The organism is Larkinella sp., assembly GCF_965227735.1.
In the GTDB taxonomy this organism is placed as follows: domain Bacteria; phylum Bacteroidota; class Bacteroidia; order Cytophagales; family Spirosomataceae; genus Larkinella.
Genome location: NZ_OZ245776.1, coordinates 5,987,883 through 6,103,225 on the forward strand (window position 1 = coordinate 5,987,883; position 115,343 = coordinate 6,103,225).

Annotated in this window: 77 protein-coding genes and 3 pseudogenes (2 of these 80 cut by a window edge); 40 read left to right on the top strand and 40 right to left on the bottom strand. The window is 53.2% G+C overall.

Going from position 1 to position 115,343, the window contains the following annotated elements:
* Window positions 1–735: the beginning of an NFACT RNA binding domain-containing protein gene (locus ACO064_RS23485; RefSeq protein ID WP_421829644.1), read on the bottom strand. The gene continues 870 nt to the left of window position 1, outside the view; 735 of the gene's 1,605 nt are visible here — the first part of the coding sequence; its start codon is at window positions 733–735; its stop codon lies off the left edge, out of view.
* Window positions 736–902: 167 nt separating this feature from the next.
* On the opposite strand from ACO064_RS23485, the gene ACO064_RS23490 reads away from it, so the two are divergent.
* Entirely contained in the window at window positions 903–2,087 is a 1,185-nt protein-coding gene (locus ACO064_RS23490; RefSeq protein ID WP_421829645.1) for an AGE family epimerase/isomerase, read from the top strand.
* Window positions 2,088–2,093: 6 nt separating this feature from the next.
* Here ACO064_RS23490 and ACO064_RS23495 read toward each other — a convergent pair whose 3' ends face one another.
* Both ACO064_RS23495 and ACO064_RS23500 read right to left on the bottom strand, forming a co-directional pair.
* Window positions 2,094–2,855, bottom strand: a complete 762-nt coding sequence (locus tag ACO064_RS23495) for an MBL fold metallo-hydrolase (RefSeq protein WP_421829646.1) — start codon at window positions 2,853–2,855, stop codon at window positions 2,094–2,096.
* A gap of 59 nt (window positions 2,856–2,914) precedes the next feature.
* Window positions 2,915–3,292 (bottom strand): response regulator, encoded by a 378-nt coding sequence (locus ACO064_RS23500; RefSeq protein WP_114405595.1) that lies wholly within the window; start codon window positions 3,290–3,292, stop codon window positions 2,915–2,917.
* Between the two features lie 392 nt (window positions 3,293–3,684).
* Between ACO064_RS23500 and ACO064_RS23505 the strand changes: the two genes are divergently transcribed.
* Complete coding sequence (locus tag ACO064_RS23505) at window positions 3,685–4,125, top strand: WapI family immunity protein (RefSeq protein ID WP_421829647.1); 441 nt, start codon at window positions 3,685–3,687, stop codon at window positions 4,123–4,125.
* Window positions 4,126–4,129: 4 nt separating this feature from the next.
* Here ACO064_RS23505 and ACO064_RS23510 read toward each other — a convergent pair whose 3' ends face one another.
* Genes ACO064_RS23510 through ACO064_RS23520 form a run of 3 tightly spaced genes read right to left on the bottom strand, consistent with a single transcriptional unit; the run spans window position 4,130 to window position 8,464 of the window.
* A complete protein-coding gene (locus tag ACO064_RS23510; protein ID WP_421829648.1) occupies window positions 4,130–4,810 on the bottom strand; it encodes a Uma2 family endonuclease in 681 nt (226 codons plus the stop codon).
* A 45-nt stretch (window positions 4,811–4,855) separates the two neighbouring features.
* Window positions 4,856–7,072 carry a methylmalonyl-CoA mutase gene (scpA, locus tag ACO064_RS23515; RefSeq protein WP_421829649.1) on the bottom strand — a complete coding sequence of 739 codons (2,217 nt, stop codon included), beginning with the start codon at window positions 7,070–7,072 and terminating at the stop codon, window positions 4,856–4,858.
* A 21-nt stretch (window positions 7,073–7,093) separates the two neighbouring features.
* Entirely contained in the window at window positions 7,094–8,464 is a 1,371-nt protein-coding gene (locus ACO064_RS23520; RefSeq protein WP_421829650.1) for a methylmalonyl-CoA mutase family protein, read from the bottom strand.
* 474 nt (window positions 8,465–8,938) lie between these two features.
* Between ACO064_RS23520 and dnaA the strand changes: the two genes are divergently transcribed.
* The 3 genes from dnaA to ACO064_RS23535 all read left to right on the top strand — a co-directional run bounded on the left by dnaA (window position 8,939) and on the right by ACO064_RS23535 (window position 12,441).
* Window positions 8,939–10,348 (top strand): chromosomal replication initiator protein DnaA, encoded by a 1,410-nt coding sequence (gene dnaA, locus ACO064_RS23525; protein ID WP_421831056.1) that lies wholly within the window; start codon window positions 8,939–8,941, stop codon window positions 10,346–10,348.
* A gap of 111 nt (window positions 10,349–10,459) precedes the next feature.
* A complete protein-coding gene (locus ACO064_RS23530; RefSeq protein WP_421829651.1) occupies window positions 10,460–11,419 on the top strand; it encodes a GNAT family N-acetyltransferase in 960 nt (319 codons plus the stop codon).
* Window positions 11,389–12,441 carry a GNAT family N-acetyltransferase gene (locus ACO064_RS23535; RefSeq protein ID WP_421829653.1) on the top strand — a complete coding sequence of 351 codons (1,053 nt, stop codon included), beginning with the start codon at window positions 11,389–11,391 and terminating at the stop codon, window positions 12,439–12,441. The genes ACO064_RS23530 and ACO064_RS23535 overlap by 31 nt, the downstream gene beginning before the upstream one ends.
* A gap of 5 nt (window positions 12,442–12,446) precedes the next feature.
* Here the strand turns inward: ACO064_RS23535 and ACO064_RS23540 are convergent, their stop codons facing one another.
* The 3 genes from ACO064_RS23540 to ACO064_RS23550 form a co-directional block, all read right to left on the bottom strand.
* Entirely contained in the window at window positions 12,447–13,250 is an 804-nt protein-coding gene (locus tag ACO064_RS23540; protein WP_114405602.1) for a DUF3108 domain-containing protein, read from the bottom strand.
* A 102-nt stretch (window positions 13,251–13,352) separates the two neighbouring features.
* On the bottom strand, window positions 13,353–14,396 hold the full coding sequence (locus ACO064_RS23545) for an aminopeptidase (protein ID WP_421829654.1): 1,044 nt from the start codon (window positions 14,394–14,396) through the stop codon (window positions 13,353–13,355).
* Window positions 14,397–14,425: 29 nt separating this feature from the next.
* Window positions 14,426–15,469, bottom strand: coding sequence for a hypothetical protein (locus tag ACO064_RS23550; RefSeq protein ID WP_421829655.1), 1,044 nt, complete (start codon window positions 15,467–15,469; stop codon window positions 14,426–14,428).
* Between the two features lie 222 nt (window positions 15,470–15,691).
* On the opposite strand from ACO064_RS23550, the gene recA reads away from it, so the two are divergent.
* Window positions 15,692–16,762: a recombinase RecA gene (gene recA, locus ACO064_RS23555; RefSeq protein WP_421829656.1), complete on the top strand. Its 1,071-nt coding sequence runs from the start codon at window positions 15,692–15,694 to the stop codon at window positions 16,760–16,762.
* Between the two features lie 179 nt (window positions 16,763–16,941).
* Here recA and ACO064_RS23560 read toward each other — a convergent pair whose 3' ends face one another.
* The 5 genes from ACO064_RS23560 to ACO064_RS23580 all read right to left on the bottom strand — a co-directional run bounded on the left by ACO064_RS23560 (window position 16,942) and on the right by ACO064_RS23580 (window position 22,547).
* Window positions 16,942–18,228 carry a citrate synthase gene (locus ACO064_RS23560; protein WP_150881402.1) on the bottom strand — a complete coding sequence of 429 codons (1,287 nt, stop codon included), beginning with the start codon at window positions 18,226–18,228 and terminating at the stop codon, window positions 16,942–16,944.
* A gap of 224 nt (window positions 18,229–18,452) precedes the next feature.
* On the bottom strand, window positions 18,453–19,745 hold the full coding sequence (locus tag ACO064_RS23565; protein ID WP_421831057.1) for an amidohydrolase family protein: 1,293 nt from the start codon (window positions 19,743–19,745) through the stop codon (window positions 18,453–18,455).
* Between the two features lie 2 nt (window positions 19,746–19,747).
* A complete protein-coding gene (locus ACO064_RS23570) occupies window positions 19,748–20,170 on the bottom strand; it encodes a hypothetical protein (protein WP_421829657.1) in 423 nt (140 codons plus the stop codon).
* A gap of 99 nt (window positions 20,171–20,269) precedes the next feature.
* A complete protein-coding gene (locus ACO064_RS23575) occupies window positions 20,270–21,433 on the bottom strand; it encodes an acyltransferase family protein (protein ID WP_421829658.1) in 1,164 nt (387 codons plus the stop codon).
* 220 nt (window positions 21,434–21,653) lie between these two features.
* Window positions 21,654–22,547, bottom strand: coding sequence for a LysR substrate-binding domain-containing protein (locus ACO064_RS23580; protein WP_421829659.1), 894 nt, complete (start codon window positions 22,545–22,547; stop codon window positions 21,654–21,656).
* 176 nt (window positions 22,548–22,723) lie between these two features.
* Here ACO064_RS23580 and ACO064_RS23585 point away from each other — a divergent pair, with 176 nt between their 5' ends.
* Window positions 22,724–24,364, top strand: a complete 1,641-nt coding sequence (locus ACO064_RS23585) for a glycerol-3-phosphate dehydrogenase/oxidase (RefSeq protein WP_421829660.1) — start codon at window positions 22,724–22,726, stop codon at window positions 24,362–24,364.
* Window positions 24,365–24,431: 67 nt separating this feature from the next.
* Here ACO064_RS23585 and ACO064_RS23590 read toward each other — a convergent pair whose 3' ends face one another.
* The 11 genes and pseudogenes from ACO064_RS23590 to ACO064_RS23640 all read right to left on the bottom strand — a co-directional run bounded on the left by ACO064_RS23590 (window position 24,432) and on the right by ACO064_RS23640 (window position 38,339).
* Entirely contained in the window at window positions 24,432–27,251 is a 2,820-nt protein-coding gene (locus ACO064_RS23590; protein ID WP_421829661.1) for a glycosyl hydrolase, read from the bottom strand.
* A gap of 113 nt (window positions 27,252–27,364) precedes the next feature.
* Window positions 27,365–29,010 (bottom strand): annotated as a pseudogene (locus ACO064_RS23595) (GH39 family glycosyl hydrolase).
* 309 nt (window positions 29,011–29,319) lie between these two features.
* Window positions 29,320–29,769, bottom strand: a pseudogene (locus tag ACO064_RS23600) (polysaccharide deacetylase family protein); the annotation flags it as partial.
* A gap of 123 nt (window positions 29,770–29,892) precedes the next feature.
* Window positions 29,893–31,212, bottom strand: coding sequence for an MFS transporter (locus tag ACO064_RS23605; RefSeq protein WP_421829662.1), 1,320 nt, complete (start codon window positions 31,210–31,212; stop codon window positions 29,893–29,895).
* A 170-nt stretch (window positions 31,213–31,382) separates the two neighbouring features.
* On the bottom strand, window positions 31,383–32,498 hold the full coding sequence (locus ACO064_RS23610; protein WP_421829663.1) for an ABC transporter permease: 1,116 nt from the start codon (window positions 32,496–32,498) through the stop codon (window positions 31,383–31,385).
* Window positions 32,495–33,601: an ABC transporter permease gene (locus ACO064_RS23615; RefSeq protein WP_421829664.1), complete on the bottom strand. Its 1,107-nt coding sequence runs from the start codon at window positions 33,599–33,601 to the stop codon at window positions 32,495–32,497. The genes ACO064_RS23610 and ACO064_RS23615 overlap by 4 nt, the downstream gene beginning before the upstream one ends.
* Window positions 33,602–33,745: 144 nt before the next feature.
* Window positions 33,746–34,480 (bottom strand): ABC transporter ATP-binding protein, encoded by a 735-nt coding sequence (locus ACO064_RS23620; protein ID WP_421829665.1) that lies wholly within the window; start codon window positions 34,478–34,480, stop codon window positions 33,746–33,748.
* Between the two features lie 5 nt (window positions 34,481–34,485).
* Complete coding sequence (locus ACO064_RS23625; RefSeq protein WP_421829666.1) at window positions 34,486–35,409, bottom strand: ABC transporter ATP-binding protein; 924 nt, start codon at window positions 35,407–35,409, stop codon at window positions 34,486–34,488.
* Window positions 35,410–35,436: 27 nt separating this feature from the next.
* On the bottom strand, window positions 35,437–36,366 hold the full coding sequence (locus ACO064_RS23630; protein ID WP_421829667.1) for an HlyD family secretion protein: 930 nt from the start codon (window positions 36,364–36,366) through the stop codon (window positions 35,437–35,439).
* Between the two features lie 20 nt (window positions 36,367–36,386).
* Entirely contained in the window at window positions 36,387–37,652 is a 1,266-nt protein-coding gene (locus tag ACO064_RS23635) for a TolC family protein (protein WP_421829668.1), read from the bottom strand.
* 69 nt (window positions 37,653–37,721) lie between these two features.
* Window positions 37,722–38,339: a TetR/AcrR family transcriptional regulator gene (locus tag ACO064_RS23640; RefSeq protein WP_421829669.1), complete on the bottom strand. Its 618-nt coding sequence runs from the start codon at window positions 38,337–38,339 to the stop codon at window positions 37,722–37,724.
* Window positions 38,340–38,613: 274 nt separating this feature from the next.
* Here ACO064_RS23640 and ACO064_RS23645 point away from each other — a divergent pair, with 274 nt between their 5' ends.
* Window positions 38,614–42,675: a hybrid sensor histidine kinase/response regulator transcription factor gene (locus ACO064_RS23645; RefSeq protein ID WP_421829670.1), complete on the top strand. Its 4,062-nt coding sequence runs from the start codon at window positions 38,614–38,616 to the stop codon at window positions 42,673–42,675.
* Between the two features lie 197 nt (window positions 42,676–42,872).
* Here the strand turns inward: ACO064_RS23645 and ACO064_RS23650 are convergent, their stop codons facing one another.
* Window positions 42,873–44,780: a glycoside hydrolase family 88 protein gene (locus ACO064_RS23650; RefSeq protein WP_421829671.1), complete on the bottom strand. Its 1,908-nt coding sequence runs from the start codon at window positions 44,778–44,780 to the stop codon at window positions 42,873–42,875.
* Between the two features lie 194 nt (window positions 44,781–44,974).
* Here ACO064_RS23650 and ACO064_RS23655 point away from each other — a divergent pair, with 194 nt between their 5' ends.
* The 9 genes from ACO064_RS23655 to ACO064_RS23695 all read left to right on the top strand — a co-directional run bounded on the left by ACO064_RS23655 (window position 44,975) and on the right by ACO064_RS23695 (window position 55,834).
* Entirely contained in the window at window positions 44,975–47,638 is a 2,664-nt protein-coding gene (locus ACO064_RS23655; protein WP_421829672.1) for a cation-translocating P-type ATPase, read from the top strand.
* Window positions 47,639–47,710: 72 nt separating this feature from the next.
* Complete coding sequence (gene rhaM / locus ACO064_RS23660) at window positions 47,711–48,025, top strand: L-rhamnose mutarotase (protein ID WP_421829673.1); 315 nt, start codon at window positions 47,711–47,713, stop codon at window positions 48,023–48,025.
* A gap of 283 nt (window positions 48,026–48,308) precedes the next feature.
* The gene (locus tag ACO064_RS23665; protein WP_421829674.1) at window positions 48,309–49,388 is read left to right on the top strand and encodes a glycosylase; all 1,080 of its coding nucleotides are present in this window, start codon (window positions 48,309–48,311) and stop codon (window positions 49,386–49,388) included.
* Window positions 49,389–49,901: 513 nt separating this feature from the next.
* Window positions 49,902–50,687: a dienelactone hydrolase family protein gene (locus ACO064_RS23670; protein ID WP_421829675.1), complete on the top strand. Its 786-nt coding sequence runs from the start codon at window positions 49,902–49,904 to the stop codon at window positions 50,685–50,687.
* Window positions 50,688–50,810: 123 nt separating this feature from the next.
* Complete coding sequence (locus tag ACO064_RS23675) at window positions 50,811–51,416, top strand: RNA polymerase sigma factor (protein ID WP_421829676.1); 606 nt, start codon at window positions 50,811–50,813, stop codon at window positions 51,414–51,416.
* Window positions 51,417–51,421: 5 nt separating this feature from the next.
* Entirely contained in the window at window positions 51,422–51,769 is a 348-nt protein-coding gene (locus ACO064_RS23680; RefSeq protein ID WP_421829678.1) for a hypothetical protein, read from the top strand.
* Window positions 51,762–52,271: a Spy/CpxP family protein refolding chaperone gene (locus tag ACO064_RS23685; protein ID WP_421829679.1), complete on the top strand. Its 510-nt coding sequence runs from the start codon at window positions 51,762–51,764 to the stop codon at window positions 52,269–52,271. Before ACO064_RS23680 ends, ACO064_RS23685 begins: the two co-directional genes overlap by 8 nt.
* 76 nt (window positions 52,272–52,347) lie before the next feature.
* Entirely contained in the window at window positions 52,348–52,668 is a 321-nt protein-coding gene (locus ACO064_RS23690; protein ID WP_114405631.1) for a hypothetical protein, read from the top strand.
* Window positions 52,669–52,858: 190 nt separating this feature from the next.
* A complete protein-coding gene (locus ACO064_RS23695; protein ID WP_421829680.1) occupies window positions 52,859–55,834 on the top strand; it encodes an outer membrane beta-barrel protein in 2,976 nt (991 codons plus the stop codon).
* A 475-nt stretch (window positions 55,835–56,309) separates the two neighbouring features.
* Here the strand turns inward: ACO064_RS23695 and ACO064_RS23700 are convergent, their stop codons facing one another.
* The 4 genes and pseudogenes from ACO064_RS23700 to ACO064_RS23715 all read right to left on the bottom strand — a co-directional run bounded on the left by ACO064_RS23700 (window position 56,310) and on the right by ACO064_RS23715 (window position 59,563).
* Window positions 56,310–56,915, bottom strand: a complete 606-nt coding sequence (locus tag ACO064_RS23700; RefSeq protein WP_421829681.1) for a hypothetical protein — start codon at window positions 56,913–56,915, stop codon at window positions 56,310–56,312.
* A gap of 10 nt (window positions 56,916–56,925) precedes the next feature.
* Window positions 56,926–58,125 (bottom strand): ImmA/IrrE family metallo-endopeptidase, encoded by a 1,200-nt coding sequence (locus ACO064_RS23705; protein ID WP_421829682.1) that lies wholly within the window; start codon window positions 58,123–58,125, stop codon window positions 56,926–56,928.
* A 130-nt stretch (window positions 58,126–58,255) separates the two neighbouring features.
* A pseudogene (locus ACO064_RS23710) lies at window positions 58,256–58,404 on the bottom strand (transposase); the annotation flags it as partial.
* 145 nt (window positions 58,405–58,549) lie between these two features.
* A complete protein-coding gene (locus tag ACO064_RS23715) occupies window positions 58,550–59,563 on the bottom strand; it encodes a LacI family DNA-binding transcriptional regulator (RefSeq protein WP_421829683.1) in 1,014 nt (337 codons plus the stop codon).
* 297 nt (window positions 59,564–59,860) lie between these two features.
* Between ACO064_RS23715 and fbp the strand changes: the two genes are divergently transcribed.
* The 4 genes from fbp to ACO064_RS23735 all read left to right on the top strand — a co-directional run bounded on the left by fbp (window position 59,861) and on the right by ACO064_RS23735 (window position 64,957).
* Window positions 59,861–60,862, top strand: a complete 1,002-nt coding sequence (fbp, locus tag ACO064_RS23720) for a class 1 fructose-bisphosphatase (protein WP_421831058.1) — start codon at window positions 59,861–59,863, stop codon at window positions 60,860–60,862.
* Window positions 60,863–60,978: 116 nt separating this feature from the next.
* A complete protein-coding gene (locus ACO064_RS23725; RefSeq protein WP_421831059.1) occupies window positions 60,979–61,779 on the top strand; it encodes a 2Fe-2S iron-sulfur cluster-binding protein in 801 nt (266 codons plus the stop codon).
* 19 nt (window positions 61,780–61,798) lie between these two features.
* Window positions 61,799–62,812: an FAD binding domain-containing protein gene (locus ACO064_RS23730; protein WP_421829684.1), complete on the top strand. Its 1,014-nt coding sequence runs from the start codon at window positions 61,799–61,801 to the stop codon at window positions 62,810–62,812.
* A gap of 18 nt (window positions 62,813–62,830) precedes the next feature.
* Window positions 62,831–64,957: a xanthine dehydrogenase family protein molybdopterin-binding subunit gene (locus tag ACO064_RS23735; protein ID WP_421829685.1), complete on the top strand. Its 2,127-nt coding sequence runs from the start codon at window positions 62,831–62,833 to the stop codon at window positions 64,955–64,957.
* A gap of 28 nt (window positions 64,958–64,985) precedes the next feature.
* On the opposite strand, the gene ACO064_RS23740 is transcribed toward ACO064_RS23735, so the two are convergent.
* Window positions 64,986–66,329 (bottom strand): sensor histidine kinase, encoded by a 1,344-nt coding sequence (locus tag ACO064_RS23740; RefSeq protein ID WP_421829686.1) that lies wholly within the window; start codon window positions 66,327–66,329, stop codon window positions 64,986–64,988.
* A 324-nt stretch (window positions 66,330–66,653) separates the two neighbouring features.
* Here ACO064_RS23740 and ACO064_RS23745 point away from each other — a divergent pair, with 324 nt between their 5' ends.
* The 11 genes from ACO064_RS23745 (at window position 66,654) to ACO064_RS23795 (ending at window position 83,951) form a co-directional block, all read left to right on the top strand.
* Entirely contained in the window at window positions 66,654–68,297 is a 1,644-nt protein-coding gene (locus tag ACO064_RS23745; protein ID WP_421829687.1) for a polysaccharide lyase, read from the top strand.
* Between the two features lie 59 nt (window positions 68,298–68,356).
* Window positions 68,357–71,491, top strand: a complete 3,135-nt coding sequence (locus ACO064_RS23750; RefSeq protein ID WP_421829688.1) for a DUF6298 domain-containing protein — start codon at window positions 68,357–68,359, stop codon at window positions 71,489–71,491.
* Window positions 71,488–73,338: a six-hairpin glycosidase gene (locus ACO064_RS23755; protein WP_421829689.1), complete on the top strand. Its 1,851-nt coding sequence runs from the start codon at window positions 71,488–71,490 to the stop codon at window positions 73,336–73,338. The genes ACO064_RS23750 and ACO064_RS23755 overlap by 4 nt, the downstream gene beginning before the upstream one ends.
* A gap of 161 nt (window positions 73,339–73,499) precedes the next feature.
* Window positions 73,500–74,195: a DUF3826 domain-containing protein gene (locus tag ACO064_RS23760; RefSeq protein ID WP_421829690.1), complete on the top strand. Its 696-nt coding sequence runs from the start codon at window positions 73,500–73,502 to the stop codon at window positions 74,193–74,195.
* A gap of 158 nt (window positions 74,196–74,353) precedes the next feature.
* A complete protein-coding gene (locus tag ACO064_RS23765) occupies window positions 74,354–75,487 on the top strand; it encodes a sialidase family protein (RefSeq protein WP_421829691.1) in 1,134 nt (377 codons plus the stop codon).
* Window positions 75,488–75,500: 13 nt separating this feature from the next.
* On the top strand, window positions 75,501–76,649 hold the full coding sequence (locus tag ACO064_RS23770; protein WP_421829692.1) for an iron-containing alcohol dehydrogenase: 1,149 nt from the start codon (window positions 75,501–75,503) through the stop codon (window positions 76,647–76,649).
* An 8-nt stretch (window positions 76,650–76,657) separates the two neighbouring features.
* Window positions 76,658–77,572, top strand: coding sequence for a dihydrodipicolinate synthase family protein (locus tag ACO064_RS23775; RefSeq protein ID WP_421829693.1), 915 nt, complete (start codon window positions 76,658–76,660; stop codon window positions 77,570–77,572).
* Between the two features lie 158 nt (window positions 77,573–77,730).
* Window positions 77,731–78,786: a 4-hydroxythreonine-4-phosphate dehydrogenase PdxA gene (pdxA, locus tag ACO064_RS23780; RefSeq protein WP_421829694.1), complete on the top strand. Its 1,056-nt coding sequence runs from the start codon at window positions 77,731–77,733 to the stop codon at window positions 78,784–78,786.
* Window position 78,787: 1 nt separating this feature from the next.
* Complete coding sequence (locus tag ACO064_RS23785) at window positions 78,788–79,924, top strand: four-carbon acid sugar kinase family protein (protein WP_421829695.1); 1,137 nt, start codon at window positions 78,788–78,790, stop codon at window positions 79,922–79,924.
* Window positions 79,925–79,940: 16 nt separating this feature from the next.
* Window positions 79,941–81,530, top strand: coding sequence for a sodium:solute symporter (locus ACO064_RS23790; protein ID WP_421829696.1), 1,590 nt, complete (start codon window positions 79,941–79,943; stop codon window positions 81,528–81,530).
* Between the two features lie 381 nt (window positions 81,531–81,911).
* The gene (locus ACO064_RS23795) at window positions 81,912–83,951 is read left to right on the top strand and encodes an aceric acid hydrolase (protein ID WP_421829697.1); all 2,040 of its coding nucleotides are present in this window, start codon (window positions 81,912–81,914) and stop codon (window positions 83,949–83,951) included.
* 12 nt (window positions 83,952–83,963) lie between these two features.
* On the opposite strand, the gene ACO064_RS23800 is transcribed toward ACO064_RS23795, so the two are convergent.
* Window positions 83,964–86,300, bottom strand: coding sequence for a DUF5703 domain-containing protein (locus ACO064_RS23800; protein ID WP_421829698.1), 2,337 nt, complete (start codon window positions 86,298–86,300; stop codon window positions 83,964–83,966).
* 118 nt (window positions 86,301–86,418) lie between these two features.
* On the opposite strand from ACO064_RS23800, the gene ACO064_RS23805 reads away from it, so the two are divergent.
* Window positions 86,419–87,972 (top strand): MGH1-like glycoside hydrolase domain-containing protein, encoded by a 1,554-nt coding sequence (locus ACO064_RS23805; RefSeq protein WP_421829699.1) that lies wholly within the window; start codon window positions 86,419–86,421, stop codon window positions 87,970–87,972.
* A gap of 146 nt (window positions 87,973–88,118) precedes the next feature.
* On the opposite strand, the gene ACO064_RS23810 is transcribed toward ACO064_RS23805, so the two are convergent.
* Entirely contained in the window at window positions 88,119–89,021 is a 903-nt protein-coding gene (locus tag ACO064_RS23810; RefSeq protein WP_421829700.1) for an AraC family transcriptional regulator, read from the bottom strand.
* 462 nt (window positions 89,022–89,483) lie between these two features.
* Here ACO064_RS23810 and ACO064_RS23815 point away from each other — a divergent pair, with 462 nt between their 5' ends.
* From ACO064_RS23815 to ACO064_RS23835, 5 genes are all read left to right on the top strand, one after another.
* On the top strand, window positions 89,484–90,164 hold the full coding sequence (locus ACO064_RS23815) for a DUF3826 domain-containing protein (RefSeq protein ID WP_421829701.1): 681 nt from the start codon (window positions 89,484–89,486) through the stop codon (window positions 90,162–90,164).
* A 61-nt stretch (window positions 90,165–90,225) separates the two neighbouring features.
* Entirely contained in the window at window positions 90,226–93,441 is a 3,216-nt protein-coding gene (locus tag ACO064_RS23820) for a SusC/RagA family TonB-linked outer membrane protein (protein ID WP_421829702.1), read from the top strand.
* An 11-nt stretch (window positions 93,442–93,452) separates the two neighbouring features.
* Window positions 93,453–95,228, top strand: coding sequence for a RagB/SusD family nutrient uptake outer membrane protein (locus ACO064_RS23825; protein ID WP_421829703.1), 1,776 nt, complete (start codon window positions 93,453–93,455; stop codon window positions 95,226–95,228).
* Between the two features lie 188 nt (window positions 95,229–95,416).
* Window positions 95,417–96,994 carry a glycoside hydrolase family 28 protein gene (locus tag ACO064_RS23830; RefSeq protein WP_421829704.1) on the top strand — a complete coding sequence of 526 codons (1,578 nt, stop codon included), beginning with the start codon at window positions 95,417–95,419 and terminating at the stop codon, window positions 96,992–96,994.
* A gap of 23 nt (window positions 96,995–97,017) precedes the next feature.
* Complete coding sequence (locus ACO064_RS23835; RefSeq protein WP_421829705.1) at window positions 97,018–97,209, top strand: hypothetical protein; 192 nt, start codon at window positions 97,018–97,020, stop codon at window positions 97,207–97,209.
* 10 nt (window positions 97,210–97,219) lie between these two features.
* On the opposite strand, the gene ACO064_RS23840 is transcribed toward ACO064_RS23835, so the two are convergent.
* Together ACO064_RS23840 and ACO064_RS23845 are read right to left on the bottom strand one after the other, a co-directional pair.
* Window positions 97,220–100,063, bottom strand: coding sequence for a glycosyl hydrolase family 95 catalytic domain-containing protein (locus ACO064_RS23840; protein WP_421829706.1), 2,844 nt, complete (start codon window positions 100,061–100,063; stop codon window positions 97,220–97,222).
* An 18-nt stretch (window positions 100,064–100,081) separates the two neighbouring features.
* On the bottom strand, window positions 100,082–101,659 hold the full coding sequence (locus ACO064_RS23845; RefSeq protein WP_421829707.1) for a sodium:solute symporter family transporter: 1,578 nt from the start codon (window positions 101,657–101,659) through the stop codon (window positions 100,082–100,084).
* 78 nt (window positions 101,660–101,737) lie between these two features.
* On the opposite strand from ACO064_RS23845, the gene ACO064_RS23850 reads away from it, so the two are divergent.
* The gene (locus ACO064_RS23850) at window positions 101,738–102,262 is read left to right on the top strand and encodes a hypothetical protein (RefSeq protein WP_421829708.1); all 525 of its coding nucleotides are present in this window, start codon (window positions 101,738–101,740) and stop codon (window positions 102,260–102,262) included.
* Between the two features lie 184 nt (window positions 102,263–102,446).
* On the opposite strand, the gene ACO064_RS23855 is transcribed toward ACO064_RS23850, so the two are convergent.
* The 5 genes from ACO064_RS23855 to ACO064_RS23875 all read right to left on the bottom strand — a co-directional run bounded on the left by ACO064_RS23855 (window position 102,447) and on the right by ACO064_RS23875 (window position 113,777).
* On the bottom strand, window positions 102,447–103,508 hold the full coding sequence (locus tag ACO064_RS23855) for a Gfo/Idh/MocA family protein (RefSeq protein WP_421829709.1): 1,062 nt from the start codon (window positions 103,506–103,508) through the stop codon (window positions 102,447–102,449).
* Window positions 103,509–103,511: 3 nt separating this feature from the next.
* Window positions 103,512–106,031, bottom strand: a complete 2,520-nt coding sequence (locus ACO064_RS23860) for an L-rhamnose mutarotase (RefSeq protein WP_421829710.1) — start codon at window positions 106,029–106,031, stop codon at window positions 103,512–103,514.
* 125 nt (window positions 106,032–106,156) lie between these two features.
* Window positions 106,157–108,940, bottom strand: a complete 2,784-nt coding sequence (locus ACO064_RS23865) for a glycoside hydrolase family 2 protein (RefSeq protein WP_421829711.1) — start codon at window positions 108,938–108,940, stop codon at window positions 106,157–106,159.
* A 266-nt stretch (window positions 108,941–109,206) separates the two neighbouring features.
* Window positions 109,207–110,622 carry a RagB/SusD family nutrient uptake outer membrane protein gene (locus ACO064_RS23870; RefSeq protein WP_421829712.1) on the bottom strand — a complete coding sequence of 472 codons (1,416 nt, stop codon included), beginning with the start codon at window positions 110,620–110,622 and terminating at the stop codon, window positions 109,207–109,209.
* A 23-nt stretch (window positions 110,623–110,645) separates the two neighbouring features.
* On the bottom strand, window positions 110,646–113,777 hold the full coding sequence (locus ACO064_RS23875) for a SusC/RagA family TonB-linked outer membrane protein (protein ID WP_421829713.1): 3,132 nt from the start codon (window positions 113,775–113,777) through the stop codon (window positions 110,646–110,648).
* A gap of 211 nt (window positions 113,778–113,988) precedes the next feature.
* Between ACO064_RS23875 and ACO064_RS23880 the strand changes: the two genes are divergently transcribed.
* Window positions 113,989–115,343, top strand: partial view of a DUF5060 domain-containing protein gene (locus ACO064_RS23880; protein WP_421829714.1) — the 5' portion only. It continues 259 nt past the right edge of the window; only the first 1,355 of its 1,614 coding nucleotides appear in the window; the start codon lies at window positions 113,989–113,991; its stop codon lies beyond the right edge, outside the window.

A 115,343-nucleotide genomic window follows, 5' to 3' on the forward strand; every position in this document is an offset into this window, starting at 1 on the left:
CCGGTTGCTGGCTTCGAGCGGATCGGTAAATTCCTGCCGGATGGGTTCGCCGAAAGGCAGAAGGGAGAGTGCGGGTTTGTGTTGGAAGGTCGTGAGGTAAAAGCGCGGTTGTTCCAGTTGCCGAACGGTTTCCTGAATCAACGCCCATTTTCCGCTTTCGTCTTTTTCGTTGATACCCTTTTCCTCCAGATACGCATTGACAAGTTTTCCGAAGGTCGGAAACAGCTTCCGGTGGTCGAAACCGCTTTGTTGGTAGGCTTCCCAAGATTGATCGAGCGGGCGGTCGAGAGCCGACAGAACGAGTTGTGTATCAGCCGCCAGTTTGTTGTTGAACAGGTCGATCACCGCATCTTCCGAAAAAATCAGCAGATTGGGGCGGTTTCCGAAGAATTTGAACAACAACGTAAAACCGCCTTCCAGCGTAATCGCCAGACAGCGTTCGTTCAGAAACGAGCGGACGTTGATCACCGGCTGGTCATACAAATTCTCAAACAGATCGACGCTGTTGATGCGGGCGCGCTGGATGGTTTCGGGAAACAGCAGGCCCGAAAAATCGGGTCGGAGGGTGGCTTTGATGAAAAACGGGCGGTAAAAATTGATTTTCCCCCGGGCGTGGGCAAACACCAGCACCAGTTCGTCCCGATCCTGACTGAAACATTCCATGAGTTTCAGTCCGATCAACTGCGGTTTCAGGGCAGGAGCAAGCTGACGGAGAAAATAGTAATTGGTGTGCATAGGATGCAAAAGTACCGGAAATTAGGAGGGTAGCGAAAAGAATATCGAATAATGAATATCGAACAACGAATATTGAATAGCGAAGTAGGATTATTCACTTCATTATTTCGATATTCGTTATTCAATGTTCAGTATTCGATATTTCTTTATACTTTCCTAACCTTGTTATGGTTGACCTTCGAGCGATCCGTCAGGAACTCAATCAGGAATTAAAGGACATTCTGGCCTATTGGCAGAAATACGGCCCCGACCCGGTTGCGGGGTATTACGGCCAGGTCAATTACCAGAATGTACCGAAAACCGATGCCGCCAAAGGCATTGTGCTCAACAGCCGCATCCTGTGGACGTTTGCCGCGGCCGCCCGGCACATGCAGCACGACGAATACCTGCCCTACGCCGAACGCGCCTACAACTACATCGAAAAATACTTTCGGGATAAAGAACACGGCGGGGTCTACTGGGCCGTCGACTACAAAGGTGAGCCGCTGCAAACCTTCAAGCAACAATATGGTCAGGCGTTTGCGATCTACGGATTGAGCGAATACTACCGGGCCACCAAACACCAGCCCGCCCTGGATTTTGCCAGAGCGATTTACGAACGTATGATCAAACACGCCTACGATCCCAAACGGGGCGGTTTTTACGAGTCGATGACCCGCGACTGGTCGGGCATGGCCGACGACTACGTGATCAGCAAAAAAGACAATCACGAAAGCAAAACCATGAATACGCACCTCCACATTCTGGAGGCATTCACCAACCTCTACCGCGCCTGGCCGGACAAAGGCCTGAATCAGCACATTCACGGATTGATCGGCAATTTTGAGAAGTACATCGTCGATCCGAAAACGTACCGGATGAATCTGTTCATGGACGACGACTGGAAGGTTCGGAAAACCGCTATTTCCTACGGCCACGACATTGAAGCCTCCTGGTTACTGGTCGAATCGGCGGAAGCGCTGCACGACGAAGCATTAATCAAACGCATCAAGACGCTTTCCGTGAAAATGGCGCGGGCGGCTGCTACCGGTCTGGAAGCCGACGGCGGGATGAACTACGAGTATGATCCCAAAGAAAACCATGTGAACCGCGAACGCTCGTGGTGGGTGATGGCCGAAGCGATGGTTGGTTTTATGAATGCGTATCAGTTAACGAAAGAGCAGCAGTTTCTGGATAAGTCGCTGAAAACCTGGGAATTCATCAAAACCTACATGCTCGATAAGAAGAATGGCGAGTGGTATAGCGGCATCGACGAAAACCACAAAATACTCGGAAATACCAAAATCAGCATGTGGAAATGCCCGTATCACAACGGTCGGGCGTGTATCGAAATGGTGGACCGGTTGGGGTGAGATTGCTTACAGCTCAATTTTCAGTCCATCGTAACCCAGTCGGATCGATGGCGGCAGCCGTTTTTCAACCTCCCGGTGAAGACCAATTTTGTGGCTCATGTGGACAAAATAGGTTTGCTCCGGCCGAATCCGCTCCACCAGAGCGAGGGCCTGTTCGAGCGTGAAGTGGGAGATGTGGGGCTCGATTTGCAGGGCGTCCAGCACCAGAATCCGGGTTCCATACACCTTTTCCAACTCTTCGTCGGAAATGAAATTGAGGTCGGTCAGGTAGGTGAAGTTGTGGATGCGGTAGCCAAAAACCGGTAAGCGATGGTGCAATACGTCGATGGGAGTGAACAGAACCCCCTCAATTTCAAACGGTTCATTCCGGATCTCGTTCAACTGGAGACGCGGGATGCCGGGGTATTTTTTTTCGGCGAAGATGTAGGCGTATTCGGTCTGAAGCTGGTTCAGGACGCGCTGGTGGGCGTAGACGGGAACATCCTGCCCCTGTAGAAAGTTGTAGGCCCGAACTTCGTCCAGCCCGGCTGTGTGGTCTTTGTGTTCGTGCGTAAACAGCACCGCATCGAGTCGTTGGATGCCGGTGCGCAACATCTGCTGTCGAAAATCCGGGCCGGTATCGACAACGAAGCTTTTTCCATCAATGTCAAGATGAACGGAGGTCCGCAACCGTTTGTCCCGGAAGTCAATCGAGCGGCATACGTCACACGCACAACCAATCAGCGGCACGCCGGAGGATGTTCCTGTTCCGAGGAGCGTAACAATCATAAGGATTGAAGGAAGAAAAAAGGGGAGGAGTTTACATCACTCCTCCCTCTCTTCACACCTTATTTATCCGTTAGCTGATTCACCACTTCGACCAGCCGGTCGAAGTTCAGCGGTTTCACCAGCACGTCGTTGAAACCGGCGGTTTTAAATTCTTCCTCCGTATAATTTTTCGCGTTTCCGGTGATGGCCACAACGGGAACCGCGGCTTTTTCCTTGTCGTCGAGCGCCCGCACCCGGCGTACGCACTCCATGCCATCCATCACGGGCATGTTAATATCCAGCAGGATGATGCTGAAATCTTCCTTTTCCAGAATTTGCAAGACCTGCTCCCCGTTTTTGACGGAGGTGATGTCGTAATTCTGGAATTCAAGAATTTTACGGGCAAGGTTCTGGATAACGGAGCTGTCTTCGGCAATCAGTACTCGTTTGGTAGACATAAAGTCAATGGCTTGTGGTGAACTGTATCTTCACAGGAAGTTTGGACAGGTGAAATTAACGACTATTCCAATAACACAAAAAAAATGTTCGTGTAGAGTCCCCACTTAATTTCGTTTATCAGACGATAAAGAGGTGACTTTGAATTATTTCTCGCCTAGTTAAATTTTTTAAACGGAAAATGCTATAAAATTCTAGCCATTTTGTATTTTTACTTTACGTTTATTCCTACGTGTTGGTTGTGTTTGAATGGCTATTGGCTTTCGGTTGAGACCCGGTTTTCCCTGATTCGGTTCCGAGATTTGCCCTGGCTGCCCCGTGCCTGAACTGCGTTGCGAGATTGTGTTGTTTATACTTCGGCCTGCTTCATACAGACCATCTGATTCTCTAACCCATGAAACTGACTGGCCCCGAAGCTTCTTTTGAATTGGATATTCTGGACTATGAATACAGCGATTCGCAGTATTTCATGGATCGTAACTGGCTGTTGATCAGCCTGAGAACCCGGTACCGGAATAAAGAATATACGACGACGGCGCCCCTGTTATCGACCTGGGAAATTGAGTTACTGATCAACTGGATGCGCTCGGTGGCTTCTCAGCGGGAGCTTTCGCCCCGGCTTTCGTTCGTAGAACCGTGCCTGGGCTTCAGCAATTCGTCGAAAGGCTTGAGTGGGTATTCATTCGGGATCAAACTCGATCAGGAAGCAGCTCCGGATTGGTACAGTGATCCCAATAAACCGTTTTGGTTGTCGGTCAGTCCCAACAACGATGAGTTGGAGCGGGCCATTACGGATCTGGAAGGGCAATTGGGGCGTTTTCCGGTGCGGGATTGACCTATTATTTCCTGATCAATTCCTGTAAGGTATGCATATTGACGGTTTTATCGAAAATGGCCCGAACCGGAATCCGGAAACCGGAGATTGTTAGACTTTCGAGGGTGTCATCCACAAAGAGAACTGCAACTTCTTCAAAAGCCATCAAATCCTCGTCCAGTTTATATTGCTCCAGCGACTGACGAACCGGATCGATCATCCAGTATTCCCGGACGCCGTGGGCTGCATAGTCCTCGAATTTAATTCCCCCAACGGACGTTGCGCGATCGCGCCCGGTGGTGGTTCGGGAGAGAATTTCAACAATGAGATCCGGGGCGGGATGTTCCATCTGATCGTCGTGGAACGATGCCGCTATCTCTTTGTTCCAGTAGCAAATATCGGGTTCATAATCGTTTCGGGACAACGCAACCAGCGCTTTTTCAGTATTTACTTCACCTAAATCCTGTTTGTTAACATATACTTTTAACAGCATCAGGAGATTTTCACTGGCATTTAAATGTTGTCGCTTAACCGGCGAGTGCATCACAACCACACCATTGATAAATTCCGCTTTCACATCATCACGCAACCATTCCCGGAATTCTTTACGCCGTTGCGCTTCGTCATTCAAAATAGCCTGCGCCCGTTCGATAACCAGTTTGGCATCCGGCGCTTCCAGTAAATCAGCAACCCGGCTTGTGATCATAGCAAATATCAATTTTTATAAAAATACGAAAAAACGGTTTACGATCTAGGGCTGATCCAACCCCGGCATCAGCTCCTTCAATATTTTCTGAGCCGCTATTGAAATAACCGTTCCCGGCCCAAACACGCCTTTGACCCCTGCATCATACAGAAACTGGTAGTCCTGCGCGGGAATGACGCCCCCGGCAATGACCATGATGTCGTCACGGCCGATCTTTTTCAATTCTTCGATCAATTGCGGCACCAGCGTTTTGTGTCCGGCGGCCAGGCTCGACACGCCCACGAGGTGAACGTCGTTTTCGGCGGCTTGCCGGGCCACTTCTTCCGGCGTTTGAAACAGAGGCCCCATGTCGACGTCGAAGCCCAGGTCGGCAAAGCTGGTAGCAATGACCTTGGCCCCCCGGTCATGACCATCCTGGCCCATTTTGGCCACCAGAATCCGCGGACGGCGGCCCTCCCGCTCGGCAAACCGGTCGGTGAGCTGGCGGGCGAGCCGGAAATTTTCATCATCCGACACCTCGGCGGAATAGATGCCCGACACGGAACGAATCGTGGCCTTGTGACGGCCAAATGCTTTTTCCATAGCATATGAAATTTCTCCTAACGTAGCCCGTTGGCGGGCGGCTTCGATGGCGAGGGCAAGGAGGTTGGTTGCCATGTCGGATTTTAAATCCGAAACAGAGTTGCGTTCTGATTGCAAATCTGAACGAGCATCGGGTGCAGATTGTAAATCTGCACGGGCGGCTTTGGTAATCGCTTCCAGCGCGGCTGCCACGTTCGCCTGATTCCGCCGGGCTTTCACCTCGTTAATCCGCCGGATCTGCCCTTCGCGAACGGCCTGGTTATCCACTTCCAGTAATTCCAGTTCCTTTTCCGAATCGGGGCGGTATCGATTGACGCCGACAATCACATCTTTCCCGGAATCGATCCGGGCCTGTTTTCGGGCGGCTGCTTCCTCGATGCGGAGTTTGGGCAGTCCGGTTTCAATCGCCTTGGTCATACCGCCCAGGGTTTCCACTTCCTGAATCAACGCCCAGGCTTTCTGAATCAGTTGATCGGTTAACGATTCGACGTAATATGAACCGCCCCACGGATCGACAACTGAAGTTATATCGGTTTCGTATTGCAGATAAAGCTGCGTATTTCGGGCAATCCGCGCCGAAAAATCGGTAGGCAGCGCAATGGCTTCGTCCAGCGAATTGGTGTGCAGCGATTGCGTATGCCCCAGCACAGCCGCCAGCGCTTCCACACACGTCCGGGCCACATTGTTGAACGGGTCCTGTTCCGTCAGGCTGTAACCGCTGGTCTGGCAGTGGGTTCGCAACGCCAGTGATTTCGGATTTTTCGGTTCAAATGGTTTCACCAGCGTGGCCCAAAGCACCCGAGCCGCCCGCATTTTGGCAATTTCCATGAAATGGTTCATGCCGATTCCCCAGAAAAACGACAACCGGGGCGCAAAATCATCGATGCTCATCCCGGCTTTCAAACCGGTTCGGATGTATTCCAGGCCATCGGCCAGCGTATAGGCCAGTTCGATGTGGGCGGGCGCTCCGGCTTCGTGCATGTGGTAGCCGCTGATGCTGATGGAGTTGAACCTGGGCATGTAGCGACTCGTATACGCAAAAATATCGCCGACCAGCCGCATCGACGGTTCGGGCGGATAGATGTAGGTGTTCCGTACCATGAACTCCTTCAGAATGTCGTTCTGAATGGTACCCGACAATTGTTCCGGACGGACACCCTGTTCTTCGGCCGCCACGATGTAAAACGCCAGAATGGGCAAAACCGCCCCGTTCATGGTCATCGACACCGACATCTGATCGAGCGGAATCTGGTCGAACAGCATCTTCATGTCTTCCACTGTGTCGATGGCAACCCCGGCCTTTCCCACATCACCCACCACGCGCGGATGGTCGGAGTCGTAGCCCCGGTGCGTCGCCAGGTCGAAGGCAACCGAAAGACCTTTTTGCCCGGCGGCCAGATTCCGGCGGTAGAACGCATTGGACGCTTCGGCCGTCGAAAAACCGGCATACTGGCGGATGGTCCAAGGCTGCGTCAGGTACATGCTGCTGTAGGGGCCGCGCAGAAAAGGCGGAATCCCGGCGACAGAACCCAGGTGCTGGGCGTTGGCAAGGTCGGCAGCTTCGTAGTGCGGTTTTATTTTGATGCCTTCGGAAGTGACGAATGGGCGTGAAAGGTTGGCTGACGATGGAGGATTGTCAGGTGTCGTTTGATGAAGTGGCGTATTGAAATCAGGTCTCATACCGGTTTTCTCGTCTGGAAATTACTCGAATTCTTGGGACAACCGTAAATCCGGTAAGGTTTTTTGAAGTCTTACCGGTTTGGTCACCAGTACTTCCCCATCGACCCGAAACTTCGTCACACCCACCAAAATCCGACCCTTCTTCACCGCTTCCACTTTGGCCTGATATGCTTTCTCCAGTTCGTCCGGAACAAAACCGCTTTCGGTTGCTTTCAACAAACCGCCCCGGTTTTCGACGTCCAGAAACAACGCCCAGGCCGATTCGACCAGCTCGTTCGTCAGGGTTTCGAGGTAATACGAACCCGCCGAGGGGTCGAGTGTTTTGTCCAGGTGGGCTTCTTCTTTCAGCAAAATGGAAATATTCCGGGCAATGCGGGTAGAAAATTCATCGGGTTCGCCGAAAACCGCGTCGTACGGATGAACGGTCAGCGCATCGCAACCCCCGATGACGGCGGACATGGCTTCCGTTGTGGCCCGGAGCAGGTTATTGTAGGGTGTGGCCGTAGCGTCGTAGAAAGTGGAGGTTTGGGCGTGGATGAATGATGAATAGCGAATCGGTCCGCCGACGCGGTCGAATATCGAATAATGAAGTAACAAGCGTTGCCAGAGGATGCGGAGGGCGCGGAGTTTCGCGATTTCGGTAAAGTAACTCGTTCCAACCGAAACCACGAAGGCGGTTTTGGGTATCAGTTGCTCCATCGTTAAACCGGCATCGGTCAGATGATCGAAGACGTCCACCACGGCGTTGAGCGTGAAGGCCAGTTCCTGCGTGGCGGTGGCTCCGGCGTTGTGGAAAACCGTGCTGCCGACCGTGATGGTTCGAAAGTGGGGTGAATCCAGCGTCAGGCGTGTTGCTTCCGCCATTTGCGCCAGAGCTGCATCGGGATGGATGTCAGACTGGAGGAATCGGGCCACGGGTTCGTCAAAAATACCGCCTTTCAGTTGATACGGCAGAATCTGCTTCAACGCTGTCGCCACGTTCTCCGGCTGCCCATCAACGCGAAACCAAACCGGCGTGTCGCTCAGTTTGAGGCCATGCAGCAGCCGACTCCACTGAATTTCTTCGATTGTTGCCTCGGTCAAATCAAGCAGAAAGCCGTCGGCTCCTTTGGCAAGACCCGTACGCAGAACCGTATTGGTCTCACTTTCCGTTTCAAACCGCACACCCGGAATATTCAGCCAGCCCAGCGACCGGTCCGTTCGCTGACTTTGCTGGTTCGTGGCAAGTGGCAGCCCCGCCAGGTCTTCGGTCGTATAGAACGGCTCCGTTTCCAGGCCGTCGGGTGTGAGCCGCTTCAGGGATTCAACCGGTTTTCCTTTCAGGTCATCCACTATCTGCCGGGTCCACTCCGCTTTGGTAACGGGGGGAAAGAGCGATTTTATAGAAAACATAGTATCAAGGGCTGGAGGGTTGAATGGATTGAATGGTTGAATGGATTGTATGGTTTGACGGTTGAATGGTTGGGATGGTTTGGTGGTTTTACGGGTAAAAAGGACGGCCTTCATAAGCAGCCATTAGCCATTCAACCATCAAACCATTTCAACCATCCAACTATCCCAACCATTTTCAACCATCAAACCATCCAATCCATTCTTTTCCAAAGTTAGGTCTTTTCGGAGTAAAGCCACAGCGGAGGGCATCGGTGTCTGCCGTTGGGTTGTATTATTTTGATAATCTATTTTAATGTATTGATAGATAAAAAATGGGGTCGTATTTTTATCCGGCCGGAGTTTGGCAAGTCACCTTGTCTGCTCTAATTTTTTTCCTACTTTTGTCTCCCTTTTTTCACCCACCGGGCTGATTGTCTTGGGCAATTTGGCTTTATGATTAGGTAAAATGAAATTGTGAACATCCCCGTACCCGGCATACAGCGCGAAGCAGTGACGGTCTGGAACCGCTGCCTGCAGGTGATCCAGGAGAACATTCCCGACCAGAGTTTTCGGACCTGGTTCGAGCCGATTGTTCCCCTGCGCCTGAATGGAAGCGAACTGACCATCCAGGTACCCAGCCAGTTCTTCTACGAATGGCTGGAGGAAAACTATGTTCATTTACTTCGAAAAGCGCTTGATTTTGCCATCGGTCATCACGGTCAATTGCAGTATTCGATCATTGTCGACAAAGGCGATGAAGGAAGCAAGCCGTTGACGGTCAACGTGCCGACGTCAAAATCGCCCCAGAATGCCAAACCGGATAACGTCGACGCCGATATTTTGAAGAGTCCATTCGAAATGAAAGACCTGGACTCGCTGCAACTGGATTCGTACCTGAATCCGGCTTATACATTTGATAATTTTATTGAAGGCGACTGCAACCGGCTGGGCCGTTCGGCGGGTTTTGCCATTGCCCAGAATCCGGGAACAACGGCCTTTAATCCGCTGATGATTTATGGCGGAGTTGGATTGGGCAAAACGCACCTGGTGCAGGCCGTCGGCAATTATATCAAAAATAACAATCAGGATAAATTTGTCCTGTACGTGTCTTCCGAAAAGTTTACGACCCAGTTTATCAACTCCATCCGTACCGATTCACTGCGGGATTTCATGGGTTTCTACATGCAGGTCGACGTGCTGATCATCGACGATGTGCAGTTTTGGGCGGGGAAAGAAAAAACCCAGGAAACGTTTTTTCATATTTTCAACCACCTGCACGGCGCCAAAAAGCAGATCATTATGACGTCCGACCGCGCCCCCCGCGACTTGCAGGGCATGCAGGACCGGCTTCAGTCACGCTTTAAGCAGGGCCTGACCGCTGACCTGACCCAGCCGGATCTGGAAACGCGGACGGCCATTATTCAGAAAAAACTGCTGGCCGAAGGCATTTTCATCGAGCATAACGTCATCGAATACCTGGCACATAGCATCAACACGAATGTGCGGGAACTGGAAGGCGTCATTGTGTCACTGATGGCGCAGGCGTCGCTCAACCGCCGGGAAATCGATCTGGATCTGGCGCGGAACACCCTCCGGAATCTCATCATCGACTCGGACAAGGAAGTGACCATCGACACCATTCAGGACGTGGTGGCCGATCATTTCAAGATCGCGGTTGCCGATCTGAAAAGCAAAAGCCGGAAAAAAGAAGCGGTTTTTCCGCGCCAGATTGCCATGTTTCTGGCTAAAGACCTGACGGAATTGTCGTTGAAGTCGATTGGCTATCATTTCGGAGGACGCGACCACAGCACGGTTATTCATGCCATTCAAACGATCAGCGACATCACCAACACGAACCCGCAAATCCGCGAAACCGTCGAGAAGCTGAAAGGCTCGCTGAAATAAAGTGTACGGTTTTCGGTTTATGGTTTTCGGGAGCTGACGCATTTCGTCCGCGTGCGCCAGTCCCGGCGGGGAACCGTACCGAAAACTGAAAACCGAAAACCATAAACTCCCTTGGTTCGCCTGCTCTCCCGACAACACATCGACGATGCTGCGTATAATCGGTGTGTGGCCCTTTCCCCGCAGCGGGTGGTCTATGCCTTTTCGTGGTATCTGGACGTCGTTTCGCCCGGCTGGGAGTTGTTGGTGGAAGGTGATTATGACTATGTTATGCCGTTGCCGGTTCGTCGGCGATATGGCGTCAAGTCCGTTATTCAGCCTTTGTTTTGCCACCAGCTCGGCGTCTTTTCGGTTGGCGAAACCCCTGATGCTGCGGTTTTGTCCCGGTTTCTGGAAACGCTGCAACACCACATCCGTCACGCACCTTCCTATCAGTTTCATGCCGCTAACGCATCAGCCCTGGTGAATGAGTCGGTACAATTTATACCGATGACCAATCACGTATTGAATCTCCAGAAACCGTATGCAGAACTGGCTGCGGGCTACTCGAAAGATCGAAAAAACAACCTGAAACGCGGTTTGCAACACGAATGGGAGTTTCTTGATACCGATGATGTTGCTCCGCTGATCGACTTATTTCGAAAATATAATACCGCCGGGATTGGTCGCGTTGCGCCCCGGGCATATGATCAACTCCGGCAATTGGTTGCGGTTTTGCAACACCGGCAGCAGGTAACCATCCGGGTGGCGAGGCAGAACGGGCGGATCGAAGCGGGGTGTCTGCTGGTGACGGACGTCAACCGGATCATCCACCTTTTCTGCGCGGCCAGTCCGGAAGGGCGAAAAGGCAACGCCCGAACCGTTATGCTGGACCAATTCATTCGGGAATACGCCGGACAGCCGCTCTGGTTTGATTTTGAAAGCCCCGAAGTTGAATCGCTGGCGGCTTTTAACCGCAGTTTCGGGGCCCAACCGGAACCGTATGTTCGGCTGGTGAGCAACCAACTGCCGGATTCGGTGCGGTTCTTGCACCGGATGAAGCAATGGCTGCAGCAAACGCTTTTCCCCCGATAACCGTCCGGTATCTCGACCGCGCCGACCTCGACGCGGTTTGCTGGGACGATTGCATTACCGAATCGACCCAGCGACTGATTTATGCGTTTTCGTGGTATCTGGACGCCCTGACAACCGGCGCTGGCGCTCCGCATTGGGGTGGCATTGTGGCCCAACAGGCCGGGCAGTATGTGGCCGTGATGCCGGTGGTTTACAAACAAAAGTACGGGATACGGTATGCCTACCAACCCGATTACTGCCAGCAACTGGGGATTTTCAGCCGGGCTGAAGTCGATCTGACCAGCTTGTCTTCAGAATTTTTCGACCAGCTAAGCCGGTCTTTTCAGTGGGTGGTTTCGTACCGGTTTAACGAAAAAAATGAAAACGAGCTGCAATTTCCAACTGGTTTTTCCGTCATCAAGCGGTATAACCACGTTTTGCCGCTCCATAAACCGTATGGAGAAATCTACCGGCAGTATGCCACCGACCGGAAAACCAACCTCAACCGGGCGCGTAATGTAGGGTGGGTGGTGGAAGAAAAACCGGACATGCGGCCGTTGATTCAACTACATCGGGAGCATAATGAAGAAAAAGCGGTTGCCGGTATCCAACTGGATTTGACCATTTACGACCGGTTTGTGAAAGCCGTCGATCAACTGAAAAACCGGGGACTGGCGCGCATCTGGCTGGCCCGGAAAGCAGACGAAAAAAACGCCGAAGCGGGTGGCTTGTTTGTGGTGGATCGCGACCGGATTATTTATCTTTTCAATGGCGCGTCACCGACCGGGCGAAAACAACAGGCGCGGTTGTGGATGATCAATCACCTCATCGAAGCGTTTGCCGGACAACCTGTGGAATTTGATTTCGAAAGTCCGGCGGTGGGAGCGGAGTCGGTGAAGGTGTATTACCAGAGTTTTGGGGCCGAAAGCCGCCCTTATACCGAAATTTCCTACGACCATCTGCCGTGGTTCATCACCTGCGCCCGGGCTTTTGTTCGTACGGTTCTTGAATGGAAAAACCGGGCAGGGCGGGGCGATTCGTAGATATTTTACTGCTTGAAAAATTTTAGATCGTTTCGCAGGCCGGAGTGCTTTTTCAGGTCCATCTCCATGGAACCCACCCACAGTTCCACTTCGATTTTCACCGGAACCTTGTTGGCATCGTCCGACACCCAGATTCGAATCGCGTCTTCGCCTTTGAATAATTTATTTTCCGGCAAAACCGGGTTCAGTTTAATGGCATTGATGTGACCAAACCGCGTTTTTACGACTTCCCGACCCCGGTACCGCACCTTCATGTTGTAGACCTGATCGTCGAAAAAAGCGGGTACTTCGATGGTTTGATTTGTGTTGACCCGGCTAAAGTCGATGGTTCGTAAGTAATAATAGCCGCTGATGACGTCGTGGACGTTATCCGGCACTTTAAAAACATCCTTCTGATTTTTTTCTTCGGCCCGAACGGTATTGGCAAAATGATTGAAGGTCACGTTCTCTTCCTTGCGGTGGTTTCCCTCTTCGATGTGGGCGAAAAATTTTTGTGGCAGAATGGCCGTCGTATCGATGTACGACCGCCAGGTGTTGCGAATGCGGGTGATGAGGTCGAAGGCCCCGACGGTCCGGCCATAGACGTTGACGCGGTAACAGGGTCGTTCGTTGACTTTATAAAGCGTCGGAGCCACATCGACAACCGCTTCCGCAGCGTTGAAAATGCCGTAATGGACTTTGTATTCCAGGTGCTCACCGGCCCCAAAACTGGAATTGGGTACGCGACGGTACGCATTTTCCGGTTTCAGCGCCACCTGCGACAGAGCCGCTGTGGTTAGGATGGATAGGATAAGGACTACTTTTTTCATGATCGCTTGACCCTTGGCCCCGCAAATGTCAGGATTAGAGATAGTTATTTCCAACTGGAAACGGGTGAACCGCCATAAAAAGTGGCTCAACCGTCATCAAACTTACAAAGACGGATAGGTCTTTTTTAAATACGCCAGATACTGACTAAAATTGCTCTTAAACTTCTCTTCAAATTCGCGCCGAAAGCGGTTTTGTTGCTGCCGGTAGGTTTTATACCCCACGAAGTACGCGTTATTCGGCAAATTCTGTGGGTTAAACCGACGCTTTTTAGGAACCGGTACCCCCGCCAACGGTTTTGTTTTCAGCGTATCGACGGTTTCGACAATCTGATCGATCAACTGCCACTTCTTCTCCTCCCTGACCCGTTCGGGCGTTTGAGGGTTGTAAGTGGCGTATAAACTATCGAGTTTCCGGGTTCCGCGCAAAACGTGTTCGTCGTATTTTTCGCCGTATTGTTTTGAATCCAGATAACCCAGGGCAGCCAGTGAACTGGCTCCGTATTTCTGGGTCAGAAATTTCAAGGCTCCATATTCACCGACAAAATCCGCGAGGTTTTCGTTGTATTCCAGGTTGTCTTTTACAAACAGCGTGCCATGCGTCAGTTCGTGAATAATCAACTCGGCCAACTGCCCTTCCGATCGTTTCAACATTGACGACAGAATGGGGTCACGGAAAAATCCTAACGTCGACCAGGCGGATACTTCATTTAAACGCGTATCGTAGCCCAGTTGTTTCAGTTCATCCTGTTCCTGATTGGCGCGGTCGCGTTCAAAAAAACCTTTATACGCAAACGTTCCGATGACCGGGAACTCCCATTCTTTGGCCACAAGCCGGTATTTTTCCGAAGCTACCACGACCCACAGAATCGGTTGCCCGTGCTGATCGTAAAATGTCGTGTAGTTTTTGGAAGGATTAATACCCAGAGAATCAACGGCATAACGCTTGATTTCCTGAATAAGTTCAATTTTTTGCTTCAATGAATCCGGAAACGACGCATCGGCCAGCACCTCCTCAACCGGCCGCGTGTTCCACAAAATCCGGAATTGCCCCTTTGCCTGCATCCAGCCATAGCCGATCAGGTCGCGGTACCAGATTCCCAACACAATACATACGCCCAAAAGGGCCAGCAGGATTTTACGAACCATAGACAAAAGTAGCAGACTCTCCCGGTTTTTTAGTGCCGGAAGTTGATATAAACCCCTTCCGAATGCTCAAATTTTCCGTTTCCAACATCATAATGCGGCTCGAAACGGACGGCTACCGAAAGACCGTCGGCGATCGAAATATCCTTTAAAAACCGTAGCATCAGCAGTTGTCGATTGCGCTCCTCGTAGGTGCTGTTGTACCGGCGTGTGAAGCTCTGGTATAAATCTCCGCCCAATTCGGCCCGGTAGGCATTTCCGCGCCAGTAGCTAACCAGAACCGTCAGCGGTTTGAACTGAAGCGTCAGATTGGGGTAAAAAGCACCGCCGGAGTAGGGCTTTTCCGCATTTCCAGAATAACCTGCTACATAGGTGTCCAGCCGGGCCGAGCGCAAAAAACCGGACGCTGCGTTCTGCCAGGTCAAACTCAGACTACCGGCCGCGTTCAAGGCCGTTCGGACGGGCAGCGGGCTGTTGATGTTTTGACCGCCAGCGTGAAAAACCGTGAATTGCAGCGGCACGCTCAGCCGAAAACCGGGGATATACAGCAGCGAAAATTCCGTCGAAATTCCGCCCCAGAACTGCTCCTGACGCGTGTAGCCGGGCCGGGTATTCTGGAGGTAGCAGATCCAGCCGTCGAAGAAGGTGCGATCGGTTTGGTGGTTGATTTGCAGGCCGTTCTCGATGCGCTGCTGCAGCAGCCGTTCAAAATTGTAGAGCGGTTCGATCAGGTTGTGACTTACCGATCCTTCCAACGTCCCAAAGAGGTAATTCCAGTTGCGGTGGTGAAATTTCACGGTGAACGTCGGCGCAATTTGCGTGATGCGATCCTGACCAAAATCGCTCTTGAAAAACATACCGGCTTCCAGCACTACGTTCGGCGCAGGCTGGTAGGCAATCCGGGGATTCAGTTGGTAACCAAAAAGCGTATACCCGTCGGCGATGGGGCCGAAGAACTCATTATTACGGACAAAACCCAGAGCAGTGACGCGAAAACTCAGTTTTTGAATGCTGTCGAGCCGAAAGCGCTGATCGAAGGTCCGGTTGTCCAACTGGGCGTTGACTGTATGCGTCATTAAATATAAATACCATACAACTATAGCAGCAATCGTCCGGTTACATGACAGTATTTCTGGAAAATGTTTAACCTGTGTTAGTTTTTGTCGGGTTGCCGGGCGTATACTACGCTTCATATATTTTGATTATTTTACAAACAGGGCTTGCAAATCTGGCTGCAAAATCGTAATTTTATAAGGCTAAACATACTAAAAATCATTTTTTGAGGAAAAACACATCACATGGCACAAGCAACCGCTAGTACGGCTACTGAGAACAAACTGAAAGCCCTGCAAACGACCATCGAAAAGTTGGACAAAGCCTATGGCAAGGGCACGGTCATGCGGCTGAGTGAAAGCAAAGTCGTTGATATTCCGGTCATTTCGACGGGTTCGCTGGGGCTGGACCTGGCGTTGGGAATCGGGGGTGTTCCACGGGGGCGGGTCGTTGAGATCTACGGGCCGGAGTCGTCGGGGAAAACCACGCTGACGCTGCACTGCATCGCCGAAGCTCAGAAAGCCGGTGGTCTGGCTGCGTTCATCGATGCCGAGCACGCGTTCGACCGCTCGTATGCTGAAAAATTAGGAATCGATACCAAAAACTTATTAATATCTCAACCCGATAACGGTGAACAGGCGCTCGAAATTGCCGAACATCTGATTAGCTCCGGGGCTATCGACATCATCGTCATTGACTCCGTGGCCGCACTGGTTCCGAAAGCCGAACTGGAAGGTGACATGGGCGAAAGCAAAATGGGCCTACAAGCCCGGTTGATGTCGCAGGCCTTGCGGAAACTGACGGGCGTGATCAACAAAACCGGTTGCTGCTGCATCTTTATCAACCAGTTGCGCGAAAAAATCGGGGTCATGTTTGGAAACCCTGAAACCACCACGGGTGGAAATGCCCTGAAATTCTATTCGTCGGTTCGTCTGGACATTCGCCGGATCGGACAGATTAAAGACGGTGACGAAATCATGGGGAACCGCACGAAAGTGAAGGTGGTCAAAAATAAGCTGGCGGCTCCGTTTAAAGTGATCGAATTTGACATCATGTACGGACAGGGCATTTCGAAAGTCGGTGAAGTGCTGGACCTGGCGGTTGAACTGGAAATCGTGAAAAAATCCGGTTCCTGGTTTTCCTACGAAGGCAACCGGCTATCGCAGGGACGCGATGCCGTGAAAAATCTGCTGTCCGACAACCCGGAATTGATGGCCGAACTGGAAGCTAAAATCCGGGCAATGGTGAACTCCAACGAAGATGCGCTGGTCGATCCCGTTGGCGGGGCGGAAGATGGTGAGGATACGCTCGATTAAGAAGAACCTTCGGAAGCCGGCTTTGTGGCTTCGCAACGGAAAGATATTCAGTATTGTTTGACAGATGAAGAGGTGGTTGGCCGTTGCTGACCACCTCTTTTTTATTGAGTAGCCGAAAAAAAAAGAACCCCGCATTCATACGGGGTTCTTGCAATAGACTCAAGTTGGTGAATATAATATTAACGGTCACCAATGGCTTTAAACTCGCGCAACGTCGGGCCGGTATAAATCTGACGGGGACGGCCGATGGGCTCTTTCTGTGCCCGCATTTCAACGAATTGGGCGATCCAGCCGGGTAAACGACCGATGGCGAACATCACCGTGAACATATTGGTCGGAATGCCGAGGGCGCGGTAAATAATGCCGGAATAGAAATCGACGTTCGGATACAGTTTCCGCGAAACGAAATACTCATCGTGGAGAGCCGCTTCTTCGAGCCCTTTGGCAATTTCCAGCACCGGATCGTTCACGCCAAGTTTGCTCAGCACATCGTCGGCAGCTTTTTTGATGATGCGCGCCCGGGGATCGAAATTCTTGTAAACCCGGTGGCCGAAGCCGAAAAGCCGAAAACCGGTGGTTTTGGCGTTTTTTGCCATGTCTACGTATTTTGCCACATCACCGCCATTGGCCTTTATTTCTTCCAGCATCTCGATCACTTCCTGGTTGGCACCGCCGTGGAGCGGGCCCCACAACGCGTTGATACCGGCCGAAATCGAGGAATAAATATTGGCGCGTGACGAACCGACCAGCCGCACCGTCGAGGTCGAGCAGTTTTGTTCGTGATCCGCGTGAAGAATCAGCAGTTTGTTCAGTGCGCGGGAAACCACCGGATCGATCTGGTAGTCTTCTACCGGCAGCGCAAACATCATGTGCAGGAAATTCGAGCAGTAGTCGAGCTGATTTTTCGGGTAATTAACCGGATGGCCCTGCGATTTTTTGAACGACCAGGTGGCAATCGTCGGCAGTTTGGCCAGCAGCCGGATGATGTGCATCTGCGTCTGATCCGGCGCTTTGTCGTCGTATGAATCCGGATAAAACGCACTCAGGGCGCTAACCAGCGACGACAAAACACCCATCGGGTGGGCATTATTGGGGAAACCTTCAAAAATTTTCCGCATGTCCTCATTCACCATCGTATGACGCCGGATGCTGTCTTCAAACTCGGCGTATTGTTGCTGAGTAGGCAAGTCACCGTAAATCAGGAGGTAAGCTACTTCCAGGAAACTGGCTTTGTCGGCAAGGTCTTCAATAGAATAGCCCCGGTACCGCAGAATGCCTTCTTCACCATCCAGGAAAGTGATCGCGCTCTGGGTCGCACCGGTATTTTTGTATCCTTTGTCTAACGTAACATAACCCGTTTGGTCGCGGAGATTGGAAATGTCGATGGCTTTTTCTTGTTCGCTACCAACAACGATTGGAAATTGGTAGGTTTTACCATCGACAGACAGTTCGGCAGTGTTTGACATACGTATTTGGGGTAGAGTAAATCGGTTATGGTAAACTTAATCGTTCAGGTTGGCTATCTATCCTCCAGATTGACGACCCTGCGCAACGAATGGACAATGCCGGGCGAGGAGTCGCCGGGCGAAATTAGCCAAAAACCACTAACGACAAGTGATTACTTTGGTAAAAACGCAAGGATTATGCAAAATCTACTTGTTTAACCCGAAATGGATGCCAATAGTTGCGACTATAAATGGATGATTTCACCATTTTTTACCACCAGCCGCACCTTTCGGATGGCCCCAATGGCTTTAGTGGGATCGCCCTCCACTACGACCAGATCGGCCAGCAAACCGGCCTGGATACGCCCCCGGTCGGCAAGATGAAACACATCGGCGTTAACCGAAGTGGCTGAGCGTAAGGCCTCTAGTGGTTTCATTCCGTAAGCCACCATCATTTCCAGTTCGCGGGCGTTATCGCCGTGAGTAAACACCCCAACGTCGCCACCGAAGCAGATTTTTACGCCCGCATCCAGGGCCTGTTTAAATGTGATTCGTTTGTTGCGAATGCGCTCCGGTTCGGGTTCGACGCCTTTTTTCCAGCCCCGGTACTGGCTGGTGGCATCGCCCGCGGCTACGGTGGGGCAGAGGGCGGTTCCGCGTTCTTTCATCAAGGCGAAAATTTGGGGCGTGCCACCATCGCCGTGTTCGATGGTTTCGCAACCCGCCAGAATCGCCCGGCGCATGCCCTCCACCGTGGTAGCATGAGCGACGGTTGGCCGTCCGCTGCTGCGGGCCACTTCGACAATCAGTTTCAACTCGTCCAGCGTGAACGTTGGCCGGGCTTCACTCATTAACCCCCAACGGTAATCGGCGTAGACTTTAATGACGTCGGCACCCTTGCCGATTTGTCGTCGGACAGCCTGAATGAGTTTGTCGTGGCCGTCGGCTTCCTCGGCGCCCTGCGGCACATCGACGTCGGGACTAAACCCTTTGGGAGCGTAACTGCCCGTTGCAATCAGGGCGCGGGTGGCCACAATCATGCGCGGACCGGGAATAATGCCTTGGTCGATGGCTTGTTTGAGCCCCACATCGTCATAATCCGCTCCTTCCGTTCCCAGATCGCGAACGGTCGTGAAACCCGCCAGCAGCGTGTTTCGGGCGTGGATAGTGGCCCGGGCAACGCGGTAGGAGCGAGGCTCTTTCAACACCTGATCGTCCCAAGTCGTTTCGTTATACGGATGGAGCAGCAGGTGTGAATGGCCTTCAATGAGACCGGGCAACAGTGTAGTTCCTTTTAAATCAATCACTTCAGCGCCTTCGCTCCGAACGCTGGCTGCGGGTCCCACGGCTTCAATGGTAGCGCCTTTGACCAAAACCACCCACCCTGCGTGCACGGTTTCTCCGTCAAAAACCTGATCGGGTTTATATAACCGCCTATCGGCAACGTTCGGGTTGCCGATAGGCGCAGAGGGCGAAGACGGGAACGTTGCAGAAAAAAAAGAGGTCGTAACCCACAGGAAAAGCAGGTAAGGCGTCAACGTCATCGGCGTTTATGAGGCTTTTTCGTCGTTAAAACATCATACGACGTTTTTCCGAAGATAATCGCCAGAATCACGGGAAGCAACACCGCACCGGTTTTAAATCCTGAACCCATCAATTGGTATGTACCGGTCGAAAACCGGGTATAGGTTTGGAAAATCGCAAACAGACAGACCACAAACAATGTGACGGCCAGCACTGCCGCCAGCGTACCGCTCAAGGCCCGGCTGATGAGGAAGCCGAGCAGCAGGGCTACCAAAACCGTGACTGCCACGGTGGCCATCGCTTTGGGCAATGTTTCGAGGTAATCATGGTCGTACCAGAAAATACTGATCTGGCCAATCAAATTCGGATGGGCCAGCAGCCAGGCATCGACGATCACTAAAACAAACAGGACGAGGTAATAAAACTGGTTGTTGCGCATTGGAGAGCAAAAGGTGATGAAAACCCAATCTTCGGGAGTTTTTATGAATAAAAAAAGCCTCAAAAGAGGCTTCTGGTTAGAAATAATCCCGCGACCGTTTCAGGATAACGCTGCCGCCTGGTCATTTTGTGTATGAACACTGGCTACGGGTGCCGTTTCGTACAGGATAATTTCAGCGGGCGTTTTTTGGGGCGTAGCGGTTTTCGGGCGGCTCGTCGTGAGCCAGCCTAGAAGCGGTTTTTCAACCCGATGGTGCATCTGCCAACTGAACCAGGCCAGAAAGCCGACCAGCAGTACGTTCGCCAGCACCACGTAGTTGGAAAAACCGAGAATCATCAGCGCCTGCGTCAGCATCATAATGGCGGGTATATGAATGAGATACAGGAGGTAGGAAGCATCTCCCAGTTTCAAGATCCATCCTGGATAGGAGAAAGAACCGGATAATTCCCAGCGGACAAAACCCAGCAAAATAACCGTGGCTGGCACACCGAAGCCCCAGATTCTCAACCCAATTTCAGAAGGATCAATCAATTCACCAGCCAGGAAAAACAGAGACACGGAAAGAGCCAGCAACACCGGATGAATCGTAAAGGAATACCGGCTGATGAGAACGTAAGCGACTACGCCGAAAAAAAACTCCAGATTAAACGGGCTCAGCAGGAACGAATGAAAACTGAATTCGAACAAAGCAGGCAGTCCGGCCACGGTGGCCAGGCTGTTGAGTAGCGTGGCAGAAACCAGCACAATCGGGATGATCAGGAAGTAGCTGGAGGCAATCACCAGGGCAAATAATGTGTAAAAATAAAGTTCGTAGCTCAAGGTCCAGGTTACTGGTAACAGGCTGTCGTGTGTGGGGAAGAGCGTTAAGGCTTTTACAATTCCGACGGGGTTAAAGGAGTACGAAAGCCATTGTAACGAGGGCGCAAAGGCTTTAAGCCACAGGGACAAAATACCGGCCAGCAGCAGTACCAGCCAGTAAATGGCGTAAATACGGCCAAAACGTTTTTTTAGATACGGTTTCAACTGATCCGGTCGATTTATTTTCGACAGGCTGGTGTGAGTGATAATAAAACCGCTGATCACAAAGAACAAATCGACACCTCCAGAACCGGCTTTAAAACAGCGTAAAAAAGGAGAATAAATCGCAACGTCCTCCATCTTCATGGATACGTGGAAGATCGTTACAAGCAGAGCGGCAACGGCACGCAAAGCCTGAATGGACCGAAATAATTTCGGCAGAGGGTTAAGGGGACAGAGGAGCATGAACAGGAAATTTTAATTACACGTTCGACTTGATAGGTCTATGCATTTCCCGTTTATGAGCCAGAAGTAGCCATAAACGAATCAATCTGGTTAGATCAAATGCATAAGATTACTATTAAGATGCTAATATGTAAAAATGGTAACATGTTCTATGCAAATAATTAATTAAACGGCTGGTCGCCGGGATTTTATGGGAGCTTGGAAAAGCATGTATTCCTGCTTATGGCAGGTAGTACCGCCGGGCAAATGTCATGAAACCGGCCGCTAGACCCTCCGGTAGTCCCTGCAAATGAACGAAACTGAACGTTCGGGGCAGGCGAAAATCCTTAATGGTAACAATTTTGAGCACTCCGCTCTTGACTTCTTTTTCAATGGCGCGGGAGGACAGAATGGACAGGCAATTGGCGTGTTCCAGAAATGATTTGATGCTTTCCGAACTGCCCAGGTGCATGACCACGGTCAGCGCGGAAGGCCGGATGCCCCGCGCCTGGAGTGCCGTTTCCAGCACTTCGAGCGTGCCGGAACCGCGTTCGCGCAACACCATCGGAATGGCGCTCAGATCTTCCAGCGTAATTTCCTTCAGACGGCTGTAGCGGCTGTTGCTGTGCACGACGGCGACCAGTTCATCTTCCAGAAAATCATGGTATTTCAACCCGGCATGGTGTTTTTTGCCTTCCACAATGCCCAGATCGATCTCTTTGGCCGAAACCGCGTGTTCGATCATCTCGGTGTTGCCGGTTTGCAAACTGAGCTGGATGGTTGGATACCGTTCGTAATAGGAAGCCAGGAGGGGCGATATCAGGTATTGGGCGATGGTGGTGCTGGCACCGAGCCGCAGACTGCCTTTCAAGTCATTTTTAAAAGTATTTAGCTCAAAAAGGGCTTCCTGATACAGATCAAAGATTTGCCCGGCATACCGGAACAACACCTCACCTGGGGGCGTCAGCACGATGGTATTGCCTTTCCGGTCAAAAAGCCGCAGGCCGAGCATATCCTCCAGTGCCTTCACATGTTTGGTAACAGCGGGCTGGGTAATGAATAGCTCCGAAGAGGCTTTCGTGAAACTGTGGTGACGGGCGACGCTGTAAAATACTCTCAACCGGAAATCTTCCATCGGAACAATCAATAAAGCTATAGTTATAACCAAAGGTAATAGAGCTACGAAGAAAACAAACCAGGAAATTGCCAACAAGCCCTGCGGGCTTATTGGCCGTGAAGTTGCATGAAAATAACTACCAGACTCTGCTTACCTTTGCATTTCTCCGCTAAACTCGGCGAAACAACTCGATTATGCAGCGCAACGACCATCTCAAAGAAGCCGAAAATCAGGAATTTGACATTTGCATCATTGGTGGAGGTGCCACCGGCGCCGGGTGTCTGCTCGATGCCCAAAGCCGGGGTCTGAGGGCCATCCTCATCGAGAAGCACGATTTTGCTTCCGAAACTTCCAGTAAATCGACGAAGCTGATTCACGGCGGGGTGCGGTATCTGGAGCAAGCGGTCAAACAGGCCGATCTGAACCAGTATCACATGGTGAAAAAAGCCCTGCGCGAACGGCTGACGCTCATCCGGAACGCTCCGCATCTGGCACACCCGCTGGCCCTGCTGACGCCCTGCATGAGCTGGATGGAAGGCATTTACTATACCGCCGGACTGAAAATGTACGACACGCTCTCCGGCGACCTGAGCATCGGAAAAAGCGAGTGGCTGAACAAAGAAGAAGCCCTGAAACGCAACCCCTCGCTCACCCATAAAATTCACAGCGCGGTGTTGTATTACGACGGTCAGTTGAACGATGCGCGGTACAATATGTCGCTGGTCAAAACCGCCATGCAATACGGTGCTGTGGCCCTCAACCACGCCGAAGCCCGCACGTTTGAGAAGGATGCGGCCGGTCAACTGGTGGTTTTGTACGTCCGGGATTCGCTGACGGGGCGGTTGTTGCGGGTGCGGGCCAAACGGTTTATCAACGCCACCGGTCCGTTTGCCGACCGCATCCGACTGCTGGCGAACCCCGAAATGGGCATCCGGATGCGGGTCAGCAAGGGCGTTCACATCATTGTGCCGGGCGAGCTGATGCCGTCGGATGCCGCCATTCTGGTGCCGAAAACCGACGACGGACGCGTGGTTTTCATTATTCCCTACAACGGAAAATTGATGATTGGGACAACCGAAACCGAGTCGGAACTGGGCGAGTCGGAGCCGGTGGTCGAGCGGGCGGAAGTCGATTATCTGATCAGTTACGTCAACCGGTATTTTGAAAAACCGATCACCGCCGATCAGGTCATTGCCGGTTTTGCCGGTTTGCGCCCCCTGTTGCAGGCCGACCCCAACGCCGATACCAAGCAACTGGTGCGCGATCACGAGGTGGAAGTGGATCCGGCGTCGGGCCTCGTCAGCATTCTCGGTGGCAAATGGACAACGTATCGACTCATGGCGAAAGACACCATCGACAAGTTCTACGAATTGCAGCAATGGCCCGAACAACCCTGCGTTACGGATCACATCAAACTGGTCGGGGCCGAAGGTTACGCGGATGATTTCTGGAAAGTGCTGGTCAATAAATACGCCGTTCCGGAAGCCATTGCCAGACACCTGAACCGACAATATGGCACCGAAAGTCTGGAAATTGCGCAGCTTATGCACGACCGGCCCGACTGGGCCGAGCGGCTTTCTGATCGTTTGCCACACACCAAGGCCGAGGTGGTTTTTGTGGTGCGGGCCGAAATGGCGCAAACCCTCAAGGATGTGCTGGCCCGGCGGTTTGGCCTGGAACTCACCGACTGGGAATCCACCGACCAGATTTCTGAAACCGTTGCCGACCTCATGGCCGCCGAACTGGGTTGGACCGAGGACGAGCGCCGGAAAGCCGTGTCCGACTACCACGCCGAGATCGACTGGTTTCGGAAATCGGCGGGGCTGGTACTTTAATATGAAGTAAATAAACGAGTGGTCTGGCCGGTGGTTTCGGAGATATAGGATTGATCAGAGGTTAATTCTATTTCCCCGAAACCACGGGTGTCAACGTCACCGGGCCGAGTAATCCAGACGCCAGCGGTTTCCATTTTTCAGCGGTAAAATTCCCATCTTCACCCCGGTTTTCGCGCAGCCGGGCCGACATGTTGATGTTGTAAAATTTCTTCCAGTTGATGTGTTCCCGATCCATGTCGGCAATCCGGTTTGCCATGCTGTTCGACACAAAAACCGTCAGGGTGTTGGTCGGTTTTAACTGGTCTTTGGGAATAAAAACCTGATACGTTGGCCCGATCAAGGTTCCGATTTCTTTGCCATTCAGTTGAACACGGGCACTTTCGGCCACTTTTCCCAGATCGAGCAGCCAGCCGTCACCGGTTCCTTCCGGTTTCGGGAAAGAAATCGTGTAGGTGGCCGTTCCCGAAAACTTTTTTACATCATTGCCCTCCAGTTCCGTCCACGAAGCCAGTTGATCGGTTTCTTTTTTGGTGGGCAACTGTGGCCCTCCCTCAATGAAATTGATCGCCCAGGTTCCCTTGATTTCAGTCCCGGCGGCTGACGGTTTTAGATACGCATACGCCGGACCACTGACGGCCGTTCGTGACGTTTCCAAAATGCAGGACTCGCCGGGCGCCAGTTGCAGATACACCTCCCCAACTCCGCCGGTTGTTCGAAACCGGGCCAGGCCCAGCTTCTCCGTCATCGGGTTATACAACGCCACCGACTTCGCAGCCACGCTGAGCGGCACCCAGCCGTCAACGGCCTTGTTCCCCCAGTTGGCGATGAAATAGTAATTTCCGGCTGCGTGACTCCGGCGCACCACCTGTAGCCCGGTATCGACCATTTTCTCCCGCTTAACGCCCGCAGCCGTCAGCATAGCTTCCAGATCACTCGCTACCCAGAACGCGCCTTTCCCGACCCGCGCTTTCTGCACCCCATCCTCGGCATCCTCGAAATTGATGGACGTAATCAACGCATTGAACGCGTTCTGGCGAAGGGCCAGTTTGCCCCAACCGGGAACATCCTGCGGTAGTTCGTTGGCAAAAACCACCTTCGCCCCGCTCTGCGCCAGCTTCATCAACTGCTGCAGCGTTTCCAGCGGAATCAGTTGCGCTTCGGGTACCAGAATCGTCTGGTACGTTACGCCACCAGTTTGCAATTTCCCGCCAAGGGCCGTTACTTTCATCAGTTGTTTATCCGATATAAAGTCGAAACCGTATCCTTTTTTCAGGAGCGTCTCGGCATGTTTCTCCACCGGCAAGCCTTTAAAGCCGTGTTCGATCCCGTCGAAATGTTGCAGCAACTCCCGGGCAGGGCGGGCAAAGGCATCGTAGATCGGCAGGTAGACCAGTACATCGTTGTTCGGCTTTCCGGCTTGCAGAAACGACTGGCAACGAGCTACATACTGATTCAGCTTTCCAAAATCCGTCCAGAAGGAATTGTTCGGATTGAAATGCACGGCGGCATAAAACAGCCAGCCGGGCCAGGCAGCTTCCTGCGGGGAATAGTTGGTGCCGTGGTAAAACGTGTGGTTCACCCCGCCGAGCAGAAACCGGTCCATGTCCTTTTTAATGTCGCTCAGTTTCGACAGGAAATGTTCGTTATCCCAAGTCGCCGACTCCGACGAAGTCAGCTTTTTGCCCGTCACGTTGGCCGCCGACGACGCAAATTTGATGCGCAGCATTTCCGTGCCTTCGATCTCGGGAATGTCGGTGATGGCATACAAATCCAGAATGTTCGCGGGCGAACCGTGCGCCTGGTTCCGGATGATTTTGCCTTTCCCTTTGGCCCAATCGCTCCAGGTTTTCGTGTAATTTTCGAGCAGCAGTTCCGAAATGGTTTCCCGGTAATCGGTCAGCACGCGCTGGTAACGGTCATTTTTTCCTTTTGCAAAAAAGGACACCAGTTGGTGCCGCAGGTCGTAGCCGCGCCGTTTCACAAACTCATTGAACAGGGCCGGGGTCCAGTTGCTTTCGCCCTGGGCGTCGTCCACCTCATACGAATCGTTGAAAAACGCCCGGAGATTTTTCAGATCGTGCCCTTTAAAAGCCGTATCGAATTTTTTGAGGTAATTCTGCGTGGCGGTTTTGGAAAAGTGATCGATCACGTCGCCCTCGCCCCCCGGCCCGGCCCGCTCGACCATCTTGCCGTGCCAGCCCTGAAAAACCGCATACAAAATCCAGGTGCCGTCCGGCGCCGTCCAGTTCAGTTTCCCCGTACTGTCGACGCTGGTGGTCAGGTTGATGACCCGGCCGTTGTCCGAATACGCCATCATTGTGACCAGCGGCAGCGGTTTTTCGAACCGCACCTGATCGAACGCATGACGTTGCAGATTCGGATTTTTTGCAATCGGCTCGACCAATTCTTTGATGTCGATTTTCTCACCCACCGTCCGAACCATCGGTTTCTGAATATAAGTTACCGACTCGTTGAGCGTCTCGCCACTTTTCAGCGTAAAGGTTTTGTGAACGACGTACTTGCAGGCATCTTCCGGCGTCACCCACGGTCCGCCAAACGGCCAGCCCGACGCCTGCGCCAGATCAACCCCCAGACCAATCCGACTGGCTTCTTTCAGGGTATGATCCAGCATCGACATCCACTTCGGCGACAGAAAATCGATGAACTGTTTTTCTTCCCCTTTTACGCCATAAATTGGAGTAATTTCGACCCCGCCCAAACCCGCTTTCTGGTATTGGGTCATCAGGTTCGTCAGGTCTTTCGGGTTCACGGCGCTCCCCATCCACCACCACCGGGTCCAGGGTTTGGCCTGCTGCGTGACGGCTGGCCAGCGGGGTTGGGCAAGAAGGGCGTTGCTGAGGAGAAGTAAAAAAAGTAATTTTTTCATGTGTTTTGAGAGTAAGAGCTATTACACAGAGTTTATCAGAGGACATCAGAGTTTATCAAAGTTTTCTCTGTTAAACTCTGATGTCCTCTGATAAACTCTGTGTAATAGCCACTTCACCACGTCAGTTTATACAACGAAATCCCCTGCCGAGGCAGGTCGGTTTTCAGCCGGACGGTGCCGTTGGTAACCGCCACCTGCGCGGGTGCTTCGAATTGGGCCAGCTTCCCGGCTTTTTCCAGCGTCGCAATCTGCTCGGGCGTCGGTTGCTTTGGCGAACCCATTTTTAGCCAGACCGCGTAAGAATTACTGTGGTTTTCGTCGATTCGGTACTGCGTCACCGTCACCTGTTGGGCCGGTAAACCTTTGATAGCCAGATCTACCGGCGAAGCGGCCGCCGGAATGTTGTCGTCGTGGTAGTTCCAGACCATCACAGCCGCCGTGTTTGAAGCCGTGTCGCGGGTTGCCAGGGCGTTGACGTCCGGTTCGGTTCGCCGAACGCTGGAGTCGCGAATCGCCATCGTGTGGTAGGCCATGTTACCGCTGACCTCCACCCGGTTTCCGCGCATCATGCCGTACATCCGAAACACGTTCAGCACCGGTTTATCGACGCCGTTGGTCGCCAGATCGCGAAAACCGTAGAACCAGGGCTGTTCTTCAAACTCGAACGACCACGAAACCGCGCCTTTGAAATTCACCTGATGCGCATCCGCCAGCTCGTATTTCCGGGCAAACGCGGCCGCCGTATAGCTCGAATACATCGTACCGTTGCGGTAGGCGTTCTCCGGGTTGGTTTGCATGCCACAAGCCGCGCAACCTTCCGGGTCTGACTCGCCAATGATAATCGGGAGTTTGCTGAATTCGGGATACGAAGCCACAATCTGAAAACCGCTTGAAATATCGCGCAGTTGGGTTCCCAGATTCATCCGAACATGTCCATCGACCAGTTTGGGCGACCCTTTCGCGTGGAAAGCCACAAAATCGAGGGGCGTGCCGGTTTGCCGGTGACGTAATTTTTTCCGCTTCGGCAGTGTTCCAGAAAGGCTTTCAGGAAAGTTGCGCCCCGTTTCCCCTGCGGCCCCGTCACGTGCGGACCGCCGACTTTGGCCGTCGGCAAGGCCCGCCGAACAGCGTCTACGGAAAAGTCATACAGCTTGTTATATTCATCGACCGTGCCGCCCCAGTACGGACTGTCGGGTTCGTTCCAGAGTTCCCAGTACCAGCTTTCGACCTCTTTTTTGCCGTATCGCTTCACCGAATGCCTGACCCACTGGTAGATCAATTCGCCCCATTTCCGGTAGTCTTTCGGCGGATACCGCCAGCCGGTGTAAATCTTGTCGTATGGTTGTCCGGGTTGCCAGTCGTGCCCGTACGGTTGCGGTTTGGAGGATAACGCTTCCGGCATGAACCCCATCTGCGCCATCGGTTTCATTTTCCGCTCGACGTACGTATCGAAAATCTTGTCGACAATCGTCCAGTCATACACCGGTTTTCCTTTGGCGTTTTCCGTGTAGGCGTTGGTCGATCCCCATTTCAGGGCCGGTTTTCCGTCGCCGGTCACCAGCAGGCTGTGCGCCCGGACATACACCGGAACCGGACTCAGCCCGGCCAGTTCAGACAGCAGTTTTTTGCCGTCTTTCATGTAGGTGTAGTTCGGCTCGTCGTAGCCAAACCACGCCCAAACTGGCTCCATTTTACCTTTGGATTTGCTGAGATCCACCTGAATCGAAACCGGGGGTGGGGGTGTCGGAATGGTCCGCAGGGCTTCTTTGTAATCGACATATTGTGCCAGATCCCGCAGTGCAATGACCTTGTAACCGTTGTCGTGCAGGTATTTCAGGTAGGCTTCAAAAATAGGCGGGGGCGTTGTCACCCAGTCGTGCGCGTAGTCGGGAACACCGTGGATCGTCAGCACGACAACCTTGCCGTTTTTTGCTTCCTGAAAGGCCTTGAAAATTCGCTCTTTGTCGAAATTGTTGGGTTCGGTGGTGCTGAAACTCGGAATCAGGTACGGATAATCGGTTGTTGGGTCATAGGCCCGCGCCCCGCCAACCCGCGCAAACTGGTAGTTTTTTTCTTTCAGAACCTCAAAGGCAACCGGGTTGGTGCCGTAGCCGGGATACGCAAACGTGGTGAGGGGCCGGTCGATGCCATACGTCTTGCAACGGGCTTCAAGGGAATCGAGCTGTGCCGTAAACTGTGCTTTCGACAGTTTGGCCACGTTGCTGTGCGTCAGCGTATGATTGGCAATTTCGAACCCCATGCGGTCCAGTTCCCGCATCTGCTCCCAGCTCATGTATTTCTGCTTATCGGCAAAATCGGGCGGGAATTCGCAGACGTAGAACGTACCGCCAAACCCGTATTTCTTCAGCAACGGAGCCACCACCGTCGCGTGGGTGACGGGGGCATCGTCAAACGTCAAAACCACGAGTTTATCCGGAATCGGTTTCCGCACGATCTGCGCTTCAACGCCAGTCAAGAAACTGATAATCAGAAAAATGACAATACCGATTCGGTTCATCTGAAAACAAGGAGAGAGGGTTGGTTCGGTTTTCAGTTTACGGTATTCGGTTTACGGTGGCTGACGCATGCTGGCTCAAGAAGCCTAATGCGTCAGCCACCGTAAACCGAATACCGTAAACCACTAAGCTACCGGTGCACTTGAACTGGAGAGTTCGATCAGCTTATAACGCGGAACCAGCAGGTGCATGATCAGCCAGGCCAGCAAGTACCCGAAACCGCAGATCAGGAACATGATGTAATAGCCTGTTTCCAGGTGCCCGAGTGCCTTGTAATGGTCGAACAGTTTTCCCGCCAGTTTCGAAAAAGCCATGCCGCCAAGTCCACCCGCCATACCACCAATCCCGATGACGGAGGCCACGGCTTTTTTCGGAAACATGTCCGAAACCGTCGTAAAAATGTTGGCACTCCAGGCCTGGTGGGCCGAGGTAGCAAACCCGATACTCAAAACCGCCAGCCAAAGGCCCATACTGCCCAGATACTGGATAAAAACCGCCGGAATGGCACAAAGGGCATAAATGAACATGGACGTTTTTCGCGCCCGGAACACCGGGAACCCTTTTTTAATCAGGTTCAGGGGCAACCAGCCGCCAAAAATACTGCCGATACTGGCAATCGTGTAGACAACGGCTACCGGCAGCGATGCGGCACTGCCTTCCAGTCCGTACTCGGCTTTCAGGAAGGCGGGCAACCAGAACAGGTAAAACCACCAGATGGGGTCGGTGAGCATTTTCCCGATCACGAACGCCCAGGTTTGGCGGAATGTCAGCAGTTTAAACCAGGAAACTTTCTCGGTCGAAGTTTGGTCTTCCGTTTGCTCATCCTGATCACTGTTGATGTAGGCCAGTTCTTCCGGGCTGACTTTCTTGTGCTTCGCGGGCGTATCGTAGATGGTAATCCACAGGATCAACCACAGAAACCCAATGGCACCGGTGATGATGAAAGCCCATTGCCAGCCCCAGAATTCGGCGATGAACGGCACGGAAAGGGGCGCCAGGATGGCACCGACGTTGGTACCGGAGTTGAAAATACCGGTAGCCAGCGCCCGTTCTTTTTTGGGGAACCACTCAGCAATCGTTTTCACAGCCGCCGGAAAGTTTCCGGATTCACTCAGTCCTAAACCGGCCCGGGCAATGCCAAAGCCGAAGGTTGTTTTGGCAAAAGCGGTTAACACACCCACAATACTCCAGGCGGTCAGCGAAATGGTATAACCTATCTTGGTTCCGAATTTATCGATCAGGCTTCCTGCGCCCAGCATCCCAAAGGCGTAGGCGAGCTGGAAAACCACCACCAAATCTGCGTAGTCTGATTCCGACCAGTTAAAATCTTTTTCCAGGTCGCCTTTCAGCAAACTGATGACAACCCGATCCAGGTAATTAATCGTCGTTGCAAAAAACACCAGAGCACAAATCGTCCAGCGGTACCTTCCAATGGCTTTATTCATGAGAAAAAAGAGTAGAATTCAGGTACAGAAAGCAGGTGGTGGTGGTTATCTACTTTGAAAAGTTGTTACACAGAGTTAATCGGAGAAAAAGGGAGTTTATCAGAGAAATTGTTCTATAACTCTGATAAACTCCCTTTTCTCTGATTAACTCTGTGTAACAACAGCGCGTCTCACACCGTTTTCCGATACCGCCACGACGCCAGCAGCAACAGCCCGACGGCCATGCTGGCCAGCACGAAGAATTGGCGGCTGACATCGGCGAAGGTGCTGCCTTTCAGCATGACATTCCGGCCCACTTCGATGATGTATTTCAGCGGGTTAAGCATGTTGAGCCACTGCGCCCAGACCGGCATGTTCTCGGTCGATGCAAACAAACCGCTCAGGAGAATGAAGAGTACCAACAGGAAAAACGAGACAAACAGCGCCTGTTGCTGGTTTTCGGCCAGCGTGGAAATCAGCAGACCCAGCCCCACGCACAAAATCAGAAAAAGAAGGGCAAAAACGTACATCAAGGCAACGCTGCCCTCGATCTGAATCTGAAACAAAAACCGCCCCAGCAGCAAGCCCACCGTGAATAACCCCAGCCCGACGATCACGAACGGAATCGACTTTCCCAGAATAAACTCGTGCTTGCGGATGGGCGTTACATTCAACTGCTCCATCGTCCCGATTTCCTTTTCCCGCACGATGTTGAGGGCCGACACCAAACCGCCCACCAGCAACAGGAGTTCGAACAGAACGCCCGGCACCATGAACGTTTTGTATTCGAGCTTCGGGTTGTACCAGTACTGATTTTCAATGGATAACACCTGAGCCGTTCCAGACGAAATCAACTTCGTTTCAGCCACAATATCGCTGCTGAAATCCCGGATGATCGCCGTTGCGTAGCCGTTGGCAATCCCGGATTTGGAACCGTCGATGGCGTTGAGCAGCAGTTGAACGGCGGTGCTTCCGGCCTTTTCCAGATCGCGCTCAAAATGGGGCGGAATCACCAGCACCAGGTCGGCATCACCTGCCAGCAGCGTTTGCCGGGCCTGTTTGTCCGATGATAGATAACCGGTTAGGTTAAAATTGTCGAGGTGCCGGAATTTGCCTACGAGCCGCTGCGAATACGTCGTATGATCGCCATCCACCACGGCGATATTCAGGTTTTTGACCTCGTAATTGGCCGCGTACGACAGCAGGATCAACTGCATGATCGGCGCCAGAATCATGATGCGGAGCAACACCGGATTCCGGCGAAGCTGGCGGATTTCCTTTTCAACCATATATCGAATCCGGTTCATGACAGGCGGGTTTTTAAGTTATGCAGGCTCAGGCCCATGAATACAATCGACATTCCGACCAGCACCAGCGTGGGTTGCCAGAGATATCGCAAACCGGCACCCTTGATCATGATGCCTTTGACGATGCTGATGAAATATTTCGCTGGAATGAGGTTGGAAACGAGTTGAAGCGGTTTGGGCATGCTTTCGATGGGAAACATAAATCCCGACAGAAAAATGGTCGGCAGCAACAGCGCCATCAGCGACGCAAACATGGCAACCAATTGGGTGTCAACGATCGACGAGATGAAAATACCGATCGATAACGACAGAAAGATGAACAGCAGTGTTTCGGACAATAGTAGCAGCAGACTGCCATGTAGCGGCACTTTCAGGACAAAAACGCCGAGTGCGATGATGATGCAGCCGTTCAGAAATGATAACAACAGATACGGCACGACCTTCCCCAGCAAAACCTGCCCCTGCGTCAGTGGCGACACCATCAGCACTTCGAGCGTGCCGGTTTCGCGTTCGCGGGCAATGGTCACGGAGGTCATCAGGGCCGAAACCAGCAGCAAAACCATCGCCATCACGCCCGGCACAAACACAAACGCGCCCTTGAGTTCGGGGTTGAACACCATGCGGCTGCGGACGTCGATGGTCAACGGCGGCTGAACGGTCGGGTTGAGGTCCGTGGTGTAATCGCGGATGATCGCCGTGGCATAATTGGTCAGGCTAATGGCGGTATTTTGCTCGGTGGCGTCCGCCAGCAACTGGATCTGCGCGCTGCGGCCGTGTTCGTAGTTTTCCGTAAAACCGGCCGGAAACACCACCGCCAGTTTGATCGCCCCTTTCCGAAATGCCCGTTCGATGTCGTCGTTCGAGCGCAGGTTTTCCCGCAATTGAAAATATCCCGAAGCCAGTAACTTGTTGGTAATCTGCTGCGAGTGCGGGCTTTTGTCGTTGTCGAGAATCGCAATCTTAGCATTTTTGATCTCGTTCGTGAGCGCAAAGCCAAACAGCAACACCTGCACCAGCGGCAACCCGAACAGGATCAGCAACGTCCGGCGGTCGCGCAGGATGTGGAAGAATTCTTTTTTGACAAATGCAGTGAAGCGGTTCATAAGTGACGTTGTGTTTTCAGTTTACGGTATTCGGTTTACCGTTTTCGGTAGGCTGACGCATGCTTCTTGGCTCGTTTCTCATCCCTCCGATAGCTGTATGCGTCAGCCTACCGAAAACGGTAAACCGAATACCGTAAACCGGAATCATTTCGTTGACGTTCCTCGCGCCAGGATCTGGAAAACCGCGTCCATCGAATCCACGGCATAGGCGGTTTTCAAACCCGATGGCGTATCCAGGGCTTTCATTTTTCCGTCCACCATGATCGACACGCGGTTGCAGTATTCAGCTTCGTCCATGTAGTGCGTGGTGACAAAAACCGTCGTTCCGCCGTGGGCGGCTTCGTAGATCAGATGCCAGAACTGCCGGCGAGTGATGGGATCGACCCCGCCGGTCGGTTCGTCCAGAAATACAATTTTGGGCTCGTGAATCAGTGCCACCGAAAACGCCAGTTTCTGCTTCCAGCCCAGCGGCAGCGAAGCCACGAGAGAATCGCCAACGGATTCAATACCCAGTTTTTGTAAAATCTGGTCGGTTTTTGCCGGAATGTCCGACCGGCGCAGGCCGTAGATACCGCCGTAAAACCGAATGTTTTCGCGAACCGTCAAATCTTCGTAGAGTGAAAACCGCTGACTCATGTAGCCAATGCTCTGCTTGATTTTTTCAGACTGTCGATAGACGTCGAAACCGGCTACGGTCGCTTCGCCCGACGACGGTTTCAGCAAACCGCAGAGCATCCGCATCGCCGTGGTTTTCCCGGCTCCGTTTGCGCCCAGAAAGCCAAAAATCTCACCCTGCGCCACATCGAACGTAATGGCATCCGTGGCAATGAAACTGCCGAATTTTTTGGTTAACTGGTGGGTATGAACTGCGTTTTCCATGATTATCAGGTTGTTGCCTCCGGCTGGGTCATCAAGGCCATAAACGTGTCTTCGATGCCCGGTCGAATGGCGTGGATTTCAATGTTCTGGTGGTTTTTGTCCAGCAAATAGGAGCCGATTTGCCGGTCAGATACGTTGGCCGATTTCACCGTCAGGTGCAGAAACTCCCCGAACGCGTAGCAGGATTCCGTAAACGAAGCCAGCCGCAAATCCTGAATGAGTCGATACGTATCAGCCGCCCGAACAGCAAACAGCGGTTTCGTAAACCGGTTCGTAATCGCCGATGGCGTATCGACCGCCAGCACGGTTCCGGTCTGCATAAAGGCCACCCGGTCGCAGCGGCTGGCTTCGTCCATGTAGGGCGTCGAAACCAGCGTGGTCAATCCGCGTTCGTTGAGTTTGCCGAGCATATCCCAGAATTCCTTGCGCGAAACCGCATCGACGCCGGTGGTCGGTTCGTCCAGAAACAGCACGTCAGGCTTGTGAATCAGGGCACAACAGAGGGCCAGTTTCTGTTTCATTCCCCCGGAAAGTTGCCCGGCCCGGCGGTTTTTGAACGGTTCCAGTTGCGAATAAATCTCCTGAATCAGGTGGTAGTTTTCCGGGATGGTGGTTCCAAAAACCGTGGCAAAAAACGCCAGATTTTCCTGCACGCTCAAGTCGGGATACAGCGAAAACCGCCCCGGCATATACCCCACCAGTTGCCGCAAGGCTTTGTAGTCTTTGACCACATCATACCCCGCGACCGTCGCCCGGCCGTGGTCGGGTAGCAGCAACGTCACCAGTATCTTGAAAAGCGTGGTTTTCCCGGCGCCATCCGGCCCGATCAGTCCAAACAGCTCGCCCGGCCGGATCGAAAGGGAGATGTCGGAAACCGCCGGCTTTTCGCCGTACGATTTCGAGATGTTTTCAATGATGATGGCGTCCATGATTTGACTGTAAACCGAAAACCGACCTCATAACCGAATTTCCCCCGGCATCCCGATCTTCAGACCGCCGTCGTTTTTCACCTTCACTTTCAGCGCATACACCAGATTGACGCGCTCGTCTTTGGTCTGGATCACTTTGGGCGTAAACTCGGCTTTGCTCGAAATCCAGATCACGGTTCCGGCATATTCCTTAAACTGATCGTTCGGCGCATCGACCAGCACTTTCACCGGCTGACCGGTTTTGACCCGCACGAGTTGGTCGCCACTGATGTAGGCCCGGAGTGTGATGTGATCCAGATCAGCCACTTTGTACAGCGGTTTTCCGTAACTCGCCACCTCCCCGGTTTCGGCCAACTTGACGGTGACCGTACCCGCCGACGGGTTCACAATCGTTGTTTTTTTGATCTGGTCGTCGATCTGCCGGATTTGTTCTTCCAGGGGGCGTTCCTCCGACAGCGTTCCGCTCCGCTGGGTCGTCAGAGTCGATTGCTGGGCCGCCCGTTGCTGGCGAATCAGGGCAATCTGTCGCTCAATGACGTCGATCTGGGCAACGAGGTCATCGAGTTGTTTGGTCGGAGCGGCCCCGGCGGCAATCAGATTCTGGGTGCGGACTTTCTCGCGTTGCAGCGTCTTCAATTGTTGTTCCTGAACGGCAATCTGTTGTTCGTAGGGCGACAGTTGTGCCGGAATGTTCGGAGAACGGCTGGAAACCGCCCGCCGACTGGCCAGCAACTGCGCTTTCCGAAGCTGGAGTTGCAGCGGGTCGATTTGCCCGACAGCCTGCCCGGCTTTCAGGGTCTGGCCTTCCTCCACCGACAATTGTTGCAATGCGCCGGTGGCCTCGGCGGAGACGATGGTTTCGACGGCTTCAAAATTGCCGTATGCGTCCGATTGCGGCTCGGTTTGGCAACCCAGCAGGCCGATCAGAAAGGCGGAAGTAATCAGAATGAATTTCATGGAGTGGCTGGTCTATGGTGTTAATTTCCGGTCAGCGTTCGGTACTGGATTTTCGCCAACAGCAGTTGCAGTTCGTGGGTTTTCTGGTTCAGGAGCGCCAGGCTTTCGGCGTTGAGTTCGGACGCATAATCGCGGGCGGCAATCGTTCCATTGTCGAGTTGAATGCTGGCGGTTTGCCGGATTTTTGATCGTAAGGCACTAATTTCCTGGTCTTTATCCAACAGTGCGCTGATGCGGTCGATCTCGGTTTGCTGTTGCCGAAGTTGCAGCGACAGGTTCCGGTCGAACACTTTTTGCTGAACGTCGATCTGTTCCCGGTTGAGGGCCAAAACCGTCCGGTCGTTGCGAAGCGTGTAGGCCGATGACAGGTTCCAGCTTAGCCGGATGCCCCCGATAAAAAAGCCCCGAAAATCGTTGTTGAGGAAGTTCAGTGCCGGTCGGCCCGCGCCACCCTGGGCAAACGCGCTCAGCCGGGGTTGCAGGCGGTGGTTGGTCAGCCGCAGTTGCGCATCGAGCAGCGTCCGCTGCGACTCAAAAAGTTTTTGCTCCGGGCGGTTCAGTGACAGATTCGCCGTACCGGTTTGCACTTCAGCCACCACCAGCCGCGTGCTATCGGTAATCGTTAAACCGGTTAAAATCGCAAGTTGGTCGCGCAGGCCCCGGCGAGTGGCCCCCAACTGGGCCAGTTGCTGCTCGGCGTTCAGCACTTCGGCGCGTAACACATTGACGTTCATCGTGGCAACCGTTCCAAACTTTACGCCCGCTTCGGCTTTCACGATGCGGTTTTGCAGTTCTGCCAGGCGGTTTTGGGTCAGGCGGGTGTTTTCGTCGGTCAACAAACTGTTCAGAAAATAGGCGTTAACCTGGTCTTTGAGCCGGTTTTGATCAACGGCCACCTGCTGCAACCCCACCGCCGTACCGGCCCGTTGCACCTGTTTCCGGAGCGTCGTTTGCTGGCCGTCGAACAAGGTGTAACTGGCATCCGCCGTCAGCTTGTACTGGTTTTTGCTGAGTTGCGGAACCGCTATGTTGGGCAATTCGATAGGCAGTTGGGTCACTTCCGATTGCCACGTCGCCTGTCCGTTGACACCCACCTGCGGGAGCCACCGGTTTTTGTCCAGATTGGCTACGGTCAGATCACCGGTTTGCTGAACCAACTCGCGTTGGCGGCTCAACGGGTCGTTGGTCAGGGCAGCGGCATAGCCTTGCTCCAGCGTCACCACCGACTGCCCCCGGGCCAGACCCGTCAGCAGCAGTGCCAGGAAAAGTGCGGAGATCAATTTCATAATAATCCGTTTAAAAACTCATTCTAAATTATTTTTCTAAAAATATTTTTAATAAACTGTCAAAAAAAATCAAACGGGTTTCAGATACGCCATGATTGTCTCAAAAACGATCACTTTCCGTTCGTCCAGAAAGGCTTTGTAAGCCGCATCGTCCATACCGCCGATGTAACTCACGATGGGTTTTGCCATAAACGGAAAGACCAAACTGCCCAGCATTGTGACAATCAGTTGCAGCGGTTTCACATTCCGAATGGTTCCTTTCTCGCCTTCAATCTGCAACTGTTTGGTAAAATAAGTCGATTCAATCAGGCTTTTTACATTCAGTTTTTCAAATATCTCGCTGCTGTCTTTCTGCAGTTCAGCCAGAACAAAAACCGGCACGTGGGGGTTAGCTTGCAGAAAATCAGTGTAAGTATCGGCGACTTTCCAGACTTTGATTTCCAGCGGAACCTCTTCATTCAGAATCGAAATCACCTTACCCAGAAAAACGCCCATCGTTTCCAGAAAAATGCGCTGGAAAAGCTGCTCCTTACCCCGAAAGTAATAATTCACCATCGCCATGGTTGTGCCGGACTCCTCGGCGATGTGACGCAGTTTCGCCCCGTCGAATCCGCGTTCCAGAAATACTTTCTTGGCGGCTTCCTTGATCATCTGCTCCGTGTTCTGCTCGGTCTTTTTCGGTTTCATCGGTGCAAAGGTAGGGGTAGAATTGGTTTATTAAAAACTTTTTTAATAAATATTTTTAATTGTGACACAGAGGTGATCAGAGGACATCAGAGTTAATCAGAGAAAACTTCTGGTTAACACTGAAACACCGCAGGACAGCTCCGTTTGTGTAATAACCTGTTCAATCGGTTGTCGCTTGTGGCAAGTGGACTATATTTGCAGTATAAAGATAGGATCATAAGCTATACGGCCTCTGCAGTCGTATTTATGAGTGACTAAACTGTCGACTTTCTGTATGATACGTCCGTGCTGGCTCATCCTTTTAGTCATACCGCTCCTGCGTTCCTACGCCCAGTCGAATCAGCCCCTCCGAATTCCTGAAAAATCCCCGATCGCCAATCAATTTGAGCATCTGTCGGTTGAGGATGGCTTGTCCAATGACTTTATAACGGCTATTCTCCAGGATCGGGATGGCTTTATGTGGTTTGGAACCGGGGAGGGCCTCAATAAATACGATGGTTCTACCTTCACGGTTTTTAAACCGGATCCCAGCCAGCCCACCCGCAGCTTTCAGAATGGCTACATCATGGGCCTGTGCGAAGGCGACTCAACCCAGCTTTGGGCAGTTACAAGAGGGGGCGGGTTGCATGAAATCAACCGGAAAACGGGGGGCGTCATTCCGCATCCCATTCGGGCCGCCCAGGCCAACCGGTGGAACAACCAGCATTCCGTTTTCATAGACCGGCAGCGCATCATCTGGATTAGTGCCTATGCGGGTCTGGCCCGCTATGACCCGGCCAGACACCATTTTACCCTCTATCCATCCCCCGTTGCCGACGTGCCGGTGATCACAGCTTTTGAAGACCGACAGCATCGTTTCTGGGTCGCCACCCACCAGGGCTTGTACCTCTTCGACCGCCCGACCGGAAAATTTACCCCGGTGGCAGTTCAGGGATTGAAAGGTCCCCAGCCCTCCTTCCAATCGTTTTACCTTGATGAAAACGATGTGCTCTGGCTGGGTACGGCCCTGGCCGGTTACAGTTTGTTCAAACTTAATTTGCGCAGCCAGCCGTGGAACCTGGTTCCTTACAACCCGCGCGGAGAACTTCATTCTTTCGTGTGGCGGAACACCATCCACCGGGATTCCACAGGGATTGTCTGGATCGGAACCACCAACGGTTTGCAGGGAATCAACCCGGCCAGCGATCAGGTTTTTACGTACCAGTCTGATCCAGGCCGGTATAAAGGGCTGGCCAGCAGCAGTATGCAGGCACTCTATCACGATCGGTCGGGTATGTTCTGGATCGGAACCAACAACGGGATCGACCGGCAGGCCGTGAACACCAAACCTTTTTCTACCTACCAGGTAAAGGCCAATGAGCGGAGGGCCCATGTACCCGAAAACAGAGCATACGCCGTCTTTAAGGATACGCGCGGTCAGCTCTGGTTCAACAATTCACCCGGGATCTACCGACTTTCTGCCGACCAAAAACGGCTTGACCCCATACCGCCCGAAAAGTTAGGTGCCGTGGGAGACCATTACAACGAGGTGAGGTCGTTTCTGCCCGACGGGAAGGACGGAATCTGGCTGGGATCGTACGATGGCCTGTACCACTTCGATCAGGCATCCGGACGGTTTACCGCATACCCGTCGGAAATGCCTGCTCAGTTTATTGCGGTTCAGCAAAAGGCGGGAAAACCGCAGGGTGACGTCTGGATTGGGGGCGATGGCGGTTTTGCCTCTTTCAATGTCCAAACGCATCGATACAACTACTACCGCTATCAACCGGGGAAACCGGGTGGCATCCCCGACCGGTTTGTGTATGGACTTCTGGTGAGCCAGAGCGGTGAGGTATGGATTCTGATTCACCGGTTGGGTCTTTGCCGGTTGAATCCCAAAACGGGTCAAATAACCCGCTATTCGGCCGACCTGAAAGGAAACCTGAGCAGCAACGACGTTCGCACCATTTACGAAGATCCGGACGGAATCATCTGGATCGGCACCTACCTGGGCGGTTTAAACCGGTTCGACCCGAAGACCGGCCTGTTTTCGACGATCACCCACCAGGATGGCATCCCCGGCAACACCATTGTCGGTATCACCGGGGATGCGTCGGGGCATCTCTGGCTGAGTACCAACGATGGCCTTTGCCGGGTCGATCCCCGTACCAAAGCCATTCGCACCTACCAGGTTTCGGATGGCTTACCCAGCAACAACTTCAAGCAAAATGCCGTCTTTCGCCACGGCAATCAACTCATTTTCGGTAGTGAGAATGGCATTGTTCAGTTCGACCCTGACCAGATTCGTGATGACAACCGTCCTTTTCCGGTTTATGTTACCGGGCTGACGGTCATGGACAAACCCCGGAAAATCACCGGCAACGTCATTCATCTAAAACACGACGAGAATTTTCTGTCGATTGCCTTTGCGGCTCTGGCCTACGATCAGCCCCGCCAAAACCAGTATGCCTACCAGCTCGTCGGGATCAACCCCGACTGGGTCCAGAGCGGCAACCGCACGGTGATCAATTTTACCAGCCTGCCACCGGGCCACTATACGTTCCGGGTAAAAGCCGCCAACAGCAATGGGTTCTGGAGCCCGCATGAAGCGGCCATTCAGGTGATTGTTCAGCCGCCCTGGTGGGCCACCTGGTGGGCCTACGGTCTGTATGGGCTGGCGATTGCCGGAGCGATTTGGGGGTATATCCGGTTTTCGACCAACCGGTTCCGGCAACGCCAGGAGTTTGAGCTGAATCGCCGGGAGGCCGAGCAGCTCAAAGCCGTCGACGAGCTGAAAACCCGTTTTTTTTCCAACATGACCCACGAGTTTCGCACCCCCCTGTCGCTGATCATCGCGCCGGTGGAGAAGTTGTTGCAGGAAGGCCGGTTCGACGGGCCGATGCTCCGGCTGATCCACCAGAATGCCGAACAGCTTCTGCGGTTGATCAACCAGTTGCTGGATATTGCCAAACTGGAAGGAAACCACATGACAGTTTCGCCCCTGCAGGGCCGGGTCAGCGAATTCATCCACCCGATCGTCGCGGTTTTCCAGCGGGCCGCCGAGCAGAAAGGCATCACCTTAACCTGTACGATGGACCAGTTCCCCGCCCAGGCGCAGCTTTTCGACGCAGACAAGTGGGAGAAAATCCTGACAAATCTGCTCGCCAATGCCCTCAAATTTACCGGGGCGGGGGGAAGCATCACCCTGACCATCGCGCCCGTTTGGAGAGCCGACGAAATGACGGGGGTTCAATTTCAACTGGTCGATTCGGGCATCGGCATGGCTCCACACCATCTTCCGCATATTTTTAACCGGTTTTATCAGGCCGACACCTCCACCACCCGCACCCACGAAGGCACCGGTCTTGGGCTGGCGCTGGTTCACGAATTGATTCAGTTACTGGGTGGACACATTGCCGTGGAGAGCGAGGTAGGGGTAGGAACCCGCTTCAACTGGACCCTGCCCGTCAGCCCGGTAACCAACGCCGACCACCCCCGAATTCGTGTGGACGTTGCGCCGTTGCCGGTTGCCGACCCTCCAATACCGCTCGATCTCATTCCCGTTACGAACCCGTCACCGGAGGGAAATACCGCTCCCCGCATTTTGATCGTGGAAGACAATCAGGAGTTGAGGGAGTTTCTGGTGGGAGAGCTAACGGCTTCTTATCAGATTTTACAGGCGGTCGACGGGCAGCAGGGCTGGGAGGTAACCCAGGCCGAACTGCCCGATATCGTCCTGACAGATGTGATGATGCCCCGCCTGGATGGCCATGAATTGAGCAGGCTCATCAAAAGTCATGCGGATACCGATCATATTGCCGTCGTGATGCTGACGGCCAAAGCCGCCCAGCCGAGCCGTCTGCAGGGCTTACAGGAAGGAGCCGATGATTATCTGACCAAGCCCTTCAGCGTGGCCGAACTGCGTCTCCGGCTTCAGAACCTGCTCAATCGCCAGCAACGGCTTCGCGAACGCTACCAGCAACAGTTTTTGGCCACCGCCACCGCCCCATCGGTGGAAGCGGAGGTCACACACCCTTTGCTGGAACGGATTTATGACCTCATGGATGAGCGACTCGATGATCCGCAACTGAGTGTCGAGTGGCTGGCCGATCAACTCGCCATCAGCCGCCGTACGCTTCACCGGAAAATCGTCAGTTTGACGCCCTGGGTTCCCAACGAACTCATCCGGCAGTATCGGATCCGGAAAGCGGCCGGGTTGCTCCAGGCGGGGCATACGGTGTCTGAGACGGCCGACCTGGTCGGTTTTAGCACCCCTTCCCACTTCGCTATGGTTTTCAAAGAGGTGTATCAGCAAACCCCCACCGAGTTCATGACCAGCCCTTCAAAAAGCCTCTAATGGCCTGATTTTCCAACTTTTTTCGGGTAAATGTCCCGAATTTGATAGCATTTGTCCCCAATTCGACAGCCTGCCAGCCGGTAAAACAGCACCTTTGTGCTGTTGATAATGTGTGCTATCCACACCATTTTTTTAAAACCCACCGTATCCTTTCGGTCTGTGATGCCCTTCCGAAACGGCAGACCGAAAGGCCAGCCTTATTTCCGTACCTGCCCCAGCAGCCACGCTCCCAACTCTTCACTCGCTTTGTAGTTTTCGTAAACCGTCGGAATGATCCGCCCATCGGTGTATTCATTGTAGAGCCAGGGGTCGCCGACGGCGAAAACCGTTCCTTTGCCCACTTTCGCCACTGCCATAATCACGTCGCCCTCTTCCGAAACGAGGGCTTGGGCCGGGGCTTTCAGATCGAGCGTCGCCAGTTCCTTGATGTAAACGGCTTTCGTTTCTTTGAAAACCGGGTTGCCGGCCGGAATCGTCACCTTGCCCTGCTCCCAGTTTTTGCCCTTCACCATGTTGCGGTTTTTGTCGGTAAACCGGATGCCGAAGGTCTGCGCCAGTTCGTTGAAGTGTTTCGTTTCGCAGTTGGCCGTGTCATTCGCCATCATCACCAGCACCCCACCGGCTTTCACCCATTCGTTAATCGCCTTAATATCAGCTTCCTGAATATAGTTCGGTTTGGCGGTTTCCTTCGGCGAATCGGGATCGACAATGATGTATACGTCGATGTCTTTCAGGGATTCAGCAGTCGGCGCGGTCCGAACCGGGACGGTTTTGGCACCCAGTTCACGGAAGGTGTTGCCCCAGTGCCAGAATCCGGAGTGCATCCGGTCTTCCCAGGTGTAGTGAAACTGTTCGGTTTGGCCGAGTAAATCCTTCCGAAATTCGTGGTTGAAATGGTAGTCGACGGCCACGGTTTTTCCGGCACCAAGGGCCAGTTCCGGCGCGATTTCCATTTCCAGACTCGCCATGATAAACGGCCCGACGCCCTTCAGGTCGTTTTTGCGGATGGGTTCACTCAGGTAATATTCGTAGCTGCCATCGCGGTAGGGCGTGCCTCCCAAACCGCCCACGCTGACGGTGCCGTTGAGGTTGATGGTTCCGTTCGGTTCTTCTTCGATGAAATTTTTCAGAATCCCCTGGTAGCCTTTCTGCGCCGAAGCCAGAAACGACGGGTCCAGGTATCCCATCCGCACGGCTTTCGCTAGCGTATAGACAAACATGCACGACGCCGAAGCCTCGATGTAATTCCCTTTCCGGGTTCCCTGCGTGGTCATCTGGTACCAGCAACCGGTTTTGGGATCCTGGTATTTTACCATCGGCGTTGCCAGCCGTTGCAGGTATTTCACCAGATTGGCGCGTTGGGGGTGGTTGGTCGGGAAATAATCCAGCACATCGACCAGCGCCATACCGTACCAGCCAATCGACCGGCCCCAGAAGTGGGGCGACTGCCCGGTTTTCGGATTCGCCCATTTTTGCTCGCGGCTTTCGTCGTAGCCGTGGTAGAGCAGCCCGGTTTTAGAATCGACGAGGTGTTTTTCGATCAGGGCAAACTGTTTGGCAATGTCGTCGAAGTTTTCCGGCTGATTGAACACCCGGCTGAATTCAGCGTAAAACGGCTCGGCCATGAACAACCCGTCGAGCCACATCTGGTTCGGATAGCGACCTTTGTGCCAGAAACCGCCTTCTTTCGTGCGCGGTTGTTTCGCCAGTTGATCGCGTAACAGGAAAGCCGCTTTCTGAAATTTCTCCTTCCCCGGCAGCGACTGCTGGGCCAGCATCAGGAGCACCCGCCCGGTTGTAACGTTGTCGATGTTGAACTCCTCCATTTTGTAGGTCCGGATGCTGCCGTCTTCGCGCACAAACTGGTTGATATCGTTCAACGTATAGGTAAAGTATTTGCTGTCGCCGGTGCGGTACCAGACCCGTTCGAAGGCTTTCAAAACCAGTCCCTGTTCATAATCCCAGCGGGCGGTTTTGTGGTTTCCGATCAGAATCGAATCTTTGTGCCACGTCATGAACGAATCGGCCATGCGCTGGGAATACGGTTTTTGCTGGGCGAGCGCGCAGGTAGTGAACAGGATCAGAAATAGATATTTCATGGGCATAAGAAAAAGTTATTACGCAGAGTTAATCAGAGGCAATCAGAGTTACGCAGAGTTTTTCTCTGATTGCCTCTGATTAACTCTGTGTAACAACTTAAAGTAAATTCTACGACTTTCTACCAATTCAGAGCGGTGTTAATTTGGCGGTTTCGCCGGAAAGTGAGTACTTACTCATGCCTCTTTTCCCTATCCACGGTATGCCAACGATTTCAACTCCCGACTATCCGCATCAACTTCCCATCGACCAGTTGCTGCAGGATCTGAACGTCGATCCCAAAACCGGGTTGACCGCCGAAGAAGCTAAAAACCGCTACGATGAATTGGGACCGAATGCCTTGCAGGAAGTCAAACGCGAAAGTGCCATAACGATTCTGATGCGGCAGTTCACCGGCGTCATTGTCTACATTCTGGCGGCAGCGGCCGGTATTTCGTTCTTTCTGGGCGAAACCGTCGAAGGCTTTGCCATCATTGCGGTTTTGCTCGTCAACGCCGTAACCGGTTTTTTGCTGGAATGGAACGCCCGGCAGTCGATGGATGCGCTGCGAAAAATGGACACCACACCCGCGCGGGTGCTGCGCGACGGCCGCATCCGGGAAATTTCGTCGGAAGAAGTGACGCTCGGCGATATCCTGGTGGTTGAAGCCGGTGACCTGGTAGCCGCTGACGGCAACCTTTTCGAAGTCAGCCAGTTGCAAATTGACGAATCCGCTCTCACCGGCGAGTCGCTGCCCGTTGACAAAAATACGGAAATCCCACCGGACGAATCTCCCCTGGGTGACCAGCACAACCGCCTGTTTAAAGGAACGCCCGTGACGGCGGGCAACGGCCGGGCCATCGTGACGGGCATCGGGCAGCAAACGGAGCTGGGCAAAATTGCCACGATGGTGAAGGACGCCAAACGCTCGGCCACACCACTGGAAGCGAAGCTGGATTCACTGGCGAAAGTGCTGATCTGGGTGACCGTCGGGCTGGCGGCTCTGTTTCTGGTGGTTGGGTTGGTCCGGAAAGAAGAACCGCTTCGGCTGATCGAAACCGCGCTGGCCCTGGCCATTGCGGCCATTCCGGAAGGCATGTCGGTGGTGGCAACCATTGCGCTGGCCTACGGCATGTTGCGGCTGGCGGAGAAGAAAGTGATCGTCAAACGGCTGTCGGCCGTTGAGACGCTGGGCGGAACCAACGTTATTTTTACGGATAAAACCGGCACGCTGACCCAAAACCGCATCGAGGTCAACACGCTCGAACTGCCGGATTTTCACGCCGAGATCCGGGCCGATGCGGAAGCCAAAAAACTGGAAGTGGTGGAAGGCGATCAGGCCGTCACGGAATCCGATGCCTACCAGCAACTCATCCGCGTGGGCGTTTTGTGTAATAATGCGGATTATGACATTGTGAAGGGAAAACCCAAAGAAGTGGGCGATCCGGTGGAAGTTTCGCTGCTGAAATTTGCAATTGCGGCTGGTCACAATCCCGACCGCATCATCCAGAATTTTCCGCGCAAAGCCGAACAGGCCTTTAGCTCGGACACCCGGATTATGGGCACGCTCCACGCCCACGATGGCGGTTTTTTCGTAGCGGTGAAAGGCGCGGCTGAGGAGGTGCTGGAACGCTGCCGGTCGCTCAACGAACAAGACCGGAAGGCCTATTATGACATTTCCGAGAAAATGGCCGTCGACGGGTTGCGAACGCTGGCGTTTGCGTTTCGGGAAACCAGGGAAAAACCGGGTGACGATTTTATTGATGGCGATTTGACGTATGTCGGCCTGATCGGTTTTCTCGATCCACCCCGCACCGAAGTAACACCCGCGCTCAAAGCCTGCCGGGCTGCGGGCATCAAGGTCATCATGGTGACCGGCGACCACCCCGCAACTGCCCTCACGATTGCGTCCAAAGTGAACCTGATCGAAGCGGGTGAAGAAATTGTGATGACGGGCAAAGACCTCAAACCACTCGATCAACTGACCGAAACCGATAAAAAGAAGTTGCTGGCATGTCGGGTGTTTGCCCGCGTTAGCCCGGCGCAGAAGCTGGATATGATCGACCTGTATCAACAGCAGGGCGACATTGTTGGCATGACCGGCGACGGCGTCAACGATGCGCCCGCGCTGAAGAAGTCGGACATCGGCATTGCGATGGGACTGCGCGGCACGCAGGTGGCTGCCGAAACCGCCGACATGGTGCTGAAAGACGACTCGTTTGCGTCCATCGTGGCGGCCATTGCCCAGGGGCGGGTCATTTTCGAGAACATCCGCAAGTTCGTGCTGTTCCTGCTGTCGTGTAACCTGAGCGAGATTTTCGTAGTGACGTTTGCCGGTTTTCTGAACGTTGGCAATCCGCTGCTGCCCTTGCAGATTCTGTTTATCAACATCGTCACCGACGTGTTTCCGGCTCTGGCGCTGGGGGTGGGCCGCGAGAATTCGAGCCTGATGCACCAGCCGCCCCGCGACCCCAAAACGCCGATTATGGACATCCGTGACTGGCGCATGGTGGTTTTTTACGCCCTGGCCATGACGGTTTCGGTGTTGGGTGCCTACTGGCTCGGCACGCGCGAATTGGGTCTGACGGCAAAGGAAGGCAACAACCTGACGTTCTATGCGCTGTCGTTTGCGCAATTGCTGCACGTTTTCAACCTGCGGTCCGGCCATTCGTTTTTTGTCAACGAAATTACGCGAAACCGGTATATTTGGTACGCCTTGCTGTTGTGTCTGGTGATTCTGGTTCTGACCTATTACGTGCCGTTTTTAAACCAGGTGCTCAGCATTCAACCCATGACCAGCACCGAACTCTGGCTCATTGCCGCAGCCGGTCTGGCACCGGTGGTGTTGGTGCAGTTGGTCAAAGGAATAATGCGATTGGCAAAATAGCGTAACGCAACCAATTTCAAGTCGACCAGGGGCCGCGAACGCAAAACCAGTACTTTTCTAACCCCAATTACAATGCAGGAAGTTGCTTTTACCATGAAACTCAAACCCGGCGTTGAGTCTGAGTACCAACGCCGTCACGATGAAATATGGCCGGAATTGTCGCAGGCGCTGACCGACGCCGGTATTCGGGATTATTCCATTTTTCTCGACCGTTCGAGCGGGATTCTGTTCGGTGTGCAGAAGCGCGAGGAGAATCATACGGCCGATCAGTTGCCGGGTTTGCCCGTGATGAAACGCTGGTGGGCGTATATGGCCGATTTAATGGACACCAATCCGGATCAGTCGCCGGTCGCGGTTCCATTGGAGCGCGTTTTTCATATGGATTAACCATGCCGTGAATCAAATCATCCCCAGTTCAGGATACCATCCCGTAGGGATTCAACAGCGCAGCGTCGGTAGAAAACGAATGGGTATATCATGCTTCCGCGTGCCGTCAGGTATGCAACGAATCGCAGAAATCCAACGGTCGCGTACCTGACGGCACGCAGATGTGGAGATAACCGGACTTCCTCCTACCGACGCTGCGCTGTTGGATCCCTGCGGGATCATGGACCAGTCCATGAAATGGAAGTTGGGGAATGGGATCGTTTTATCTTTTTGGTCAATTAAAATGGAAAAATGGATTGCCGGTGCTTTCTTCGTAGTCATGGCCGTAACGGGTTTTGCCCAGCCAAAAAATGCTGCGGCAACCGTCCCGGATGAAAAGATGCGGGCGGTTTTTGAGGAAGTGAAAACGCCGTACAAATACGGGATTGTGCTGCCCCAGCCCGACAAAGGCCGGATGGTCGACAGTCCGACGGTTTTTCGTAAAGGCGACGTCTGGTACATGACCTACATCATTTTTGATGGAAAGGGCTACGAAACCTGGTTGGCAAAAAGCACCGATCTGTTGCACTGGAACACCCTGGGAAAGCTGATGTCATTTACCGATAAAGACTGGGATGCCACGCAAAAAGCCGGGTATGTCGCCTTGATCGACACGGACTGGGGTGGTTCCTACGAACCCGAAAAATACCGGAACCGCTACTGGCTGTCATATTTGGGCGGTTCCGAAAAAGGCTACGAAGCGGGCCGGTTGGGGGTTGGCATCGCGAACACGACCGATTTGGCCGCATCGAAAGAAGTCACGCGGTTGCCGGAACCGGTGCTGTCGGCGGTGGATCAAGACGCGCGCTGGTACGATAACAAAACCATCTACAAGAGTCTGGTAATTCGGGACAAGGCGCAGAAAACCGGGTATCCGTTTGTGATGTATTACAACGCCAAAGGCGAAAAGCCGGATGCCAAAGGAGCCGGTTTTGAAAACATCGCGATGGCGGTTTCCAACGATATGACCCACTGGAAACGACACGGGCAGGAGCCGTTGATTACCCGAAAAACCGGCATCTGTGGTGATGCCCAGATTGCTAGAATAGGTGATGTGTACGTCATGTTTTACTTCGGCGCGTTCTGGAAACCCGGCGCGTTCGAGCGGTTTGCGTGTTCCTACGACCTCGTTAACTGGACCGACTGGCAGGGCGAGGATCTGATTGCCTCCTCGGAACCGTACGACAAAACCTACGCCCACAAACCGTGGGTCATCAAGTGGAAAGGCGTCGTTTATCATTTCTACAATGCCGTTGGCGATCAGGGGCGTGTCATTGCCGTGGCTACTTCCAAAGACCTGGGCAAGAGTGCATTGGGAAAGTAAAAACAGTTTTTACGGCTTTCGCCTATTTTGCTGCTGAAAACCGCAGCCGTATAGAGCCAGGACTTCCACAAATTTTCCAGCTATGTATGTTAATAATAACTATGTAATTAGTTTTGTGACTAATAGATTAGTTATTTTACATTAAAAAACGAACTCTATATGGGAAAGGCGTTATACATTGGTTTCTGTCTACTCACCTACTGCTCAATCTATAACCCCATTGAACTGCAAACAAAACCCTTGAGCTACGGACCCTATCCAGTTGGATTCAGGACTGAGCAACAGGTTGATAGCATCCGGAGCTACCAACCGGACAAGGGCATACCGTACCGACCGTTGTCTGTTCATATTTGGTACCCTGCCCGGAAAGCATCGACGGAGAATCTGATGCCTTACAGGACGTATATTGGGTTAGAAACGCAACGGGAGGGGTTTTCCATAACCGATTCCAACCAGGTTCGTGCGTTTTGTACCAATCTAGTGGGGGGGTATCGCCAATACGCCACCACCTTTATGAAAAATCTCACCGTGAGCGTAGATGACATCCTGCAGGCACCGACGAAGGCGGTTTATAACGCAGCGCCGGTTCATAGAAAGTTTCCAGTGATCCTCTATGCACCTTCGTTGAGCAAACCAGCGAATCAAAACCATATGGCCTGTGAGTACTTAGCCAGCCACGGTTATATCGTCATTTCTGCCGCGTCAGCCGGGCAACAAGGGCAAACAATGACCAAGGACACGGCTGGTATTATGGCTCAGGTAAGGGACTTGGAATACATGATGGCTCAGGCTTCCCGAATCCCTACTGTTGATACGGCCAGAATGGGTATGTTTGGATTCAGTTGGGGAAGCATGGCTACTGTCATTTATCAGATGCGAAACCAGAACGTAAAAGCGTTGGCCTGCTGGGATGGTAGCATGGAGTATCAGGATTATGATCTGATCAAAACCGCTAGCGATTTCAACCCGGCCAAATTAACCGTGCCTTACCTGTATCTCTGCAATCAAAATGAGGACTGGTCTACTTTCCCTTTCTTTCGTTCGTTAGCCAAATCCACGAAGCATTTATATCGGCTTAAGAAGTTGGAACATGCGGAATTTACGGCCTACTGGTCTTTCTACGCTTCTATCAAGCCGACTACTTCGTACCAAACGGATAGTTACCGGGCCATTTGCCACTATACATTATCTTTTTTTGATGCTTATCTCAAGGATCGTAAAAAAGCCAAAATGGTGCTTCAGCATTCAAGTGAGGAAAATGGGTTCAGTTCTGAGACCATTGCTAAACTGTCGATTTAATTGAGCAATCAGCCTGTTACGCACCCACCCGTTTTCCCAACCGGCGGGGTGCTTTTTTGGTATTAGCCGAAAAAAGTTACCCCATTCCCGCAGGTTTTTCCAATCTTTCGTACCTAATCCCGTGTGTTCACTTTTAACGATACCGCCCGTTTGCAGGAGTCCGAACTGATTGCTGAGCTGAAAGCAGGCCGTGCGTCGGCTTTTCGGATGCTGGTCGAAACGCATCAGGACAAGGTTTACAACCTGGCGCTGGCGATTGTACAGCATCCCGAAGAAGCGGAGGATATTGCCCAGGAGGTATTTATTGAAGTGTACCAAACCATTCAGCACTTTCGGGAAGAGGCCAAACTGACGACCTGGCTCTATCGCATCACCACCACCAAAGCCCTGGCGCACCACCGGAAACGGAAAGCCCAAAAGCGGTTTTCGGTCCTGACCAGCTTGTTTGGGCTGAACAACGAAGTGCTGCACGATCCGCCGGATTTCCACCATCCGGGCGTTTCGCTGGAGCAGAAAGAGGAGATGCATACCCTTTTTAAAGCTATTGGTGAATTGGTTGATAACCAAAAAGTTGCCTTTATTTTACAGTATATCGACGAACAGAGCCACCGCGAAATTGCAGAGGTGATGCAGGTCAGCGTGTCGGCGGTCGAGTCGCTGCTGCACCGGGCCAAACAGAATCTTCGGAAACAGTTAGGCCCGTATTATCAGGAAAGAAATAACCCGTGACAAGCATGAACACGAACGAAGAAGAGCAACAGTGGGAAGACCGGTTTCGGAAGTTGGGCCAGCTAAAGCCCGCCCAGCCCCGGCCTTTCTTTTATACCCGGTTGGAGGCCCGGTTGGAAACCCGGCTGAAAAACCACATGAACCCGTTGGAAGGAACAGTCCGTCTGCCGTGGTGGTTGCAACGCCCGGCCTATGCCCTCGGAACACTCGGCATGCTGGTGGCACTCAACGTGTCGGTGGCGCTCTGGCAAACCCGCCCCAGCCCACCCACGCCGGAACCCGATGCCGGAACCTATGAAGCTTTTGTGCAGGATTATCAACTGGACCACCAAACCGTTTACGCCGATGAATGACCGGAATCGAGTTCGAATGCTGATCGGCATCATCATCGCGCTGGTGTTGCTCAACGCCGGGTTGTTGACCTGGATGTGGCTGGGGTCCCAGCGGCACCACCGGGAGGGCGACGGTCGGTCGTATCTTTCCAAGACCCTCGGTTTTTCGGAAGAACAACGCACCCAATACCGGGCCATGCGGCAAAACCATTTCAAAACCATCCGGCCCCTGCTGGATTCGATGCGGCAGGAACGCCAGCGGTTTTTCCGGCAGGTCAACGATTCGACGCAGACCGATGCGCAGTTGACGCAACAGGCCCGGCAACTGGAAGAATACAGCGTTCGGCTGGACGTGCTGACCTTGCGGCATTTTCAGCAGGTGAGCGCCCTCTGTACGCCCGAACAGCGGCAGAAATTACAGAAAGTCCTGGCCGACCGACCCGGTTTTGGAGCCTTCAGCGGATCGGGCTGGTCGGGAAAACACCGCCCGGATTCCAGCCGCCGGGACCGTTCCGAAAAATAAATACTTTTTTGGTCCGCAGCCCGCAGGGTTTCCGGCCCATTGACATCTAAGCGATACAACTAAACAGCAATCGATCATGAAAAAAGGAATGTTCATTGCCCTGCTGCTGGCCGGGATGACGGTTTTCGAGAGTAACGCGCAGAACGGACAGGGGGGCGGACGCGGTCAGATGCAGGGAATGACGCAGGTGGAAGAAAGCGCACTGCCCGCACCAGTGATGGCGTATGTGAAAGATAAGTACCCCGGTATGACGGTTCGGCGGATCATGAAAGACAAAGAAGACAATTATAATGTGGTCGTGGCAGCCGATACCACCCGGAAAATTGTGGTCTTCGACGCCAAGGGAACGTTCAAGGAAGAACGGGCCATGCGCGGTCGTCGGGGTGGAAATCGCTAAAATTAAAACAAACAGGCACAACAACGTGTCGTTGTCTTAATCCGGTTTCAGGATTACACTTCATCAAATTTTCAGTTCAGTCGTTCGCAGCGTTTGTCACCGTCCCGGGATTCCCGCAAGGTGACAAACCTGTGAAAATCCGCATTTACGCACTCACACAATGAAGGTAAATTCTCTACGCTTTTTTCGTTTGCTTCCGGTCTTGGCTTTTTTGCTGATTTCGGGAACTTCGCTGTTCGCCCAAACCAACCAGTTGACCGGAAAATTTGCCGATGTCAACAACGGGGTTCTGATCGGCGTGCCGGTTATTCTGACCTCCCAGCAGGACACGACCCAGAAACAATATACGGTAACCGACACGAGTGGCGTCTTTACCTTCATGAACCTCAATCCGGCAGCCTATCGGCTGAAAGCCACCTACCTGGGGTTCACGGACTATGATAAAGTGATTACAATCACTGAATCCATCCAGAATTTGGGCACCATCACCCTGACCGAAGACGCCAAAACGCTCAAGGAAGTCGTAATCAAAGGACAAATACCGCCCGCGCAGCAAAAAGGCGATACGCTCCAGTTGAATGCCGAAGCGTTTAAAGTCACCCGCGATGCCACCACGGAAGACCTGATCAAGAAAATGCCGGGAATTACGGTGGAAAACGGTACTGTGAAAGCCCAGGGCGAAGATGTGCAGCAGGTGCTGGTGGACGGCAAAATCTTTTTTGGCGACGATCCGAGCATTGCCCTCCGCAACCTGCCCGCCGAAGTAGTCGATAAAATCGAGATTTTCGACCGCATGAGCGACCAGTCGCAGTTTACTGGTTTTAACGACGGACAAACCTCGAAAACCATCAACATCGTGACGCGGGGCGACCGGCAGAACGGCGTCTTTGGCCGGGTGTATGCCGGTTACGGTACGGATGATACGTATTCGGCGGGGGGGAATGTCAATTTCTTCAACGGTGCCCGGCGGTTTTCCATCGTCGGCCTGAGCAACAACATCAACCAGCAAAATTTCTCATCGCAGGATTTGACCGGTGTCGCCAGCAGCAACAGTGGTGGAGGAGGTGGTGGCGGTGGCCGGGGTGGAAACCGGGGCGGGGGCGGAAACCGCGGTGGAGGAGGAGGTGGTGGCAACGACAGCTTCCTGGTGGGTCAGCAGAGCGGGATCAACAAAACGAACTCCATCGGGCTCAATTTTTCCGACGACTGGGGCAAGCACGTCACCATTCGGGGGAGCTATTTTTTCAACAACAGCAACAACGCCAACTCCCAGACGGTTTTTCGCCGGTATACGCTGACCGAAAATGCGAGCCAGAATTACCTGGAAAACAGCAATACCCGCAGCGAAAACTACAACCACCGGCTGGATTTCCGGCTCGAATACACGATCAATTCCAACAACTCGCTGCTGATTACGCCCCGGCTGCGGTGGCAGAACAACAATTCGTCGAGCAGCACGCAGGGCATTACGTACCTGGCCGGCGACAGTACCTCCCAAAACCAGACGCTGGGCAACAACTTCAACCCGGTTTTGCCACCCGACAGCCTGTTGCTGAACCGGAGCAATACCGACAACATCAGCCGAACCAAGGCGTTCAACTTCAGCAACAACATTCTGTTTCGGCATCGGTTTGCCAAACGCGGGCGGTCGCTTTCCCTGAATTTTGGCACCCAGATCAGCACCCAGGACCGGGACAATTCGCAGTTGTCGCTGAATGAATATTTTACGGGAAGAACCCCGGATCAGCGCATCGATCAGTTAACGACCAACCATACACCGAGTTATCAATATTCGCTCAATGCGGCTTTTACGGAACCGCTGAGCAAGCTTAGCCAGTTGCAGATCAATTATACGACAACCTACCGCTACAGTGATGCGACCCGGCGGACCAACCGCTACAATCCGGCCACGCAGCGCTACGACCAACTGGATTCGCTGTTGTCGAACACCTTCCAGAACGATTATTTCACCAACCAGGCGGGGGTGGGCTACAATTACCGGTCACCGAAGTTGGGGCTGAACGTCAACCTGAACTACCAGCGGGCGGATCTGCTCAGCGACCAGACATTCCCGATCAACAACGACGTTCAGGCGCATTTCAACAACCTGCTGCCGTCGGCGATGCTGGATCTGAAACTGTCGACCGACAGTCGCGTCCGGTTATTTTACCGCACCAATACGCAGGCACCGGGGGTCACGCAGCTCCAGAATGTGCTCGACAACTCCAATCCGCTGTTTCTGACCACGGGAAATCCGGATTTGAAGCAGTCGTTCAGCCATAACGTGTCGGTTCGGTACCAACTCACCAAACCGGTCAAAGGCCGCAGCCTGTTTGTGTTTGTCAACATGGGTTCGACCAATAATTACATCGGAACGTCTACCGTCATCAGCAACGGAGCCGCCACCCTGCCCGACGGCACGACGCTGGGGCAGGGCGTTCAGTTGACCCGCCCGGTCAACCTGAGCGGTTTGTGGAACCTGCGCACGTTTGTTACCTACAGCACCCCGCTCAAATTCATCAAGAGTAACATCAGCATCAACGCCGGAAACAGCTACGGAACGTCGCCGAGTTTGATCAACAACCAGATTAACAACGCCAACACCACCACCTGGTCGCAGGGCGTCAACCTGAGCAGCAACATCAGCCAGAAGCTGGATTTCTCGTTCTCGTATTCGGGTAACTTCAACGATGTGAAGTATTCACTTCAGGAACAGAACAACAACAAGTATTATTTTCAGGTGCTGAGCGGCCGCATCAACTGGATATTCGGGCCGGGTCTGGTGTTGCAGTCCGACATTTCGAACCAGAAGTATACCGGTTTCAATGGCAGTGTGAATCAGCAGTACACGCTCTGGAATGCCGCTGTCGGTAAGAAATTCCTGAAAGACCAGCGGGGCGAACTCCGGTTGTCGGTTTTCGACTTGCTGAAGCAGAACAATAGTTTGAATGTAACGCAAACCGATACGTATGTGGAAAACAGCCGGGCGCAGGTGTTGCAACGCTATTTTATGCTGACGTTTACCTACAACCTGCGTCAGTTTAAAGCCTCAGCCTCTCCGGCGCGCGGCACCGACCGGCCCGACGGTCAAAACTGGCGTGATGGTGGCGGAGGAGGGGGACGGTTCCCCGGCGGTGGCCGTCCGGGTGGCCCGGGGAATAATTAATTTAGGTAATGATATACCAATTTACACCGAATGGAAAACTACACCATAATAGCTAAATTTCATCTATGAAACTGGTATTAGTTGAATGCTAGATAGTCACAGCGTATTACCCTCATGGCAGAGTTTAACGACTATTATGAAATAGGTGGGGTGGTTGGTTTATAAAAACGATGTAATTATTAGTGTTTGTGGCAACATTACTGACAAAGCAGAAAGCACAACCTTTCAGGGCAACAGCATAATGACCATACCCAAAAAAGCTGTACTTTCGATTAAGGAACTTTCTGCCTAACTACTTCTTGCCCCCTTTCTTATTGGCGGCATTTGATAAAGCAGATGCCGCAACGGACTTTACTTTTGCGGGCGTTTTTGGATTGCTCAGCAAGTCTGATGCTTTATGAGCTACCTTAGGCGATGTTACTCCCCCTCCTTTTGCCATAATAATAGTTGTTTAAAAAGTGAAATTAAAAACGCACTATTCAGGGTCTTTTTTGTTTTTTCGTGGCGGTGGAACACTTAATAGGCCCTTTAATTGGTCGTCAAACGTTACGTCTGTATAATCAATATCAATTGGTCCTTCACGCTTTTCTTTCTCATCGTAATAGCCTAATTCTTCATTTCGCTGTCTGAATGCCATAAAAATATCAAAGGGGGTTCCGCCCGATTCAACCCACGTTGTAACCATCCGAAATGCCTCCTGTAAAAGTGTTTCGGGTGGTGCCATTCGACCATCACTACCCCGTCGACCACGTTCATTGATTCGTTTCCCTTGATTGATGAATAGGTTTTTTTCATCGTACACATAGCGACGTAAATCTCTATTTTTCTTTCCAGAAGGGAGATTGTCTAGTAAAAGACGCTGAGAACCATAATACAAACGATGCGATAATTCAGGATTGACCGTGTCGTTGAGTACATTAGCGTCAAAACCAATATCTTCACCACCTAAATCTTCGTTTTCAAATAGGTTAGACTGTTTACCTTCAGCGGTTTCCTGCGCTTTTTTAGATAATCGGTTAACAGCATCTAAAATGCTGTCCCGGTCACGTTTGTCCTTCTTTTTGTCTTCGTCTTCTTTCATGTCTCTAAAATTACGGAGTTGCTAACTTCTTCTTTATCAGTTCAATTTCTTGATAAATAGTCTCTTTATCCCACGGATTTGTTCTAACTGCCTGTAGTGCCTTGTCTGACTTACCAAAGTATTGCTGAAAGATTGCGTAGAGGTCTTTGTTTCTGTGCTTTTTTTCGTGGTAGCAAAAAAAAGCGTAGATAATGCCGGGGTGAACCCGGTTCTTTTCGGCGTAAGCCGCTACAATTCCGGGCGTATTAATCTGAGTTTTGATGTAGTCCAGCTTTTCTTGAGGGAATAAGATTTCACGAGCAAAATAATCGGCATCTTCTTCCCTAAATAAAAGTAAGTCAGACTCTCCGGTTAGATGAAAACGCATACCTTTCTGTAAATCCTCAAAGTCAAACAAGACATGAAACAATTCATGCATCAAGGCAAACCAAAGTGTCGGATAAGCTTTATTAAAATCGGTTATAACGATGCAAGGTTTATTTTTGACTGAGAATGTACCACCCCGAACCTGAGTTTTTGAAAGATACTTTTGCACAATGACCGTTATTCCAATATTATAAAGGGCTTGTATGACCGTTAGAAAACCCTTTTCTTCGTAACGAGTATAGGGCCTAATCTTAGGAATCAAAGATTCCAACGCGTTGCGGTCATAGGGGTTCGGGTTCTCTATGCGCTCAAATTGATAGTAAGCCGAACGTACCCAAAACTCACGCATTTTATCGTGCGAATTGGCTTTTGTACGACTAAAAAGCACGGAACCTATCTCACGCTCATAGTGCAATATAGAATCTAGTTTAAAAAAGCCTGTTAACCGCTTTTCAATAGCTTCAAAATTGCTTATGCTATCAATAAAGCCCTGATTTTTCAGGCCAGCTAAATCAAAATTACGGATGATATAACTTGCCTTACGGGTGCGTTCCAACTCACCAATAAATTCTGGCTTGAGTGATGAAACATACACTTGCACTAACTTCTTAATCCCAATACCCAAGAATTCGTCCAACTTTACAAAAGAGAACAAATCCACCTTCAACGTGTCTCCATCTAACATTCTATCCAAGCGAGTTTGGTCAATCCCAATCAATTTGGATAACTGCCGATTCGAGGTAATCCCCATTTCATTTTTTCTTTGCTCTACCAATTCCCTAAAACTCACGGGATTGTCAGTTTCCAATAGTTGGTATATCTCAGATAACAGATGCTCTTGCATAGTGTATCGTTTTTGCGAAAGTATTATGGTTCAAATATACCAATAAAGGCGATAGTTTCGCGAAAACGCGAAACTATTTTTTTGAAATAATTTGATTGTATTTTAGGCAGCTCTGTGTATTTTGCGACACCTAGTAAAACCGTTGGTTCATTCTGAACTTACGTGAATTGTAACGAAGTGCAAACTTATCACAGTAGCGTTGTAAGTGCTTGAAACTAACGTGGCGGTAGATTCACCAATACCCTGTTTCAACAGGCTCCAAAAGCCCTCGATCGTGTTCAAGCAGGAAATTGATGTACTTGAAGGAAAATCAAATCATTTGGAAGGCTTACAAAAGCTGAAGAAACAACCCCAAGATAAGTGTAAATATGGTATATGATTATCTTGATTTGTTTACCCCGTCCCACTGAAGGGGGCAAACAAATCAAGCCCCCGTTTTGGTTGATGCCCGGATCACCAGCCGGGTGGGAATTTTCACGGAGTCGGTCGTGGCCGCATTTTGTTTTCCTTCAATCAGGTCGATCAGTCGTCCGGCGGCTACCTGACCAATCTCCAGGGCCGGTTGCTCGACGGTTGTCATCGGTGGGTCCAGCAAATCGGCTACGGTGATGTTGGTAAAACCGATCAGAGCGATTTGTCCTGGAATCAGAATGTTTCGTTTTTTTAGTGCTGTCAGACAGCCGATGGCGAGTCGGTCACTGGCCGCAAAAAACGCATCCGGTTCTTGTCGAAGCAGCTCATCGACAATCGGTTCTACCTCGTTCGGCCCAAAACCGGCGTGCCGTACCAGCTTCTCTTCATACGGAATGCCGTAGTGTTCCAGTGCCGCCCGGTATCCTGCCAGCCGTTCCTGGGCAATGGAGATTGTGGCCGGAATGGCGACGTGTGCAATTCGTCGGCGTCCCGTCTGGATCAAATGTTCCGTGGCGGTATAGGCTCCCGCAAAATTATCCGCCGTTACGCTCGGCACCGCCAGGTCTTTCGACGCGCGGTCGAACAGCACAATCGGTAGTTTTTTCTCCTGAAGCTGACGCAGATAGGCGACGTTGCAGGTGTTGCTCGAGAGCGAGATGAGCAGGCCGTCGGCCTTCCGGGCCACCACCTGCTGCACCGTGGCCAGCTCCCGTTCGTAGGATTCGTGACTTTGAAAAATGCTAACGTGATAGCCCCGGTTGTAGGCGACGGCTTCGATGCCGTTGATGACCTGCGAGAAAAAGAGGTTGGCAATCTGGGGAACCACCACGCCGATGACCCGGCTGCGGTTTTCTTTCAGGCTCAGCGCAATGGGATTGGGGCGGTACTGAAGCCGTTCGGCATACTCGACGACCAGCCGCTTGGTTTCGGTGTTAATTTCATAGCTGTCCCGCAACGCCCGCGATACCGTGGAGGTTGAGAGATTCAAGGCGCGGGCAATGTCTTTGATGGTTATGGTGTCCAAGGTACATTATTGGTAAAATTCAAAAAATAACCCAGCACTTCTCCGAAGAATTTAATTTCTGGCAACGTTCCCGGTAACGATTGCGTGAATAAATATGCGGTAAAATTTTAGAATAAAAAACATCCTGCCTAATCTTATCGTAATAACCGAACCGTTCAGGCTATTTTCCCGGTTGCTTCCTTTCTGCGAAAAAGCTAATTTTTGTTTTGCGCGGACTACATCGGCCAACCAACCGATTTTCTCTGTAAACAATCTATTCACCTATAACGATTCTCGACGATTATGAATGTTCAGCAGATGGAAATAACGGCCTCGCATCCCTTAGCATTGCCCGTTGGCGTAACCCTGGATCGGTACATCATGCACCGGCAAACGGCGTTCCCGTACGCAACCGGTGAACTCTCGCAATTGTTACGTGACATTGCGCTGGCCGGTAAAATTATCCATCGGGAAGTCAACCGGGCGGGTTTGATCGACCTCACCGGCGGCATGGGCATTCAGAACGTACAGGGCGAAAGCCAGCAGAAACTCGACATGATTGCCAACATCCGGTTCAGCCGCGCGCTGAAAAACGGGGGTGAAGCCTGCGCCATCATTTCGGAAGAAGAGGAAGAAATTATTTATACCGGAAACAACCACGCCAAATACGTCGTGGCCATGGACCCGCTCGACGGTTCCTCCAACATCGACGTCAACGTGTCGATCGGCACGATCTTTTCCATCTACCGGCGCGTGACGCCCATCGGCACACAACCCACGATGGCGGATTTTTTGCAGGGTGGTCGACGGCAGGTGGCGGCTGGCTACATCCTCTACGGTTCTTCGACCATTCTGGTCTACAGCACCGGCCACAATGCCAACGGATTTACGTACGATGCGTCACTGGGCGAATTTATTCTGTCACATCCCGACATTCAATGCCCGGCCGATGGGCAGATTTATTCGTGCAACGACGGTAACCTGGACGACTACGAACCGGGCGTGCAAGCCTACCTGACCGCGTGCCGCCGAAAAAAATACACGGCCCGCTACATCGGTTCGCTCGTGGCCGATTTCCACCGGAATCTACTCAAAGGCGGTATTTATCTCTACCCCCCGACCCGGAAGAACCCCGATGGCAAACTCCGGCTGCTGTACGAAGCTTTCCCGCTGGCTTTTCTGGCCGAAATGGCGGGCTGCGTTGCCACCACCGGCCAGCAATCTATTCTCGATATTAAACCGGATAGTTTTCACCAGCGTACGCCCCTCTACATCGGGTCACCGGTGATGGTGGAAAATCTGGTCGGATTTCTGGCCTAAACCGCTTCCACCGGCTGATTCGGAACGTTTAATGTTTTCCGGGATTCCCTATAAACTTTCAACCGGTTTCCGGGTTAGGAGTGTATAGGGAATCTTTATTTCCAGAACGTTCCATGATGGAAGACCACAACGCCCCGGATCTGACCGAGGACGAAAAGAAACTGTTCGAAGATCTGATGCCGGAAGATCTGGACGAAATCCTCGATACCGGCGTCAACCGGCGTCATTTTTTGAAACTGATGGGCCTGGCGGGTGGCGGCATTCTGGCCTGGCAGTCAGCCGCTGCCGAGCAGGTTTTCACCCGGTCGCCCAGCGAACCGGTCGCGGATGAACTTTCGTCCGGAGCCATCGAAAATGGCGTTGCTGTCTCGTTCAAAGTCAACGGAACGGCCCGAAAGCTGACGGTGGATTCCCGGATGACATTGCTCGATACGCTCCGCGAACGGCTGGAACTTACCGGGTCTAAAAAAGGCTGTGACCACGGCCAATGCGGAGCCTGCACGGTGATCGTGGACGGACGCCGGGTGTTATCCTGTCTGACCCTGGCGGCAACCTGCGAAGGCCGGTCGGTGCAAACCATCGAAGGACTGGCCAACGGAAATTCCGGAACGCCGGATCGTCTCCACCCGATGCAGACTGCTTTTCTCAAACACGACGGTTTTCAGTGCGGTTTCTGCACGCCCGGCCAGATTTGCTCGGCGGTGGCTCTCCTCGATGAAGCCAAAAAGGGAGAGGCCAGTTATGTCACGGAATCGATTCGTACCAAACCGGGGCCGGTTCAGCTTTCCAACGAAGAAATCCGGGAGCGGATGTCGGGGAATCTGTGCCGCTGTGGAGCATACCCCAACATTGTGGCTGCGATTCAGGAAGTGCACAGCGGAAAACCGGTGGAGCAAACCTGGCAGTTGATCGGCTAATCGGACAAACCCCGCACCCATGAGACCTTTTAAATTTACGACCGCTTCTGATATTTCTTCGGCAACCAAAAGTGTGGCCGGAAAAACCAACGCCCGGTTTCTGGCGGGCGGCACCAACCTGCTGGACCTGATGAAGGAAGATGTGGAGCGGCCCGACGAGCTGATCGACATTACCCGGCTCAGTCTTACCCAGATCAAACCGCTCACTGAGGGCGCGCATAAAGGCGGTATTTCCATCGGGGCGCTGGGCAAAAATACCGACGCGGCCAATCATCCGCTGATCCGGCAGAACTACCCGCTGCTCGCTCAGGCGATTCTGGCGGGCGCATCCGGGCAGATTCGGAACATGGCCACCAACGGTGGCAATCTCCTGCAGCGAACCCGCTGTCCGTATTTTTACGATGTGGCCATGCCCTGCAACAAACGCGAACCGGGCGAACAGCCGGGCTGTGGTGCCCGCGAAGGCATCAACCGGATGCACGCGATTTTCGGCTGGTCCGAAAAATGCGTTGCCGTTCACCCGTCGGACATGGCTGTTGCCCTGGCTGCGCTCGATGCCGTCGTCAAAGTCCGCAGTGCCAGCGGACCGGAGCGGATCATTGCGTTGGCGGATTTTCACCGCCTGCCGGAAGACCGGCCCGAAATCGACACGAACCTCCGGCCGGGCGAACTGATTACGGCCATTGAACTACCGAAAAACCGTTTTGCCGAAAAATCCTACTACCTGAAAGTTCGCGACCGCTCTTCGTATGCCTTCGCCCTGATTTCGGTCGCAGCCGCGCTGGAACTGGACGGCAACCGGATTGTGCAGGCCCGGATTGCGCTGGGCGGTGTGGCCCACAGACCCTGGCGGGCGTTGAAAGTCGAACAACTCCTGGTGGGTCAGGAAGCCACCGAAGCGAATTTTAAACGGGCCGCCGAAGCCGAAATGGCGGATGCAAAACCGCTGGAACACAATGCGTTTAAGGTCGAACTTGGCAAGCGGAGCATCGTCAGTGCATTGCAAGTGGCTTTAACCGGAAAACGGTCCTGATTTTAGAAATGACATTCCATGCAGGAGAAAAACAAAGTGACCGGTACGCCGGTCAGTCGCATCGACGGGATTCTAAAAGTGACGGGAAAAGCCGCCTATGCGACTGATTACCCGGTAAAAAACATTGCCTACGCCGTCCTTTTTAAAAGCACGATTGCTGCCGGAACGATTCGCTCGATCGACACCGGACTGGCGGAAAAATCGCCCGGCGTGTTGGCGGTGATTACCCATAAAAATGCGCCGAAACTCAAAACCGATGGCGGTATTCGGGGCGGAGCGTTACTGCAAAGCCCGAACATTGAGTTTCACGGACAGCACATCGGCCTGGTGGTGGCGGAAACCTACGAACAGGCCCGGCATGCGGCCCGTCTGGTGAAGGTGGAGTATGACAAAAGCGAAGCAAAGGTCGATTTTGAGAAGCTTTCGAAGGAAGCCATTTTACCAAAAGATAAGGAGAAGGCCGACGCAAAACGGGGCGATGCCAAAGCGGCTTTGCAAAACGCGGAATTCAAAGTGGAAGCGGTCTATGGAACGCCCATCGAACATCACCACCCGCTGGAACCCCATTCCACGATTGCCGAATGGCAGGGCGATAACGTGATTCTGTATAACAGTTCGCAGATCGTAAACGGCGCCCAGAATGCGGCTGCGGCCACGCTCAATATCAAACCGGAAAATGTCCGGATCGTTTCACCCTACATCGGCGGTGGTTTTGGCTCGAAGGGCGGCCAGTGGGCCAATCTGGTGTTGACGGCGGTGGCGGCCAAAGTGGTGAACCGTCCGGTCAAGCTCGCGCTGACCCGCCAGCAGATGGTAAATTCGGTGGGTTTGCGGCAACAAAACCACCAGAAAGTGAGCCTGGCGGCCACCAAAGACGGGAAACTGACGGCACTTGCCCACGAAACCACCACCCATTGCGCCATCGAAAACGAGTTTGTAGAACCCTGTGGCGACTGTTCGAAAATCATGTATGAGGTTCCCAACTCGCTGATTACCTACCGGGTCGTTCCGATGAATCTGATTCTGCCGACCTATACGCGCGGTCCGGGAAAATCGACGGGCAGTTTTGCGCTGGAGTCGGCAGTGGACGAACTGGCGTACCAGCTCAAAATGGACCCCATTGAATTCCGGCTCAAAAACGAGCCAACGCGTGATCCGTCCAATGGCAAGCCCTGGTCGTCGCGCACGACGGTGCAGTGTTTGCAGGAAGGAGCCAAAGCGTTTGGCTGGGAAAAGCGCAAGGCCGAACCCCGCCAGAATCAGCAGGGCAATTTCTTCATCGGACACGGTGTCGCCTGCGGAACCTACCCGGCCCACCAACGGCCGAGTTCGGCGCGGGTATCGCTAAACCGCAAAGGCAATGCCGTAACGGCCCGCGTTGAACTGGCCGCTGCGGATCTGGGAACGGGAACGCACACGATTCTGGCCCAAACGGCGGCCGATGCGCTGGGGTTGCCGCTGGATCAAATTACCGTAAAGCTCGGTGACTCGGATCTGCCGCCAGCCGCCGGTGCGGTGGGGTCGGTGGGCGCATCGAGTTATGCCAATGCCGTGCATGATGCCTGCGTAAAACTAACGGATGAACTGCTTGCCAAATCCGGCAAACAGTTTTTTGTCCGCCCAACGGCTGCGCAATTGATGGTGTCCGAGAACGTCGCCGATTACCAGACCCGGGTCGATGCCAAACCGCCCGCCAATGCCGAACAATACTCGTCCCACAGCTTCAATGCCAATTTTGCCGAAGTGCGGGTCGACATGGCCACCGGCATGGTGCGGGTGACGCGTTTTCTGGCCGTAACCGGTGCCGGAAAAATCCTGAACCCCAAAACCGCCCGCTCCCAGATCATTGGCGGCAATGTCTGGGGAATCGGAATGGCATTAACCGAAGAGTCGGTAGTTGATCCGCGCTGGGGGAATTTTGTCACCCGCTCATTCGGGGATTATCACGTTCCGGCTAATCTGGATATCGGAGCAATGGAAGCGATTTTTATTCGGGAAGATGACCGGGCTTCCAATGCGCTGGGCGTAAAGGGAATCGGCGAGGTCGGCATTGTTGGCGTGGCTGCGGCCGTGGCCAATGCGGTTTTTAATGCTACCGGCAAACGCATCCGGGAACTGCCGATTACGCCGGATAAACTCCTGTAAGAAAACCGGTTATTTCAAAGAGTGAGGTTCAGGGCTGAACGGGATCCATGACAGGGTTGATCAGGGGAATCCGAACGGTAAACGTGTTTTCGGCGTCACTGACTTCCGGCCCAGGCTGGTGGAGTTTCTGGTAATGCGCAAGGATGGTCGAAAGGCCGACCCCGTTGGAAAGAACTGACGTCCGTTTACGCTGGAGGTTGTTTTTCAGCACCAGATACCCCGACTCATCCGTGAGAATGTCGATCCGCAACGGCTTTGTAACCAGAATCACATTGTGCTTGACGGCGTTCTCGACCAGCAACTGAAGTGTCAGCGAGGGCAGCAGCCACGACGCGTAGGCCGAATCAATCTGCACAGCTACCGTTAGCCCCGCACCGTACCGCGTTTTGAGCAAGTGAGCATACGACTGAATGAAACCGAGTTCACTTTCCAGCGTCGTCAGGGATTGCTCATTGGCTTTCAGCAGATAGCGGTACACCTGACTCAACTGGTCGACAAACTGGCTGGCCCGCTGCGGTTGCTCATCGATCAACGACGACAGTGAGTTGAGGCTGTTGAACAGAAAATGGGGGTTTACCTGCGCCTGCAACGCCCGAAGCTGAACGTCAGTTTTTTCCTGCTCCAGTCGCCGAACGGCCAGTTCCGTTTCCAGCCGTTGCTGAATCAGTTGCTCCGCCCGGCGCGTTTGCTCGACGGCTTCAGCCACGGCAAGCTGCCGCTGGCGAAACACCAGGCACAGCGAAAAGCAGAGCAGTTGCAGGATGCGGCTGGCCCCCAGAATGCGGATGTGTACCTGAACATCAGCGGGATCGGTTGACAGCGGCAAGGGATAACCAGTATAATAAAACAGGTTATTACCCTCATTGACCAGCAGCAACACACTACCGAGGACGAAAAGACCGCCCACCGCATCGCGTCGGCGGGATGCAATCCAGGCACCCACCAGGCTGGTACTCATCAGCAACCCGAAGTACATGATCGTCATAAACCGCCCCGGTGGCGACATGTGCCAGTGTTCCTCCAGCAGCATCATACCGACTTCAACCACCAGAAACAACCCCAGCCCGAGTTGCAGCCAGCGCATTAGCCGGAGCGGAGCCTGCGCTACCTTAAAAAGACCATATACCAGCCCCAGATAAAGGATGCGGCTCAGGCCATACTCGGCCACATAAACCGCCATGTTTTGCGATTCGCTCAGGGGAATGTCCTCGCCGGAGAGTCGGTTGAAGACCGAGTGGGAGAACCAGATCAGGGTTTGCAGGGTAAAAAGACCGTAGACCCAGTCCCGGAAAAAACGCCACTGAACGGCATTCAGGATCAGGATAGACCCCACCGAACCCAGGTAAATAAACAGCACTGCCTCGCCGGACATACAAAAACGAAGACGGAATGACGCTCGTCGTCACGAAGATACGGATTGATTCAACTCCACCGAAAGTTCACGGATTGTTTCCAAACGGGTCGGGTAGGGGTGATGTCGGTTTTTTTTTGGATTAACCGGCGGTGTCGGTGACGCGCCGTTTGGTCTTTTTGGGGAATGATAATATCCTATACATTGCCGAGAAAATGATATAGGGATGGCTGGTTTTTTTAGCCTTATTTTGAGAATAGGTATAGCATGTAGCCATAGCGTATTCAAAATTCAGGCAAGGTTCTGTATTTGAATGCGATAACGGCCTGAAAGAAACCCTTTACCATGAAAAAGCGACTGATTCCGGTATTTGTTTTAGGTACACTGTTTTTCGGACAGCCACTGGTTTTCGCCCAATATCCTACCATTCCGGCGGATGTTCAAAAGCAAAGTGACGAATTGCTCAGGGAAGCCAACCGGCAATCCAATATCGCCTGGCAAAAAGCCCTGCCGATTATTGAGAAAGAAGCCAGAGAGGGAAAACCGTATATCCCCTGGGCCGCCCGACCCGTCGATTTGCCGCAAGCCAGCATCCCGGCTTTTCCGGGTGCCGAGGGCGGAGGAGCTTTCACGTTTGGCGGACGGGGCGGCAAGGTGTATGTGGTGACCAGCCTGGAAGATCAGGGTCCCGGCACGCTGCGGGACGCCTGTGAGCAGGGTGGAGCGCGAACCATCGTTTTCAACGTTGCCGGAATTATCAAGCTGAAAACACCCCTGATTATCAGAGCCCCGTATATTACGATTGCGGGCCAGACGGCACCGGGCGACGGCATTTGCGTGGCCGGCGAATCGGTCTGGATCAATACGCACGATGTCGTGATTCGGTACATGCGCTTCCGCCGGGGCGAAACCTACGTGGGGCGTCGCGACGATTCCATTGGCGGCAACCCGATCGGAAACATCATGATCGACCACGTTTCGGCCAGTTGGGGGCTCGACGAAAACATGTCGATGTACCGCCATATGTACAACGACAGCACCGGAAAAGCGGCAGAAGACAAACTGCCAACGGTCAACATCACCATTCAGAACTCGATTTTCTCCGAAGCCCTGGACACCTGGAACCACTCGTTTGGCAGCACGCTCGGGGGCGAAAATTGTACGTTCATGCGCAACCTCTGGGCCGATAATGCGGGACGGAATCCGTCGATTGGCTGGTATGGAATTTTTAACTTTGCCAACAACGTGATCTTCAACTGGGTGCATCGTTCCACCGACGGGGGCGACTACCGCGCGATGTACAACATGATCAACAACTACTATAAACCCGGCCCGCAAACGCCGAAGGATTCGCCCATCGCCCACCGGATTTTGAAACCCGAAGCGGGGCGGAGCAAACTGGGGTATCTGACCTTTGGCCGGGCGTATGTCAACGGAAATATTGTGGAAGGAAACGACAAGGTCACAAAAGACAACTGGGACGGCGGGGTTCAGGTGGAAGACCTGGCGAATGCCGGAAAATACACGGCCAGCATGAAATGGGACAAACCGCTTCCCATGCCCGAAATTACCCTGTTGCCGACGGCAAAAGCTTACGATTACGTGCTGGCCAACGCCGGAGCGACCCTGCCCAAACGCGACCCCGTCGATGTTCGGGTGGTGGAACAGGTCAGAACCGGCAAAATTACGTACAAAGAAGGCGTGAAACTGCCCGAAACGCAGTTTAAACACCGTCGGTTACCCATCGATTCCTACAAAAATGGCATCATTACCGACATCAGTCAGGTGGGCGGTTATCCTGAATACACCGGAAAACCGTACCTTGATACGGATAAAGACGGTATGCCGGACGAATGGGAAATCAAAAACGGCCTGAACCCGAAAGACGCGTCGGATGCCAGCCTGGACAAAAACAAGGATGGCTACACGAGCATTGAAGACTATTTGAATAGCGTCGTTCCGGTGCAGCAGGTACGGCCAAGAACGTAAAAATGCCCCCCAACCCCCTAAAGGGGCAAAATTTCAATACCGTGTTCAAACCCAGCCTTTTGATCGCCTTTCTTTCCCTTCTCTTCACCTTTGGGCGAACGGGGGCGGTGTATGCGCAGGGGTCGAAACCGGTTAAAAAGCAGCCGATTACACTGGGGCCACAAGGGCGCTTGGTTTACGAGGCTGACGAACGCGGAAACCGCCTTCCTGATTTTTCGTATTGCGGTTATCAGGCTGGCGGACAGGCTATTCCAAACATTGAAACAAAAGTCGCCGTACCGTTCCGAAAAGGCGATGCCACCCGACGCATTCAGGCTGCGATTGATTATGTTAGTGCCCTGCCGGTCAACACCGACGGTTTTCGTGGGGCGGTTTTGCTCGAAAAAGGCGTTCATGAAGTGTCGGGCCATTTGAAAATAACCGCTTCGGGCGTTGTGCTGCGCGGGAGTGGCACGGGAACTGGTGGAACGACGATTTTGGGAACGGGTTTCAGCCGCGATAACCTGCTGACGATTGCCGGGGAAAACGACCGTAAAACCGCCGAAACCGTGCCCATTACGGACGGCTACGTACCGGTCAACGCGCAGAAGATGAACGTTGAAAAACCGGCGGCTTTTAAGGTCGGCGACTTCGTACACATTCGACGCCCGTCCACCAAAGCGTGGATTCAGCAACTGGGAACGGATCATTTTGGGGGCGGCATTACGTCGCTGGGCTGGAAGCCGGGTCAACGCGATCTGGTTTGGGACCGGCAGATTACGGCGGTCAACGGCTCCGAACTTATCCTCGATGCGCCCCTGACCACGGCCCTGGATTCGGCGTTTGGCGGTGGAACGATCACCCGCTACACCTGGCCCGGGCGGATTGCGCAGTCGGGCGTCGAAAACCTGCAACTCATCTCCGCTTACGACAAAGCCAATCCGAAAGACGAGGATCACCGCTGGATGGCCATTGTCCTCGAGAACGTACAGGACGCCTGGGTGCGGCAGGTGGTTTTTCGGCATTTCGCCGGTTCCGCCGTCTTCGTTCAGGAAACCGCCAAACGCATTACCATCGAAGATTGCCAGTCGTTGGAACCGGTTTCAGAAATCGGGGGCGAAAGGCGGAATACGTTTCTGGTTCGGGGGCAACAGGTTCTGTGCCAGCGACTTTATGCCGAACACGGCTACCATGATTTTGCGGTCGGTTATTGCAGTGCCGGGCCGAATGCGTTTGTGCAGTGCGAGTCGCATTTGCCCTTCAGTTTCAGCGGGAGTGTCGATAGCTGGGCGTCGGGCGTGTTGTTCGATCTGGTCAATATTGATGGAAATGCGTTACGGTTTTCCAATCTGGGGCAGGACGGACAGGGCGCGGGCTGGAATGCCGCCAATAGCGTTTTCTGGCAATGTACAGCCGCCCGGGTGGAGTGCTACCAGCCGCCCACGGCCCAAAACTGGGCGTTTGGCACCTGGGCGCAGTTTGCCGGAGACGGTTTTTGGGATAGGTCGAACGAGCACATTCAGCCCCGCAGTCTGTACTACGCCCAACTCAAAGACCGGCTGGGCGACGGTGTTTTGGCAAGAACGATTCTGCTACCGGTCGAATCCGAAGCGTCCAGCAGTCCGAAGGTGGAAGTGGCCGCAGCCCTAACCAGACAAGCCGTGAATCCGGCTCCGACATTGTACGATTTTATCACGGCGGCCAGTCAACGGCAACCTATGCCGACGGCTACGAAAGCAGAGTCCATCGACGCCATTGGCCTACCGAAAGAAACTATTCTTGCGAAAGCCGAGCCGATGCAGATTCAGCAGGGAAAACTGGTTCGCGGCAGTACGTTGGTCGCTGGTCGGCGGCAGGAGGTGCCCTGGTGGAACGGCAGCGCGCGGCCCCACGGCCTGGCGAATGCCAAACCGCACATCACCCGCTTTGTGCCGGGCATGACGGGCCGTGGTCTGACGGATGATCTGGCGGTTATGACGGATTCGATGAAGGCTGACCATATCGTGGCCATTGATCACAATTACGGACTTTGGTACGACCGTCGGCGCGACGATCACGAACGCATTCGGCGGATGGACGGCGAGGTGTGGGCGCCTTTCTACGAACTGCCGTTTGCCCGCAGCGGCAAAGAAACCGCCTGGGATGGACTCAGTAAATACGATTTGACGAAATACAACCGCTGGTACTGGAGCCGACTGAAGCAGTTTGCCGATCTGGCCGATCAGAAAGGACTGACGCTGATTCATGAGAACTATTTCCAGCACAACATCATCGAAGCGGGCGCGCACTACGCCGATTTTCCCTGGCGACCCGTCAACAACATCAACCAGACCGGTTTTCCGGAACCGGTTCCGTATGCGGGTGACAAACGGATTTTTATGGCCGAACAGTTTTACGACGTTTCGCACCCCGTTCGGCGGGCCTTGCACCGGGCCTACATTCGCCAATGCCTGAACAATTTCGTGGGCCATTCGGGGGTTATTCAGCTCATCGGGGCCGAATTTACCGGGCCGTTGTCGTTTGTGCAGTTCTGGATCGATACCATCAGTGAATGGGAAAAGGAAACCGGCCAGAAAGCCGTTGTCGGTTTGAGCACGACCAAAGACGTGCAGGACGCGGTTCTGGCGGATGCCAAACGAGCGTCGGTGATTGATCTGGTGGACATCCGGTACTGGCATTACCAGGCCGACGGGACGGTTTATGCCCCCGCTGGCGGTCAGAATCTGGCCCCCCGGCAACACGCCCGCTTGCTGCATCCGAAGAAAAGTTCGTTCGAGCAGGTCTACCGGGCGGTGCGGGACTACCGCCGGAAATTTCCGGAAAAAGCCGTCACCTACGCGGCCGACAATGCCGATGCCCTGGCCTGGGCGGTTTTGCTGGCGGGCGGCTCCATGCCCAATCTTCCGGTGGTGGCCGACCCGCAGTTTCTGGCGGATGTCGCTCAGATGCAACCTGTTGACGTACCGCAGAAACCGGCCAGTCAGTGGGCGATGGGCAACGAAAAAACCGGCTATATCCTCTATACCGAATCGGCGGGGGCGGTTCAGCTCGACCTGACCAAAGCCGCCGGTTCTTTCTCAGTGCATTCCATACACCCGAAAACCGGTCAGATCGTGAAATCAAAAGAGGTGATTAAGGGGGGAAGCGTGGTCAGTCTGAGTAAAATGACGGAAGGCACGGAAGTGATCTGGGTTAAAAAGAACAAGGGATTATGAATAGAAAACGACTGCTGGTATGGCTATTTTCCCTGGCCCTGCACCCGATTTTCGCGCAGGACACGGTGCGCTATGTGGGGCAAACGCTTTCCAACGTCGATTATCACCACGGGCAGTTGAGTCCGGCGGTGGGCGTGCATAACATCCAGGTGTTTCGGGCCAACCGCGAGCACCCGGAGCTGGCCGGTGGCATCCACTGGACCTACAACCACGCGCCGATGCTGGCCTACTGGAACAACACGTTTTACCTGCAATACCTCAGCAATCCGGTGGGCGAACACGAGCCGCCGGGCCAAACGCTGCTGCTGACCTCGAAAGACGGTGTAACCTGGACGAAACCCACTATTCTTTTTCCACCGTATAAACTGCCGGATGGCTGGAAAAAACCGGGTCGGCCCGAGGTGGCGAAAGACCTGTATGCGGTGATGCACCAGCGCATGGGCTTTTTTGTGGCGAAAAACAAACGGCTGCTGACCCTGGCTTTTTACGGCATCGTAATGGGGCCGAAAGACGATCCGAACGACGGCAACGGCATTGGCCGCGTGGTCCGCGAAATCTACGCCGATGGGAAATTTGGCCCGATTTATTTCATCCGGAACAATGCGTCCTGGGACAAAAGCAAATCAGCTTACCCGTTCTACACCAGCTCGAAGGATAAAGGGTTTGTGGAAGCTTGTAACGAGCTGCTGGCCAACACGCTGATGATGCAGCAATGGGTCGAAGAAGCCGATCGCAACGACCCGCTGGTTACGCTCAAAAAAGAAGTGAAAGCCTTCAGTTATTACCATTTGCCGGACAAGCGCGTCGTGGGTTTGTGGAAACACGCCCTGACGACAATCAGCCCGGATGAGGGCAAAACCTGGTTGTATAACCCGCTTCGGGCACCCGGTTTTGTGAACAGCAACGCCAAAATCTGGGGGCAGAGAACGGCGGACGGGCAGTACGCGACGGTGTACAATCCCTCGGAATTCCGCTGGCCGTTGGCGGTTTCGACCAGCAAAGACGGACTGAACTACACCAATCTGCTGCTGGTGAACGGCGAAATCTCGACCATGCGCTACGGCGGAGCCTACAAGTCGTATGGGCCTCAGTATGTTCGGGGCATTGAGGAAGGCAACGGCACCCCGCCCGACGGCCATCTGTGGGTAACCTACAGCATGAACAAGGAGGACATCTGGGTATCGAAAATACCGGTGCCGATCACCGACCAGGTGACGACACACCCCAATGAAATCTTCGCCCAATTGCCGGCTGGTGACGAACTGAAATTCTGGAATCTCTACAGCCCGGTTTTCGCATCGGCTAAAATAGAGCCCGTGGACGGAAGTAAAGCGCTGGTTTTGCGGGACAAAGATCCGTTTGATTACGCCAAAGCCGAGCGCGTGATTCCCGAATCGAAGAAGCTGGCGGTCGAGTTTACGGTGGTGCCGCAGCAGGCTGACAGAGGCAGTTTGCAGATTGAATTTCAGGATGCCAAAGGCAATGCCGCCGTTCGCTTGCTGTTTGATGCCGACGGTTTTTTCAAAGCCAAAGTCGGTTACCGCGATTCGCAGATTCAGCAATACGAAGCCGGAAAACCGGTGGCGGTGCGCATCGAACTGGACCGCGACAAGCGGATGTTTGTGGCCTTTGTCAACGGCCAGCCGAAAGGAAACCGCCTGTTTTTTGCGCCGGTCGCTTCGTTTCAGCGGGTCGTTTTCCGAACCGGTGGCGTGCGTCGTTTCCCGGATGCCGACACGCCGACTGATCAGGATTTTGATGTGCCCAGAGCGGGCGAGCTGGAACCGGAAGCGGTTTTTATACTCAAAACCTTTAAAACGAGTGCGTTGCAAAGCCGGAGTGAATGACTGGAATGATATCGTTGTAAAATGCTTAATTGTTCCAATCGAAAAACCCAGCCCACGGACGGTTCGCCGTTGCGATTTAACCGTGGGACACCAAAAAACCGAAAGACGTACAAAAAACCGTTTCAACGGTTTCAACCGCCTGAATTAACCAAAAGCAGACCATGAAAAAGAAGCTAAAATTCTGCCTTCTAGCCTTCGTTGTCAGTACGACCTTACCAGCGTTCGGCCAGGAACAACCCGCCAAACCAGCGGTTTCCGTGGCGGATGCGAAGGCGAAATCCGACACTGAGCAGGAAAAGAAAGCCGCCGAATGGGTTGCGTCCCTGATCCTGAACGACGCGGAAAAGGAAAACCGGCTGACCAGGGTCGTGGCAACTCATTTAAAAGCCGTCCGCGACTGGCACAATGCGCATCCGTTCAGCACGGTTCCGGCGGGCATCAATCCGGTAACCGGAAATCCGCTCTCCGAACTGGATCGACAACTCATTGCCGATTCGGCCATGCCCGAAACCGTTCACCAGAACCTGATGAGCGGTTTGCAAAAGGACCTGGACAAGAATCAGGTAGCGGCTATTCTGGATAAATACACCGTTGGAAAAGTGGCCTTTACGATGAAAGGTTACCGGGCCATTGTGCCGAACCTCACCGAAAAGGAAGAAGCAACGCTGCTGGGATTTATGGAACAGGCCCGCGAACAGGCCGTCGATTACAAAAGCATAAAGGAAATCTCGGCCATTTTCGAGATATACAAAACCAAATCCGAGCAGTATCTCAACGCCAACGGCCGAAACTGGCGGGAAATGTATAACAACTATACCGCCATATTGAAAGCCCAAAAAGCAGCCGGGAAAAAGTAAACGGTTGCTGGAGTGTTGGTCGGGATTTGCTGTAAAACATCTGATTATTGCCCCTAATATTTGCCCCTAAATCCCCTAAAGGGGACTTTCTGAATCTGGATGTTGCTGCGTCCAAGTCCCCTTTAGGGGATTTAGGGGCAAATAGACGTAATTTTAAAATGATCAAAAATAGCTTATATCCCATCCTGTTGGCCACCCTGACTCTGTTCAGTCCGGCGGTTGCGCAACTCACCAAATGGCAGTCGGGGCTGCTGGTCGATGAATTTGTGGTTGAAAAACCGCCTTTCCCGGAGAGCCACGCGGCCACCATCGCCGAAACCCCAACCGGTTTGGTGTCGGCCTGGTTTGGCGGCACCAAAGAGCGGAACCCGGATGTGTGCATCTGGGTGAGTCGGCAGGAAAAAGGCAAGTGGCTGGCTCCGCAGAACGTGGCCAACGGCATTGTAAACGACTCGCTCCGGTATGCCTGCTGGAACCCGGTTTTGTACCAGATTCCGAAAGGCGATCTGATGCTGTTTTACAAAATCGGTCCCAGCCCGTCCAGGTGGAAAGGCTGGCTCAAAACCTCGTCAGACGGCGGGTGTACGTGGTCTGCCGCCAAACCGCTGCCCGACGGCTTCATCGGGCCGGTCAAAAACAAGCCGGTTTTGCTCGCCAACGGCAACCTGGTTTGCCCCACCAGCACCGAAGGCGACGGCTGGAAGCTGCACTTTGAAGTGACACCGGATTTTGGCAAAACCTGGCGAAAAGTCGGACCGATCAGCGATGGCAAAACCCTGAACGCGATTCAGCCCAGCATTCTGGTCTACGGCAACGGCAAACTTCAGATTCTGGCCCGAAGCAAAGACCGCGCCCTCGTGGAATCCTGGTCGACCGACAACGGCGAAACCTGGTCACCCCTGTCCAAAACGGCCCTGCCCAACAACAACTCGGGTACCGACGCCGTCACGCTGAAAGACGGTCGGCAGGTGCTGGTGTATAACCACGTGCTGCCTCCCGGCGATCTGGCGAAAGGCCCCCGGACGCCCTTGAATCTGGCGGTTTCGAACGACGGCAAAAGCTGGTCGGCCGCCGTAATTCTGGAAGATTCACCCATCAGCCAGTATTCGTATCCCTCGGTAATTCAAACGGGCGACGGGCTGATTCACGTGATTTACACCTGGCGTCGGCAGAAGATCAAACACGCGGTGATCGATCCGGCCAAAATGAAAGCAATCCCGATTGAAAATGGCGTCTGGCCCGCGCTGGAGGGATATGCCGCACCCGTCGCAAAAGAGAATACGAAAGAGTAGCAACCTGGAACGAATGACGCAGGAATTAACCATACACTTTCCCGGAAAACTGGTTTTTGGCAGAGGTTCGCTGGGAAATCTGGCCGGTGAGGTAATTCAGTTATCACCCCGCAACGTATTGCTGATCACAATTGCCCCGCTGTTGGGTGCGCTTAAAAATCTGGTGAACATGCTGGATTCCAGCCAGATAGCTGTGAGAATTGACACCAGTATTGTACAGGAGCCGTCGTTTGCGGATTTCGAGATGCTGATGAAAACCGCATCGCCGTTCAATCCCGATGTGGTGCTGGGCATTGGTGGCGGCAGCGTGCTGGATGTGGCCAAACTGGTGGCGGCTCAACTGGAAAATGACCAGACGCTCCCGGACATGCTCGGCATCGGCAACCTGAGCGGGCGACGGAAGAAACTGATCTGCGTTCCGGCCACCTCGGGAACGGGCAGTGAGGTTTCTCCCAACGCGATTTTGGTGGACGATGCGGATAACCAGAAAAAAGGCATCATCAGCCCGTTTCTGGTGCCGGACATTGTCTACGTCGATCCGCTGCTGACGCTGAGCATTCCACCAGCAATCACGGCGGCCACCGGCATCGACGCGTTGACGCACTGTCTGGAAGCCTATACGAATCGCTTTGCGCAGCCGTTCATCGACCTCTACGCGTTTGAAGGGATGCGCCTGATTGCCGCCAACATCGTTCAGGCCGTGAAAAACGGCGCGGACGAAGAAGCCCGGACGCAGGTGGCGATGGGGAGTTTGCTGGGCGGTTTTTGCCTGGGCCCGGTGAATACCGCTGGCGTTCATGCGCTGAGTTATCCGCTCGGTAGCCAGTTTCATTTGGCACATGGTCTTTCCAACGCGCTTTTGTTGCCTTACGTCATGGAATTCAATACGCCCGCTGCGGTTTCGCGGTATGCGCAGGTGGCCCTGGCGCTGGGGTGTGAGCGGGGGCGGGATGAAGCCGAAACGGCCGCGAACGGGGTTCAGAAAATAAAAGAATTAAATCGGGAATGCGGGATTCCGGCCCGGTTGCGGGATGTTGGGATTCCCGAAAAAGCCCTTCCGCAACTGGCGGACGATGCGTTGAAAATAACCCGCTTACTGAAAAATAACCCGCGGGAGATCACCCGCGCGGATGCGATTGCGATCTATACTGCCGCTTATTAGCTATGAGCATGAAAAAGAAATACCGGGGTGTGGTGGTTCCGTTGGTGACGCCCCTGACCGAATCCTACCGGCTGGATGAAGCGGCTGTCGAGAAAATGCTGGCGAACCTGCGGGCCAATGCCTGCATGCCGTTTGTGCTGGGAACCACGGGCGAAGCGACTTCCCTGCCGGCATCGGTGAAAAAAGCCTACGTCAGGGCTGCGGCCCGGCTGAAGACGTCCGATACGGTTTTGTACGCGGGCATTTCGTCCAATTGCCTGGAGGAATCGGTCGACTTTGCCAACTATTGTTTCGATCTGGGCGTCGATGCGGTGGCGGCCACGTTGCCCTGCTATTACACCTTGACCGACGACCAGATGAAACGGTATTTCGAGCAGTTGGCCGATCAGCTCAACGGGCCGCTGATCATGTATAACATCCTGGCTACCACACGGATGTCGATTCCGATTGCGGCTGTGGAGGAATTGAGCTACCACCCGAATATAGTCGGGATTAAGGATTCGGAACGGAATGCCGACCGCCTGGCCGAATCCCTGGCGTTGTGGGCGGGTCGTCCGGATTTTAGCCATTTCATGGGTTGGGCGGCCCGGTCGGCGGATGCTTTGCTGGCGGGGAGCGACGGACTCGTGCCGAGCACGGGCAATCTGTTGCCGGGCATTTACCGCGACATGCTAAACGCGGTTCAGGCGGGCGATGCAGAAAAGGCGCAGTATTACCAGAACCAATCCGATGTGTTCGGCCATCTTTACCAGGGCGGTCGCACGCTGGGCGAGTCGTTATGGGCACTGAAAGTGCTGATGCAGGAATACGGTTTGTGCGGAACCACCGTGATGCCGCCGTTGCAGGCCCTTTCCGAAGCCGAAGAAAACCGGTTGAAAGTGGCGCTGGCCGAGGTGCTGGTGAAAGAGGAGATACAGCTTTAACGGATTACGGTTTTCAGTTTACGGTATTCGGTTTACGGTATTCGGTTTACGGTGGCTGACGCAAGAAAGCTAATGCGTCAGCCACCGTAAACCGAATACTGAAAACCGAAAACCGTAATCCGAAAACCTACTACCGTAAACCCCAAAAAACAGAACCAATGAGCATAGACTCCAAACCAATCATCGGCATTACGATGGGTGACCCGGCGAGTATTGGCCCCGAAATAGCGGTCAAGGCGCTGTTGAACCCGGTTCTGTATGAAATCTGCCGTCCCCTTCTGGTGGGTGACGCCCGGGTTTTTGAAGACATCGCTTCCCGGTTAAAGCTGAATGCGGTTATGCACCGGGTTGCCTCCGTTCAGGATGCCACATTCCGGCTGGGAACGATCGATGTCTATGATCTGGCGAATGTGGATCTGGCGGCCCTGCGATTCGGCGAAATCTCGGCGATGGCGGGGGAAGCCGCCTTTGCTTCGGTAAAAACCGTGATCGATCTGGCGCTGGCCAATGAAATCGACGCGACGGTGACCGGTCCGATCAACAAAAAGTCGATCAACGAAGCCGGGCACCACTTTGCGGGTCATACCGAAATCTACGCCCATTTTACCCATACGAAGAAATACGGCATGTTGCTGGTCGAGGACAACCTGAAAGTGATTCACGTGTCGACGCACGTGTCGTTGCGGCAGGCCTGTGATCTGGTCAAGAAAGACCGGATTCTGGAAGTTATTGAGCTGTTACACAACGGCCTGATTTCGCTGGGCGAAACGAATCTGAAACTGGGCGTTGCGGGTCTGAATCCCCACGCCGGTGATTCGGGCCTGTTCGGAACGGAAGACGACGAGGAGATTCTCCCCGCCGTTGAAGAAGCCAAACGACGCGGTTTCGACGTGGAGGGCCCGGTTCCGGCCGACACGCTGTTTTCCAAAGCGGCCACGGGCTATTACGGGGGCGTTGTGGCAATGTACCACGATCAGGGCCACATTCCGTTCAAACTGACCGGTTTTCAGTGGAATGCGGCTAAAAAGCAGATGGATAGCGTCAAAGGCGTTAACATTACGATGGGATTGCCCATCATTCGCACCTCGGTGGATCACGGAACGGCGTTTGAAATTGCCGGCAAGGGCGTGGCGAGTCCGGATGCAATGGTGTTAGCGATTGAGTCGGCGGTGCAACTGGCGAAAAACCGGCGGAAGAATTTGCAGCCCGCGTAAGATGATCGCCGTCATTGCCGATGATTTAACGGGGGCCGCCGAACTGGGCGGAATTGGCCTGGCGTATGGGTTGGAGGTCGAACTGGCGATGTCGGTCAATCCGCAATCGAAAGCCGATTTGCTCGTTATTTCTACCGACGCCCGCTCGGTTTCGGAACCGGAAGCGGTGCGGAAAATGACCGAAGTCAGCCGGGTTTTGCGGAAAATGAAACCGGTACTGATTTATAAAAAGATCGATTCGGTCCTGCGGGGGCATATTCTTGCGGAAACTCGCGCACAGTTGAAGGTGCTGGGTTTGACGAAAGCCCTGCTCGTTCCGGCAAATCCGGCGCTGGGACGAACGCTGGTCGATGGACAGTATTTCGTTCATGGAAAACCGCTCCACCAGACGCATTTCGCCCCTGATCCGGAGTTCCCGGTGACGGATTCCGACGTTTTGAAGCGGTTTAAGACCACGAATGAACCGGTTTTTGTCCGAAATCATTCGGATGCGTTACCGGATCGGGGCGTTGTTTTTGGGAACGTTGCAACCCTGCCGGATTTACAGGCTTGGGTCGAACGGATTGATCACCAGACCTTACCGGGGGGCGGTTCCGGCTTTTTTACGGCCCTTCTGGATTCGCGGTTTCCACCGAAACGGGAAATGGAAACGCCGGTTGCGCTGGGCAACACCCGCCTGTACGTCTGCGGTAGTGCGTTTAAAGAGAGTGTGGATTGGGTGAAGAAAGCCGTAAATTCCGGGTATTCCGTGCAGTATATGCCAAAAGATATGATGCAACCCGGCGCGTTAGAATCAAATCGGTGGGCGACGGAAGTGGTGTCGAGCCTTCAACAGCGAAAGCCGGTCATTATGGCCATCGACCCCGTCTGGGTGGCGAATTCATCTGCGATTCAGTTGCGAACCGTCATGGCAAAAACCGTCCGGGACGTGCTGAACCGGACTCCCGTTGACGAGCTGATCATCGAAGGTGGTTCCACGGCGTCGGCGGTTTTGCGGGAAATCGGCGTTACGCGGCTGGCCCCGGTTCAGGAACTGGCGACGGGCGTGGTTCGGAGCAAAGCCATTGAAAAACCAGCATTGTACATTACCGTAAAACCGGGAAGCTATCGCTGGCCCCCGGAATTGGAACTGTTTTGATAAATTCCTGAACCGAATGCCAAATCCGACCTTAAGCATACTTGATTATTTGATCATCGGTGCGGTATTGCTGATCAACCTGTATTTCGGGTTGCGGTATGCCCGGAATCAGCGTACGACGGAAACGTATTTTGCCGCCAAAGGCCGGGTTCCCGCCTGGGCCATCGGCATGTCGTTGCTGGCGACGCTCATCAGCAGCGTTACCTTCCTGGGCTATCCGAGCGAAGGTTTTTCGTCGAACTGGATTTTGCTGGTGCAGGGCCTGATGGTGCCCATCGTGTTGCTCGGAACCATCTGGTTCATCGTGCCGCTGTACCGCAAAGTGATCGGCCTCAGCACCTACGAATACTTCGAAAAACGCTTCGGTACGTTTGCCCGCTACTACAGTTCCATCGCCTTCGTTCTCCGGCAGTTTTCGTCGATGGGAACGGTTTTTTTCCTGCTGGCGGTCGCGCTGACCAACATGACCGGCGTCGATACGTTCTACATCATCATCGTCGTCGGGCTGATCATCATCGCCGTCAATCTGTTGGGCGGCATCGAAGCCGTGATCTGGCTGGATGTGTTTCAGGGTTTTATGCTGTTTGCCAGCGGTATTCTCTGCGTAACCGTCATCCTGTTTTCCGTCAAAGGCGGTTTTTCCGAAGTCATCGACGTGGCCTCCGCCAACGGCCGAACCGGTTTTGGCCCGTACGATCTGGATTTGACGAAGCTGACGTTTTTTGTCATGGTCATCAACGGCATGTTCTACGCGATCCAGAAATACGGTACCGACCAAACCGTTGTGCAGCGTTACCTGACGGCCAAAACCGACAAAGCCGCCATTAAAGCGTCGATTCTGGGCATCTCGCTCACGGTGCCGGTCTGGGCGCTGTTTATGTTCATCGGAACGGCCCTGTTTGTCTATTATAAACAGCAACCGCTGCCCGCGTCTATCCGCGCCGATGCGGTTTTTCCGTATTTCATCATGACCCAATTTCCGACGGGCGTGGTGGGCTTCATTCTGGCTGCCATGATTTCGGCCGCTATTTGTAGCCTCAGTGCCGATCTGAACTCACTGGCGGCTGTCGGGCTGGAAGATTTCTACAAAAAATCCCGCCCGGCCCGGCCCGACGCCGAATACCTGACCGTTAGCAAAGCCATTGTGGTGGCTTCGGGTCTGACGGCGATCCTGATTGGAGCCTTCTACCTGCGGGCTGGGAATGAGGGCGTTCTGGGGATTGTCTTCACGCTCTACGCCATTTTTTCGGGCGGCATTGTCGGTATTTTTCTGCTGGGGATTTTCAGTGCGCGCGCCAACCGGCAGGGCGTCAACATCGCCATTGTGGTGTGCATTCTGTTCACGGCCTACGCATTTCTAACCTCCACCAAAATTGGTTACGGCGACGATAAAACGCTTTTGCTCGACTTGGGAAGCTACAATTTTACGCACCATAAACTGATGCTGGGCGTCTACAGTCACCTGGTGGTCGTTGGCGTCGGCTACATCGCCAGCCTGTTTTTTCCGAAACCGACCCTGGATAAAAACCTTTTGTACAGCGGCTGGCGGGATTCGAAAATGGCGACCGTCAACGAGAGGTCGACGGGAAATACGGTCTTGTTTTAAATGTCCGAAATGACGAAAAATCACAATGCCGGGTACGAGCCGGTTTGAAATAGCCCACGGTTTTAACCGTGGGGAAATAATATTGGGGCCGTTGTTGAAACCGTTTTAACGGTTTTCAGGATCTCAAAACCGTTAAAACGGTTTCAACAACGGCCCGGTTTTTCCCGCGATCCCACGGTTTAAACCGTGGGCTACAAAATGGATCATCCCTACGGGATTTTCATTCCCATAATCCCGTAGGGATGATCCATTTTGTAGCGGTGGGTTTTAACCCGCCGAAGTTCGGGGAAGATCGAATGTCCCATAATCCCGTAGGGATGATCCATTTTGTAGCGGTGGGTTTTAGCCCGTCTGTGTTTTTAATTTTGTAATTATTAACCGATGAAATTAACGCATTTTTTTTTAACCCAAACGTTTACCGGCTTCACGGTCGCACTCATTAGCCTCACCACCCACGCCCAGCCGAACGCGCTGGTCAATACGGCACAGAGCCGGTTTGTTCGCTTACAGGGCGTCAACCTGAATGAAGTGAGCTGGACCACCGGTTTCTGGGCCGACCGCTTTCAGGTATGCCGAGACTCGATGGTGCCGCAACTCTGGAAAACCTATACCGATCCGAACCTCAGCCATTCCTACGAGAACTTTCGGATTGCCGCCGGACTGGCGTCGGGGAATTTCAAAGGGCCGTCGTTTCACGATGGGGATTTCTACAAAACGCTGGAATCGCTGGCTGGGATGTACGCGATTACCAGGGACAAAAAGCTCGATGTGTTGATGGATGAGGCCATTGCGGTCATCGGCAAGGCGCAAACGCCCGACGGGTATATTTACACCAAAGCCATCATCCAGCAGAAAAAAAACGGTGAGAAAAAGATGTTTGAAGAGAAGCTGAGTTTTGAGGCTTATAACTTCGGACACCTGATGACGGCGGCCTGTGTGCATTACCGCGCCACGGGAAAAACTGCCCTGCTCGACATCGCCAAAAAAGCGACGAATTTCCTGATCGGTTTTTACAACAACGCCAGCCCCGAACAGGCTCGGAACGCCATTTGTCCGTCGCATTACATGGGCATCATCGAGATGTATCGCACCACCCGCGAACCCGCCTATCTGGCACTCGCGCAAAAACTCATCGACATTCGGGGTCTGTCGGAAGGAACGGATGACAATTCCGACCGGGTGCCGTTCCGGAAAATGACCAAGGTGATCGGTCACGCCGTTCGGGCCAACTACCTCTTTGCCGGAGCCGCCGACGTCTTTGCCGAAACCGGCGACAGCACGCTGTTGTCTACCCTGGATCTGATGTGGGACGATGTAATCAACCACAAAATGTACGTTACCGGTGGCTGCGGGGCCTTATATGATGGCGTGTCGCCCGAAGGCACTTCCTACAAACCCGATACGGTGCAGAAAGTCCACCAATCCTACGGCAAAGCCTACCAGTTGCCCAACCATTCGGCCCACAACGAAACCTGCGCCAACATCGGCAATCTGCTCTGGAATTACCGGATGCTGCAAATTACCGGACAGGCCAAATACGCCGACGTGATGGAACTGGAATTGTACAACGGCATCCTGTCGGGCATCAGCCTGGACGGCAACAAATTTTTCTACACCAATCCGTTGAGCGCTTCCGACGATTATCCGTATGCCCTGCGGTGGATGGGTGGTCGCCAGCGGTACATCAGCAAGTCGAACTGCTGCCCGCCCAATACCGTTCGGACGCTGGCCGAAGTGAGTAGCTATGCGTATAGCGTGTCGGATAAAGGCTTGTGGGTGAACTTGTTCGGTGCCAACCAACTGGAGACGACGCTGAAAGATGGCTCGGCGATTCGGCTGACGCAGGAAACCGTTTATCCGTGGGATGGCCTGATCAAACTCCGGTTGCAACAGGCTCCGGCGAAACCGTTCTCGGTCTTTGTCCGAATTCCGGGCTGGTGTCAGGGCGCGACGATCAGGGTGAATGGTGTGGTGGTTTCGGCCGTGATCCGATCCGGCGAATACGCCGAACTGAACCGCACCTGGAAAACGGGCGACAAGATCGAAATCAACCTGCCGATGCCGGTGAAACTGATCGAAGCGAACCCGCTGGTGGAGGAAACCCGCAATCAGGTGGCCGTCAAGCGCGGGCCGGTGGTTTATTGCCTGGAGTCGGTCGATAATCCGGGCACCAAACTGACCACGCTGGCGCTTTCCGCTAAAAACAACCTGAAACCGAAGCTAATGACCCTTGAAAACACCGAACTGATGGCGCTGGAAGGTACAGCGCAACAGACGGAAAACCGATCCTGGACAAACCAGTTATACCGGGAAGTGTCGGAAAAAGCACCGGTTGCCAAAACCGTTCGGCTGATTCCGTATTATGCCTGGAGCAACCGGGGCCATTCCGAAATGACCGTCTGGATTCCGTTGATTCGGTGAAAATTGCCCCCTTCAGGGGGTTGGGGATAACAAATTCACCACATCGCCCCGGCGCAATTCCGGCGTTACAATCAACGATTCCAGTTTTCCATTTTTCAAAACCGCTTCGACGGTTGTGTTATAGGGCGCGTGGAGTTTGACGTGAACATCCCAGGTTTTGGGCCAGGCCGGAAAGAGGTAGATTTTCCGGCCGTCGGCTTGCAGCAGCATTTCCTGCAAACCGATCATGCCCGAACCGCCCCAGTTGTGGTCGGGCGTCCAGTCGAAACCGGGACCCCAGAAGGCTGGAAACCGCCGGCCGGCGTTGGCTAATTTCAGGAGCGTGAGCCGGGCGGCTTCGTCGGTCAGGCCCAGCCGGGCGGCAAAAATATTGTCCTGCTTCCAGCCGACATGACTGCGAAATTTCAGAGCGTCTTGGTCGTAGCGGTAGGTGTTGATGGCCGTATCCAGACCCGGTTTCCCGATTCCATAGATTCCCCACGGAAAAACCGGGTAGAGTTGGGGCGTTTCGACGTTGTTGATTCGCTCCCACAATTTGGCGGGGGCAATCGTCGGGTGGCCGTCAAATTCCCGGAAACTAATCGGCGGAATCCGGTCGAGCATCTGCTTCCAGGCCGTCCGTTTTTCGGCGGTCAAATACCCTTCCGGCAGTTCCAGCAAACGCGTCAAAACCGTTCGCAAGGCCGAAACCGTCGAGGTGGCATTGTACGCCATTTTGTAGGTTTCGGCGGCCGATCCCGGATATAGCACCAGCTTGTTTTCGCCATCGAACGCTTTGCTGCCCCGGCGTTTCGCCAGATACGGGTAGTGTTCGTTGAAGAACGTCAGGCAGCTTTCGATGAACGGAATGTCGCCCGAAATGTCCTTTCCGGCGTAACGTTCGGTTTCCAGCATCATCAGGCAAAATTCCAGAACCGTGTCCCATTCATACTCCAGCCAGGCGTTGTATTCCATGCCTTTATCATAACCCGCCGGGCGTTTCCAGCCGTATTCGGCGGAGTTGGGCAGACCGAAGTTTTCAATCTGTTCGGTAAAGCCCGCGCCCTTGTGCTGCCAGTAGACGGCGGTTCGCAACTCGGCGGTTTTCAGCAGGTTCCGGTAAAAATCAAACTGCGGTTTCATCAAGTCCCAGTCGCCACTTTTCAGCATCGGCCAGTAGACCAGCCGCTGGTTTTGCGCCGTGTGAATACCGCCCCCCCAATTGCGGAAATCGGGCGTAAACTTCATGGTGGAGTCGGTGAGCGAGGGGTCGTAGGTGAACAGTCCGCCGTTGAATTTGGTCGGGTATTTCCCGAACGCATTGCAACCCAGCATATACCGGAACAGTTGGTAATTCCGGGCGACCAGCCATTCGGGCGAATCAATCGGGGCATTAATGTAGATGTAGCTTTTTTGCCAGTAGTCGTTCCACCAGGTTTCAGTCCGGCGCTGGGCGGTTTTGGTAGCGGCAGCGGCTTCTTTTATTTTGCTTTCGAGTCCCTGTTGCCAGTCCCGAACGCTGGCGGTTTGATCCGTGTGCAGGTGCAGAACCAGTTCGTGTTGGCGGGAAGCGGTTTGACTCACCAACTTCCAGCCCTGAAAATCAGTAGCGAGGTACTTGCCCCGGTAGGTCCCGGCGGGTTTTAAGCCTTTTCCCGAAAAACGCCCGCCGAAAGTCAGGTTCGCCAATGGGTTAAATAATTGATTTTTAACGCTGTCCAGCCCCTGTTGCTGCACCGTTACATCAAACACCGAGCGTTCAGCCCCGTTTCGGTGGTAAAACTCGACCGCATCCCCGCTAAATCGCACCGAGTCTTTCAACGTTTTGACTTCGCCCTGGGGTGCCCATTTGTACGAATTCGCGTTATTTTCCCTGCCTTTCGTGATGCGATCGGTATGCCGCCAGCTCTCGAAAGCCGCTTCGGCTTTGACGGCTTTGGTGCTGGAAACCGCCACGTGGATAACTGGCCGGAACACATCGACCCAGACCGTGATTTTTGCCGATAGCCCGGCTCGGGTGCCGGTGATCTCCACATGCCCTTTGTTGAGCACCAGTTCCTGTTTAAAAGTTGTTCCGGCGTCGAACGGATTGGGGGCCAGTTTCAGCCGAATCCGTCCCAGTTTCAACACCGTATTATTGTGATCGAACGTGCCGCTTCGGGCTACATAAAAGAGAAGATCACCGTTTTCTATCCAGACATTCAGTCCAATATCGCCCCCGCCACACGGCATCGATTCCGAAGAGTTTTTGCTTTGACTAGTCCAGACGACATGGTATGGATTTAGAGCCGCCGACTGCGCAGAAACTGTAGGTAAAGAATTTAAAATCAATATAATAACCGCCGGGAATAAGGCCGCAAGTCGATCCATTTTGAGTCGGTGAATGAAGCGTCGCAAAGCTAATATGGTATAATTATGGGAGAAAATGGTACAGATACCGAGCAAAGTTACAGACTATATTTGTGAAGCAACGGGCATAAAACGGCGAATGATACACTACAGAAAAACGGTTGGACTTGTGTGGTTGATCGGGTTGTTGCAGACTCCGGTTTGTCTGGCTCAATCGTCAAAAATACTGTCGACGGAGAAACTGAAAAACTACGTAACTTCCTTTAATTCCACCGATGACGAAGCGGTCAAAAACCACGTTCCAAATGCACAGTCGTTCGACTGGCTTTCCCGGAATATTCCGCTTTTCGACTGCCCGGATTCGACGTTGCAAACCGTGTATTACTACCGCTGGTGGTCGTTTCGGAAACACCTGAAGCAAACGCCGGAAGGCTATATTTTTACGGAGTTCATCACCAAAATGAACCACGCCGGTAAATACAACGCCATCAGCAGCGCGCTGGGCCATCACATTTACGAGGGCCGCTGGCTGCACGATCCGCAGTATATCGATGACTACATTTCGTTCTGGCTCTACGTCGATCCGAAACACACCGCGCCCCGGTTTCACGCGTTCAGTAGCTGGGTGGACGACGCCGTTTACAACCGGTATCTGGTCAATCTGGATAAGCCTTTCATTCAAAAAAACCTGTTGGCGCTGGATGACGATTACCGCAAGTGGCAACAGGAGAGGCAGTTAGCCAGCGGTTTGTTCTGGCAATTTGACGTCCGGGATGCCATGGAAGAATCGATCAGTGGTTCGCGGAAAGACAAAAACCGGCGTCCAACCATCAACAGTTACATGTATGGCAATGCCAAAGCCCTGGCCGACATGGCGGCTCTGGTCCACAACGATACGCTCCAAAACCGCTACCGGCAACTGGCTGCGTCGCTGAAAAAACTGACGCTGGATAGTCTGTGGAACGCGGAGGACCGATTTTTTGAAGTGAAATCCGCCAAAGGCGGTTTTGCCAACGCCCGCGAAGCCATCGGTTTCATTCCCTGGTATTTTGACCTGCCCGACGACAGCCCGGCCTATGCCCGGCAGTGGGACCAGTTGACCGACACGTCCGGTTTTTCGGCTCCCTGGGGGCTGACCACGGCGGAGCGTCGCCACCCGCTTTTCCGGACACACGGCTCCGGCCACGGCTGCGAATGGGATGGCCCGGTCTGGCCGTTTGCGACGACCCAAACGCTGAAGGGGCTGTCGAATCTACTGACGAAATACAAGAATCAGGGGCGGATGACGAAGGCGGTTTTTTACGATGAATTGCAGAAATACGCCCGGTCGCACACCATGAACGGAACGATTTATTTGGGCGAGTATCAGGATGAAAAAACCGGTGAATGGCTGAAGGGTGATAATCCCCGCAGCCAATTTTATAACCATTCCGGTTTTGCCGATCTGATCATCAGCGACCTGGTCGGGCTGAAACCCCGCGCTGATGATGTGCTGGAAATTCATCCGCTGATTCCCGACCACTGGGCGTGGTTTTGTCTGGATAATGTAAAATACCACGGAAAAATCCTAACGATTCTGTACGATAAAACCGGAAACCGCTACGGAAAAGGGAAAGGATTTCGGGTTTTTGCGAATGGAAAAGAAGTGATCCGGGCGGGGAAAGTGGGGCCGGTAATGGAAAAAGGGTTTTAGTAATAATAACGAATATTGAATGTGGAATTACGAATAACGAAGTGTTGCCCCTAAATCCCCTAAAGGGGACTTGGACGCGAATCTTCCGGATGCAAAAAGTCCCCTTTAGGGGATTTAGGGGCAACACTTCGTTATTTCAATTTTTTTCAAACACTCGCTTTGCTCAGCAGTGATTTCGACTTGTTGAGATACTGGCGTTTGTATTCGAGGGGGGTGACGCCGGTGACTTTTTTAAAGTGGCGGTAAAAATTCGATACGTTGTTAAAACCGCAGTCGAAGCAGATCACCTCGGTGAGGGTTTTGCCTTCGATCAACGCCCGGCAGGCGTGGCTGATCCGGATTTCGATCAGAAAATCGTAGTAGGTTTTGTTGGTCATCAATTTAAAATACCGGCAGAACGACGTCACGCTCAGGTTGCTGATGGCCGAAATTTCTTCCAGCGAAATCTCCTTTTTGTAGTTCGCGAGCGTGTAGTTGCAAACCGTATTCAGCCGCTGGGTATCGGTTTCGTCGGATTGGTAAAAAACCGCCCGGCCATTGACAATCAGCTCATATTCTTCCGTTTCCGCGAGGGTTTGCAGGATGGAAAGCAGGATGATGATTTTGTCGAGATTGGTGGCGTCGAGCGCCCGGTGCATCAGGTTCGCGAGTCTGGCATTGGCCTGGCCTGTGATGACCATGCCGCTTTTTGCTTTTTCGAACAGCCGGGGAATTAAATACGCTTCCGGTAATTTTAAAAGATCGTCGCCCAGGCAATCGGGCAGAAATTGAATCACAATAACTTCGATGGTTAAATCCGGGTCGTTGCTGTAATATTCTTTCCCACTTCGCCAGGTATGCGGCAAGTTTTCGCCCACTAATACAATCTCTCCCGGCGAAAAGTTAGCGATTTTGTCGCCAATAAACCGTACCCCTTCGCCTTTTATAATATAATGCAGTTCAAGCTCGGGATGATAGTGCCAGATGTTCTTGAAATGCGGCAGAATATCGTGCCGGACAATATAAGAGTTTTCCAGCTTATCCGTCACTTTTCGAAATAATGGCTTCATACGTATCGCGCACTTACGAGTCTACTGAATTCGGACCGGGTCGGTAAGCCGACCCTTCTTCTTTACAAAGGAAAATCCCGGCTGATCTACTGAATCGGCCTGGAGTCTACTCATTCCGCCGGATCAGCACAGAAACCGTTCAGGCAGTACCGTTCATTTCCGGCTTATTTTGTTTTCACTCTGTGGATTTCGGTAACCGATATACAAAAATAAACGAAATAACTCCAATTATTCATATTTATTCGATGATAACTTCCTATAATAATTTGGCAAAAAAATGCAGCTATGCCCCTGAAATGTACTATATTTTTGTAATCAGTTGTAGAATAGTATTGTAAAATCCTGATTTAGTCTTCTTTTAGCGCCTGGTTATGAAGAAAATGGCAGGCACAGGCTACTCAGGCGGTAATCAGCGAATCCGAGTCCGTAATCATCCTGTTGCGTTGTTAATTTCCGACTACCATGACACCAAAACCCCTTCTGTTCAGTGGCCTGCTTGTTGTGATGGGCGCTTTTTCGGCCCTGGGGCAATCTTCGGCTCCGGCCAATTCCGACACCGCGTATAACCGGGTCGTTACCGAACGGGCTGCGAAGATTGTGGCCATGCTGAACCTAAGCGAGCCTGCAAAATCGGCCCGGGTTCGGGAATCTATCGTGCAGCAATACCGGGATTTGAACGCCATTCATGAACGGCGAAAAGAAGCGATAAAGAACCGGATTGAAATCGCTTCTCCAGCGGCAAAAGTGGCCGAAAAAGAGAAACTGGAAGGTGAAATAACCGGCGAATTAAAAACACTGCATATGGATTTTCTGGGTCGTTTATCCATTGATTTAAATGGCCAACAAATCGATCAGGTAAAAGACGGTATGACGTATGGTGTTTTGCCGATAACCTACAAGGGGTATCAGGATATGTTACCCGATTTAACGGAAGCGCAGAAAAAGCAAATTCTGACCTGGTTGACCGAAGCCCGGGAGCGGGCGATGGACGAAGGAACCTCGAAAGAGAAACACGCCGTGTTCGGCAAATACAAAGGGCGGATCAACAACTACCTGTCGGCGGCCGGAATTGACCTGAAACAGGCGGGCAAAGCCTGGGAAGAACGCATTGCGAGCGAGGCCGAAAAGGCCCGGAAACAGTAACCAAGTCAATCCTTTCCAACCAACCGGGAGGTTCTCTGCACCTTCCCATCCTTTCAACCCTATGACATCGGTTTTACGAACGAAAACAATCCTCCTGCGCACCGGCAGGTTGCTCTGCGTGCTGACGCTGGGATGGCTCTCTGATGCGGTTTGTTATGCCGCCAAAAACGGAGGAAATGCCGCGCTGGCGGCCTTCAAACCGGTGGCTCCGCTGGAAAACATTACGGGTGTTGTGAAAGACGCGAAAGGCGAACCGCTGCCGGGCGTGAACGTTCTGATCAAAGGCACCAAAACCGGTACGGTTTCGGACATCAAGGGAACGTTTCGGCTGAATCTGCCAAAGGGAGACGAAACCTTGATTTTCAGTTACATTGGTTTTAAAACCCAGGAGGTTCCGGTCAGAGGACGCACGACGTTTGCGGTGCAACTGGAAGAAGACGCGGCCGCGTTGAGCGAAGTCGTGGTGGTCGGCTACGGCGTTCAGAAGAAGGTCAGTCTGACGGGAGCGGTTGCCACCATTGATATGAAAAGTGTTCAGGATCTGCCGGTTAACAGTTTGTCGGCCGCACTGACCGGGCAGTTGCCGGGCGTGGGTGTTTCGGGTGGAACCAGTCGGCCGGGCGAAAATGCACAGATTACTGTTCGGAATCCCATCGTTTTATCGAAAGACGGCGGAACGCTGCGGCCCTTGTATGTCATCGACAACGTGGTGCGGTCGGAGGATGATTTCAACGCCCTGGATGTGTCGGAGGTTGAGGCCATTTCGGTGCTGAAAGATGCGGCTGCGGCCATTTACGGGGCGCGTTCGAATCAGGGCGTGGTGGTGGTGTCGACCAAGCGCGGAAAAGCCGGAACGCCCAAATTCAGTTACAGCGGTTCGACCGGTATTTCGGATGCCCAACTGCCGACCATGATGAACGGGTTTGAGCACGCAACGTATCTGAATGACGTCAATTATGCCGCTGGCCGACTTCCGACCGACCCGCTCATTTATACACCCGACGAACTGGCGCATTTCAAAAGCAACAACACCGACTGGCTGCGGCAGGCCTGGAAACCGTCGACCGTTCAGCGCCACGCCCTGAACGTGAGTGGTGGCAACGAGAAAGCGACGTATTTCGCGGGCGCTTCCTACAACGCCCAGAATGCCAATTTCGACAACATTAACTCGGGGAAGTGGACGTTCCGGGCGAGCGCGGACATGCAGGTGACGAAAAACCTGAAAGCCGCCCTGTCGTTGAGCGGAGATCTGTCGGACAAGAAAATGTATTACCTGAAACAGGGGGGCGAAAACGCGGAAAACGACATGCGCAGCCTGTTGTATACGCCCCAGTTCGCACCGCCGTATGTGAACGGCCTGCCGGTTTTGCTGTCGAATGGCGGTTCCAACGATTTCGGCGCTTTTCACTTTTTCGAGATTCAGAAATCCAATAACTACACCCAGACCCGCAGCAGCGGCCTGAACATCACGGCCAATCTGGATTATTCCATTCCGTTTGTACCCGGGCTGAAGGCTCGGGTGCTGTATAGCCGAACCGTCGATAACAGCTTCGGGAAGCAATACGGAACGAAATACAATGTCTACAATTTCTCGATGCTGGGCGACCACAAGCACATTTACGGGGGCGATGTGCTCAAGATCGTTACGCTGAACAACGGCGACCGCGTGCGCGCCAATCCCGGTTACACGGATACTTACCAGCTTAACGGGTATCTGAATTACGACCGGCAATTCGGGAAACACCAGGTGTCGGCCATTGCGTTCTTCGAGCAGTCGGAAACACACGCCGACAACATTGCGGCCATGGCCGAGGGCGTCATCATCGGCGGGCTGGACAACATGCGCTATGCCACCGGCACGCAGACCACGACGGAAACCGAATCGGAAGTTGGTTTTCTGTCCTACGCCGGTCGGATCAATTACAATTACGCCAACAAATACCTGTTTGAAACCGCCATCCGGTACGATGCGTCCACCAAATTTGCACCCGAATACCGCTGGGGTCTTTTCCCGTCGTTTTCGGCCGGATGGGTCATTTCGGAGGAACCATTTTTTCGGAATGGCGTTCGCTGGGTCGATTTCCTGAAACTGCGCGGCTCGCTGGGCTTTCTGGGCGGAGATGCCACCAAACCGTATAACTGGCTGACCAGCTACTCGATCCAGACGGGAAAAGGGGCGGTTTTCGGTGGCAATGCCGACCGTCCGCTGATCGTGTCGCCCAACAACGCAATGGCCAACCGCCAGGCTCGCTGGGACGATAACACGAAGTACAACATCGGTATCGACGCGCAATTCCTGAAAAACCGCCTGTCACTTGGCCTGGATGCGTTCTACGACCACCGCTACAACATGCTGACCTCGCTGACCTCGTCGGTTCCGCTGCTGGTGGGGGCCACGTTGCCGTCTGAAAACTACGCGACTGTCGACGGTTTCGGGACGGAAATTTCATTGGGCTGGAGCGATAAAATTGGCAGCGACTGGTCCTACAAAGTCAACGGTTTTTTCACCTGGAGCGACAACAAACAGATCAAAATCGATGTCGATAGAGGCAAAATCGGCACCTTCGAAGACCCCCTCGGCAAGTCGTCGGACATGGGCTTCAAGGCCTACAACTACCTCGGGATGTTCCGTACCCAGCAGGATGTGGACTCGTATCTGGAAAAATACCCGGGCTACACCATTTTCGGCGCGGTTCCCAGACCGGGCATGTTGTATTACGAAGACGTGCGCGGCCCCAAAGATGCGTCGGGGCAGTTCACGGCACCCGATGGAAAAATCACCGATGCCGACATGCAGTTTCTGACGAAAAAAGCCAATAACCACTACGGTTTTGGGGTTAATTTCAGCACTTCGTACAAAGGGCTGTCGGTGGCGGCTGTCATCAGTGGGTCGTTTGGCGGTCAGAGTTCGGTCGAATCGTCGGCCCGTTCGCAGGCGACGCCCACCGCCAACCGTCCGCAGTTCTGGGCAAACCACTGGACGCCCGAAAATCCGAATGCCGCCTACCCCAGTCCCTATTATCGGGATAATTACAACGTCGAGTCCGACTTCTGGTTCCGGAGTTCCACGCAGGTTTCGGTGCGTAACGTCAATGTTTCGTATGGCTTACCGACCGGTTTTACCAGCCGGTTGGGTCTGAGCAATGTCCGGGTCTATCTGGTGGCGACCAACCCGCTCAATCTCTACAATCCGTTCGATTACAAAACGTATGCGGGCAATTACGATGCCTATCCGGTGCTGCGCTCTTTCTCACTCGGTCTTAATCTTGGCTTGTAACCTTCGACACCATGAAACTCTTTCCTAAAATCATTGCCGTATGCTGCTCGTCGCTGGTGCTGACCAGTTGCATGGAGGTACTCGATAAAACCGACCTGGGTTCGACCAGCGGGGCGTTGATCTTCAACGATTCGACGCTCACCCAGATGAACCTCGATTTCGTCTACGACCAGAATTTGCCCACCGGTATTGCGACCTTAGGGCCGGGAAATCCAAGCGTTACCACCCTGTCGGATGAATCGTTCGGCGAAAGCAAACTGCTGGAGGGGTCGCTGCTCATCAATGAAGTGGGTGATTTCGGAACGGCGCTGAGTGCGACCAACAACTACGGCAAAATCCGGGTCATCAACATGTTTCTGAGCGATGTTAACGCCGGAAGTTTGCCGCAATACACAAAAAACAAACTCCGGGCGCAGGCGCAGTTTTTCCGGGCCTGGCGGTATTTCGACCTGGTGCGGTTGTATGGCGGTGTTCCGCTGGTGCTGACGCCCCTGGCGGCTGTGGGCGTCGAAGCCCGCGACAAGGCGTTTTTACCCCGCAACAGCACGACCGAATCCTTTGCGGCCATTGTGAAAGACCTGGATTCCACCATTGCGTCGGTGCCGGGTCGCTGGAGTTCGTCGGCCGACTGGGGCCGGATTACGAAAGGTACCGCAGCGGCTTTGAAGGGGCGGGTGTTGCTGACGGCGGCCAGCCCGCAGTTCAATCCGGGCGATGCAGTGGCGAAATGGCAGACGGCGTATGACGCCAACAAACAGGCGTTTGATCTGCTGACGGCCAACGGCTACGGCCTGCACGCTTCCTTCGATCAGTTGTGGTTTCAGGAGGTGAATAACCCGGAAGCGGTCTTTGTGACGGGTTTCAACACCTCGACGGGCGACCAGACTCGCAAGAACAACGGCTATGACAACGCGACGCGCCCGTCCTATACCGGCACGAGTGGCGGTTCTAACCAGCCGTCGTGGGAGATGGTGAAAGCCTTCCCGATGCTGGATGGCAAAAAACCGGGTGAATCGACGAAATACGCGTATACGGATCAGTTGTTTTACAAAAACCGGGACCCGCGGTTCAACAAAACCATCGCCTACAATGGCGTTAACTGGCCTCTGAACGGCAATAATTCGTATAAACTCTGGACGTATTTTGCGGGCGGAAAAACTGTGGAGCCGAAGGCAACGAACACCGGTTTTTATACCCGGAAAGCTGTCAACCCCACCCCGGCGATTGGCGACGTGCAGTTTTCGGGCACCGACTGGATCGAAATCCGGTTTGCCGAAGTGCTGCTGAATCTGGCCGAAAGTGCCGTTGGGATTAACAAACTGGACGAAGCCTACACGCAGCTGAAAGCCATCCGGAAACGGGCGGGGATCGAAGCCGGCACCGACGGTTTATACGGGTTGAAAACCAACATGACCCGGGCCGAGTTGTTCAGTGCGATTCTGGACGAACGGCAGATCGAGTTTGCCTTTGAAGGCAAGCGGTTCTGGGATTTGCGTCGCTGGAAACTGATCGAGAAAACCCTGAACGGAACCCGGCGGACGGGCGTGACGATCAGCCTGAAAACCACAGGTGTCCCGGCGGATTTTACCACCACCCGCGACAACGTCAACCTGGATCTGGCCTACACGAACTATTTCACGCTGGAATTCAAGCCGCTGGACACGAAATATGCCGTCAACTGGAAACCGGAATATTACTTCTTCGCTATTCCGCAGTCGGCCATCGACAACAACCCTAAACTGATTCAGAACACCACCTGGGGCGGGGCGTTTGATCCGCTGAAGTAAAAAATAGAAGAATTGGTGGTTGTACCAGCCCACGGTTTTAACCGTGGGAAATGATTAAATACGTTCTTCGCGGCCAACCGTTTTAACGGTTTTGGATTTCTAAAACCGTTAAAACGGTTCGTGTTATCCGGTTTCCCTCGCAGTCCCCCGGTTAAAACCGGGGGCTATTATTTTTATTTCGTAAAAAGATGTCATCACAGTTTAGAACAAAATACGGTTTTCTTCTGGCGTTCTCCCTAACGGTTTTTATAACCATCAGCGCGTTGGCGCAACAGGGTATTTACCACAATGTACTACAGTATGGCGCGAAAAATGACAGCAGCCAACTGGCGACTGCGGCCATTAAAAAGGCCATCGATACGGCGGTGAAGGGCGGAGGAGGAACGATTTATTTTCCGCCGGGAAAATACAAAACCGGCCCGATTCATCTCAAAAGCAACATCACGATTCAAATCGACGCCGGGGCCGAACTGCATTTCAGCGACAACTTCGATGATTACCTGCCGATGGTGGCGTCGCGCTGGGAAGGCACGGATGTGACCAATTTCTCCCCGCTTTTCTACGCCTATAAAGCCGAAAATATCGCCATTCGGGGGCGCGGAATCATCGACGGGCACGGAAAAAAATGGTGGCATTATTCGGAAGTGATCGTGAAGAATTCGCCGGGATCGAAGTGGCAGGACGAGTTTCACCGCCTGAACAAAGACATTTTGCGGCCCGACTTGCCGGGTTGGGTGGAACGCGGTTTTCTGCGGCCGCCGTTCATTCAACCCATGCACTGCAAAAATGTGCTGATCGAAGGCATTACCATTCGGAATTCGCCGTTCTGGACCGTCAATCCCGAGTTTTGCGAAAACGTAACGGTCACCGGAGTCACGATCAACAATCCCAAATCGCCCAACACCGACGGCATCAATCCCGAATCCTGCCGGTACGTACACATTTCCAACTGCCACATCAGTGTAGGTGACGACTGCATCACGATCAAATCGGGCAAGGACCGCGCGGGTCGGAAAATGAACGTTCCGGCCGAAAATTACACGATCACAAATTGTACGATGTTGTCCGGACACGGGGGCGTGGTCATTGGCAGCGAAATGTCGGGCGGGGTTCGGAAAATCAGCATTTCCAACTGCATTTTCGACGGTACGGACCGCGGCATCCGTATCAAAACCGCCCGGGGACGCGGGGGCGTAGTCGAAGAAATCCGTGTCGATAACGTCATCATGAAGAACATTCGGGAACAGGCCATTGTGCTCGACATGCACTACGCCAAAACGCAACCGGAACCGGTTTCGGAGCGAACGCCCGCTTTTCGAAATATCCATTTCAGCAACATCACCGCCGAAGCCAAACAGGCGGGTTATCTGAGCGGTTTGGAAGAAATGCCGATCGATAACCTCACATTTAACGACCTTAATATCACTGCTGAAACCGGTTTTTTGATCAAAGAAGCGCGCAATCTGGAGTTTCACAACGTCTCCGTCGGCACGCAAACCGGCCCCGCAATCATTGCTGAGAAGGTAAAAACGCTTGAACTGGATGGTGTAAAAACCGTCAATCCGCATCCCGGTACGCCGGTGGTAGAACTGACCCGTGTGGAAGATGCTTTCGTCCACAACTGCTTTCCGAAAGCGGGTACCGAGGTGTTTCTAAAATTGACCGGTACACAAAACCAGGACATCACCGCCAGCGGCAACAACTTCCGGCATGTGAAAACGCCGGTGTTGAAAGAAGGCAAGTTGGAGAGTTTGAAGATCGAGTAAACCGGTTTTCTCGAACGTTTATCGTGGAAGAAAACGAGGACAAAATGAAAATAGCAGCCCACGGTTTCAACCGTGGGTTCAAAGCAATTTCCCAATTTCCACAAACCGTTTCAACGGTTTTGCATCCTGAAACCGTTGAAACGGTTCTCACCGATTTTAGGATGTTTTCCCGTTTCCCCGGATTAAAATCCGGGGCTGTTTTTTCAATCGTCTGATTTTTTTGTTTCAAATTACCTTCAACTCGCCATTCAACCGATACGTTTTCCCTTTCCCGGTAGTTAACCGGATCTGTTTATCGCCATAGCGCAGCGTACACGGCTGCCCGGCTTTCGACGTTACCTCAACTCCACTCAGTTGTCCGTTCTGCCAGCGGATGTTCAGCACAAAACCGCCGTGGGCACAAATCCCGTTGAGGTAACCCGTTGGTAATTCAGACGGCAAGGCCGGGAGCAGATCGATCGTTTTGCCCTGACTTTGCAGAATCATTTCGCCGATGCCGCTGGCACCCCCAAAATTCCCGTCGATCTGAAACGGCGGATGGGCGTCGAACAGGTTGGGGTAGGAGCCGCCACCCGTAACCCCTTCGGGCGAAATGGCGGGGCGAAACAGCAGTTTGAGCATGGCATACGCATGGTTGCCATCGCGGAACCGCGCCCAGAAATTAACTTTCCAGGCCAGACTCCAGCCCGTTCCTTCGTCACCCCGCTCAAGCAGCGACTGCCGGGCGGCTTTCATCAGGTCGGGCGTTTCGTCCCAGGTGATGTCGGTGCCGGGGTGAACGCCCCAGAGGTGCGACACGTGCCGGTGGTGGTCGTTCGGATCGTCGATGTCCAACAGCCATTCCTGCAACTGGCCGCGTTTGCCAATCTGGTTGGGAGCAATTTGCCCATACATCGTTCTGAGCGTGTCGCGGAACGCGGCATCGGTGCCGAGGACTTCGCTGGCGGCTATGCAATTTTTGAACAAATCCCGGATAATCTGGTGGTCCATCGTCGGCCCGGCGACCAGGCCGAGGTGTTCGGGCGAGTTGGACGGTGTGCTGATGAGCCAGCCGGTTTTGGGGTCTTTCACCAGAAAATCGACAAAAAACTGAGCCGCTTCTTTCAAGATCGGATAAGCCCGGTTTTGCAGAAAATTCCGGTCCTGGGTGTAGCGGTAATGTTCCCACAGGTGCCGCGACACCCAGGCTCCCCCGCTTACCCAGATGCCGTGGTTCGACGCGTTGATGGGGGCCGTTCCGCGCCAGAGGTCGGTGTTGTGGTGGAGCACCCAGCCCCGGGCGTTGTAGTATTCTTTGGCGGTTTTACGGCCCGATTCAACCAGCTCGTCAATGGCTGCAAACATCGGTTCGTGACAGGCCGACAGGTTCAGCATTTCGGCGGGCCAGTAGTTCATCTGGAAGTTGATGTTCGTGGTGTATTTGCTGCCCCAGGGCGGGGTGAGCAGGTCGTTCCAGATGCCTTGCAAATTGGCCGGTCGGGTGCCGGGGCGGGAACTCGAAAGCAGCAAATACCGCCCGTATTGGACATAAAGGGCCACCAGCGCCGGATCAGCGGCTTTCTCGAAGCGTTGCAATCGTTCGTCGGTCGGGAGTTGTTCGCTGGCGGTGTGGCCGAGATCCAGCGAAAGGGTGTTGAAATAGGATTGATAATCCTGGATGTGAGCGGTTTTCAGGGCGGCAAATGCCTTTTTACGGGCGGTTTGCAGCGGTTTCTGGCTTAGCGTGGCCGGATCGCCGGAAACATCTTTGAAATTCTTGAAGTTGGTCCCCGCCGTCAGCAGCAGCGTGGCTTCGTCGGCACCCGAAATGACAAGTTTATTACCCGATGCGGTAATCCGGCCTTTTTTCGTCTGAACATGGAGTAAACTTTCGCCTTTCAAAGCCCCATTCTGCACCTGAACCGACAACGCCAGAGTCTGTTTATCAATCCTGCGAACCGCTGCGCCTTTGTGCGGACTGGTTAGTGTGGCTTCAAAACTGATTTTCCCCGGCTGGCTGGCGGTCAACTGAAGGGCAATAACCTGACCGGGGGTGCTGGCGAGGTATTCACGGGTAAACGTTACGCCCTTGGACGAATAGGTAACGCGGGAGAGAGCGGTTTTTAGATCCAGCTCCCGACGGTAGTTGACCGGTTTTTCGGAGTCTTTGAACCGGAGCCATAGGTCGCCAAAGGGTTGATAATCGGCCTGATAGCGGGGTGAGGCCGGGGGCGCGTCATCCTGAATCCAGTAGTTGAACGGTTTGGAAAGGGCAACACCTTCGGTTGGTTGCGAGCCTGCTGGATAAACGACAAACGTGGGCTGATCGGTTTTGACCCCGATAAAACCGCCTTTGTCGAACCAGTTGATGACCTGAATCGCCAGTTGATTTTTCCCCGCGTGCAGTTTTGCCGCCGGAATTGTATACCGCCGGTTTTTAGCAATGCCTTCGTCTGAGCCGACTAACTCGCCGTTCAAATACGTAAAGTCCTGATCGCGAATGCGTCCCAGATCCAGAATGATATCCTTTCCCGCCCAGGCTTCGGGCAGATTGAACGACGTACGAAACCAGACCGCGCCATCCAACCCCTCCAGTCCGGCCCTTTCCCAGCCTTCAGCCGTTGGAACGGACATGGTTTTCCAGGAACGGTCATCAAAGGAGGGTGATGCCGGATGTTGCGCACCGGTCAGGTTACGGACCTTGGCGAGCCAGGCGGTTTTCTTCGGCATATAATCCGATTCGTTGCTCTGACGCCCCATGAACTGCTCCTGCGCCAGTTTTTCGGCTTCGGCCTGTTTGCCGTCAGCGAGTAATTGTCGAATCCGGGGTAGGTATTGGGATGCGCCTTCGCGCTGGTATTGCCGCGGTTCGCCGGTCCAGAGCGTTTCTTCGTTGAACTGAATATGATCCGTTTCAACGCCCCCGAACACCATGCCGCCCAATCGCCCGTTGCCGATGGGCAGTGATTCCACCCATTGACTGGCGGGTTGTTTATACCAGAGCGTAAGTGATTGTGGACTAGATTGCTGTCCCTGAGTTGTTCGTGAAAAACAAGTGGCTAAAAGGAATAAAAAGGCGGTTTTTTTCATAACTGGAACGGTTGACCGCTAGTGAAAAGCAAGATACAGAATCCCCATCGTGATCATCAGCGAAATCCAGGCAATCCAGACGCGTCGGGTTGGCCTGATCCGGTTTTCAGACGCAAGGGGTACGTAGATGGACGGATTTTTATCGAATGCCGAAATCAGGATGGCCGTGATAAATAATACGGCAAAAATAGAAAAGGAAACCAACAAATAATGGGGCCAGAAAGTGTAGCGATCGGGCGGGAGTACCCACAAATACAGAATGCCAACGCCCAGACTGCATGCCGAACCGACCGACAAAATGGCGTTGACGGCGGTGCGGGTGGTGCGTTTCCAGAAAACCGTTAGCAGAAAAACCGTGGACAACGGAGGTGCAATGAAACCCAGCACCGACTGAAACACGTCGAACAGATTCAGTCCTTTGATGCTGTCGATGGCCAGGGCCATCAGAACGGCAAACCCGCAACCCACCACCACAGTCAGCCGCCCGACTTTGATTAGTTGCTGCGTGCTGGCGTTGGGGTTGATTTTCTTCCGGTAAACGTCCATCGTAAAAACCGTACTCAGCGAGTTGAGCGACGAGCCAATGGTGCCGACCAAAACCGCAATCAGCACCACAATCACCAGACCGTTCAGGCCGGGCGGAAACAGATTCGTGACCATCGTCATGTAGGCTTCGGTGGGGTCGTTCAGGTTTGGAAACAGAATGAAACACAGAATGCCGGGCAGAATGAACAGCGGTAAGGAAAGGATTTTGAGCCAGCCGATGAAGTTGACGCCCAACTGCCCCTGCTCCAGATTTTTGGCTCCCAACACCGATTGCACCATCGCCTGATCGGTGCAGAAAAAGGCGATGGCGGCCACCGGATAGCCCAGCAAAATGGCGGGCCAGGGGTAACTCTTGTCGCTGGCGGGGTGAATCAGGCTCCAGTATTGGGCGGGTGCTTTCTGAAAAACCGCAGCGAGTCCGCCGACTTTATTGATGCCCAGAATGGTGAGCGTCAACGATACGCCGATGAGCAGAATCATCTGAAAAACGTTGACGCGGGCAATGGCTTTCAGACCACCCGAATACGCGAAAAGTCCCGCAAACAGCACCAGTACCGTCACCGACTGCGCCATGGGAATCCCCAGAATCTGCCGAACCAGAAAACCGCCCGCGAACAGTCCCAGCGACAGCCACGAAATCAGGATTTTGATCAGGGCATACCACGCCAGAATGGTTTGCGTCGATTCGCCGTAGCGTTTCCCCATGAACTCGGGCATGGTCGAGACGTTGGCAGCCAGGTATTTGGGCGCAAAAACAATGGCCAGCAGGAATAAAAACACAAAGGCGTACCAGTCGAAATTGATGGCCACAATCCCGGTACTGTAACCAATGCTCGCGAACGCCAGCAGCATCGAAGGCCCCACGTTCGTTCCCCACATGTTGAAGCCAATACTGGCCCAGCCCAGCGACTTATTCGCCAGAAACAGCGTCTCGTCTTCGCCTTTGTTTTTCGGCACACTGGCGCGGTAACCAATCACCGCCAGAACGATCAGGTAGGCCAAAACGATGCAATAATCCAGGACGGTCAGGCGGTCGATGATGGAGTTCATGAAGTGGAAAGTTGTTAGGAAAACCCAAACGATACCAATACATTTGAAAAGCCCTTTGGAATTCTTAAATTCGTATAAGTGAAAAAACAACGCAGATCAGGCCTTGATTTTGAAATAGACAGACTAACAAATTCGATTGAAAACACACTGACTGGCGAGGTTTTCGATACAGAAATTAGTAGGCTGACTGACAAAGAAATTAGGCAGATTAAGCGGACAGACTGGCTTTTTAATTGGCATAAAGAGCTTAGAGACCAGGCTAAAGAAGTTTATAAACTAACGACCGTAAATAATCCTACCATCATTCAGGGGCTTGTTAGTATTGAAGACAAGCAAGATCATGTTTTCATGCATTTGATTGAGAGTTCCAAATTCAATAAGGGGAAAAACAAAGTTTATTTTGGTGTTCCGGGAAATCTCGTTGCTTATGCCTGTAAAGTTTCAGTTGACAAAGGTTACGAAGGCTTTGTCGCTTTTGATGCGAAGTCCGCTTTAATCAAACACTATCAGGAATCGCTTCTGGCTACTCATTTTCGTGGATTACGAATGTTCATAGACACTAGCGCGGCCTTGAGACTTATTGCACACTATTTTAAAAGTTAAGATCATGGGACTGATAAAAGAACCAATAGATATTGATCTGTCAACCAAGTCAGAACCGTGGACGGAGCAGGAACTTGTGGAATTTCGAGAGATCATGCAACAGATTAAAACCCGAAATGCCAAGCGAAAAAAAAGCGAGCTAGAGCTTAGAAAAGCGGATAAACGAACCGCCTGAATGGTATACCTACAATCCATACTCACCTAGAACTTCCCGAAGTTTCACCGGTAAACCGGTTTGCAACGATTTGTCCATTGCCTGAAGCAGCGCCACCGTGCCGATGCCTTCGCGAATGTCGGGATAAGCCGTTTGCCCGGATTCGAGACAGGTGGCGAAATAATCAAGGTAATTCTGGTACTCGCCCGCGTGGTGGCTTTTGCCCTCAAACCGGAAATAGTGTTTCAGTTTGTGTTCCCAGGTTTGCACAATTTCCTCGCCGGTGTTGGTCGTGATGGCGTAGCGTAAATCCATATAATCGGCCTGGCTGCAGCCTTCCGTACCGCGCAGAATGCAGCTCATTTCGGAATCGCGAACCACGGGTTGAACGGGTCCGGTGTAAGCGCCACTCACGCGGGCGATGCGTCCATCGGTGGCTTTGAAAATGAAGTGCATCGTGTCGTCGTTTTTCAAACCGCCCTTCCGGCCGTTGGCGCTAAGCATCCCGTAGCCCATGACTTCCTCAATGTCGGGCAAATACCAGCGGATGAAGTCGACCGGGTGGCTTAAACCGCCATACAGCCATTTGAAGGTGTTTTCGAGCGACCAGCCTTTGGCCAGAAACCAGCGGTGATCGGCGTGGTAATAGCCTTCGATCGTGATCAGTTCGCCGATTAAACCGGCTTCAAAATCCGCCCGCTGTTTTTTCATCGGTTCGAAAAACCGGGAACTCTGCCCAACGAACACTTTTTTGCCGGTTTGTTCACTCAGGTCGATCAACGCTTTGGCTTTCGATAAATCATCGATGAACGGTTTGGTGCAGACCACGTGCTTGCCGTGCAGGAGTGCCTGTTTGGTGTGTTCGGCGTGGAATTTATCGGGCGTATAAATCGCGATGACATCGATCGCCGGATCGTCGAGTAAATCCTGATAGTGGGTCGTATGATGCTGAAAATCAAATTCTTTAGCCCGCTGCTGACACAACTCCAGTTTCTGATCGCAAACTTTCACCAGTTCATACTTCGGGCTCGATAAAGCCGCCGACATCGTACTGCGACCTTCGCCCAATCCTAAAATTCCTAATCGTAACATGGTTTAGTTGGTTAAAAAAACCGGTTGTAAATTGACCCAGACTTCGCCCGGTTTGGTACCGGGAATACCTTCCTGATAGCGTTTCATGCGGGCGTTCCAGGCATCGACACGCGGGTTGTTTTCGGTGGTTTTGGGGTTGAGTTTGTCGAGACTTTCGCCTTTGGGAATGCTGATGACCAGCATCAGTTGCCGCCCGTTTTTAAACACCAGCAATTGCTGAAAACCGGCGTTGCAGAACCCTTTCGCCACCTCCGGCCACTTCTCAAACTGCGTGGCATGGTCGGCGACGTACTCTTTCTGCAGTTTTTCATCATTGACCAGATTGGCCGTCAGAATCGTGTGCTCCCAGTCGCCAGCCGTCGCGCCGGCATCGCAACGGTTGCGGTTGAACTCGTAGACCAGATCGTAGTACGTCCTGATTGTCGCCGTTGGGAAAGCCGACTTGAGCCGACTGGTCAACACCGAAACATCCTGCACCTTATCAAAAATGACGGAACGGTTTTGCCATTGATACAGCGCATCCAGCCGGATTTTCGTCCGCACCAAAACCGCCTTCAAACGTTGCGCATCGACCGGTTTGTTGTCGTTGCTAATTATCTCCACAATGACCGGGTTGTCTTTGGTAATCAGCCAGTTGGTGTCGGGCTGGACTTTGTCGTTGAGCAGATACCGATACGGTTTCTGAATCCCTGCTTGCGTTCGAATGCTGTCCGAAACCTGCGGGCCGTTGTGTTCCCAGACATTGTTCGGCCCGTTGGCGTTTTGCAGAAATTTTTCCGACGGCGTCCAGTTGTTCTTGATCGTAAAATACGACGATCCTTCGTCGGTGTAGAGGTAAAACCAGTGGTACGGCAGGTGGGCGTAGGGCGCTTTGTACACGCTGTCAATGGCATTTTCGGCGATCACCGAACCCGGTTGCGCCGACAGCGTGTAAATGGCCGCGGCATCGTACAGGTGTTTGGCAAAATGGTGAATCCTGTTGGCAACCACCGCATTATTCCGCATGGCGTTGATCGTTAGCGTCCAGCCCCAACCCAGGCTGATGCCGCTGTACGACACCTCACTAATCTCATTGTGCTCGATCGTTATGCCCCGAACATACCCCGCGCCAATGCCCACGCAACCCCAGTCTTCGTTCGTGATGTTGGTAATCAAATTATTGCTGATCAGTAGGTTGTTGCAAATTTCCCGTTCGTCGGTGGGGTTGTAGGGTCGGTGAATTTCCGTGGCTTCGTCGGCAAAAACGCCCGTCAGAATGCCCGTTCCACCGATGTCTTTGAACAGATTGCCCCGGATCACATTATCACTTCCGCCTTTGTGGTAATCCAGTCCGGTGGCCGCCAGGTGCTCAAAACGGCAGTTTTCAAAACCGGTCTGCCGCGCAAACGACACCTCCACAGCCGCAGCCGGACGACCCACCCACGCCTGATTTTCGAGTGTTTTTTTATCGGGCGTACCCGGTATTTTCAGTTTGTAGGCGTCGAGCATGTACAACCCGGCCTGGTGCGGCACGTGGCCCTGTTGCGACGGACGGAGCCAACCCGTATGCTGGAACGAAACGCCTTTAAACAGGACATTCGAAACCGGGCTGTCGGCGGTTCCGAGCATTCGCACCAGCGTTTCGAGCGCGGGTGAGATGACCTGTGCCGTGGCCAGATTTTCGGTCGGTCGCGGGATGTAGTAGATTTTTTCGGCTTTGGTATCCAGAAACCACTCGCCGGGTTGATTCAGGAACTGAATGGCGTTGGTCAGATAAAACGCCGAGTTGCCGGTTTCTTTCGAAATCCAGGGTGCGGGCCAGGGGTGTTCGGACTGAATACGGCTTTCGGGTTGGTGAAAGGATAGTTTGGCGCTATCGCCCTGAATCGCAATCGTTTTGACGCGCAAATTGGCAATGGCCCACCACTGCTGAATCTGCATTTCCAAACCGGCGGCTTTTGATAAATCGCCAAACTTTGGGGTCGGAATCCAGCAGGTTTGCTCGGCTTTGTTCCACGACAGAATCCGGTTCATCAGCGGATCCGGCGTATCTTTGGCACGGATTGCCTTCTCACCGTTCACCCACAATTGCCGAAATTCAGCCAGCCGCCCACCGATTTTGGGTGCCTCGGCCACCCAGACTTTTCCGACGGCTTCTTTCGGCAAACCGGCCACGGTCGTTTTTAACTTCTGCCAACCGCTTATCGAAACGCCACCGCTCAAAACCGGTTTCGCATCCGGAGCCGCTTCAATCACCGTCGGGCTTGCTGGCGTCCCCGAATCTTCCGGTCGGATAAAAACCGGCTCGTTTAACGCATAGACGCCATTTTCCAGATAAATATGTGCGCCTGTCGCCACACTCGGATCGGCTAACCGGCGTAATTCCCGAACCTTCCGAAGCGCCAGTTGTAAACTGGCCAGCGGTTTTTCGTTCGTTCCCGCATTCAAATCCGATCCATTTGGCGACACCCAGATTTCAGCTTGCTGCGCGAAAATGAGATTCGGTAGCAGGGAGAGGATGAATAGTTTTATGAGTCGTTTCATAAAGCCAATTGCCCCTAAATCCCGATCGTCGGCCCGGCCTAAAGGGGACTTCAAGCATCTGGATGTTTCGGTGTCCAAGTCCCCTTTAGGCCGGGCCGACGATCGGGATTTAGGGGCGTTCTTTTTCATTTCCCGGAAAAATCAAAATACAACGTCAGCTCTTTGGCGCGGGCGGGTTCCTTTTCGTAGTCGTAATAAATGTGCTTCATGCCCATCGGCCCGGTGGTTTCGTTGCGCTGCGTTTTGCTGCCGATGCTGCTGATACCCTGCATGAACGACAGGTCGCCCGACGGAAAAATCGGTTCGTAATTGTGCCATTGATCGGTTTTCCAGGCGGGCGTAAACAGCCGGAAAAAAACGTCTTCGTTTTCCGTCGCCACCGTGAAAGGCTGACCCGATGTTTCGAACCGGCACCAGTACAGATTGGCGTGATAGCCTTTGAATTCGGGGTAAACAACCGGCGTTTCACCGGTCTCGGTGTTGTTGTAGGTCTTATTCCAGATGCCCAGTGCCCCGCCTTTCATGCGGTTTTTCCAGACGCGATACGGCCCTTTGCCCATCCAGTTGACGGCCTTCATCTCGCTTTCAGGAAACGAAAAATTGACGCCGACCAGCGTCGTAAAATAGCCGTCGGGAAAATACCGCACCCGCATTCTGACCCAACCCGATGGGAAAATAGTCCATTGCAGCGTGTTATAGCTGCTTTTTCGGCCAAAGGTCGATTCGATAACGACGGTTTTGCCGTCCATGCGGTGGGTGAAATTTTTGAAATTGTTGACACCTTCCTGCAAAACCGGGCCGTTGGTGAACGGGATCGTTCCGTTCCGGTTTGCCACGTGTTTCAAGACACCGGTTTGCTTACTAAATGACAACACAATGCCGTTGGCCGAAACGGTATATAACGAATCGGATTCGGTGAACGTGACCGGAGCCGAACCGTCGGTTTTGACGAGCGACGCGGCAATCTGGTTGGGTAACGAAATCGGGAAACTCCAGGTAAACAGCTCGCGTTGGTGCGGATCGGTGGCGGTGATGTACAGAAAATCATAGTCGCGCCAGTCGGGGGGAAGGCTGGCTTTTAGTGCGCCTTTTTCGAGCGGTTTCAGGTTGGGTGCCGATATAGAAAAAGACTTTTCGGGCGGTTGAATTGCCCCGTTTGGCCCGCTCACTTTCACCAGTTTTCCGGTAAACGAACAGCGGCTTGTATTGGTAAAGTGATACCGGTTTTCAATCGGAAAAGTGCCGTCGAAGGTTGACGTGATCTCCCGGCGTTCCAGCCGGATCGGTGACCAGACTTCCTTGATCGTAAAAAAACTGCCTTCTTTTTCGCGGTACGGCCCCACAATGCCGTCGGCGCCCCGGTTTCCGTCGGTGTCGATGAGGCCGTTCTGATCCGTTCGCACGACGCCCTGATCGGCAAAATCCCAGAGGAAACCGCCAGCCGCCAGCGGGTCGTGCCACATCGCTTCCCAGTAATCTTCCAGCCCCGCGCCGTGACCGCCGTCGTACATGCCGTGCAGAAACTCCGTCGGCAGTGTGATTGAATGGCCGTGGTTGTAGTTGCCGATGCCGTAGTTAAATTCCCGGTAATGCTGCGTGTCGAAACCGCCGAAATCCTCCCAGGCGTGAATGACGGGCCGTTTTTGAAGGTCTTCTTTAGCGAACAACGCGTCCAGTTCGGAATTGTGACCACCTTCGTTGCCGTTGATCCAGAAGATAACCGACGGGTGGTTGACGTCGTGCGTAATCAGTTCGCGGAGCAGTTTGGAACCCGTCGGCGTGTCGTAGTGACCGTGCCAGCCTGCCAGTTCGTCGAATACAAAAAGTCCCAGCGAATCGCAGACGTCCAGAAAATGATCGTCGGGCGGGTAGTGTGACATCCGAACGGCATTCATGTTCATGTCCTTCATCAGATTGACATCCAGAATACTCAGTTTTTTGCTCAGCGCCCGGCCCGACGACGGCCAGAACGAATGCCGGTTGACACCCTTGAGTTTGATCTTCGTACTGTTGACGTAAATACCGTCGCGCGGTTTCACTTCGACGGTTCGGAAACCGAAGAATTTCGTCAATGTATGAACCGGCTTTCCAGCCTCCAGCAACCTGAATTCTACTTTGTAGCGGTTGGGTGTTTCCGATGTCCACAAGAGCGGTTTCAGTACGGTTTTCGTCAGGGCAACGGTATGGGTTTCGGTGCCGATTTTTGCGCTGAATGGTTCGCCTACTTTTTGTCCGGAAACCGTATAAATCTGTCCGGAAATTTCAGAGGCTTTGCGGTTTGTTTTCAATCGAAGTTGGGCCATAAAAGAGCCGTTGGCTTTGGCGTCGATGGCAACGTGTTCGATGTGTTCGGCGGGGAGAATTTCGAGGTAAACCGGTCGGAAAATACCGCCGAAAATCCAGAAATCGCCCTTACGTTCGGCCTCATTGACAGACGGGTTCGCCGAGTGTTTCGAGACGGTAATTTCCAGCAAATTGCCCGAACCGTACCGGAGCACATGCGAAACATCGTATTTGAATGCGTAGTACGCCCCTTCGTGCGTAGGACCGACCGGTTTACCGTTGATTTTAACTTCCGTATCGGTCATAACGCCCTCAAAAACCAGGTTGATCCGCTTGCCTTTCCACGACGCCGGAGCCTGAAAAGTATGCTTGTAAAGCCCCTGTTCTTTGCCGCGCGCACTGTCTTTGGCAAAACCGTAATTGTACTTCCCAAACCCCTGCAACTCCCAGTTCGACGGCACCGGAATGGTGGTCCACTTTCCCGAATTCCGACCGGCGGTGCAGTAAAATTCCCAGTTCACGGTCTGGTCGTTTCCCGTGCCCGACAAATACCGTTTTTCGGTGGTCTGGGCGGTGGCAACCTGCGCAATCAGAAGCAGAAAAACCGGTATCAATCGGTACGTCATGGGTCGGATTCGGGGCGGTTACTTGCTGTTTATTCGGTTGAAATGCCTTGGCGGGTTAACCTGGTTTTTGCCTCTGCAAAGGATCACTTTTATGGCGTATGGGATATGTATCATTTTAGCGGGGATGTGTAGCATTTTGTCAATCCGGGATTTTGGTATTCGGTTTACGGTTTTCAGTTTACGGTGACTGAAGCAAGTAATTGGAACGCGTCAGAAAGCTTGCGTCTGCCACCGTAAACCGAATACTGTAAACCGTAAACCGCAGACTAATACCCCGGATTCTGCGTGATGGCCGGATTCTGGGTGCGGACGATTTGGGGAATTGGCCAGAGCAGTTTTGTGGCAGTAATGGCTTTCCCTTTGGCGGTCAGAACCGGGACGGCGCGGTTGGTGCGCTTCAGATCGAACCAGCGTTGAAATTCGATCGCTAATTCCGTCCGGCGCTCGTGTTCGATGGCGAGATCGAGCGTCGGGTATTTGGCGGTTGGATACGTTGCCTCGCCAAACTTGGGCAGTTTCGTCCGCGTTCTGACCAGATTGAGGTACATTGGATCGCCCGTTGCTTCGGAAAGCAGCAGCAGCGCGTCGGCGTACCGCAACACCATGAAGTTGTTATTCGACAAGGGATTGCCACCCACCTGCGTCGCTTTGGTGTCGGTCCACTTAATGGGGTATTTCTGGGCGATGAACGTTCCGGCATTGTTATACCCCAGCGCAATCGAGGCATCCCGGCGCGGGTCACCGGTTTCGTATTCATTGTACAGATCGTCGGTCACCTGGTTCATGCCACCGCCGTAGAAACCGAGGAAGTTGTTGTTCGGGTAAAATGTCTGATAAAAGCGGCTGAACGGGGCCGAGGCATTGCCGCCCAGATACTGAATCTCGAAAATGGACTCCTTCGTGTTTTTGACGCTCGGTCCCCATAAATCGGTATAATTGGCGAGCAATGAATACTGATTGCTGTTGTACACTTCCTTCAAAACCGTGGCCGCGGCCGCTTTATCGCCGAGGGTCAGATACACTTTCCCCAGCAACGTCTGAGCTGCTCCTTTGGAAGCCCGGCCCGGAATCGTAATGGCCGTCGCCAGCGGTAGTTTCTCAGCCGCAAAAAGCAGGTCTTTTTTGATCTGATCGTAAACCGCACTTTGCGGAGAACGCAGGACGGCGTAGCTTTCCTCGCCGGTCAGTGGCGTGGTGACGATGGGCAAATCGCCCCACAACTGCACCATGTTGAAGTAATAAAGTCCCCGCAGAAACTGCATCTGGGCTTTCACGCCGTCCTTGTAAGCCGCATCCAGACTGGCCCCTTCAATTTTGTCGAGAACGATGTTCGCGTTGAAAATCGCTTTGTAGGATTCCTGCCAGAACTGGTACACCATCGTATTGGCGGTGGCCAGACTGTAGTCCTTAAACTGCCATTTATCGGCCTGAATCCCCGAAATATTGAACATGATGGCGTTGTCGCTCATCTGCTCGTTGGCGTACGAAACCGGCCCTTCCGGGTGGTAAACCGTATACAGCGACGCATACGCTCCGTTGACGGCCAGCTCGAAATCGTCCCGGGTTTTGAAGTTATCCGCCGTCGCATTCGAAAGGGGCGTCAGGTCCAGAAAGGTGTCCTGGCAACTTGAGGTCAGCAAGCCGACGCAAAGAAAGGTGAGAAAATATTGGATCGTTTTCATGGGTGATCGTTCTAATGTTCAGCTTACAAATCTACTTTCAGGCCAACCGTAACGACGCGCGGAATGGGATACGAACCATAATCGACGCCAATGAAGGCTCCGTTGGGCGCGTTGCCCGAGGCATTTAAACCGTTGCTGCCGCCGGCATAATTGCTGGCACCGTAGGTCGTGTTTTCGGGGTCGTAGTTGGTGTATTTGCTCCACAGGTACACGTTGTCGGCATTGATGTACACGCGGGCCACGCGGAACGGGGTTTTACGGGTCAGCGACGACGGCAGTGTATACGAAAGCCGAATGTTTTTCAGGCGGGTAAACGACGCATCTTCCACCCACAGGCTGTGAAACTGATCCTGCAAACCGGTCAGGCCGAGGGTCGCGCGGAAGTGTTTGCCGTCGCCGGGGTCGGCTTCCGACCGCCAGCGGTTGTCGACGCTCGCAAACATGTTCCGGCCGTTGTTCCAGAAGCCCAGGTAGCGGAAATTCTGGTTCACAATCTCCCCGCCGTAGGTTCCCTGCAACAGAAACGAAAAGTCGAAGCCCTTGTAGGAAACCGTGTTGGTCAGACCGGCGGTGAAATCGGGTTGGAAATTGCCCAGCGAGGTACGGTCGTCGGGTGTAATTTTACCATCGCCGTTCACGTCGCGGATGATCGGATCACCCGGTTTGGTCGAGCTGTAGTGCGGTGCCGCATCGACAGCCGCCTGGTTTTTAAACACGCCGTCGACCACATAGCCGTAGAAATTGGAGATCGGCTGGCCGACTTCGGTTTTCACCGCCACGACGAAATCGGTGTAAATAATCGGGGCGTTGGTGGGGCCTAACTGCAACACCGTGTTGCGGTTGCGGCTTACATTCAGATCCGTCGTCCAGATCACCTTGCCGGTGGTGTTTTTCGAATTAATATTCAGTTCAATCCCCCGGTTGCGCATCCGGCCGATGTTGGTAAGTTGGGACGAAAAACCGGAAATATCGGGCACCGGCACGTTCAGGAGCATATCGCGCGTCACCGAGTTGTAATATTCCGCCGACAACCCGATCCGGTCGTTCAGCACGCGCAGGTCAACGCCAATGTTCATCTGGCCGGTGCGTTCCCATTTCAGGTTGGTGTTCGAAATGTTGGAGATCGTCAGACCGGACGCCAGGGCGGCCCCGGAAACGTAGTTGGTCGCCGATAACAGGCTGATGGCACCATAGTTTGGAATCTGGTTGTTCCCCGCAATCCCGTAACTGGCGCGTACTTTCAGGCTGTTCACAAACTTGACGTTCTGCATGAACGACTCGTCCGAAATCAGCCAGCCCGCCGAAACCGACGGGAAATAGCCCCAGCGGGTGTCGCGCCCAAACCGCGAGCTGCCGTCCCGGCGAATGGCCGCCGTCAGAAAATACTTGTTCTGAAAATTGTACTGCGCCCTGCCCAGGTACGAGATCATCGACCATTCGGTGGCCGTGCTGGAACCGCTGGTGACCACCCCGGCATTAAGTGTTTCGACGAGGTCGTTGGGGAAATTACCCGAGGTCACGGTCGCAAATTCATCGCGTTGTTTCTGAACCGAATAACCAGCCAGCACATTCAGGCTGTGGTCGCCGAAGCGTTTGTCATACGTCAGCGTGTTTTCCGACAGCCAGTTCAGCATGTAGGACGACTGCACATTGCCTTCCGCCGGGAGTAATCCAGAATAGCCATAGCCTTGATTTTTAACCCGGTACGAGTTCAGGCGGGTGTTGAACAGGTTGCCGCTGATGCTGGTCCGAAACTTCAGATCGTCGGTAATAAAGTACTCGGCAAAGGCGGTTGCCAGGGTGTTGAACGACTTGTTCTGCTTGTGGTAAAACCGGGTCAGCGAGTAGGGATGCCACAGGTTCAGGTCGTTGTAGGCGACGTATTTGCTCCAGACCGAGTTGGGATCGCGGTAGCCCAGGTTGCCGTTCTCGTTGTAAACCGGAAAAATCGGATCGCTCTGAATGGCCAGACTGACCACATCACTTTTGCCCTGCGTGCCTTCCGTCCGATCAAAAACCGTCGTTGCGCTCAGGTTCAGCCCCAGCGAAAACTTGTCCGAAACCGTGTGTTTGATGTTGGTGCGCAGCGCCAGGCGTTTGTAATAATTTTCATCCAGAACCGCCTGTTGATCGAGGAATGATCCCGAAAACAGAAACTGGGTTTTGTCGGTGCCGCCCGAAACCGAAAGCTGCGCATTGTGCGACGGCGCCACGCGAAACATGACGTCCTGCCAGTCGGTGCCTTTGCCAAATTGCTGCGGATTGTTGATAAAATCGTCGGGGATGCGGTACGTCGAGGGCCGGGCGCTGTTGGGGTCCGTGGCCTTGTTGACCGCCGGGTTCAGGTCGACCCAGGCATTGTTGTGGGCATCGATGTAGTAGCCAATCCACTGCTGGGCGTCCATCATCGGCACCTTCCGGATCACCGACTGCGTGCCGTATTCGTAGCCCGCGCTGATGTTGGTTTTCCCCGCCTTGCCCAGTTTAGTTGTGATCAAAACGACGCCGTTGGCCCCGCGCGAGCCGTAAATGGCGGCCGATGAGGCATCTTTCAGCACATCGACCGACTCGATGTCCTGCGGATTGATCAGGTTCAGGTTGAAGTTTTCGAGCGGAACGCCGTCGACCACAAACAGCGGAGTGGTACCTGCGGTGATGGAACTGACACCCCGGATGCGGATGATGGGCGAAACGCCCGGCGCTCCCTGCGACTGCGTGATGTTGACCCCGGCAATTTTGCCCGCCAGCGACTGAGTAACATTGCTGAACGAACGGTCTTTGAACTCATTGAAGCCCACCGAGGCTACGGCGCCCGTAATGGCTCGTTTGCTTTGCGTCCCGTAACCCACCACGACTACTTCGTTGAGGGTTTTGTTGGAAGGCAGCATAGAAACGTCGATCACCGAGCGGTTGCTGACCGGAATTTCCTGGGTTTCGTAGCTGATGGAGCTGAAAACCAGCGTCGAATTGTCATTCGCAGAAAGAGAATAAGCGCCGTCCTGGTTCGAGATCGTACCGCTGGTGGCGGATTTGATCAGTACGGAAACGCCCGGCAGCGGTTTTCCATTTTCGTCAGTGACCTTCCCCGTAATGGTGAGGGATTTGGTCTGGGCGAAGGTCTGAACAAAAGAAAAACAAAGTAAAGTAAAGATCATACTGGTTCGCCAGGATCTTCGGGAGGTAAGAGTAGTGTTCATTGTACTGAATTTGTTAAAATGTTCATAGAAACAATCAATTGAATCCGAATAAATTACCAGCAAATAGTGAATGGTTTAAAGCATGTTAGGTTGGTATTTTCTTATTTTTTCTTAAAAGTATTTCGTTTTATTTGTTTTACTTTGTTTTTTAAAAATATTTTCTTGAATTATGTCCAGACGAGCTCAATTCCGGCTTTTGTTTCTTTTCTTCCTAGGTTCTCCGCTGTATCTGATGGCGCAGGGCAAGGGGGCTTCCGAAAAGGGTGTTGAAAAATGGGAGGTCTACGAGATTACCTTGTCGGGGCCGACGGCTGGCAATCCCTTTACGGACGTTTGGCTAACGGCCGAGTTCTCGTCGGGTGAGAAGAAGGTCAGGATGACCGGTTTTTACGATGGCGACGGGGTGTATAAAATCCGGTTCATGCCGGAAGCGACGGGCCAATGGTCGTACCGGACCTCCAGTAACGTCAAAGCGTTGAGTGGAAAAAAAGGAAGCTTTACGTGCAGTGCACCTTCCGCGACGAACCACGGCCCGGTCAGCGTCCGGAATATGTACCATTTTCAGTACGCCAATGGAAAACCGTATTACCCGTTTGGTACAACGGCGTATGCCTGGACCCACCAGCCGGAGTCGTTGCAGGAACAGACGTTGACGACGCTGAAAAACGCATCCTTCAATAAAATCAGAATGTGCGTGTTCCCCAAAACGTACAGTTACGTGGAGGAAGAACCGGCCCTTTTTGCGTACGAAGAGAAAGGTCGGACCAAACGCCCGAACGGTTCTACGAAATATGAATGGGATTTTACTCGCTTTAATCCGGCGTTCTTCCGGCACCTCGAAAAGCGGATTGCCGACCTCGCCAAACTCAATATCGAAGCCGATCTGATTATTTTTCATCCATACGACAAAGGCCGCTGGGGGTTCGACAGCATGGGCATGAAGAATGATTTGTTCTACATCAAGTATCTGGTAGCCAGGTTGTCAGCGTATCAGAATGTGTGGTGGTCGATGGCGAATGAATTTGATTTTATCAAAAACAAACCGCGCGAAGCCTGGGATGTCTACAGCAAAGCCGTGGTCGATGCCGACCCATATCATCACCTCTGTTCGATCCACAACGGCACGGAATATTACGACAACTGGAAGCCGTATTTCACCCACGTCAGCATTCAGAACGGGTCGACCGTCGAGGATTTTGGGCGGGCGGTTCTGTTGCGCGATGCCTACCGAAAACCGGTGATCTACGATGAAGTCTGTTACGAAGGCAACCTGCCGCAACGCTGGGGAAGGCTGAGTCCGGAGGAAATGACCGAGACGTTCTGGCAGGGCGTCATTGCCGGAACTTATGTGACCCACGGCGAAACGTACCGAACGCCCGGCGACACCATCTTCTGGGCAGAAGGCGGGAAATTCCACGGGCAAAGTCCGGCGCGGATCGGTTTTTTGCGAAGCCTGCTGGAGCAGCAACCCGGCCCGGTCGAACTGGCAGACCCCTGGAAAGATCACCAGACCTGCCAGTCCGA

Excerpts from the sequence above, each read along its gene's own strand:
- ACO064_RS23490 (WP_421829645.1), top strand. The coding sequence starts at position 903 with ATGGTTGACCTTCGAGCGATCCGTCAGGAACTCAATCAGGAATTAAAG.
- ACO064_RS23495 (WP_421829646.1), bottom strand. The coding sequence starts at position 2,855 with ATGATTGTTACGCTCCTCGGAACAGGAACATCCTCCGGCGTGCCGCTG.
- ACO064_RS23500 (WP_114405595.1), bottom strand. The coding sequence starts at position 3,292 with ATGTCTACCAAACGAGTACTGATTGCCGAAGACAGCTCCGTTATCCAG.
- ACO064_RS23505 (WP_421829647.1), top strand. The coding sequence starts at position 3,685 with ATGAAACTGACTGGCCCCGAAGCTTCTTTTGAATTGGATATTCTGGAC.
- ACO064_RS23510 (WP_421829648.1), bottom strand. The coding sequence starts at position 4,810 with ATGATCACAAGCCGGGTTGCTGATTTACTGGAAGCGCCGGATGCCAAA.
- scpA (WP_421829649.1), bottom strand. The coding sequence starts at position 7,072 with ATGAGACCTGATTTCAATACGCCACTTCATCAAACGACACCTGACAAT.
- ACO064_RS23520 (WP_421829650.1), bottom strand. The coding sequence starts at position 8,464 with ATGTTTTCTATAAAATCGCTCTTTCCCCCCGTTACCAAAGCGGAGTGG.
- ACO064_RS23535 (WP_421829653.1), top strand. The coding sequence starts at position 11,389 with ATGGCTGCAGCAAACGCTTTTCCCCCGATAACCGTCCGGTATCTCGAC.
- ACO064_RS23540 (WP_114405602.1), bottom strand. The coding sequence starts at position 13,250 with ATGAAAAAAGTAGTCCTTATCCTATCCATCCTAACCACAGCGGCTCTG.
- ACO064_RS23545 (WP_421829654.1), bottom strand. The coding sequence starts at position 14,396 with ATGGTTCGTAAAATCCTGCTGGCCCTTTTGGGCGTATGTATTGTGTTG.
- ACO064_RS23550 (WP_421829655.1), bottom strand. The coding sequence starts at position 15,469 with ATGACGCATACAGTCAACGCCCAGTTGGACAACCGGACCTTCGATCAG.
- recA (WP_421829656.1), top strand. The coding sequence starts at position 15,692 with ATGGCACAAGCAACCGCTAGTACGGCTACTGAGAACAAACTGAAAGCC.
- ACO064_RS23560 (WP_150881402.1), bottom strand. The coding sequence starts at position 18,228 with ATGTCAAACACTGCCGAACTGTCTGTCGATGGTAAAACCTACCAATTT.
- ACO064_RS23570 (WP_421829657.1), bottom strand. The coding sequence starts at position 20,170 with ATGCGCAACAACCAGTTTTATTACCTCGTCCTGTTTGTTTTAGTGATC.
- ACO064_RS23575 (WP_421829658.1), bottom strand. The coding sequence starts at position 21,433 with ATGCTCCTCTGTCCCCTTAACCCTCTGCCGAAATTATTTCGGTCCATT.
- ACO064_RS23580 (WP_421829659.1), bottom strand. The coding sequence starts at position 22,547 with ATGGAAGATTTCCGGTTGAGAGTATTTTACAGCGTCGCCCGTCACCAC.
- ACO064_RS23585 (WP_421829660.1), top strand. The coding sequence starts at position 22,724 with ATGCAGCGCAACGACCATCTCAAAGAAGCCGAAAATCAGGAATTTGAC.
- ACO064_RS23590 (WP_421829661.1), bottom strand. The coding sequence starts at position 27,251 with ATGAAAAAATTACTTTTTTTACTTCTCCTCAGCAACGCCCTTCTTGCC.
- ACO064_RS23605 (WP_421829662.1), bottom strand. The coding sequence starts at position 31,212 with ATGAATAAAGCCATTGGAAGGTACCGCTGGACGATTTGTGCTCTGGTG.
- ACO064_RS23610 (WP_421829663.1), bottom strand. The coding sequence starts at position 32,498 with ATGAACCGGATTCGATATATGGTTGAAAAGGAAATCCGCCAGCTTCGC.
- ACO064_RS23615 (WP_421829664.1), bottom strand. The coding sequence starts at position 33,601 with ATGAACCGCTTCACTGCATTTGTCAAAAAAGAATTCTTCCACATCCTG.
- ACO064_RS23620 (WP_421829665.1), bottom strand. The coding sequence starts at position 34,480 with ATGGAAAACGCAGTTCATACCCACCAGTTAACCAAAAAATTCGGCAGT.
- ACO064_RS23625 (WP_421829666.1), bottom strand. The coding sequence starts at position 35,409 with ATGGACGCCATCATCATTGAAAACATCTCGAAATCGTACGGCGAAAAG.
- ACO064_RS23630 (WP_421829667.1), bottom strand. The coding sequence starts at position 36,366 with ATGAAATTCATTCTGATTACTTCCGCCTTTCTGATCGGCCTGCTGGGT.
- ACO064_RS23635 (WP_421829668.1), bottom strand. The coding sequence starts at position 37,652 with ATGAAATTGATCTCCGCACTTTTCCTGGCACTGCTGCTGACGGGTCTG.
- ACO064_RS23640 (WP_421829669.1), bottom strand. The coding sequence starts at position 38,339 with ATGAAACCGAAAAAGACCGAGCAGAACACGGAGCAGATGATCAAGGAA.
- ACO064_RS23645 (WP_421829670.1), top strand. The coding sequence starts at position 38,614 with ATGATACGTCCGTGCTGGCTCATCCTTTTAGTCATACCGCTCCTGCGT.
- ACO064_RS23650 (WP_421829671.1), bottom strand. The coding sequence starts at position 44,780 with ATGCCCATGAAATATCTATTTCTGATCCTGTTCACTACCTGCGCGCTC.
- ACO064_RS23655 (WP_421829672.1), top strand. The coding sequence starts at position 44,975 with ATGCCAACGATTTCAACTCCCGACTATCCGCATCAACTTCCCATCGAC.
- rhaM (WP_421829673.1), top strand. The coding sequence starts at position 47,711 with ATGCAGGAAGTTGCTTTTACCATGAAACTCAAACCCGGCGTTGAGTCT.
- ACO064_RS23665 (WP_421829674.1), top strand. The coding sequence starts at position 48,309 with ATGGAAAAATGGATTGCCGGTGCTTTCTTCGTAGTCATGGCCGTAACG.
- ACO064_RS23670 (WP_421829675.1), top strand. The coding sequence starts at position 49,902 with ATGAAAAATCTCACCGTGAGCGTAGATGACATCCTGCAGGCACCGACG.
- ACO064_RS23680 (WP_421829678.1), top strand. The coding sequence starts at position 51,422 with ATGAACACGAACGAAGAAGAGCAACAGTGGGAAGACCGGTTTCGGAAG.
- ACO064_RS23685 (WP_421829679.1), top strand. The coding sequence starts at position 51,762 with ATGAATGACCGGAATCGAGTTCGAATGCTGATCGGCATCATCATCGCG.
- ACO064_RS23690 (WP_114405631.1), top strand. The coding sequence starts at position 52,348 with ATGAAAAAAGGAATGTTCATTGCCCTGCTGCTGGCCGGGATGACGGTT.
- ACO064_RS23700 (WP_421829681.1), bottom strand. The coding sequence starts at position 56,915 with ATGAAAGAAGACGAAGACAAAAAGAAGGACAAACGTGACCGGGACAGC.
- ACO064_RS23705 (WP_421829682.1), bottom strand. The coding sequence starts at position 58,125 with ATGCAAGAGCATCTGTTATCTGAGATATACCAACTATTGGAAACTGAC.
- fbp (WP_421831058.1), top strand. The coding sequence starts at position 59,861 with ATGGAAATAACGGCCTCGCATCCCTTAGCATTGCCCGTTGGCGTAACC.
- ACO064_RS23725 (WP_421831059.1), top strand. The coding sequence starts at position 60,979 with ATGGAAGACCACAACGCCCCGGATCTGACCGAGGACGAAAAGAAACTG.
- ACO064_RS23730 (WP_421829684.1), top strand. The coding sequence starts at position 61,799 with ATGAGACCTTTTAAATTTACGACCGCTTCTGATATTTCTTCGGCAACC.
- ACO064_RS23735 (WP_421829685.1), top strand. The coding sequence starts at position 62,831 with ATGCAGGAGAAAAACAAAGTGACCGGTACGCCGGTCAGTCGCATCGAC.
- ACO064_RS23740 (WP_421829686.1), bottom strand. The coding sequence starts at position 66,329 with ATGTCCGGCGAGGCAGTGCTGTTTATTTACCTGGGTTCGGTGGGGTCT.
- ACO064_RS23745 (WP_421829687.1), top strand. The coding sequence starts at position 66,654 with ATGAAAAAGCGACTGATTCCGGTATTTGTTTTAGGTACACTGTTTTTC.
- ACO064_RS23755 (WP_421829689.1), top strand. The coding sequence starts at position 71,488 with ATGAATAGAAAACGACTGCTGGTATGGCTATTTTCCCTGGCCCTGCAC.
- ACO064_RS23760 (WP_421829690.1), top strand. The coding sequence starts at position 73,500 with ATGAAAAAGAAGCTAAAATTCTGCCTTCTAGCCTTCGTTGTCAGTACG.
- ACO064_RS23765 (WP_421829691.1), top strand. The coding sequence starts at position 74,354 with ATGATCAAAAATAGCTTATATCCCATCCTGTTGGCCACCCTGACTCTG.
- ACO064_RS23770 (WP_421829692.1), top strand. The coding sequence starts at position 75,501 with ATGACGCAGGAATTAACCATACACTTTCCCGGAAAACTGGTTTTTGGC.
- ACO064_RS23775 (WP_421829693.1), top strand. The coding sequence starts at position 76,658 with ATGAAAAAGAAATACCGGGGTGTGGTGGTTCCGTTGGTGACGCCCCTG.
- pdxA (WP_421829694.1), top strand. The coding sequence starts at position 77,731 with ATGAGCATAGACTCCAAACCAATCATCGGCATTACGATGGGTGACCCG.
- ACO064_RS23785 (WP_421829695.1), top strand. The coding sequence starts at position 78,788 with ATGATCGCCGTCATTGCCGATGATTTAACGGGGGCCGCCGAACTGGGC.
- ACO064_RS23790 (WP_421829696.1), top strand. The coding sequence starts at position 79,941 with ATGCCAAATCCGACCTTAAGCATACTTGATTATTTGATCATCGGTGCG.
- ACO064_RS23795 (WP_421829697.1), top strand. The coding sequence starts at position 81,912 with ATGAAATTAACGCATTTTTTTTTAACCCAAACGTTTACCGGCTTCACG.
- ACO064_RS23800 (WP_421829698.1), bottom strand. The coding sequence starts at position 86,300 with ATGGATCGACTTGCGGCCTTATTCCCGGCGGTTATTATATTGATTTTA.
- ACO064_RS23805 (WP_421829699.1), top strand. The coding sequence starts at position 86,419 with ATGATACACTACAGAAAAACGGTTGGACTTGTGTGGTTGATCGGGTTG.
- ACO064_RS23810 (WP_421829700.1), bottom strand. The coding sequence starts at position 89,021 with ATGAAGCCATTATTTCGAAAAGTGACGGATAAGCTGGAAAACTCTTAT.
- ACO064_RS23815 (WP_421829701.1), top strand. The coding sequence starts at position 89,484 with ATGACACCAAAACCCCTTCTGTTCAGTGGCCTGCTTGTTGTGATGGGC.
- ACO064_RS23820 (WP_421829702.1), top strand. The coding sequence starts at position 90,226 with ATGACATCGGTTTTACGAACGAAAACAATCCTCCTGCGCACCGGCAGG.
- ACO064_RS23825 (WP_421829703.1), top strand. The coding sequence starts at position 93,453 with ATGAAACTCTTTCCTAAAATCATTGCCGTATGCTGCTCGTCGCTGGTG.
- ACO064_RS23830 (WP_421829704.1), top strand. The coding sequence starts at position 95,417 with ATGTCATCACAGTTTAGAACAAAATACGGTTTTCTTCTGGCGTTCTCC.
- ACO064_RS23840 (WP_421829706.1), bottom strand. The coding sequence starts at position 100,063 with ATGAAAAAAACCGCCTTTTTATTCCTTTTAGCCACTTGTTTTTCACGA.
- ACO064_RS23845 (WP_421829707.1), bottom strand. The coding sequence starts at position 101,659 with ATGAACTCCATCATCGACCGCCTGACCGTCCTGGATTATTGCATCGTT.
- ACO064_RS23855 (WP_421829709.1), bottom strand. The coding sequence starts at position 103,508 with ATGTTACGATTAGGAATTTTAGGATTGGGCGAAGGTCGCAGTACGATG.
- ACO064_RS23860 (WP_421829710.1), bottom strand. The coding sequence starts at position 106,031 with ATGAAACGACTCATAAAACTATTCATCCTCTCCCTGCTACCGAATCTC.
- ACO064_RS23865 (WP_421829711.1), bottom strand. The coding sequence starts at position 108,940 with ATGACGTACCGATTGATACCGGTTTTTCTGCTTCTGATTGCGCAGGTT.
- ACO064_RS23870 (WP_421829712.1), bottom strand. The coding sequence starts at position 110,622 with ATGAAAACGATCCAATATTTTCTCACCTTTCTTTGCGTCGGCTTGCTG.
- ACO064_RS23875 (WP_421829713.1), bottom strand. The coding sequence starts at position 113,777 with ATGATCTTTACTTTACTTTGTTTTTCTTTTGTTCAGACCTTCGCCCAG.